Genomic DNA, 114,126 nt, shown 5'->3' with positions numbered 1-114,126 from the left:
ACATTCAGCAACGCCAACAAACGCGGCGCCACCAGCACGCTGCCCGGTTCAAGCTTGACGTTGGCCGGGCGCGTTTCCAGCTTGCCGTACAGCGGATAGGCCAGATCGGTGGCCTTCACGTCCGCCAGCTGCGGCCGGTCACCGGCGTAGGTCATGGTGGTGAACGACAGCTGGCGGCTCACTTTCAGCCCTTCTTGTTGCGCATCCAGCAGCCAGCCTTCCGGTACTGGCCGCGCGCTGCGCAGCACCCGGTCACCGGCGATAAAATCACGGCTTTGCTGGCTCAGCCCCTTGTCCATGCGATCGCTGATGTTGCCCAGCGCCAGCACGCAGGCCATCGACAGCGTCAGCGCCAGCCAAACGATCAGCAGTGACGGCGAACGCCATTCCCGCCAAAACCAACGCCAGATCATGCTTCCTCCCACAGCTTGCCTTCACGCAGGCGCAACCGCCGCTGGCAGCGCGCCGCCAGGGTTTCGTCATGGGTGACCAGGATCAGAGTGGTGGAGAAATCGCGGTTGAGGGAGAACAGCAAATCGGCGATGCGTTCGCCGGTCTGGCGATCGAGGTTGCCGGTCGGCTCATCGGCAAACAGCACCCGCGGCCGGCCGCTGAATGCGCGCGCCAACGCAACCCGCTGCTGCTCACCGCCGGAAAGTTGCGCCGGCAGGTGATCGAGCCTTTTGCCCAGCCCCAACTGCCCCAGCAACTGAACCGCCTGCTCGCGGCTCTGCCTGTCGCTCTCGCCGCGCAGCAGCGCCGGCAGTTGCACGTTCTCCAGCGCGTTGAGCGTCGGCACCAGCATGAATGACTGAAATACAAAACCGACGTTTTTGGCGCGCAGGGCCGCGCGCCCTTCTTCGTCCAGCGCGGTCAGCGATTCACCCAACAAATGCACGTCCCCTTCACTGCCGTCGTCCAACCCGGCGAGGATCCCCAGCAGCGTCGACTTGCCCGAGCCGGATTCGCCAATCAGGGCAATTGTCTGTGCGGGTTTGACAACCAGCTCGACTCCGGTAAGGATGGAGAGCTGATGCTCACCCTGACCAACGTGTTTACTAAGATGATGAACTTCAAGAACGTTTTCCGCTGGCATCTTCCCTTCCTTTTGCTGTTGGGATTATTCAGTTTACGCGCTGTCGCCGCCGATACCTTATTGATTTTAGGCGACAGTTTAAGCGCCGGTTACCGCTTGCCGGTGGCGCAGGCCTGGCCGACGCTGCTGGCCGACCAATGGCAGAAAAAACCGGGCGATCCGCAGTTGGTGAACGCCAGCATCAGCGGCGACACCGCCGCACAAGGGCTGGCGCGCTTGCCCGCCCTGCTGAAACAACACCAACCGCGCTGGGTGCTGATCGAACTGGGCGCCAACGACGGCCTGCGCGGTTTCCCGGCGCAGGACGTGCAACGCGATCTCAGCCAGATCATTACTCTGGTGCAGCAAGCCGGTGCGCAGCCGCTGCTGATGCAAATCCACATTCCGCCCAACTATGGCCGCCGCTATACCGAGGCTTTCAGCGCGATTTACCCGCAGCTTGCCAAGCAGTTCAACATTCCGCTGCTGCCGTTCTATATGGAACAGGTGGTGATCAAAGCGGAATGGATGCAGGATGACGGATTGCACCCCAATAAGGACGCCCAACCGTTTATCGCCACCTGGATGGCGGAACGCCTGGAACCTCTAGTAAAACATGAGTCTAACTAAATAGGGTTGTACACTAGGTAAAGTTATGCAAAAAGCGGTATTGATAACCGGCTGTTCCAGCGGGATAGGACTGATTGCAGCGCAAGATCTGCGTAATCGCGGCTACCGGGTGCTGGCCGCCTGTCGCAAGCCGCAGGACGTGGAGAACATGCGTCAACTGGGGCTGGAAGGCATTGAGCTGGATCTGGACGACAGCGACAGCGTCGAACGCGCCGCGGCGCAGGTGATCGCACTGACCGGCGGCCGGCTGTATGGCCTGTTCAACAACGGCGGCTTCGGTGTGTACGGCCCGCTGAGCAGCATTTCCCGTCAACAGCTGGAGCGGCAATTCTCCACCAACCTGTTTGGCACCCACCAGTTGACCCAGTTGCTGTTGCCGGCGATGCTGCCGCACGGCGAAGGGCGCATTATTCAAACCAGTTCGGTTATGGGGCTGGTCTCCAGCGCCGGACGCGGCGCCTATGCCGCCAGCAAGTTTGCGCTGGAAGCCTGGTCCGACGCGCTGCGCATGGAGCTGCACGGCACCGGCATTCAGGTCAGCCTGATTGAACCCGGCCCGATTTCGACCCACTTTACCCAGAACGTGAACCAGTCGCAGAGCGATAATCCGGTGCATAACCCCGGTATCGCCAAACGCTTGACGCTGCCGCCGGAGGCCATTTTGCCCAAGCTGCGCCACGCGCTGGAAAACCCGCGCGCCAGGCTGCGCTATCCGGTGACCCTGCTGGCGCACGCGCTGAGCGTATTGCGCCGCATCCTGCCCGGCCGCTGCCTGGACTGGCTGCTGCGCAGCAACGGTTAATTTGGGTGCCGGGGTTGAAGAATGCCGCCCCGCCCCCATCTAAGAGCCAATGGCTCCGCAAGATCAGAGAGAGAATCACATGCTAGCTCAAGCTGTTGTTGATATTAACGAAACAAACCTGCACCAAACGCTGGAACAATCGATGTCCCTGCCGGTGCTGTTCTACTTCTGGTCAGATCGCAGCCAACACTGTCTGCAACTCACCCCAATCCTGGATAAGCTGGCGGCGGAATATGCCGGTCAGTTCGTGTTGGCCAAAGTGGACTGCGACGTAGAACAAGCGATCGCCGCCCAGTTCGGGCTGCGCTCCCTCCCTACGGTTTACCTGTTCAAAGACGGCCAACCGGTCGACGGCTTCCAGGGCCCGCAGCCGGAAGACGTCATCCGCGAATTCCTGCAGCGTTTCCTGCCGAAGGCAGAAGATCTGAAACTTGCGCAGGCAACCGATCTGCTGGCCGAAGGCAACGCGGCTGAAGCGCTGCCGCTGTTGAAAGACGCCTGGCAAGCCAGCCAGCAACGCAGCGATATCGGCCTGACGCTGGCAGAAACCCAGATCGAGCTGAACCGCACTGAAGAGGCCGAAACGGTGCTGGCGACTATCCCGTTGCAGGATCGCGATACCCGTTATCAAGGCCTGGTAGCGCAAATTGAGTTGCTGAAGCAGGCGGCCGACACGCCGGAAATCCAGTTGTTGCAGCAACAGGTGCAACAACAGCCGGAGAACGTCGAGCTGGCCGTGCAACTGGCGCTGCAACTGCATCAGGTTGGGCGCAACGAAGAAGCGCTGGAACTGCTGATGGGGCATTTGAAGAAAGATCTGTCCGCCGCCAACGGCAGCGCGCGCAAGACGCTGATGGATATTCTGGCCGCACTGGGCACCGGTGACGCATTGGCGGCTAAGTACCGTCGTCAGTTATATTCATTACTGTATTAATACCCGCCATAATTCCGCTATTCTCGGCGATATCCCCTAAATAGTTCGGGTTGCGTCAAGGCGGCAACTGAATGAATCCCCGGGAGCATAGATTACTATGTGACCGGGGTGAGTGAAGACAGCCAACACAGATGCAGCTCGAAATATGACGGGGATATCAGCGATAAACCCGCACCCCGCCCTCCACGCCTTTCGGGCTGAACAACACTTGCCACAGCTGAATATCGCGCGAACGGAACGCGCCGGCGCAGGCATTCAGGTAATAAGTGAACATCCGCTCGAAGCGTTCAGAGTAATTCTCTGACAACGCCGGCCACGCCCGTTTGAAATTCTCATACCAGGCCATCAGCGTGCGATCGTAATCGGCGCCGATATTGTGCCAATCCTCCATCACAAAACGCTTTTCACTGGCTTCGGCGATGTGGCGCACCGAGGGCAGACAGCCGTTGGGGAAGATGTATTTATCAATCCAGGCATCGACGTGGAGGTTGGTTTGGTTGGCGCCAATGGTATGCAGCAGGAACAGACCGTCAGGCTTCAGATTGCGCTCGGCGACGCTGAAATAGGTGTCGTAGTTTTTCGGCCCGACATGTTCAAACATGCCGACGGAAACAATGCGGTCAAACTGGCGGTTCAAATCGCGGTAATCCTGCAGCAGGATCTCCACGTCCAACCCTTGGCAGCGCTCCTGAGCCAGCTTTTGCTGCTCGGCCGAAATGGTCACGCCGTACACCGATACGCCGTAGTTTTCCGCCGCATATTGCGCCAGCCCGCCCCAACCGCAGCCGATGTCCAGCAGCGACATGCCCGGTTTCAGTTGCAGCTTCTCGCAGATCATTTTCAGCTTGGCCAGTTGCGCCTGCTCCAGCGTTTGTGCGTCCTTCCAATAACCGCAGGAATATTGCATATAAGGATCGAGCATCGCACGGAACAGATCGTTGCCGATGTCGTAATGCTCTTTCCCCACCTGCCAGGCGCGTTTGCGCGATTGCCGGTTAAACAGCCGCGCATAGGCGATCCGCGTAATGTCCGACAGGCTTTTGGGCAAACGTTCATCAACGCCGAAATGCAGGATGCGGGTAAACAGCGCATCCAGTCTTTCGCAATCCCACCAGCCGTCCATATAGCTTTCGCCAAACCCGAGCGAGCCTTCCTGCAGAATGCGTTTAAATAAGCCCGGATTGTGCACCTGAAGATCAAATGCATTATTCCCGTTGATGGTAATGCCGGCCGCAGCCAGCATTTCTTCCACGATGAGATACCAGCGATCTTTTTTCTGGGCGAGTTCATCGACACTGATTGAGTCCATAACGATCCTTGGCGCAAGATGTCACTTCAAAAAGCATAGTCGCAAATAGAAATGACAAAAGTTCGAAGATAAACGCAGCGACAGATTCCACTCTAGCCAAGACAGACAACGTCATGAAATGAATTAAAATTATTGGAAATATGCCAATTTGGCATAGTTAACGCAGCCATACCGCCGCGATTTACGTCAGAAGGCCTTTTCGAGACGATCAGCGCGTGATCGAGGTGCCCGCCCGACCCACCAATAAAGCCTCAATATCCTGCAAGCCGCCGATATGCGCGGTCTGGCCGCTGTGGTCCACAAAGCGGCTTACCGCCGTGATTTTAGGCCCCATAGCGCCATCAGCCACCGCCATAGGTGCCAGTTCACGCGTGGTGGCGCTGCGAATGGCTTTTTGCTGTGGCGTGCCCCAATGCCGATAAACCGCATCGGCGTCGGTGAGAATAACCAGATGATCGGCCGCCAACTCTTCAGCCAGCAGCGCCGCCGCCAGATCCTTGTCGATCACCGCTTCACTCCCCTCCAACCCTTGTTCACCCGCCACCATCGGAATACCGCCGCCACCGTTGCAAATCACAATGTGATCCATAGCCAGCAGAGCCTTAATCGCGTCGATATCAATAATTTTTCTCGGTTCCGGCGAAGGCACTACCCGCCGTATATATTTGCCATCCGCCTTCATCGTCCAGCGATATTTCACCTCCAATTCCTTTCGCTGTTCCGGTGAATAAATCGGCCCAATAAATTTACTCGGCGCCAGGTAATCAGGATCCTGAGCATCAACCAGTACGCGCGTCATCAGGGTTGTGACCGGCTGAGACGGGTGGCTGGCATTCAGCTGCTGAGCCAGCATATAACCAATCATGCCCTGACTTTCAGCCACCAGAATATCCAGCGGATAAGGCGGCACATCGCGGTAAGCCAGGTTTTGCAACGCCAGCAGCCCTACCTGCGGACCGTTGCCATGCACAATGGCGATACGGTATTTTTTTGCCAGTTTGCCGATAGCGCCGGCGATTAAGGCAATGCTTTTATACTGGTTTTCCGCAGAAAGCGTGGCTCCACGCTGTAATAAGGCGTTTCCGCCCAAGGCAATGACCAATGTTTTCATGTTTGTCCCCGTAATTAAGTTATAGATCCCCTGCCGAATAACGATTCGGCATAGCCTCTAAATTCCTGCAGCAAGTTGGCGGTTAATAAAGTGCGTTAATCGCAATGACGCCCAGCCATACGCCTAACAGCGTGTCGGCACCAGAGAAATGACCCAGGCGCAATACCTCATCAATTGCGGAGGACAGCCTTTCCGGCATCGATAATCCCTGCGCCAGTCCGTGTAACGGCGTAGCGAAAATGCCTTGCTCGGCATAGTGCAGATAATGCGCGCTGACCCGCGAGGTCAGTTCACCAAGCGCCGCCGTGCGTTTGAAAAATGGCTGCAGTGCAGCGACCTCAACGCGGTTATCGAGATACGCGATCAACAGCATGCCCAGCAGAGTGTCATCATTGCTTGGCGTCAGCCCTGGCCCCTTCCCCAGAACGCTGCGCCAGTCGACCTCATCACCCTGTAACCAGCGGGAAAAACATCGGGACAATGTGGCCAGCTCCGGGTTCAGCGGCCGCGTGACTATCTGGCCCAACGGGCCGAACAAGCCGCAAGGGGCGGTCACCGGCAGCAAGACTCCGGTCAAGGGTTGCATGGGAACCTCAGCGCGCTCACTCAGGGCCAGGTTCCTTCGCTTCCCCTGCAAGCCGATGGTTATGGTACCCAGCGTCACCCCCTCGAGGGAAAACCGGCCGCACCCGGCAACTGGCAACCGCTGGAGTACAAGGTCAAAAGCGCCGCTTCCGATCTGCCACCCCATGGGGCTGAGGCCATGGCCCGCACGGTGCAGGGTCAACAGATGGTCTTTTTCCGTCAGGAAATTGATCGCATTGTTGAACCTGCCTGCACAACGCAATTGACCATAATCCTGCGTCACATGCCGGCTGACGGCTAGCGTGCCGATATTCATATTCCCCCCGCGGCTCGTTAAGCCGTGATGCCCAATTTTGCGGCCAGCGCTTCGATTGCCTGTTCAAAACACGCTAACGGAGCGCGCACGGTGCCGGCACCGATCTGACCGACGCCCGCCTCACGGTGAGCAATTCCGGTATTGATCAACGGAGTGATGCCGGTTTCCACCACTCGCCGAGCGTCCAGCCCCAGGCAAGCCCCCTGGAAATCCCAGGTGGGGATTTGCAGCGTCATGTTGCGCTCAAGGTAAATCTCCGCCATTTCGTCAGAAATATCCGTGGCGGCGCTCATTCCCCCAGAGGCACCGACGAAGCGCGTCACGCCCGGTGCCGCCACCATTGCCGCACCGCCAATGCCAAAGGTTTCGGTAATGGCGCTGTCACCGATATCCGGGTTGGCGTCGGCCTGGCTAAAGCCGGAGAAGAACAGCCCTTCCGGCGTATTCACCGGCGCGGTAAACCAACGATCGCCCATCCCGCTGATTTTGACGCCGAAGTTTTTGCCGTTGCGGGTCATCACCGTCACTATGCTGCCCTGTTCAATCTCTGCGCCGGCATCCATCGCTGCTTTGCAGTAGGCCATCGCCAGATTGAGGAAGAACTGGTCGGTGATGCTCAGGAACTGCATCACCTGCGCCAGCTCGGCGCGATCGCGCTGCAACAGGCTGATTTCCGGTGCCAACCGCCGCATCAGCAGCGCCGAGGCCGCGATGTTGCGCTGGTGGAACTCGTCCCCCATGGTGATCGCCTGCGCCATCAGCGCGGTCAGATCAATGCCCTCGTCTACCGTCGCCAGCACCTCTTTCAGCACCGGCGCCAGCGAGTCGCGCATCCAGCGCAACCGCTTCTGCACGTCCGCACCATAGGCGCCAAAACGCATCACTTTGCCGATGCCTTCGTTCATGTTGCAGTAAGCGTAATTGCCGTGAACGGTATTCTTGACCACCACCATCGGCATATTGGCCGAGGTGATGCCGCCCATAGGGCCAACCGCACTGACGTTATGACAAGGAATAAACTCAATTTCCCCCTGGCTCAGCAAAGCGAGCGCCTGCTGCTCATCCTGCGCCCAATCCTCAAATAAACAGGCGCCAATGCAGGCCCCGCGTACCGGGCCGCTCATTTCCTGCCAGGTGACAGGCGGGCCGGCGTGCAGCAGTTTGCGCCCCTGGGCCAACTGCGGGATCAGATGCTTCGCCAACTCCACATCCTGCCAATGAGGGCGCGCCTCACGGATACGGGCGATAACGGCGGCGTTTGCTTGTTCAATAGTTGCGTACATATCCCTTCCTTACTTTAATTTTTTCAAAATGTTGGCCAGACGGTGATTGCCACCGGCAACCGGCGCCCACTGGTAATGCACCACGGGGATTTCACTGGTTTGCAAATCGCTGGCGAAGCTGCGCAGCCCGGCGTTAATCACGGAAACACCGGATAACAATGCCGGACGGACGCGTTCGACCGGCGGCAATACGGGGCTAATCAACTGGTGTGCCAAAACGGCCGCCGCGTGCAACGAAGGCATCACCGCTATCCCGGCATCTTGCAGCGTGGTGATTTGCCGCGATCGCTGTTGCGGATCCCGTTCGGTTCCGGTCACGGTGGCGATGGCGGCCAGCGGGTGGGTATGGCCGCGTTTTTCACGCACTTTCGCGACCTCAGCCGCCAATAACGTCGCCGGATCTTCCTGCGCCCCAAAACCAATCACCACATCCAGCAGCAGTACGCCCACCTCTGGCTGCTGCGCCAGACGGGCGATTTCGTGATTGCGGGCTGCGGGATCGATCATCGGGTGCGGGCGGCCCTGAGTGTAAAAATCATCTCCCATGTCAATAATCCGATGACCGTCGGCGGCCAGCATTGAACCGCGCGTATGCTCGCTGTCTATCGGCAGCCGCAGTTTCTCCGCCAGCAGCATCGCGCACTCTGCGGCCAGCGTACCGCCGGCATACAGACCGGCGATTTTGCCGCCGGGGACAGCAGGCTGTTGCGCGCCCTGTTGCTGCACGTTGCCCAACATCGCCGCCAGCCGCGCCGCTTCATCCAGCGAGTCGGCAAAATAGAGGTTGCCGTCCTGTCGCACTTCGGCTTTGGTGCCAAGAAACAGCGCCACTACCGGCTTGCCGAGGGCCTTCATCTCTTTGATTACTTTCTTCCGCACCGCCGGCGCAGGCGGTTTGGAGACAAAGGCCAGCACCAGGCTTTGCGGATCCGCCGCCAGCATTCGCAGCGCACAGAGGGCGCTGATCCCCCCTATCTCTGCAGTCAAATCCCGGCCCCCCAGGCCAATGGCATGCGAGATCCCCTGCCCCGCCAGGGTAATTTGCGAGATAAGCTCCTGAATGCCGGTGCCGGACGCCCCGATAATGCCAATCGCACCGCCGGGAGCGACATTGGCAAAGGCCAGCGGCGCACCGGCAATACAGGCCGTGCCGCAATCAGGCCCCATGACAATCAGCCCTTTTTCGCTCGCCTTGGTTTTTAACGCGACTTCATGCTCGATGCTGACGTTGTCGGAAAACATCATCACGTTACAGCCCTCGTCCAACGCCCGATCGGCCAACTCCGCCGCATACTCGCCGGCAATGGAGATCAGCACCAGATTGGCATCGGGCAATTTCTGCCGGGCAGTGCGCCAACTGCGCGCCTTGAGCAGCTTTTTGCCGCCCTGGCCACCCAGGGCGATCGCCTTGAGCGCGGTATCCAGTGCAGCGCCAATCTCCTCGGCAATAGCGTCATCGGCATATTCCGTTTTGATCGCCACGCAAATATCATTCGGCGTGGCGCCGCTGAACGCTGGATGCCAGAAACCGGTCACTTCCAATAAAGATTTATTGGCCGGCGTGCCCATCATTACGGATATTTCGTCAACCTTGGGAGAGTCGCTGAGTTTCCGGGAGATCAACATCAGGCTAACCGAATCCTGAAAGCTCCCTTTTTTAATAAAAGCATGGATCATGATGATATCCTTAAAACGGCATTTGATATTCGTTTAAAAGTTACCTATCAAGCTACAAATTTAAAAACAGGTCAAAGGTGAGTGTTATCACACTTCACCCATTATTAGAAAAAATGATTCAATACTCCACAAATTAATTAACCCAGGCAAACAACCTCGGTTATCAAAAATATTCTAACAATCAATCATTAATTCAATAAATTTTTAAACCAATCGAATAAAACGCACCTGGATCACATTATTCCCAGCCGGTGTTTATACATTACAACACAGAGGCGAATTAAATAAACCGTAGTGAAAAAAGGACTGTATATGAAGGTCTCTAAACAACAATTACACCAGCTTATTCAACAAAAAATTCATGCTGCGGGTCTGAGCCAGGAGCACGCGAGCATCGTCGCCGACGTGCTGGTTCACGCTGACGCACGCGGCATTCATTCCCACGGCGCAGTCAGGGTTGAGTATTATTCGGAACGCATCAGCAAAGGGGGCACCAATAACCACCCGCATTTTAGCTTTGAGAAAACCGGGCCCTGCAGCGCTATCTTCGATGGCGATAACGGTGCCGGGCACGTCGCGGCCAAATTGAGCATGGAACATGCCATCACCATAGCGAAAGAAAACGGCGTGGCGGTGGTAGGCGTGCGGCGCATCGGCCACAGCGGCGCGCTGTCCTATTTTGTCCAACAGGCGTCGCGGGCAGGCATGATTGGCATCTCGCTGTGCCAGTCCGATCCTATGGTAGTCCCCTACGGCGGAGCGGAGGTCTACTACGGCACCAACCCCATCGCCTTCTCCGCACCGGCTGAGAGAGAAGAGATCGTCACTTTCGATATGGCTACCACCGTGCAAGCCTGGGGCAAAGTGCTGGACGCCCGTTCACGCAATGCTTCTATTCCCGACACCTGGGCGGTGGATGCCGAAGGCAAACACACCACCGATCCCTTTGCCGTCAGCGGGCTGCTGCCGATTGCCGGGCCGAAAGGCTACGGCCTGATGATGATGGTCGACGTGTTATCAGGTATATTGCTCGGATTGCCCTTTGGCAAACATGTCAGCTCGATGTATCACGACCTCAGCGCCGGCAGAGAACTGGGGCAATTGCATATCGTGCTTAATCCGGGATATTTCACCAATGAGCGAGCCTTCCGTAAAAACATCAGTCAGGTAATGAAAGAGTTAAACGAAATTAAACCGGCACCAGGGATTAACAAAGTGTTCTACCCAGGGCAAAACAGTCACGCCCGGGAAATGGAAAGTGAAAAGAATGGCATCGAAATTGTTGATGAAATTTATCAATACTTAATTTCCGATGATATATACCAATGCTCCTACGACCATAAAGATCCATTTGCCAGTTAAATACTCCGTATAAACGCTAGCCTTTACCTGACGGCGTCAATTTATTTATAGGCGCCGTCAATAAAAGTCATCTTCATAACCTATCTCAATGGAAAATGCAGGTAATCGAAAGCGAGTTAATTCCGTTACCCCATTGCCACTGAGAAATTGAAAGCGGGCAGGTAAAAATGAAAGACTTCCAACAAGAAATTAATGATATTTCCGGCTGGTTATCAAAAATAGGTGCAGACCCCAGCGGCGGCATGACGCGCCTGCTCTACACCAAAGAGTGGGTTGAGGCTCAGAAGGCGTTGAAAAACACCTTTGACGCCGCAGGACTAAAGACCTGCCACGACGCCGTCGGCAATCTGTTTGGCCGCCTTGAAGGCAGCAAATACCCCGACCAGGTCATTCTCTGCGGCTCGCATATCGATACGGTGGTGAACGGCGGTAACCTTGATGGGCAATTCGGTATTGAAGCCGCCTATCTGGCCATCAAACATCTGAAAGAAACCTATGGCGCGCCGCTGCGCAGCCTGGAGGTGATTGCGCTGGCGGAAGAAGAAGGCAGCCGCTTCCCTTATGTGTTCTGGGGAAGCAAGAATATCGTCGGCCTGGCCCGCCGGGAGGACGTACAACGCATCAGCGATGCCAAAGGCATCGGTTTTGTTGAAGCCATGCATCAGGCCGGTTTCGATTTCCGGCCGGCTCACCAGCCGCTGCGCACAGATCTCGCGGCCTTTGTCGAGATCCATATCGAGCAAGGCAAGGTGCTGGAAACCGAAGGTAAAACCATCGGCGTAGTGACCAGCATCGTCGGTCAGCGGCGTTACGACATCCGGCTGCAGGGCGAATCCAACCATGCAGGCACCACCCCGATGAGCTACCGCAAAGATACCGTCCACGCCTTCAGCCGCATTTGCTGCGAGTCCATCGCCAAGGCACACGCCGAGGGCGACCCGCTGGTGCTGACCTTCGGCAAGGTTGAACCCAAACCGAATACCGTCAATGTGGTGCCGGGCTTTACCCACTTCGCCCTCGATTGCCGCCATACCGATCAGACCACCCTGCTGCGTTTCACTCAGGAAATCGAGGGCGATATTCGGCGTATCTGCGCGGAAATGGGCATTGAGGTCGAGATCGACCTGTGGATGGACGAAGCTCCCATTCCCATGGACAAACAACTGGTCAAATGCGTCAGCCAATTGTGCGAAACCCAGAAGTTGAATTTCCGCATGATGCACAGCGGCGCCGGGCACGATTCGCAGATTTTCGCCCCGCACGTGCCGACGGTGATGATGTTTGTGCCCAGCATTGCCGGCATCAGCCATAACCCAGCCGAAAAAACCGACGTCGCCGACCTGAACGAAGGCGTGAAGATTCTGGCCCAAACGCTGTACCAGTTGGCCTACACCGAACGGGGGGCCAACGTATGAACACCGCAACGGCCAACCAGGCTTTCGATCCGCGCTACTGGAAAAAAATCGTCGTCGTGCTCTGTCTGGGTTGGGCGGTCATCTGGATTTATCGCACCATTCTGACCCCCATTTTTCCCGAGATCCAACAGACCATCGGCGCGCATTCCAACGCGGAAATGGGATTGATCGCCAGCTTCTACTTCTTTGCCTATACCGGGATGCAAATCCCGGCGGGCATCCTGGTGGACAAGTTTGGCAAGAAAGTAGTGCTGATCCCCGGCTTTTGCCTGTTCATCATCGCCACCCTGCTGGTCGGCAATGCCACCAGTCTGACCATGGTATATGCCGGCAGCCTGCTGGCGGGGATGGGTTGCGGATCCTATTACGGCTCGGCGTATTCCCTGTCGTCAGAACATATCCCCCTGGAACGCCGTGGGTTGGCTACTGCGGTAATTAATAGCGGTTCGGCGCTGGGCATGGCGATTGGCCTGATCGCCTCCAGCCTGCTGGTAAAAAGTATCGGTATGAACTGGCAGGTCATGCTGTTCATCATCACCGGGCTGCTGGCGGTAATGACCCTGGTGTTCGCCATGGTCATCAAAGGTTCGTCGTATCAGGCGCCGCCGCCGGTCGCCGGCCAAAGTGCCGCACACAAGGTGGCCGAAGAAGAACAGCAGGCCAGCGGCCTGTTCAGCCTGCGCATGATCTCCGCCTATGTGATGTACTTCGCCACCTGTTACGGCTACTACATGATCGTCACCTGGCTGCCCTCTTTCCTGCAACAGGAACGGGGATTTGAAGGCGTGGCCATCGGCTTCTCCTCCGCTCTGGTGGCCTTCGCTTCGGTTCCGGGCGCTCTGTTCTTCAGCCGCATGTCCGATCGTTTCAGAAACAAGAAGGTGCAGTTAATCATCTTCCTCGAGCTCTGCGCGGCGGTGATGCTGGTGTGTACCGTGATATCGCCGGACTCCACCATGCTGCTGGTCAGCCTGATCCTTTACGGACTGCTGGGCAAGCTGGCGGTCGATCCAATCATGATCTCCTTCGTGGCAGACAATGCGCCGAAAAAAGGCTATGGCACCAGCTTTGGCGTATTCAATTTCTTCGGCATGTCCTCGTCGGTTATCGCCCCTTTTCTGACCGGCGTGATCTCCGACAACACGGGTTCCAAAGTGATGGGCTTTTACATTTCCGCCGCCATCCTGCTGGTCAGCACCGTCATTTTCTTCACCGTTAACGTCTTGATGAAACGAACCACTCAACCGCAGGCGGCAACACAGGCATGACACCGCTTTATTACCGGGCGCAATTTCGGCGCTCTCTCAACGATCAGGAGAACGAACGTGGGTTACTTCAACAATCAAACCGGTTATCCAACCGATATTCTGGCATCACGCGCGATTATCAAACGCAGCAACTATGCACTGATCCCGTCGGACGGGTTGGTACGCAATATCATTCCCGGCTTTGAAAATTGCGACATCACCATTTTGTCGACGCCAAAGCTGGGGGCCACCTTCGTCGATTATCTGGTCACGCTACACGACTGCGGGCGCAACACCCGGGGGTTTGGCGGCGAAAACGTAGAAACTTTCGTTTATGTCATCGACGGCGCGATCACCGCCTCCGCGGACGCCACAGACTATCCACTGACCCGCGGCGGTTACCTTTACTGCCCGGCCGGCGTGACGCTGCGGCTGGAAAATACCAACGGCGGCCAACCCAGCCGACTGTTCATGTACAAACGCAACTATCAGCGCATTAAGGGTTATGAAGCGCACGTCGTCAGCAATAACGTCGACAATCTGGAGAAAATCCATTACGAGGGTATGAGCGAGGTAATACTGCAGGATCTGTTGCCCAAAGATCTCGGTTTTGACATGAACATGCATATCCTCTCTTTCAAGCCCGGCGCCAGCCACGGTTATATCGAAACCCACGTGCAGGAGCACGGTGCTTACATCCTGAGCGGTGCCGGGGTGTATAACCTGGACAACGAATGGGTGCCGGTGAAACAGGGCGATTACATCTTTATGGGTGCCTACGTGCCGCAGGCAGGTTATGCGGTCGGAAAAGAAGAGTTCAGCTACATTTACTCCAAAGATTGCAACCGCGACGTCGAACTGTAAGTTCCGGCTGTCGGAATATGACAAGGCCACCTGCATCCGCAGTGTGGCCTTATTGTTTGTTACACCAGCCGTTGTCCTATCTGCATCACGCGGGCGATGTTTCTGGCGCTCTGCTGCAGATTGCTCTCCCCCTGGGACAGGGCGATATCCAGCGAGCTCAGGCGGGGCAAGATGCTGAATATCGCGTCAATTCCCTGCGAATGCAGCACCTCGGCCCCCTCCCCCAGCACGCCGGCCAGGGCAATGACCGGCAGGCGATGCCGCTGAGCCAGCCGTGCAATGCCAGACAGCGCCTTGCCGCCCAACGTCTGCCGATCGATACGTCCTTCACCGGTCACGATCACATCGGCATCGGCCAGGACGTTCTCCAGTTGCAGCGCCTCCATGATGATATCGATCCCCGGTTTCAGTTCAGCCCCAAGGAGCACCTGCGTGGCGATCCCCATCCCCCCCGCGGCGCCACCGCCAGCCACCTGCCGTACGTCGCTGCCGGTGAGCTGGCGGATTACGGCGGCATACTGCTCCAGCCCCTGCTCCAGCCGCACCACCATAGCCGGCGTCGCCCCTTTTTGCGGGCCAAAAACGGCCGCCGCGCCACGCGGCCCCACTAGCGGGTTATCAACGTCGCAGGCAACCTCAATTTTGCACTGGCGCAGGCGATCGTCGAGTGCAGAGAGATTGATCCTGCTTAGCATCGCAAGTTGCGCACCACCTAAAGAGAGCGGCATGCCGTCCGACCGGTAGAAACGGCCGCCCAGCGCCTGCATCATCCCAACGCCGCCATCTACCGTCGCGCTGCCGCCGATGCCCAGAATGATATGCCGGATCCCCAGATCCAGCGCATGGCGAATCAGTTCACCGGTACCGTAGCTGGTCGCTAACATCGGGTTCCTCTGTTCGGCAGGAACCAGCATCAGGCCACTGGCCGCCGCCATTTCGATCACCGCCGTTTTCCCCTCACCGCTGACGCCGTAAAACGCCGCTACCCGGTTCCCCAATGGCCCCGTCACCTCGGCCTCTACTTTATGCCCGCAAGTCGCCGCGATCAGGGCATCAACCGTGCCTTCTCCTCCATCGGCAATCGGCAGGCAAATACATTCCGCGTCGGGATAAACCTCACGGAATCCCCGAGCGATCGCCAATGCCGCTAATTCAGCGCTGACGCTTTCCTTGAATGAATCTGGGACAATAACAACTTTCATAGCGTATCCTTAAGATATAAAAATAAAATGCCATGCATTTTCATCTGAAATTATTTATAAATAATCAGATGAAAAATACATGGCTAAACAAAAAACAAGTCATGACTTCAATGATTCAAAACAGCTCACTGGCAGCGTTATTTATTCACCAGTTTGGCCGGGACGCTGTAAGTCAAAAGCGCCCCCAATATCATCATCGATGATAATACGCACATGGCCACTAAATTACTGTTGGTCAGTTGTTTGAAATAACCAATGATATAAGGCGAGATAAAGCCGCCGATATTGGCGATTGAGTTAATCAGGGCGATCCCCGCCGCCGCACAACTCCCGGTGAATATGGCATTCGGCAAGCTCCAGAACAGAGGCGAAGGCACCAGACTGGAAGCCACCGCCACGCACAGCGCCGCCATCACGACATGCTTATTGTCCGGGAACAGGCCGATAAAGATCAGGGATACCGCAGCAATGCAGAAGGGAACAATAATATGCCAGCGCCGCTCGCGATGTTTGTCCGAACTGCGTGCAGCGACCAACATCGCTACTACCGCCAGTATGTAAGGCAACATGGTCAACAACCCAATGTCCATCATCGATACCACGCCGGTGTCGCGAATAATGGTCGGCACCCAAAATGCCAACCCGCCCTGGCCCATCACGGTACAAAAGCAAATCAACCACATTTTGGTGAACGCAGACGATTTCAGCATGCTCTTCATCGTCCATTCCTGCTGCCCAGGGCTACCCTGATTTGGGCTGCGCGGAGCGCTTTGATCCATATCCGCTTTAATCAACGCCTTTTCCTGCGGGGTAAGCCATTTAGCGCTTTGATAAGTATTATCCAGAAAATAGAAAATAACGATGGCAATCAACAACGCACGCGGGCCACTGATAAAGAACAGCCACTGCCAGCCAGACAGATTCATCATGCCGTTCATATTCTCGATAATCCAGCCGCACAGCGGGCCGCCAATGATATTGCTGACCGGAATGCCACAAACAAACAGTGCGGTCATTTTGGCCCGCTGGCTGGAGGGGAACCAGAGCGTCAGATACAGGATCACACCAGGGTAGAACCCAGCCTCCGCCAACCCCAACAGAAAGCGCGCCAGGTAAAACTGCCAGGGATTGGTGATAAAGATGCTCAGCATCGAGATCAGTCCCCATACGACCATCAACAAAGCGATGATTTTTCTGGCGCCATACTTGCTCAACAAAATATTGCTGGGTACCCCGGCAATGATATACCCGATGAAAAATACCCCGGCGCCAAGGCCATAAACGGCCTCAGCCATTGAGACATTGCCATTGAGAATATCAGGCATCATTTGAAACTTGGAAAATGATATCCCTACCCGATCAAGATACCCTACGATATAACTCACCAACAGTATTGGCATAATTCGCCAGGCAACCTTTCGGTATAACGCGTTTTTATCCAGTGTGGACAGGGTGTTTTTATCAATTACAGCATTATCGGTTGCCATATAAGAGTCTCCTTGGGTTGGCATCCTGCTATTTACTGTCTTTATTGTGTTGAATAATAGTTATTGGAAAAGACCCTCTTTATTTATCATAAAGAGGGATTTTTAAATATTGAATATCTCTGATTCTATAAATAAGACGTCTGTTTTTTCTTCGAAGCCATAATAGGCTTAGCCGGCGACTTTGTGCTTGCCCATAATTTCCAGCGCCTGCACCAGCGCTGAGTGATCCAGATCGCCTGCACCATTTGCGGCGCAAACATTGAACAGCTCCTGGCAGGTTGCCGTATTCGGCAGGCTCAGCGACAGGGCTTTCGCACCTTGCAGAGCGAGATTAAGGTCCTTTTGATGCAGTGAGATGCGAAAACCGGGAGAGAATGCCCGTTTGATCATGCGCTCACCATGTACCTCCAGGATGCGCGAGGAGGCGAAACCGCCCATCAGCGCCTCGCGCACCCGCGCCGGATCGGCACCCGCCCGCGAAGCAAACACCAGCGCTTCCGATACCGCTTCAATAGTCAACGCCACGACGATCTGGTTAGCGACCTTGCAGGTTTGCCCATCGCCGTTGCCGCCGATCAGGGTAATATTCTTGCCCATTAGCGCCAGCAGAGGTTTAACCCGCTCAAACGTCGCCTCTTCACCACCAACCATTATGGTCAGCGTCCCTTGTTTGGCTCCGACCTCACCGCCCGAAACCGGCGCATCCAGATAAGCCGCGCCGAGTTGATTGATGCGCTCTGCAAACCCTTTGGTTTCCAACGGTGAAATGGAGCTCATGTCCACCACCACCTTCCCGGCCAGCCGCCCTGCGGCGCAGCCGTGTTCACCGAACAACACGTCTTCAACCTGCGGCGTATCAGGCACCATAATGAAGGTCACCTCGGCTTCGTCCACCACCTGTTGTGGATGGCGGCAGGCGATGGCGCCACGTTGCACCAGTGCGACGGGTACCTCGCGTCGGGTGTTGGCGTACAACTGATGGCCGCCCTCAATTAATTTTTCCGCCATCGGCGCACCCATGATGCCCAGACCAATAAATCCGACTTTCATTTCTGTCTCCTCAGGATTGGTACTTTGTCATCCATGACAGACCGCTTTCTGTCGTGGCGAGGGGTTTGTATTCACATCCGATCCAACCGCGGTAACCCATGCGATCCAGCGCGCTAAAGATATAGGCGTAGTTGATTTCGCCGGTCCCCGGTTCATGACGCCCCGGGTTATCCGCGACCTGAATATGGCTGATGTTAGCCAGCAGCCGCTCCAGGGTTTGCGTCAGTTCGCCCTCGGCGCGCTGCATGTGGTAAATGTCGTACTGCAGATAGATATTTGGGCTGCCGATTTGCTCAATTAATTCGATGGCCTGTCGGGAGTCCTGCAAATAAAAGCCCGGCATATCGTATTTATTGATCGGCTCGATCAGCAGGCGAATATTTTCTTTCGCCAGCAATTGGGCAGCATCACTCAGGTTAGCCATGACCTTTTCGTCGGTCTTGTGTCGGCTGACAGTGGGATCGGGATTGCCAATCAGACAGTTGATCTGCCCACAGCCCAGCGCATGGGCATACTCAATCGCCAGGCCAACCCCGTCACGGAATTCGCCCTCACGCCCCGGCAGACAGGCAATGCCTCGCTCTCCGGCAGCCCAATCGCCAGCCGGCAGGTTATGCAACACCTGCGTCAGCTGGTGCGCGGCCAATTCATCGCGCAAGGCGGCGATCGGATAGTCATAAGGGAACATATATTCCACCGCACTGAAACCCTGCTGCTTCGCACGACGAAAACGTTGCATAAAATCCACTTCATTAAATAGCATGGATAAGTTGGCTGAAAACTTTGGCATGATGATTCTCCTCAACGGTAGTCAAAGAAGTTGACCGAAGTTGGTGCATCTTCCGGCGTTTCCGCAATCGGCTCGAACTCGTTGACATTGTCCAGTTCAGTGCCCATGGAAATATTGGTGACGCGCTCCAGAATAATTTCCACCACGACAGGAACCCGGTGTTGCTGCATTAATTCCTGTGCCTGGCGGAATGCAGGTGCGATATCCTCCGGTTTGTGAACGCGCAGGGCTTTACATCCCAGACCTTCGACGACTTTGACATGATCCACGCCGTATTCGCCGAGCTCGGGATTGTTGATATTTTCAAACGACAGTTGGACGCAATAATCCATATCGAACCCACGCTGCGCCTGGCGGATCAACCCCAGGTAAGCGTTGTTCACCAACACATGGATATACGGCAGCTTGAATTGCGCCCCAACGGCCAACTCCTCGATCATGAACTGGAAATCGTAATCTCCCGACAGCCCGATGACCTTACGCTGCGGGTCGGCAGCGCAGACACCCAGCGCCGCCGGCAAGGTCCAACCCAACGGACCGGCCTGACCGGCGTTGATCCACTGGCGGGGCCCAAACACCTGCAGCATTTGCGCAGCGGCAATCTGCGACAACCCAATAGTGGTGACATAGCAGGCGTCGCGGCCAAAGGCGCGGTTCATCTCTTCATACACACGCTGCGGCTTGATCGGCACGTTATCGAAATGGGTTTTGCGCAGCAGGGTTTGCTTGCGTTGCAGACAGGTGGCACACCAGGCCCCACGGTCAGGCAACTGGCCGCGTTCAAAACGGCTGCGCGCCGAATCCACCAGCATCTGCAAGGCGATTCTCGCGTCCGACACAATGCCCAGATCGGGGCAAATGACCCGACCAATTTGCGTCGGTTCAATGTCGATATGGATAACCTTGCGCCCGGCGGTGTACTTATCCACCGAACCGGTATGGCGGTTGGCCCAGCGGTTGCCAATGCCCAGCACCAGATCAGAGTCCAGCAGGTTGGCATTGCCGTAACGGTGCGAAGTCTGCAACCCCGCCATGCCGGCCATCAGCGGATGGTCATCCGGGATCGATCCCCATCCCATCAGCGTCGGGATCACCGGCACATTGCAGATCTCGGCCAATTGTTGCAGCAAATCCGCCGCGTCGGCGTTATGGATACCGCCGCCGGCGATAATCAACGGTTTTTTCGCTGCGCACAGCAGGTCCAGCACCTTGTCGATCTGCGCCTGAGTGGCGGCCGGCTTATAGGCGGGCAAAGAGGCGTAGGTATCGGGGTCAAATTCGATTTCCGCCATTTGCACGTCGAAAGGCAGGTCGATCAACACCGGCCCAGGACGGCCGGAACGCATCAGATGAAACGCCTGTTGCAACACGCGTGGCACCAGCGCCGGTTCCTGTACGGTAACAGCCATTTTGGTCACCGGTTTGGCTATTGACTCAATATCCACCGCCTGAAAGTCTTCTTTATGCAGCCGTGCCCGCGGTGCCTGCCCGGTGATGCACAGAATAGGAATGGAATCCGCCGAGGCGGAATACAGACCGGTGATCATGTCGGTACCCGCCGGGCCAGAGGTGCCAATGCACACGCCAATGTTGCCGGCGGCGGCGCGGGTATAACCTTCCGCCATATGCGAGGCCCCTTCCACATGCCTTGCCAGATAGTGCTTAATGCCGCCGTGCCTGCGCATTGCGTCATAAAACGGGTTGATTGCCGCGCCGGGCACGCCGAAGGCCGTGGTGATCCCTTCTTTTTCCAGCACGTGCATTGCTGCATCTACAGCTCGCATAATTGCCATGTCATTCTCTCCTTAAATTTGTTGGAAAAATTTTCCAACTATGAATTCACGTCAAAAAAACCCGTTTGCTCATCAAACGGGGATTGCTGCTCTTCTGCTTATACCTAGCCAGTCAACGCCAGCCAGACATAAGGCGGTTTATGCTTTGCTGCGCGATTCGCCCAATGCCGCGCTGATATCCCTGGCCACTTCACCGACCAGCTCACCCAGTTCTTTAAACCGTTCCTTACCGACCCGCGAACTTGGCCCGGAAATGGAGATCGCCGCGATAACGTTGTTGTTGCGATCGAAAATCGCCGACGCCAGGCAGTTCAGACCCAGAGCGTGTTCTTCATCATCAATGGTGTAACCCTGCTCCAGCGACTGATGCAAATCCTTGCGCAATAAATTTACGCTGGTCAGGGTCTTCGGCGTATAGGATTGCAGGCCTGAACGCACGATCAAATCCAGCATTTCCTCTTCCGCCAATGGGTATAGCAACGCCTTGCCTGCGCCGGACGCATGCAGTGGCAAACGGCTGCCTAACGGTGCGCACATACGTACCATCGCCTGGCATTCGCATTGCCGAATCAGCACCGCATCAAAATTATTGCGAATTGCCAGATTGGCCGTTTCACCGGAAAGCAGCATCAGCCGCCGCATAAACGGCCCCGCTACCGACACCACGTCCCGATCGTTCATATAGGCAGAGCCCACGGTGAAAGATTGGATACCGATGTGCCACCAGCCCAACTGCGGATCCTGAAAGACGAACTCCGACTTTTCCAATACTTTCAGCAATCTAAAGGTGGTGGAGAGCGGTAGCTCCAGCTTTTCTGACAGCACGGAAACCGACGAGCTCCCCCCGGCATTTGCCAGATACTGGAGGATCTCCAGTCCACGATCCAAAGCCTGCGCACCTTTGGTTGCGCCAACCTCGGTAGAGGGTCGCCCTTTCCTGCGTAATTCGGTCATTCAAGCCTTCCTTCGTCTGTTACGGCACCAGCCATCTGCCCGCTATAATAAACGTCCTCCGCTGCAGGCGACCAGCGCTATCCCAAAACAATGCGACAGGGCTCGGGTAAACGGCTGACGATGCAGTTATCCGCCCCGGCGCGATCAATGGTGAAGAAATCGGTGATTTTTTCATAGGCGAACAACGGGTGGTGCCAGACGTTGCGATGGTAGTTAATCCCTTGCTTGCCATTGGTGATAAAGGCACGCAGCGTATCAAGGGGAACATCATCGCCGGGTTCGGCCACGATCACCACAAAGCGCTCCCCGTTCATCGGCACAAAGGCCTGCGACGAGAGCGGGTGTTTCTCCAGCAGTGAAAACGTCAGCGGTAGCTCACTGGGCTCCGCCCGGTTGATACTGGCCAATACCCGATGGCCATCAGACACTTCGATCTTGGCAAGGTCGTGATAACGTTCCGTTTTCCCATCATTGATGTGGAAGAACCGCGATCCCTCTATTTGCAGTACATCACCATAAGGCGCAAAGGCTTCTGGCGTTAATTCAGCGATGACTAGATCCATATGATGCTCCAAGACTCATTACCCAGACGACGATAAAAACGGCGACACTATTCCCTTCAGGCTTTCACTCTAGTCAGAGCAGGGTTAATTTGACAGATTTTTTTGGAAAAATTTTCCATAACAAGATCACCCGCACACTTTACGAGCAGAAAATAATCATATTACTTTAAAATCAACTATTTGAAAAATTAACGGCAAATCATAACGCTGTCAGATACCCTACGGAGTCGCCCCCGGCCCAACCTCTTTAGGTGTTTTTGTGACCGCGATCGTGAGCTTCAGCTTTAGCGCTGCCTATCGCGCCGTAACATCAGTAGATTCTTTTCATTGCTAACGGAAAAGGCAGCGTCAGCCAAGGAGCCCTCATGCTGGATCACGAAACCATTCGTTCGTTTATCAAAGTTGCTGAGTGTCAGAGCTTCTCGCGTGCAGCTGAGTTGCTGCACAAAACCACCGCCACCATCAGTTACCGCATCAAAGCGCTGGAAGAGAGCATTGGCACGCAGCTGTTTATCCGCACCACGCGGACCGTTAATCTGACGCCGGCTGGGGAATACCTGCTGGAGCGCTGCCGCCAGTGGCATAACTGGCTGGACGTGATGCCGGGTGAGCTGCGGCAAATCAATGACGGCGTCGAACATCAGGTCAATATCGTTATCAATAATCTGCTGTATAACGCCGCCGCAGTGGCCCGACTGCTGGCTTACCTGCACGGAAAATACCCTTTCACGCAGTTCCGAGTCTCGCGGCAGGTCTATATGGGCGTCTGGGATGCGCTGTTGAATGAGGACTGCCATCTGGCGCTCGGCGTGGCGGGCAATGAATCGCTTGAAAACAGCATCAAGGTGCTGCCGCTGGGCAAGATAGAGTGGGTTTTCGCCATTTCCCCAGACCATCCGCTCGCCAATGCTCCCTCCCCACTGGGTGAGGCTCAGCTGCGCGCCTATCCCGCCATTAACGTCGAGGATACCGCTCGCCATCTGGCAAAACGTATCGCCTGGCTGCTGTCAGGCCAGCAGGAAATCAAGGTGCCGGATCTGCACACGAAGCTTGAATGCCACCTGCGCGGCCTGGGGATCGGTTTCCTGCCGCACAGATTGTGTCAACCCTACCTCGATCGCGGCGAACTGGTGGCTAAAAACCTCAGATACCCGCGCCAGCAGTCGGCCTTGTCGTTAGCATGGTCGGACACGCGCTGCGGCGAAGCGGTCAAAACGATTATCGGGTTGTTCCAGACGCAGGACCCGCTGATCGAAGGCCTGGTTTGTGCGCTGGACTAGGGGTTTTTAGTGGTATAAGTAGGCATTCCTCCGGGCGTGGCGTAATATCTGTTTACATATGTCTGACAGGAGGTTTGCCATGTTTACCCTTATCCCCATCGTGATTGTCGTCGCGCTGATCATCGTCTTCGCCGGCGTCAAAATTGTACCGCAAGGGTTCCAATGGACGGTGGAACGCTTCGGCCGCTACACCAAAACGCTGATGCCCGGTTTGAATCTGGTTGTGCCCTTTATGGATCGCATAGGCAGAAAAATCAATATGATGGAACAGGTGCTGGATATTCCTTCGCAGGAAATCATCTCACGCGATAATGCCAACGTAGCCATCGATGCGGTGTGCTTTATCCAGGTGGTCGATCCGGCGCGCGCCGCCTATGAGGTCAGCAACCTCGAGCGGGCGATCGTCAACCTGACCATGACCAACTTCCGTACCGTGCTCGGCTCAATGGAGCTGGACGAAATCCTGTCGCAGCGCGACAGCATCAACAGCCGCCTGCTGCATATCGTCGACGAAGCCACCAACCCGTGGGGCGTCAAGATCACCCGTATCGAGATCCGCGACGTGCGCCCGCCGGCCGAACTGATCGCCTCAATGAACGCCCAGATGAAGGCCGAACGTACCAAGCGTGCGGACATCCTTGAGGCCGAAGGTGTGCGCCAGGCGGCCATCCTGCGCGCCGAAGGGGATAAGCAATCGCAGATCCTGAAGGCCGAGGGCGAGCGCCAATCGGCATTCTTGCAGGCGGAAGCGCGCGAACGTGCCGCAGAAGCGGAAGCGCGGGCCACTCAGTTGGTTTCCGACGCTATCGCCAGCGGCAATATCCAGGCGGTGAACTATTTTGTGGCGCAGAAATACACTGACGCGCTGCAGAAGATCGGTTCCGCCAACAACAGTAAAGTCATTATGATGCCGCTGGACGCCAGCAGCCTGCTCGGTTCAATCGGTGGCATTGCCGAGCTGTTGAAAGACACCAAAGGCAAGTAATCATGCTCGAACAAATTGCAGCAAACCCGCACTGGTTCTGGCTTTCGCTCGGCGGGCTGCTGCTGGCGGCCGAGATGCTCGGCGCCAGCGGTTACCTGTTATGGAGCGGCGTGTCGGCGGTGGTGGTCGGCGCGATGGTCTGGCTGCTGCCGCAGCTGGCCTGGGAGTGGCAGGGGGTGATTTTTGCCGTCCTGACCATTGTCGTGGCCTATCTGTGGTGGTACTGGCTGCGCCAGCGGCCGGCGGCGGCAACCAGCGGTTCGCAGGTGCTGAACCAGCGCAACCGCCAGTTGATCGGCACCCGCGCAACGCTGACCGAAGCCATGCACAACGGCATGGGCCGCATTAACATCGGCGACAGCAGTTGGCGTGCGCAGGCCAGTGAAGATCTGGCGATAGGGACCGAAGTCGAAGTGATCGCCGTCGAGGGCGTCACCCTGGTGATCCGTGCCGTTACGCGCTAGTGATTGCGGCAGCAACCGGCCAGGTTATTAATGATCGGGCATTCCGCCCCGTCATCGCCCGGGCATTCGTTCGCCAGCGCCAGCAAACGCTGGCGCATCTCGCCCAACTCACTGATGTGCTTTTCAATATCCGCCACTTTTTGCAGCGTGCGCGCTTTCACATCGGCGCTGTGGCGGGCCGGATCGTTGAACAGCGCCACCAGCTCACGGCACTCGTCCAGATTAAAACCCACCAGCCGCGCCTGGCGTAGCAGCGTCAGCTCTTCGATATGCTTCGGGTTATAGCTGCGGTAACCGTTATCGGTACGGATCGGCGCGGTAACCAGCCCTTTCTCTTCATAAAAGCGGATCGCCTTGCTGGTTAAGCCGGTTTTTTTCGCCACGTCGCTGATATTCATTTTCACTCCTTGACCTTCCCCTTGCTGGAAGGTTTAACCTTCATTCTTAGTGAAAATAGGCTAAGCGGTCAACCTTTAAACACCGCACTTGAGCGAGGAACCGAATCATGTCACAAACCACCGTGCTGGCGTTGCAGGGGCTAACCTGCATGAACTGCGCGCAACGGGTGAAAAAAGCCCTGGAAAGCCGCAACGATGTCGAACAGGCAGAGGTCAACGTCCATTACGCCAAAGTCACCGGCGATGCGCCGAGCCAGGCGTTGATCGACAGCGTGATCGCCGCCGGTTACCAGGCTGCCGTAGCGCAACGGCCGGATACCGAACTGCAGCTGAGCGGCCTGAGCTGCATGCACTGCGCCGCCAGCACCCGTAAAGCGCTGGAAGCGGTACCGGGCGTGATCGCCGCCGACGTCGGCATCGAGTCGGCCAAGGTCTATGGCGATGCCGCTCCCGAGGCGTTGATCGCAGCGGTCGAGGAAGCCGGTTATCACGCCAGCGTCAATGGAGCCGCCCCTCTCCCAAAAACTGAGCCGTTGACTGAATCAGCCCCTGAATTGCCGGAACCCCAGGCAGCGGCCCCCTCTTCCCTTCCGGCAACTCGCCACAGCGACGATGATGACAGCGTTCAACTGCTGCTCAGCGGCATGAGTTGCGCCAGCTGCGTCAGTAAAGTCCAAAGCGCGCTGCAAAGCGTGCCCGGCGTCGAACAGGCGCGGGTCAATCTGGCGGAACGCAGCGCGTTGATTACCGGCGGTGCCGATCCGCAGGCGCTGGTGGCGGCGGTGGAAAAAGCCGGCTACGGCGCGGAAATGATCCAGGACGAAACCGAACGCCGCGAGCGCCAGCAGCAGACCGCGCAGGCCAACATGAAGCGCTTCCGCTGGCAGGCGGCTCTCGGCCTGGCGCTGGGCATTCCGCTGATGGCCTGGGGTCTGTTTGGCGGCAGTATGTCGCTGACACCGGAAACCCAACGCCCGTGGCTGTGGGTGGGTCTGATCACGCTGGCGGTGATGGTGTTCGCCGGCGGGCATTTTTACCGCAACGCCTGGCGCGCGCTGCGCAACGGCAGCGCCACCATGGATACGCTGGTCGCACTCGGCACCGGCGCCGCCTGGCTGTATTCGATCAGCGTCAACCTGTGGCCGGATTTCTTCCCGATGGAGGCGCGGCACCTGTATTACGAGGCCAGCGCCATGATCATCGGCCTGATCAACCTCGGCCATGCGCTGGAGCAGCGGGCGCGCCAGCGTTCGTCACAGGCGCTGGAGCGGCTGCTGGACCTGACGCCGCCGACGGCGCGGCTGGTGACCGACGACGGCGAGAAAACCATTGCGCTGGCGCAGGTGCAGCTTGGCATGACGCTGCGCCTGACCACCGGCGATCGTATCCCGGTGGACGGCGAAATTGTGCAGGGCGAAGTGTGGCTGGACGAAGCCATGCTGACCGGCGAAGCCGTGCCGCAGCAGAAAGGCGTTGGCGATACGGTGCATGCCGGTACGGTGGTGGATGACGGCAGCGTGCTGTTTCGCGCAGGCGCAATCGGCAGCAAAACCACGCTGGCACGAATCATCAAACTGGTGCGCCAGGCGCAGAGCAGCAAGCCGGAGATTGGCAAACTGGCGGACCGCATTTCTGCGGTGTTCGTGCCGGTGGTGGTGGCCATCGCCCTGTTCAGCGCGGCGATCTGGTATTTCTTCGGCCCGCAGCCGCAGTTGGTTTACACGCTGGTGATCGCCACTACGGTATTGATCATTGCCTGCCCTTGCGCGCTGGGCCTGGCGACGCCGATGTCGATCATCTCCGGCGTTGGTCGTGCGGCCGAGTTCGGCGTGCTGGTGCGCGACGCCGATGCGTTGCAGCAGGCCAGCACCCTGGATACGCTGGTGTTTGATAAAACCGGCACCCTGACCGAGGGCCAGCCGCGCGTGGTGGAGATCTTCACCTTCAATCAGATCGGCGAGCAGCAGGCGCTGCGCTGGGCCGCGGCACTGGAACAAGGTGCCAGCCATCCCTTGGCGCGGGCCATCGTTGAGCACGCCGCCGGGCAAGCGCTACCGCCGGTTGAGCAGTTCCGGACCCTGCGCGGTGCCGGCGTCAGCGGCGAAGTGGACGGCGTGAAGCTGCTGCTGGGCAACGCCGCGCTGTTGCAACAGCACCAGGTGGCGACCAGCGCGCTGGAAGCGCAGATGCAGCAACAAGCGGAGCGCGGCATTACGCCGGTGCTGCTGGCAGCCGACGGCCAGCCGGCTGCGCTGATCGCCATCCGCGATCCGCTGCGCAGCGACAGCGTTGAGGCGTTGCAACGCTTGCATCGTCAGGGCTATCAACTGGTGATGCTGACCGGCGACAACCCGGTGACCGCCAACGCCATTGCCAAAGAAGCCGGTATCGACAAGGTCATCGCCGGCGTGCTGCCGGACGGCAAAGCCGAGGCGATCAAACAGTTGCAGGCGCAGGGCCACCGCGTGGCGATGGTCGGCGATGGCATCAACGACGCCCCGGCACTGGCGCAAGCCGACGTGGGCATCGCGATGGGCAGCGGTAGCGATATCGCTATCGAAACAGCCGCAATCACCCTGATGCGTCACAGCCTGAACGGCGTCGCCGACGCGCTGGAACTGTCGAAGGCCACGCTGCGCAACATGAAACAGAACCTGCTCGGGGCATTCATTTACAACACGCTCGGCATTCCCATCGCCGCCGGGGTGCTGTATCCGTTGACCGGCACGCTGCTCAGCCCGGTAGTGGCGGGCGCGGCGATGGCGCTGTCTTCCATTACCGTAGTCAGTAACGCCAACCGGCTGTTGCGTTTTAAACCGAAACGCTGAATGCCACTGCGGGGCGCAAATTCTTGCGCCCCGCGTCCTTTGGGATAATTCCTTCACTCTTCAGGCTTTCTTGTGCGCCGGATAGCGTTTAGCATGGCATAAACGCGCTACCCGCCAGAGGCCAGGCCGTCGTCTGCACACTCGCGGGGAAAATAAGGAACCACGCTGTATGGGTAAGCTATTACGCCGCCTGGCCGCCTTTCTCGGCATTATTTCTCCGATGACCTACGCCTACCCGGCGCTGGATATCCGGCTGCCCGGCGATCGTCAATTCCATCTGGTGGGCAGCATTCATATGGGCACGGTGGATATGTCGCCGCTGCCGGCCACGCTGGCGACCCGCCTGAAACAGGCTGATGCCCTGATTGTCGAAGCCGATATCACCGGCTCCGCCTCGCCGTTTGGCCACAGCGCCCCACAGCCCGACCTGGTGGAGCGCCTTTCCGATACCGAGTTTCAGCAGTTATTGGTCCTGTGCCAGGAACTGGGTGCCGACGCAGAGGTGTTCTCGACCCTCCCCGGCTGGCAGGTGGCGTTGACGATGCAGGCTCGTCAGGCTCAGCGACTGGGGTTGCGCGCCGAGTACGGCGTGGACTACCAACTGTTGCAGGCCGCCAGGCAACAACACAAAAAGGTGATTGAGCTGGAAGGAGCTGAACAGCAGATGGCGATGCTGGAACAGTTGCCGGAAGGCGGTATGGCGCTACTGCGCGATACGCTGGAACACTGGCACACCAACGCGCGGCTGCTGCAAACCATGGTGAGCTGGTGGCTGGACGCAAAACCCAACGGCGCGCTGGAAACCCTGCCCGCCACCTTCAGCGCCGATCTGTACGACGTGCTGATGCATAGGCGCAACCGCGACTGGCGGCAGAAACTGGAGGCGTTACCGGCCGGCAACTACGTGGTGGCGGTGGGCGCACTGCATCTGTACGGCGAAGATAATCTGCCGGCGATGCTTCAGGCGCAGTAAAAAAAGTGGCCAATATCGCTACTGGCCAGTCAAAGAGGAATTTCTTGTATTTTAGTTATACGCATAGCAACCGTGTTAACGGTTACAATAGACAGGGTAGCAACCCAGTGAACACCTTGGCAACCCGCTTTATGTAACAGCTGCTCAGGTTGCTGCCGCCGTTAGATTTTTGTAATTTTGTTGCTTTGCGTTGCAACTTCCCGTGCGAAGGGAAATAGGAAAACAGTATGACGCCCGCAGTGATCCTGCTTGAGAAACAAAAAATCGCGTTTACCCTTCATCCCTATCATCACGACAGTGCGGAAACCCACTTCGGTGATGAAGCGGTGCAGAAACTTGGGCTCGATGCCGATCGCGTCTATAAAACGTTGTTGGTGGCGCTGAACGGCGACGCCAAACATCTGGCGGTAGCGGTAACGCCGGTCGCGACCCAGTTGGATCTGAAAAAGGTCGCTCGCGCCCTGGGCGCAAAGAAAGCGGAAATGGCCGACCCGCAACTGGCGCAGCGCGTAACCGGTTATCTGGTCGGCGGCATTAGCCCGCTGGGGCAGAAAAAGCGGTTGCCGACGGTGATTGACAGCCCGGCGCAGCAGTTCGCCACCATTTACGTCTCCGGCGGCAAACGCGGGCTGGATATCGAACTGGCCGCCGGCGATTTATGCCGCCTGCTGGCCGGCAGCTTCGCCGATATCGCCAAGCGCGATTAAGCGGATGGGGAGCCTTGCGGCTCCCCGATTAACATTTACTGATAAACAATCTCGCCCTTCGGCTCATAGGCCGCCGCATCCAGCGGAGAGTGCTTCTCGATATACTGTTTCAGCACTTCGGCATCGATAAAACCGGTGTTGACGTAGCTTGGCAGGGTATCGAGTTTCGGATAACCGTCGCCGCCCAACGCATTGAAGTTCAGCGTCGCCATGCGGTAGGTTTTGTCCGCCTGCAATGGCTCGCCCTTGATCTTCACGTTGCTGACGCCCTTGCCGTCCGCCGTCAGGCTGACGTTGGCAAACTGCGCGTAAGCGCCGGAATCCACCTTCATGTTGGCGACTACCGCCAGGTATTTTTCTACCTCGCTGCCTTTCATCTCGGCATACACCAGCGTGTTGCCAAACGGTTGTACCTTGAGCACGTTTTTATAGGTTATGTCGCCGGATTCGATCGAATCACGCACCCCACCGCCGCTCATCACCGCAAAATCGGCTTCGGCACGTTCCATTTGCGCTGCCAGCAGCACGCGCGACAGGTTGGTCTGAACGAAGCGCACCTTGCTGCGATCGCCCTCCAGCTTGCCGTTCACACTGCCGATTTTTACCTCAAGCTGCGCCTTGCCCTTGTCCTGGAATGGCGTCAGCAGTTTCATCATGGAAGGATCTTCCTGAATTTGCCGGGTGTAATACACTCGCTCGCTGGTGCCGTCGGCTTTTTCCACCTTCTTCTTCAGGTTGACCGGGATCAGTTGATAATGCACCAGCTTCAGTTCGCCGTTGCGGAACTGGAAGTCGGCACGGCCGACGTATTTGCCCCACTCGTGTGCCTGGACGATCCAGGTGCCGTTTTGGCGATCCGGCGAGCACGGAGTGCCCGGCACGTAGTCTACCTGCTTGTGGTTTTCGCCGGCCATACAGACCGGATCCTGCGAGTGACCGCCGACGATCATATCCAGATAACCGGCAGGCAGGCTGCGCGCCATCTCGACGTCGCCCGGCGCGTTGGAACCGTGGTTGCCGTCATCGTAATGGCCCATGTGAGTGGCGGCGATGATCACGTCCGGCTTTTCATCCTTGCGCAGTTGCTCAACCACTTGTTTCGCTTCCTGCGCCGGTACGCGGAACTCGATATCGGTAAAGTATTCCGGGTTGCCGATCTTGGCGGTGTCGTCGGTGGTCAGGCCGATAACCGCGATCTTGATGCCCTGCTTGTCAAATAAGGCGTAGGGTTTGAACAGACGCTGTTGAGTGCTTTTCTGATAGATATTGGCCGACAGCAGCGGGAAGGTCGCCCACTTCTCCTGCTGACGCAGCACGCTGAGCGGATTGTCGAACTCATGGTTGCCGATCGCCATCGCATCGTAACCCACCAGGTTCATGCCGCGAAAATCCGGTTCGGCATCCTGCAGGTCGGACTCCGGCACGCCGGTATTGATATCGCCGCCGGACAGCAGCAGCAGACTACCGCCCTTGGCCGCCACTTCCTGGCGAATGCTGTCTACCAGGGTTTTCTGCGCGCCCAGACCATACTCACCGTGATCGTTCTGCCAGAAATGGCCATGGTGATCGTTGGTATGCAGGATGGTGATGTCGTAAGTTTTATCCTTTTCCCAGGCGCTGGCGGCTCCCGACAGGAAAGTCAGGGACACGGCCAAGGCGCATGCGGTGGTTTTTAACGAAAAACGCATGGCGGCTCTCCATGATGAAAATGAACTGTTTTTTTGAGGTGGCCGAAATTGTAGCGCGAAACAAAGGCGAGTGATTTCAAATTTTTGCGATATACGTCAAATTATGTCGGATGTGGTAAAAATTGAACAACTTGCCTAAGATAATCTGCTCTGAACTCTATAACTTACCAGGCTAATAATAAAATGACCGACCGTAGCGAAACCGCCATGCCGCCGGCCAAGGGCGGTGCGGTTAAAGGCACCGCTTTCTCGATCCTCGGCGCCATCAGCGTATCCCATTTGTTGAACGACATGATTCAGTCGCTGATCCTGGCGATTTACCCGATCCTGCAGGCCGATTTCAATCTCAGCTTTGTGCAGATCGGCATGATCACCCTGACCTATCAATTGACCGCCTCGCTGTTGCAACCGTTGATCGGCCACTTCACCGATAAACACCCGCAGCCTTATTCGCTGCCGATCGGCATGGGCTTTACCCTGTGCGGTCTGCTGCTGCTGTCGGTAGCCAATACTTTCCCGCTGGTGTTGCTGGCTGCAGCGTTGGTCGGTACCGGCTCTTCGGTGTTCCACCCGGAGTCGTCCCGCGTGGCGCGCATGGCTTCCGGCGGCCGGCATGGTCTGGCGCAGTCGCTGTTCCAGGTCGGCGGCAACTTTGGCAGTTCTCTGGGCCCCCTGTTGGCGGCGCTGATTATCGCGCCTTACGGTAAGGGCAACGTCGCCTGGTTCTCACTGGCGGCGCTGCTGGCTATTGTGGTGCTGTTGCAGGTCAGCAAGTGGTATCAGCAACAGCATCGGGCAACAAAAGGTCTGCCAAAAACCGCCGCTGCGCGGCAACCGCTGCCAAAACGTACCGTTACCTACGCTCTCGGCATCCTGCTGGTGCTTATTTTCTCAAAATATTTCTACTTGGCCAGTATCAGCAGCTATTACACCTTTTATCTGATACATAAGTTCGGCGTTTCGGTACAAAATGCCCAGATACACCTGTTTGCTTTTCTGTTCGCCGTAGCCGCCGGCACCATTATCGGCGGGCCACTGGGCGACAAGATAGGCCGAAAATATGTCATTTGGGGCTCCATACTTGGTGCAGCACCTTTCACGCTTGTTTTACCCTATGCATCTTTATACTGGACCGGTATTTTGACGGTAATCATAGGAGTAATTCTCGCCTCGGCGTTTTCGGCCATTTTGGTCTACGCTCAGGAGCTGATCCCCGGAAAAGTGGGTATGGTTTCCGGTTTATTCTTCGGTTTTGCTTTTGGTATGGGTGGGTTAGGTGCGGCAGTTCTTGGTTATGTCGCAGATTTAACCAGTATCGAATTGGTCTACCAAATCTGTGCTTTCTTACCCTTGATCGGCATTATCACCGCACTGTTGCCTAATATGGATCATAACTCGCAATAACCCTGCTACAGCCCGGTTGATAAATATTATTCGGCCGGGTTATCTCCCACATAAATCAATGTTATTTGACTTATTCTTTGATAAATCCCCTCACTGGCCTGCCCAACGCGGAATCCTCTGCTTTTTCGCAAAAAGGCCAAATTTAGCTAAGCAAAGCACGTACAAATGCAATAAACTAAATGTATCTTTTCGTAACTTCGTTGCGTTTTCCCTCTACCGCCATGCATAGCTAGAAGGAGTCTGGATGCATAATTCAACACCGTTAATCACCACCATTGTCGGAGGGTTAGTACTCGCCTTCCTCCTCGGTATGCTGGCGAATCGCCTGCGCATCTCCCCACTGGTAGGATACCTTGCAGCAGGCGTGCTCGCCGGCCCCTTTACCCCCGGGTTTGTTGCCGACACCTCGCTGGCACCGGAACTGGCGGAAATTGGCGTGATTTTGTTGATGTTCGGTGTTGGCCTCCATTTCTCTCTTAAAGACCTCCTCGCAGTAAAACATATCGCCATTCCCGGCGCCGTGGCACAGATTGCCGTCGCCACCTTGCTGGGTATGGGGCTGTCCAAGTTGCTCGGCTGGGATTTGATTTCCGGCCTGGTGTTCGGGCTATGTCTGTCCACCGCCAGTACCGTGGTGTTGCTGCGTGCTCTGGAAGAACGCCAGTTGATCGACAGTCAGCGCGGGCAAATCGCCATCGGCTGGCTGATCGTGGAAGACCTGGCGATGGTGCTGACATTGGTGCTGTTGCCGGCCTTCGGCAATATGATGGGCAATGACAACGCCAGCAGCAGCCAGTTGCTGATGGAGCTGGCCATCACCATCGGCAAGGTCATCGCCTTTATCGCGCTGATGATTGTGGTCGGCCGCCGCCTGGTGCCGTGGATCCTGGCGAAAACCGCCAGCACCGGCTCTCGCGAGCTGTTTACCCTGGCGGTGCTGGCGCTGGCGCTGGGCATTGCCTATGGCGCCGTGAAGCTGTTCGACGTTTCCTTCGCTCTGGGGGCGTTCTTCGCCGGCATGGTGCTGAACGAGTCGGAGCTGAGCCACCGTGCAGCCCACGACACGCTGCCGCTGCGCGATGCTTTTGCGGTGCTGTTCTTTGTCTCGGTCGGCATGCTGTTTGACCCGATGATCCTGATCAACGAGCCGCTGGCGGTGCTGGCGACGCTGGCGATTATCGTGTTCGGTAAATCGGCGGCGGCGTTCCTGCTGGTGAAAATGTTCGGCCACTCCAGGCGCACCGCGCTGACCATTTCCGCCAGCCTGGCGCAGATCGGCGAGTTCGCCTTCATTTTGGCCGGCCTTGGCATCTCGCTCGGCATGATGTCGGAGCACGGCCGTAATCTGGTGCTGGCTGGCGCCATCCTGTCGATCATGCTCAACCCGCTGCTGTTCACCCTGCTCGAACGTTATCTGGCCAAGACCGAAACCATGGAAGACCAGATTCTGGAAGAAGCTGTGGAAGAAGAGAAGCAGATCCCGTTCGATATGTGCAATCACGCCCTGCTGGTCGGCTATGGCCGTGTCGGTAGCCTGTTGGGTGCCAAATTGGCCGAGGCCGGCATCCCGCTGGTGGTGATCGAGAACTCTCGCCCTCGGGTCGAAGCGCTGCGTGAACAGGGTATCAAAACGGTGCTGGGCAACGCCGCCAATCCGGAGGTGATGGATCTGGCAAGGCTCGACTGCGCACGCTGGCTGTTGCTGACCATTCCAAACGGCTACGAGGCCGGGGAGATCGTCGCCTCTGCGCGCAACAAGCGGCCAAACATCGAGATTATCGCCCGCGCGCATTACGATGACGAGGTGTCATACATCTCAGATCGCGGTGCCGACCAGGTCGTGATGGGCGAGCGGGAAATCGCCAACAGCATGTTGAATATCCTTAAGCTGGATACGCTGAGCGAAGAAGAGAAAATGGGCGCCTGCCCGATTTGACGTGAAAAGCGGTGATCAAAAAGGTCCGGCTTGCCGGACCTTTTGCTTTTTACCGTTCCCAGTAAGACTCTTCCAGGCTGTCTTCCCGTTCCGGCAGGCCACGCGTCAGGCGCGGTGAATGCTGGTTCAGCACCTGATAGCTGACGCGATTGGCATATTTGCACACCTGCGCCAACGAGGAATACGTCAGGTAGCTGCGCACATGTTTGCTGGAATTCGGCACGTTATTGCGGTGAAAACCGTTGGCGGCGATATCATGCAACAACGCCGACAGCGCGCCGTCGCCGGCGCCGTTGGTATTCATGATTTTCTCCGGCCCGCCCATGTACGGCGCGATATGCGAATAGATGCGGAACGGGTTCTCGCAGCTTTCACGACGCATGGCACGGCTGAACTCATAACGGTTGAATTCGGCGATATGCCCCGGCAACAACGGATGCTGGGTTTCCCGCTTGTTGGCCTCTTCAGTGTAACCCGCCATATACAGGCCGTTTGGCCCGGCGGTGCACAGCACTAAATCCACCCACTCGAGCGCCATATCAGAGGCGGTGAGCGGATCGCTCAGCCCGGTCAGCTCCAGCGCTTCGTCTTCGTTCATCGCCAGAATCGACACGTGCTGCTTCAGGAAATCGCGCCACCACTGCGGGTTATCGGCAATCACATACTTGGTGCCCAGCGTCAGCACCACCGGCACGTCGTGTTTTTTGGCAAATTCTATGGCTTGCATGGTGGCGGCAGGCATCGGCTCCCCCTCCTTGCAGCGCACCAGATACGACGTCAGTACCAGCGCCGATGCACCTGCGATCACCTCTTCCGGCACGCTCTCCGGCCGCAGTTGGTTCATCTGCCCGGGGCTGATGGCGAAAGTGCGTTCGCCGCTTTCTGTGATCAAGGTGAAGCAGCGGCCAATAGCGCCGTCAACCGCCTGCAGGTGGTTAAGATCGGTGCGGCTCGAGGTATTGCACAAATAACGGTAAGCGTAGCTGCCGATTTTAATGTTGCTGCACATGACGCCAAGCAGGACCGAACGGTCATCCGCCAGCACCGAATAGTTGTGCAGAGTATTGCCGATGGTACCGCCGGCGAACTGATGGTCGATCAGATTGTTTTCGCTTAGCTCCTGATACAGTGCCTCGGCGACGTCATCCTCAATCACCAGGGAATGTCCCAGGCTCAAACCGTAGCGTTGGATAAACGCGTCATCCACTTTTGCTTCGATATCCACCAGCGTCTGGTCGATGCCGACGATATAAGAGGTGCTGACTTCATTTTCAGGCTGAACTTGCTGCAAGAGCGGATCGCGAGCGTTCACCGGAAAATAGTGTTTGGACTTACGTTTACCAGGAAATTTCATGTGATTGGCGGCAGTGGCTATTATCAGGCAGAAAATGTTAGCACATTTCTGCCTGATTGAGGGGGTTGCATGACGATCAGAAGCGCTGAGCCACCAGTTGCTGCATCATATCGATATGCGCCGGTTCGTCGTTCAGCGCGGCTATATACTCGAACTTCTCACCGCCGGCCTTGAGGAAGATCTCGCGGTTCTGCTCTTTGATTTCTTCCAGCGTTTCCAGGCAGTCCGCCGAGAAGCCGGGGCAAATCAGCTGAATATGCTTGATGCCCTGCGCCGGCAAGCTTTTCAGGGTTTCATCGGTGTAAGGCGTCAGCCAGGGTTCGCGGCCAAAGCGAGACTGGTAGGTCATCATCACCCTGTCCGGTGCCAGCGGCAGCGTGGCGGTTAAGGCACGCAGCGTATCTTCGCAGCGTTGCGGATAATCGTCGCCGAGGCGGGCATAACGCTTGGGAATGCCGTGGAAAGACAACACCAGCCGATCCGGCTGGCCGTGCTCGGCGAACGAGCGTTCAACGCTCTGGCGCAGCGCGGCAATATAGGCCGGGTGCTCGGCGTAGTCGCGGATAAAGCCTATCGACGGCAGGCGGCGGTAGCCTTTCAGCACGCGAGCCACGCCATCCCACACCGCCGCACTGGTCGAACAGGAGTATTGCGGATACAGCGGCAATACCACCAGATTGGTTACGCCCTGCGCCAACAGCTTGTCTATCGCTTCCGCCAGGCTCGGCGAACCGTAGCTCATGCCCAGCTCTACCGGGGTGTTCGGCATGCGTGCGGCCAGCGCGCGTTGCTGACGGCGGCTGTAGACCAACAGCGGCGAGCCTTCGTCCATCCATACCGACTGATACAGCTTGGCGACGCGCGGCGATCGGAGCGGCAAGATCGCGCCATTAAGGATGGGCCACCAGATCAGCGGTGAAGTATCGACTACGCGGTCGTCGCTGAGGAATTCCTTCAGATAGCATTTTACCGCCGACGAGGTCGGAGCATCCGGCGTGCCCAGGTTCACCAGCAATACCCCGTGTTTCTCTTGCTTCATCTCAGCTCCCCTTGATGCCTTACAGGCTAACCCCCCGTTCTGGATCAGGGCGTTAACGTCAATTAATGGCGTCTATTGTAGCGGAAAAGCGCTGCACCGAAACCGATATCAGCAACAGGCGGCGCCTCTGTCGCCAGATAAAAAAAACGCCAGACCTAAGGCCTGGCGCTATGCACTGCAATGAAAAATCGATCAGCCGAGGATGGTCGCCAGTTCAGCGCTCACTTCGGTCACTTTACGGGTGCCGTCGATTTTACGGTATTGGGTGTGGCCTGCTTGCGCTTCTTTGCTGTAATAGGAAATCAGCGGTGCGGTCATCTGATGGTATTCCACCAGGCGCTTGCGCACGGTTTCTTCCTGATCGTCTTTACGGGTGGTCAGCTCTTCGCCGGTCACGTCGTCTTTGCCTTCCACCTGCGGCGGATTGAATTTAACGTGATACACGCGGCCAGACGGCGCATGTACGCGGCGGCCAACGATGCGATCGACGATCAGTTCGTCCGGCACGGCGAATTCCAGCACGTAGTCCACGTTGATGCCGGCTTCTTTCATCGCATCAGCCTGTGGAATGGTGCGCGGGAAACCGTCCAGCAGGAAGCCGTTACGGCAATCTTCCTGAGTGATGCGTTCTTTAACCAGTGCAATCACCAGCTCATCGGTCACCAGCTTGCCGGCGTCCATGATTTCTTTCGCCTGCTTGCCCAGCTCACTGCCGGCCTTCACGGCTGCGCGCAACATATCACCGGTGGAGATTTGCGGAATACCGTATTTCTCCATGATGAATTGAGCCTGAGTACCTTTACCAGCGCCCGGAGCGCCCAGCAGAATGATACGCATTGCGTAAATCCCCTTGCTATGTAGTTTTTATAAAATTGCGAAAACGCTCAACCATACCATTTCCGGGGGGGCTGGCTCAAGGTACGCAAGGAAATCGATTGCGGAACGACAGGGACAACAAGGCGGGTAAAACAGGAAAATCAGGGAGAAAAGCAAAGAATGCGCCCTTAACCCGGCGGTTAAGGGCGCATAAGCCGGGAATTAGGCCGACAACAACTTATTCATACGACGGATAAACTGGTTTGGATCTTCCAGCGTGCCGCGTTCAGCCAGCAGCGCCTGATCCATCAGCAGATCGATCCATTCGGCAAATTGTTCGTTATCACCCACATCGGATGCGCGTTTGACCAACGCATGCTCCGGATTTAACTCGAAAATGTATTTCACTTCCGGCGCTTCCTGGCCCGCAGCGGCAAACAGTTTTGCCATCTGGGTGCTCATTTCATCGGCACCGGTGGTGACAATGGCCGGCGTATCGGTCAGGCGGTGCGTCAAACGCACGTCCTTCACGCGATCGCCCAGCAGCGTCTTCACACGGTCGACAAACGGCTCCAGCTGCTTCTCGGCGGCTTTCTGCTCTTCGGTTTCATCCGCCAGCTTGTCCAGCGCTTCGTCCGCCTTGCTGACCGACTGGAATGGCTTGCCGTCGAATTCGGTCAGGTAGCTCATCATCCATTCGTCGATGCGATCGGAAAGCAGCAGCACTTCGATGCCTTTCTTGCGGAACAGCTCCAGGTGCGGGCTGCTCTTGGCGGCGGCATAGCTGTCGGCAGTGATGTAATAAATTTTATCCTGCCCTTCCGCCATGCGCCCGACGTACTCTTCCAGCGAGACGGTTTGCGCCGAGCTGTCGCCCTGGGTAGAAGCGAAGCGCAGCAGCTTGGCGATGGCTTCTTTGTTGCCGCCGTCTTCCGCCGGGCCTTCTTTCAGCACCAGGCCGAACTGCTGCCAGAACTTCTGGTAGCCTTCAGCATCGTCTTTGGCCAGTTTTTCCAGCATCTGCAGTACGCGCTTGGTCAGCGCGCCGCGCAGGTTTTGCGTCACGCGGCTGTCTTGCAGAATTTCACGCGAAACATTCAGCGGCAGATCGTTGGAATCTATCAGGCCACGCACGAAGCGCAGGTAGTTCGGCATGAACTGCTCGGCGTCGTCCATGATAAACACGCGCTGCACGTACAGCTTCAGGCCGTGTTTATGATCGCGGTTCCACATGTCCCACGGAGCCTGCGCCGGGATATACAGCAGGCTGGTGTATTCCTGCTTGCCTTCTACCCGGTTGTGGCTCCAGCTCAGCGGATCGGTAAAGTCGTGAGCGATGTGCTTGTAGAACTCTTTGTATTCTTCGTCGGTGACGTCCGCCTTGCTGCGGGTCCACAGGGCCTGCGCCTTGTTGATTTTTTCCCAGGTGACGGTGCCGTCTTCTTCGTTTTTGCTTTCAATTTCAACCGGCAGCGCGATGTGATCGGAGTATTTGCCAATCACCGAGCGCAGACGCCAGGCATCGAGGTATTCATCTTCGCCTTCGCGCAGATGCAAGGTGATCTCGGTGCCGCGATCTTCTTTGGTGTCATCGGCAATAGTGTAATCGCCTTCGCCGGCAGATTCCCAGAACACGCCCTGATCCGCCGCTGCGCCGGCGGCACGGGTGCGCACGGTGACTTTATCCGCCACGATGAACGCCGAATAGAAACCGACGCCGAACTGGCCGATCAACTGGCTGTCTTTGGCTTGGTCGGAACCGATAGATTCCAGGAATGATTTAGTACCAGATTTGGCGATGGTGCCGAGGTTCTCGATCACTTCATCGCGGCTCATGCCGATGCCGTTATCGGCGATGGTCAGCGTGCGCTGATCTTTATCGAAGGATAGGCGCACACGCAGCTCGCCGTCGCCTTCATACAACTCAGGCGCAGACAGCGCGCGGAAGCGCAGCTTGTCGGCGGCGTCTGAGGCGTTGGAGATCAGCTCGCGCAGGAAAATTTCTTTATTGGAGTACAGCGAATGAATCATCAAATGAAGCAGTTGTTTTACTTCAGACTGGAAACCGCGGGTTTCTTGACCTTTCATACTCAGATTACCTCAAAGACAGTGGCTACCAAAATCGGACAATGAGGAGTAAATGGGGACAAGCGCGTTGTTTTTCAAGCGGCTGGCGGGAAATTTTTGCAGGGGAATAACGGGGCCGCATGGGCCCCGTCTGGGAAAACATCAAAACTTGATGACGTTGCGGCCGGCCAGCGAATGCGACAGCGTGGTGCCGTCGACCATCTCCAACTCGCCGCCCACCGGCACGCCGTGGGCAATGCGGCTGGCGACCACGCCATACTGGCCGCACATCTCGGCGATGTAGTTGGCGGTTGCGTCGCCTTCCACCGTCGGGTTAGTGGCAAGGATCACTTCGGTAATGCTTTCCTTTTCCAGCCGTTGCTCCAACCGATCCAGACCGATATCGCCGGGCCCGATGCCATCCATCGGCGACAGGTGGCCCATCAGCACAAAGTAGCGCCCGGCGAACTGACCGGTCTGCTCGATGGCATGAATATCGGCCGGGCTTTCCACCACGCAGATCTGGCCGTTTTGCAGACGGCGTGGATTGGCGCAAATGGTGCAGATATCCTGCTCGGTGAAAGTGCGGCAATCGGCACAGTGGCCAATTTCCGACATGGCTCGGGTCAGCGCCTGCGCCAAGCGCATTCCGCCGCTGCGATCGCGCTGCAGCAGTTGGAACGCCATGCGCTGGGCTGACTTCGGGCCAACGCCCGGCAGGCAGCGCAACGCCTCCATTAATGTTTCAAGGAGCGGGCTGGTTTGCATCAGAACGGCATCTTAAAGCCAGGTGGCAATTGCATGCCGCTGGAAACAGACGCCATCTTCTCTTTCTGGGTTTCGTCGATGCGGCGCGCGGCGTCGTTAAACGCAGCGGCGATCAGGTCTTCCAGCATCTCTTTATCGTCTTCCATCAGGCTTTGATCGATCTCCACGCGACGGCAGTTGTGCGCGCCGTTAATGGTGACTTTCACCAGGCCTGCACCAGATTCGCCAGTCACTTCCAATTTGGCGACTTCTTCCTGCATCTGTTGCATTTTTTCTTGCATTTGCTGGGCTTGCTTCATCAGGTTGCCCAGACCGCCTTTACCAAACATAGTCGTCTCTCGTCGCTAGGGCCGCGCACTTTGCGCAGCGTTTAAAGGGGGCGAATACTCTCTTCATCCAGATCCGCGTCGAAGAACCGGCGCAGCGTCTGGATATTGGTATCCGCAACGATGGACTGGCGCGCCTGCGCCAGTTTTTCTTCATAAATGGCTTGCCGCCACTCCAGCGGAGTCCGCTCCGCCGGATTATCGTCTTCCACCACGGTCAACTCAACCGGGCTGCCGTACAACTCGCTGAGCGCGTCAGTCAGCACCTTCTGCGCCGAAGGCGAGTTCAGATGGCGCTGCGAAGACCGCAGGCGGAGACAAATTTTGCCTGGTTCCAGCTGTTGTTTCACGGCGTTCAACGCCAGTTGCTGCACCAGTTTCGGGATTTTCAGCTTATCGATCTCTGCCGCCCAGGGATCACGCTCAAGCGACTCGACCACCAGCTTGGCCGACAGCTCGGGCGTTTTCTCATGCTCAAGTGCGGTGCGTAACGCTTTCGGCGTCGCCAGCGGTTCCGGCTCCGCTTCCGGCTCGGTCAGCGCCCGCCAACGGTAGGCTTCCGGTTTGGCCGGTTTTTCCTGCACCTGTTTTTCCGCCAGGCGCTGCTGGCTACGCTCAGTCACTGAAGCCAAACGCTCCAGTGCTGAGTTTGCCGGCCGCGCTTTTCCTGGCGCCGCCGGCTCATTCTTTTTTGGTGTGGATGCTCCCTGCCGCAGCAGTTGGGTGCGCGCTTTTAATAACTGCGCGGTGGCATCCGGTAGATTCGCCGGTGGATTGTTCTGCGGTGCGGCCTGCCCTAACGGCGGTGGCGCATCCTGAAACTGTGGCGGCTGGGCAGAGGGGGCCCGCGGCTGCGCCATCTGCGCAGGGGCAATTTGCACCGGCGCCACCGGCTCCGGGATCACCGCTTTCGGGTGAAACGCCAACGCACGCAGCAGGGTCATCTCAACCCCCATGCGGCGATCCGGCGCAAAAGCCAGCTCTTTGCGCCCTACCAGCAGCGTTTGGTAATAAAGCTGTACGTCAGTCGGCGGCAAGGTACGCGCCAGTTCACGCAGCCTTTGTTCAATAGCGGCGTAATGATTATCCAGTACCGACGGCAGCAATTGCACCATCGCAATGCGGTGCAACAGCGCCAGCGTCTCGATCAGCAAATTCTCCCAATCTACGCCGCGAGAAGCCGCCTGCGCGACCTGCGCCATGACCTTTTCGCCGTCTGCGCTAACCAGCGCCTCAAGGATGGCCAACGGCTGTTCGTCGTCCAGCGTGCCCAGCATCTGACTGACGGTGGCGGTCGTCACCTGACCTTGCCCCATGGCAATCGCCTGGTCGGTCAGGCTGAGCGCGTCGCGCATACTGCCGTCGGCGGCGCGCGCCAACAGTTGCAACGCACGTTGATCGCTGGTGATGTTCTCCGCCTGCAACACCATTTCCAGTTGGTTGCGGATCTGATCGACATCCAGTGCTTTGAGATGGAATTGCAGGCAGCGTGACAGAATGGTCACCGGCAGCTTTTGCGGATCGGTGGTCGCCAGCAGGAACTTCACGTGCGAAGGCGGCTCTTCCAGCGTTTTCAACAGCGCATTGAAGCTGTGACGCGAGAGCATGTGCACTTCGTCAATCAGGTAAACTTTGAAACGGCCGCGGGCGGGCGCGTATTGGACGTTATCCAGCAGATCGCGGGTGTCTTCCACCTTGGTTCTGGACGCGGCGTCGATCTCGATCAGATCGACAAAACGCCCCTGCTCAATCTCGCGGCAGTTATCGCATTGGCCGCACGGGGTCGCGGTGATGCCGGTTTCACAGTTCAGGCCTTTGGCCAGCAGGCGCGCAATGGTGGTTTTACCCACGCCGCGCGTGCCTGAAAACAGATAGGCGTGATGAATCCGCCCCAGCGAGAGGCCGTTGGCCAGCGCCGTCAGGACGTGTTCTTGTCCGACAACATCTGCAAACGTTTGAGGGCGCCACTTACGGGCAAGAACCTGATAGCTCATTAATACCGGAGAAGTCGAGGAATCTAGAGGGTCATGCTAACACAGCCCCGCGGCGATCCGCGAGGCCGTTGTGGCATTGGGACAATGCAGAATCAGTGGCCTGCGAAGCAGACCAGGCTGTAGCATTCGATGCCCTGCTTATTTAAACGTGCTTCACCGCCGAGCTCCGGCAGATTGATGATGAAAGCGGCGTCTTTAACTTCCCCGCCCAGACGGCGGATCAGTTTCGCGGTGGCCTCAATGGTACCGCCGGTCGCCAGCAGATCGTCAACCACCAGCACTTTATCGCCGGCCACGATGGCGTCGGTGTGGATTTCCAATTGATCGGTGCCGTATTCCAGCTCATAGCTCTCGCTGAGGGTCGCACGCGGCAGCTTGCCCGGCTTGCGTACCGGCACAAAACCCACGCCCAACGCCAACGCCACCGGAGCGCCAAACAGGAAACCGCGCGCTTCGGTGCCCACCACTTTGGTCACTCCCGCATCGCGGTAGCGCTCAACCAGCAATTCAATGCTGGCCGCGTAAGCCAGCGGGTTTTCCAGCAGGCTGGTGACGTCACGGAACAGTATGCCCGGCTTCGGGTAATCCGGAATGGTTTTGATACTGTCTTTAATAAACTGAAGCTGCTGCGCAGTAGCGGTCATAATTGTTGCCTGATAAAACTACCTGAAGACTTGCGCGCAAACTGGGTCACCCAGCCCGTTATAAAGAAGGAATGGGAAGCAACTCGCGCACGAAAACGCCCAAATCTATGCAAACTGGCGGACAAATGCAACCATCCCCGTCATCTTTCAAGTTACAGCGTTGTTATCCGCACTCGCCCATCGCCAGTGACTTGCCTGAGTAAGCCTCTGGGGATGAGCGAGCGGATCGCCTGGCTGCGTTTATAGAGGGATACGCAAATGCCGCGAGCGCATGAATGTGCAGGAGCGGCCGACTTGAAAGCCCCAGTGCATAATAAGACAGGATCAGCGCTGTTTTTGTTGCGGCAGATCAACAACCGGCAGACGCAGCATAAAGGTCAGCAGAATAGCCAGCATCAGCAACAACACCCCGCGCACCCACCAGAGTTTAACCAGCCACAGCGAAACCGCAAACGTCAGCACAATCACCGCTACCGCCTTCCCTTTGGCCCCTGGCGGCAACGCACGATGCTGCTGCCAATGGCGCAGATAAGGGCCGAACCAGGAACGATACAGCAGCCAATGGTGAAAGCGCGGCGATGAGCGGGCAAAACACCAGGCGGCCAGCAGCAGAAATGGCGTGGTCGGCAGCAGCGGCAGCACCACGCCCAGCGTCGCCAGCACCACCGCCAACCAACCGAGGATAATCAATAACCAACGCGTCATGCGAGCCCTTGTCCGCTAGTCTGTCTGGCGTTACTTTATCACCGTCATCCCCTGCGCCACCAGCCGCAATGGCCGGAATATGCGCGCCGCGCTTGTTTCACGGCGGGATCGCGGGCAAGCTGAGCCCTGTGAAATTTGAATGGAGCCAACGTGAGCACTCACCGTCTATTACAGGTGTTAGAACAGCAGATCGCGGCCTTGGCCGCCGAGGTGACGCCGCGTGGCGACGCCCCTATCCCTCAGGCGCGCTTTGACGCCGCGCTGTTTTCCAATCGCGGTACCCGGCTGCGTGATTATCTGGCAGAAGTGCAAAGGAACTTCGCCCAGTTGCAGACGGCAGCCAACGACAGCCGCATCAGCCAGGTCGCCTTTCTGGCAGAGAAGCTGGTGGCCCAGATCACCGCTCTGCAGCGCGAACTGGCGACACAGGCGTTGCGCCGTAAAAATCAGCCGAAAGAAGTGGTGGCGGTCGATTTGTATCACAAGCTGGCCGAGCATCAGGATTATGAACGCCGGTTAATGTCGATGATTCAGGATCGGGAAAGCCTGCTGGGCAGGCAGACCACATTCGCAGCGCAGCAAAAATTGCAGCACGAATTGGCGGCATTGGAAGGCAGGTTGGTGCGTTGCCGACAGGCGCTGGCGCGTATTGAGCGCAGCATCGAGCGTAAAGAAAACGGTTTTTGAAGATTTATCACAATACTTTAATGATTATTCCCTGCCGCGCGCCTTGTTCACTATACTCAGCCGAAGCGACACCTTATTCATTCACCTACTAAACAAAAATGTTGGTTTTATGTCTCTAGATAATGCCTCACCAGAATTGCAGCTGGCGGTAGATCTGATTTACCTGCTGGAATGTAACGAGATCGATCCAGCCATCGCGCTGGCGGCGCTGGATATTGTCAAACGGGACTATCAGGAAAAACTGCAACGCAACGGCGTCACCACGCCCTACCTGCCCGCCGGGCAGTAAAAAGGGTTCAGCCTTGAATTGAACTGAACCCTCGCTTTCATCCCATTATCCAGCCGACGGGCTGCCCCCATCCTGCGACAGCGTCCGTTTCACTTCCTGTACCTCGTTACCCTGCTGGTTGTGCAAATACACCTCCAGCTGGTTGAAGGCGATATTAATGTCGTTCTCCCGGCACAGGCGATCGATCGAGCGGTTCAGCTCATCGACGGTATAGCTGCGGTCACGCAATTCACGAACATAAAGACGCAATTCGTGATCCAGCGTGCTGGCGCCGAAGTTAAGGAAGAAAACCTGCGGTTCCGGATCGGTCATCACCCGCGGGTTATCATGCGCAGCCTGCAACAGCACCGCTTTCACCTTGTCCAGATCGGAACCGTACGCCACCCCAACCTTGATCAACACCCGGGTAATGGTGTCTGACAGCGACCAGTTGATCAGCCGCTCGGTAACGAACGCCTTGTTCGGGATGATCACCTCTTTACGATCGAAATCGGTAATGGTGGTGGCTCGAATGCGGATTTTGCTGACCGAGCCGGAGAAGGTGCCGATAGTAATGGTGTCGCCGATGCGGATCGGCCGCTCGAACAGAATGATCAGGCCAGAAACAAAGTTGGCGAAAATCTCCTGCAGGCCGAAGCCCAGACCGACGGTCAACCCGGCGGCCAGCCATTGCAGCTTGTCCCAGGAGACGCCCAGCGATCCGAGCGCGGTAACGGCGCCCACGGTGGTGATCAGGTAGGTCAGTATGGTGGTGATGGCGTAAGACGCCCCTTGCCGCAGTTGCAGCCGTGACAGCACCACCACCTCCAGCAGACCGGGCAGGTTGCGCGTCATGACATAGGCGACGATCACCGCCGCGATGGCCACCATCATGTTGCCCAGCGTCACCGCCTGCGGCACGCTGCCGCCGGCAACGGTGGTGGTGTAATGCCACAGCGTGATGCTGTCCAGATACGAAATCACCGTCACCAGATCTGACCAAATGCCGTAGAAGGCGCAGGCAAAGATGATGAACAGCGCCATGGTGGTCAGGCGCAGCGACTGCTGGTTGATCTGATCCAGCGCCAAAGGCGCCTCCTCGACAGGTTCCCCGCCTTCTGCCCCCTCTTTCGCCAGGCTCTGGCGACGCGCCAGCGCGCGGCGGTAAGCCAAGCGACGAGCCGCAACGCTCAGGCCGCGAATGGCGGTCAGATAAACGATGTTCCACAGGAAGAACAGATACAGGCTGTCGATCCAGCGGCCGGCCAGACGCAACGTGGTGTAGAAATAACCGGCGAACATCAGGCCGAGCAGGATTAGCGGCGTGACGGCAATGGCGGTGATGACCACCAGTTGCACCGCGTGCGAACCTTTCTCGCGCCAGCCGTCGCGGCACAGCGGAAACACCAGTACGGCAAGCAGCGCCAGCGTCAGCATCACCACCACCTGGCCGATAACATCCTCCACCAGCCGCAGCGGCGCTTTCTCGCCCAGCACCGACCAGAAGATCAGCGGCAGCAGCGCCAACCCCAGGCGCAGGGTCTGCCGGCGGTAGTGCGCGCACAGTCCGGTGGAAAAGTTGAAGTGGCGCTCGGTAACGCCGCCTGGCGCCAGCGTACGGTAGGTAAAGCCGAAAATCAGCCAGAACAGCGCCAGCTGTTGCGACAATGCCCACAGAAAATCGCTGAGGCCGATTTCCGCGCGGTAACACCAGAAACCGGCACCAAGCAGCAGCGCCGAGCCGGGCAGCACTTTCAGCAAGGTCAGCATAATGGCCTTCGGCGTGTGCAGTTGGCTGTCGCGTTTTAGCTGCCCGACATCATTAGCCAGCTTTTGCAGGTGCGTATCGATCAGCTTGTAGCGCCAGCGCAGCAGGGCTATCAGAATCAGCATCGGGATGAGGAACACCAACGCATTCAACCCGCCCTGCAGCATTTTGCCGGTGTCCAGTTTGAAATCGAGTGCGGCAATTTGATCTTTGACCGCGCCCGGCAAGGCTTTCAACCACGCCAGATCGATCGGTTTGTTGCTGTTAACCCAGAATATCTGCTGGGTCAGCGTATCTTGCAACGAGCTGTAAACGCTGGTCAGTTGCTGCTGGTTAATCTGCAAGCTGATCGACTGCGCAAGCTGGTTGCTGAGCTGCTTATTCAACTGATCCAACAGCTCACGACGCATATCGACGATTTCGTTCAGCGCATCGAGCACGTCCGCACTGGCTTTCTCTTTGCTGTCGACAAGCAGCTTATTGATGTAGTCGTCGCCCTTGAACAGGTCGTCGCGCTGCTGGTTGATATCAAACTGCTCCAGGCGCAAATCGGCGATTCGCGTGCCCATATCCGCCACCAGCGTGCCCTGCGGCAAATTTTGCTGTTGCTGATACAAAATGCGCGACAACACCAGGCTGCCTTTCAGCACCTGGATCTGCTCCTTCAGGTTACGCTCCGACTGCAGGCCGCGATCGAGCCAGTTCTTTACCCGGATATTCTGTTGAAACAGTATGTTGCTCTCTTCCGTAGCGGCAATCAGCCGCTGGCTGAGTTGGCGATTGACGTCCAGCTCTTTACTGACCAGCTTATCCTGTTGGATGTCCGTGGCGTCTTCCGGATTCTGCGCCTCTTTGGCGGTTTTTTCAGACAGCGTCAGGCGTTTGCTGTTAACCACTTCTTGCAGCAACTGCACCGATCGGTCCAACGCGTCGATGTGTCCGGTGGTGTAATCGCGCTGTTTCTGCAGCAGGTCCTGCAAGGTGGTGTTGGCTTCCAGGCTCCTGCGCTGCAGATCAATCTGCGCATTTAGCAACACCTGCTCCGTTGCCAACATCACCTGCTGGCTGTCGCGCAGCGAGTTTTGGCCCGGCGTCTGATCGTTGAGCTGGTTACGGATCTCCTGCAGACGCTGTGACGCGGTATACATGCTGCTTTGCACCCGTTCCGGCTGGGTCTGCAGCGAAACCAGTTGGCTGTTATAGGCGGAGAGGTTTTCCTGCGCGGTTTGCAGTTCGTCCAGCGTCTGGTAAAGGCGGGTTTCCAGTTGGCGCAGGGAGAGCGGCAGCAGATCGGCTCTGGCGGCCGCGCTATCCACAGGGACTTTCAGCGCATCCAGATCTTCGGTCACCTGGCGTAGCTTGCCCGGCGCCAACTGCAACTGCTGTTTAAGCTCGGCGCCATCCTGTTTGACGCGTTCGATGGCGTCCAGCAGTTCGAGCGTGCGGGTCAGATCCTGCTGGGTGAGCTTATTGACCGGCGTCAGCGTCTTCTGCTTATTCAGCGCATCAAGCTGGTTTTGAATTTCACTGCGCGACGGCGCATCGCCGTTCAACGCCGCATGGGCAACAGGCTGGCAGACCGCACAAACGGCGATCAATAAAAACAGAGCGAGGGCGCGGGAAACGTCCACACCGAAGAACGAGGGTAACGCCAGAAAAGAACGCTTAGCTAACCTGCGATGCATGATTTAACTTCGAATCAATAATGAAGCCGAAAGATTATCACGATCGCAGATAGCCAACGAATAAGAAAAACGTTGCTGGTGATGTACAGATATAGCGGGATCAGAACGTCAATACTTTCTCGGCGGCCAGCGTCCATTGCGCCAGTTCCACCAGCGTACCGATTTCCACCCCGTCAGCCAGCGGCAACCGGCTGACGCCACGCGCGTCGGCGCAGGTTTTACACAATTTTACCGGCACTTGCTGCGCGGTGAGGATCTCCAGCATCTGCTGCAAATGATAACCTTCGTGCGGCTGTTGCCCGGCGAGGCCGGCCACCACCGCGTCCGACATCAAAAACAGTTTCAGATTGAGATCGGCCTGCTGCTCTTTCAGCGCAATGCCCAGACGCAGGGCGTTAAACAGTGATTCCTGGCCATAGGCCGCGCCACTGGCGATCAACACAACGGATGACATGGTGCATCTCCTTTTAAGGATGACAGTCGGCACAGTGCGGCTCGGCCGCCTGCTCTTCCGGTTTGACCCTTAAGGTCGGGCAGAATTGGGTCATTTCGAGGAATGAATCGACCAGGGCTGCCGCTTCGGCTTTCAGATCAAAACTTTCCGGCATAAAAAGCCAGTTTTCCATCAGGCCGGTGATATAAGCCCGCAGGATAATCGCCGCCCGGCGGGTATTGAGATCGGCGGGAAGTTGGCCGTGGCGCATACTATTGCGCAGCACCGACTCGATGCGTTCGTAGCCTTCCAAACTAAGCACTTTACGCGCGTCCTGCAGCGGCATCATTTCACCGACAAATTCGCATTTGTGGAATACGATTTCCATCAGCGCTCGCCGGCGGCCGTCATCGACCGTCGCCGTCAGTATATAAATTAGTATTTCACGTAAAATACGCAGTGGATTATCAGGGTACTTTGCCTGATACTCTATTTCGAGATCGCCTATTTTCGACTCTGACAATTCCCAAACTTCGTTAAACAGGTCTACCTTATTCTTGAAGTGCCAATAAATAGCACCACGCGTAACACCGGCAGCGGTGGCAATATCTGTCAGTGACGTTGCAGAAACGCCACGTTCAGAAAATTCCTGCACCGCAGCATCAAGAATGTGCTGTCGAGTTTCTAGCGCCTGCTGTTTGGTTTTTCGTGCCATGGCGTTGTTTTTTCGGGGGAGTGTGATTTACATACATTCGCGTATGTATGTACCATAGCACGCACATATAATTAACGCAGCAATGGGTTTTAAAGCTTGTGATCCATTGATCATTTTGAAATCGGACACTTGAGGTTTTTCTATGAACAAAAACAGAGGGTTAACGCCTCTGGCGGCAGTTCTGATGCTTTCAGGCAGCTTAGTACTTACAGGATGTAACGATAAGGAAACCCAACAACAAGGCGCCCAACCACCGGCTCCCGAAGTGGGCGTAGTGACATTGAAGGCCGAGCCTCTCAACATTACTACCGATCTTCCTGGCCGCACTGCTGCGTATCGTATCGCCGAAGTTCGCCCTCAGGTTAGCGGCATCATCCTGAAGCGCAATTTTGTTGAAGGCAGTGACATCAAAGCAGGTTTTTCCCTGTATCAGATCGATCCCGCCACCTATCAGGCAACCTATGACAGCGCCAAAGGCGACCTGGCCAAATCTCAAGCCAGCGCTTCGATCGCGCGCGTAACGGTGAACCGCTACAAACCCTTGCTGGGCACCAACTACATCAGTAAGCAGGATTACGATACCGCAGTTTCCACGCTGCAGCAGGCAGAAGCCGCCGTGGTGGCCTCGAAAGCCGCAGTGGAAACCGCACGCATCAACCTGGCTTACACCAAAGTGACCTCGCCGATCTCCGGCCGCATCGGCAAATCCGCCGTGACCGAAGGCGCGCTGGTTTCCAACGGTCAAGCCACCGCGCTGTCTACCGTGCAACAGCTGGATCCGATGTACGTAGACGTGACTCAGTCAAGCAACGATTTCCTGCGTCTGAAGCAAGAACTGGCCAGCGGTGCGCTGAAACAGGAAAACGGCAAAGCCAAGGTGAAATTGCTGCTGGAAAACGGCACGGAATACGCCCAGGAAGGCACGCTGGAATTCTCTGACGTTACCGTTGATGAAACCACCGGTTCCATCACCATTCGCGCATTGTTCCCTAACCCGAACGATACGCTGTTGCCGGGGATGTTCGTTCGCGCCCGTCTGGACGAAGGCGTTCGCAGCGATGCATTGCTGGTACCGCAACAGGGCGTGACGCGTAACCCGCGCGGCGAAGCTACCGCCATGGTGGTGGGCGCCGACGATAAAGTCGAGTTGCGTACGCTGAAAGCGGATCAGGCTATCGGCGACAAATGGCTGGTTACCGACGGTTTGAAAGCCGGCGATCGCGTGATTGTCACCGGCCTGATGAAAGTTCGCCCGGGCGCTCAGGTAAAAGTGCAGGAAGTTGACACTCAGGCGCAAAAACAGCCGCAGTCTGAAGCGCAGAAGTCATAAAAAGGAGCCGGTAAGACATGGCTAAGTTCTTTATAGATCGCCCGATTTTCGCCTGGGTAATCGCCATCATCGTCATGTTGGCGGGGGTGCTTGCAATAATGAAACTGCCGATCGCGCAGTATCCCACTATTGCACCACCGGCGGTGAGTATTTCCGCCAACTATCCAGGCGCGGATGCAAAAACGGTGCAGGATACCGTGACCCAGATTATCGAACAGAACATGAACGGTATCGATAATCTGATGTACATGTCCTCCACCAGTGATTCCTCTGGTAGCGTCACCATTACGCTGACATTCAACTCCGGCACCGACCCTGACATCGCGCAGGTTCAGGTCCAGAACAAACTGTCGCTGGCTACGCCGCTGTTACCGCAAGAAGTGCAGCAGCAAGGCCTGAAAGTAGAAAAATCCAGCAGCAGCTTCCTGATGGTAGCCGGCTTCATTTCCGACGATCCGAACATGACTCAGGACGACATCGCGGACTATGTAGCCTCAAATATCAAGGATCCTATCAGCCGTTCACAAGGTGTGGGTGAAGTGCAACTGTTTGGTGCACAGTACGCCATGCGCATCTGGCTGGATCCGGGCAAGCTGAACAATTTCCAACTGACCACGACGGATGTGACGTCCGCCATCACCGAGCAGAACAACCAGATCGCCGCAGGGCAATTGGGTGGGATGCCACCGGTACCGGGCCAGCAGCTTAACGCCTCAATCATCGCGCAGACCCGTCTGACCTCTCCTGAAGAGTTCGGCAAAATTCTGCTTAAGGTGAATACGGACGGCTCGCAGGTTCGCCTGAAAGACGTAGCGCGTATTGAGCGTGGCGGCGAAAGCTATGCCGTAACCGCACGTTACAACGGCAAACCGGCGGCGGGTCTGGGTATCAAACTGGCTACCGGCGCCAACGCCCTGAATACCGCCAAAGCGGTAAAAGACGCATTAACCAAGATGCAGCCGTTCTTCCCTCAGGGGATGAAAGTGGTTTATCCGTACGACACCACCCCGTTCGTCAAGATTTCGATCAACGAAGTGGTGAAAACGCTGTTCGAAGCGATCGTGCTGGTATTCCTGGTCATGTATCTGTTCTTGCAGAACTTCCGCGCGACGCTGATCCCTACCATCGCGGTACCGGTCGTCTTGCTGGGCACCTTTGCGATACTGGCGGCCTTTGGCTTCTCGATAAACACCCTGACGATGTTCGGCATGGTGCTGGCGATAGGCTTGCTGGTGGATGACGCCATCGTGGTGGTGGAGAACGTCGAGCGCGTAATGTCCGAAGAGGGGCTGCCGCCGAAAGAAGCGACCAAGAAATCGATGGAGCAGATCCAGGGTGCGTTGGTCGGTATCGCCATGGTGCTGTCAGCGGTATTCGTACCTATGGCATTCTTCGGCGGTTCAACCGGTGCGATCTACCGTCAGTTCTCCATCACCATCGTTTCCGCGATGGCACTGTCGGTGCTGGTGGCGTTGATTCTGACGCCGGCGCTGTGCGCCACCCTGCTGAAACCGGTGCAGAAAGGCGACCACGGGGCTAAAACCGGCTTCTTCGGCTGGTTTAACCGCATGTTCGAAAAGAGCACCCACCACTATACCGACAGCGTAGCCAGTATCCTGCGCAGCACCGGTCGCTATCTGGTGATCTACCTGCTAATCGTCGTCGGCATGGGCCTGCTGTTCCTGCGCCTGCCGTCCTCGTTCCTGCCGGAAGAAGACCAGGGCATCTTGCTGACCATGGTGCAGTTGCCTGCGGGCGCCACCGAGGCTCGAACCTCGAAGGTGCTGCAAGAAGTCACCGACTACTTCATGACCAAAGAAAAAGACAACGTGGTGTCGGTATTTACCGTTGCGGGCTTCGGCTTTAACGGTAACGGCCAGAACAACGGTCTGTCGTTCGTCAGCCTGAAAGACTGGTCCGAGCGTAGCGGTGAGCAGAATAAAGTGCCGGCAATTGCAGGCCGCGCCATGGGCGCGTTCTCGCAAATTAAAGACGGCCTGGTATTCCCGTTCAACCTGCCTGCGATTATCGAACTGGGTACCGCTACCGGTTTTGACTTCCAGCTGATTGACCAGGGTGGCCTGGGGCATGAGAAACTGACCGAAGCGCGTAACCAGCTGTTGGGCATGGCGGCCCAGCATCCGGATCTGCTGGTCGGCATGCGTCCTAACGGCCTGGAAGATACGCCGCAGTTCAAACTGATTATCGATCAGGAAAAAGCCAAGGCGTTGGGTGTCAGCATCACCACCATCAACAGCACGCTGACCACCGCGTTGGGTGGCTCGTACGTGAACGACTTCATCGACCGCGGTCGTGTGAAGAAGGTTTACGTGCAGGCTGAAGCACCGTTCCGTATGTTGCCTGAGGACATCAACAAGTGGTTTGTCCGTGGCACCAGTGGCCAGATGGTTCCGTTCTCTGCATTCTCTTCAGCGAAATGGGAGTACGGCTCACCGCGTCTGGAACGTTATAACGGCCTGCCTTCCATGGAAATTCTGGGTCAGGCGGCACCGGGTAAAAGTACCGGTGAAGCAATGAACATGATGGAAGAGCTGTCCTCCAAGCTGCCGAGCGGCATCGGTTACGACTGGACCGGTATGTCCTACCAGGAACGTCTGTCCGGTAACCAGGCCCCTGCCCTGTACGCCATCTCGATTCTGGTGGTGTTCTTGTGCCTGGCTGCGCTGTATGAAAGCTGGTCGATTCCGTTCTCGGTCATGTTGGTTCTGCCTCTGGGGGTTATCGGCGCGTTGCTGGCGGCCACCATGCGCGGCTTGAACAACGACGTTTACTTCCAGGTGGGGCTGCTGACCACCATCGGCCTGTCGGCGAAGAACGCCATCTTGATAGTGGAATTCGCCAAAGACCTGATGGATAAAGAAGGTAAAGGCCTGATAGAAGCCACGCTGGAAGCGGTGCGCATGCGTTTGCGCCCGATTCTGATGACTTCACTGGCCTTCATCCTCGGGGTACTACCGCTGGTTATCAGCAGCGGTGCAGGCTCCGGCGCGCAGAACGCGGTAGGTACCGGCGTTATGGGCGGGATGATTACCGCTACCGTGCTGGCCATCTTCTTCGTTCCTGTCTTCTTCGTGGTGGTTCGCCGCCGCTTCAGCAAGAAGTCTGAAGATGTGGAACACAGCCATCCGGTTGAGCATCACTGATAACCCAGTGAGTGCTTACCGCTGAACACAAAGGCCGCTTATGCGGCCTTTTTCTTTGGCTTCATCCGCTTAATGCAAACCACTCTCATTAATTCGCCTGTCGCTGCATTTTGTACTTGATCCGCTCTGCCGTGCGGCGCATAATTATTGTTATAGTATAACATTACATGAGAGGGCGTCATGAAAGCAGGCATCCATCCAAACTACCGTACCGTGGTGTTCCACGATCTGAGTGCCAACACCTATTTTAAAGTGGGTTCGACCATTAATACCGATCGCACCATTGAACTCGATGGCGAAAACTGGCCGTACGTCACTATCGACGTCTCTTCCGCTTCGCATCCGTATTACACAGGCAAGCAGAAAGAGTTCTCCAAAGAAGGCAGCACCGCGCGCTTCCAGCAGCGTTTTGGCCGCTTCCTTGGCAGCAAATAAAAGGGAATCAACATGCAGGTTTTAAGTTCGTTGCGGTCGGCGAAGAAGCGCCATCCGGATTGCAAAGTCGTACGCCGCAATGGCCGTATCTATGTGATTTGTAAAAGCAACCCGCGCTTCAAAGCGGTGCAGGGACGCAAGAAAAAACGTTAACGTCTGAAGTGTCGTCTGTCGCAAAGCCCCGTTGCTGCTCAACGGGGCTTTTTTATGGAGAAAGGAAACTGAAACGCAACAGTGGCCCCGCCTTGCCGGCAGGGCCGCTACGGTTTATTTCATGCTGCCTAACAACGTATCGACGTTGTGCCGGAACGCCTCTACATAGGTCGCCGCCGGCCCTTGCGGTTTGGACAGCGCCTCTGGATACAGTTCACCGCCGGCTTTCGCACCGGTGGCGGTGGCAATCTGTTTCACCAGCCGCGGATCGGTTTGGTTTTCAATAAAGTAGGCATTAACCTTCTCCTGTTTGATCTGCTTAATCAAACCGGCCACGTCGCTGGCGCTGGCTTCGGCCTCGGTAGAGAAACCGACCGGGGCAAGGAAAGTGACGCCATATTCTTGGCCAAAATAACCGAAAGCATCATGACTGGTCAGCACCTTGCGTTTTTGCTGCGGTACCGCGGCAAACTGGGTTTTGGCCCAGAGATCCAATTTCTGCAACTGCTGGATATATTCTGAACCGCGCTGGCGGAAATAGTTGGCGTCCTGCGGATCGGCGGCAATCAGCGCATTCATCACGTTGGTTGCGTATTGCACTCCGTTCTTCATGCTGTTCCAGGCATGGGGATCGGTGACCTCCTTGCCATCCTCGCTCATCTGGCGGGTGTCGATCCCCTGCGATGCGGTAACCACCTGCCCTTTATACCCAGAGGCACCGACCAGACGATCAATCCAGCCCTCCAGCCCAAGCCCGCTGACGAACACCACATCGGCCTGCGACAGCACCTTGCTGTCTTTCGGCGAAGGTTCAAAGCTGTGCGGATCGCCGTCCGGCCCCACTAATGTAGTGACCCTGACGTGTTCTCCCCCCACCTGCTTCACGATATCGCCGAGGATCGAAAAGCTGGCGACGGCATCAACGGTTTTCGCCATCGCCAATGGGCTGGACAGCAGAGCAGCGACTGCCAGCGAAATAGGTAAACGTTTCATACTTTCTCCTTGAACTTGGCACTTCTCAACGGCGCGCGAGAGAATAAATTCCCCCACGCGTCCCAAACAAAATCGACCCAAAAAAGATCACGCTGGCGCTGAGCACAATCGCCGGGCCGGCGGGCAATGACGCGTAATAAGACCATTCGAGGCCAATCAGGCTTGAGAGCATGCCAATCCCCATCGCCACCGCCAACGTATGCGGCAGATTACGCGCCCAGAAACGCGCGCTGGCGGCAGGCAGCATCATCAACCCCACCGACATCAGCGTGCCGAGGATCTGGAACCCCGCCACCAGATTTATCACCACCAGAGCCAGAAACAGCCCATGTATCAGCGCCAGCCAGCGCGGCGCACTGACTCGCAAAAAGGTGGCGTCGAAAGATTCGATCACCAGGGCGCGATACAGCAGCGCCAGTGCCAACAGCGAAAAACTGGCTATTACACCCACCATCAAAATGGCGTTCGTATCTACCGCCAGAATCGAGCCGAACAGCACATGCAGCAGATCGACGCTTGAACCGCGCAGTGAGACCAGCGTCACCCCCAGCGCCAACGAACCCAGATAAAAACCGGCGAAACTGGCGTCTTCTTTCAGCGGCGTTCGGCGGCTGACCAACCCGGAGAGCATCGCCACCGCCAGTCCGGCGATAAACCCGCCGACACCCATCGCTACCAGCGACATGCCTGAAATCAAATAGCCTATCGCCGCCCCGGGCAGTACGGCGTGGGACAACGCATCGCCAACCAGACTCATGCGCCGCAGTAACAGAAACACCCCCAAGGGCGCTGCGCTGAGCGACAGCGCAAAACAGGCCACCAGCGCACGACGCATAAAACCGAATGAGGCAAAGGGATCGATGAGAGGATCAAGCAGCATCATGGCGCTACCGCCCTCAGGCACTGGGGCCGGCTGGCGACGTTCAGCGCCGGAATATGTTCCAGCACCCGATCGGCATCGCCCCAATGGCAACACTGTGGCGTTAACAGCAACGCCTGAGGAAAATGATTGGCCACCATCGACATATCGTGTAACACGGCAATCACCGTTCGCCCCTGTTGGTGCAGTTGTGCGATCACCTGCAGCAATAATTGGGTGGTGGCGCTGTCGATGCCGGTAAAAGGTTCATCCAATAAAATCAACGGTGCCTGCTGGACCAGCAAGCGAGCAAACAACACGCGTTGCAGCTGACCACCTGAAAGTTCGCCTACCGGGCTTCTCGCCATCGACGCCATGCCCACGGCATCCAGCGCCTCGACAATCTGCAACCCGGCGCGCTTGTTCAGCCCACGGAACATACCGCACTGCGGCCAGCTTCCCATGGCCACCAGATCGCTCACAAGGATCGGGAACTGACGATCCAGCTCAGCCTGCTGCGGCAGATATGCCATGCGCGGTAACTTGTTGCCGCTGAAAAGCAGGCTGCCGCTCTGCAAGGGTAAAAGCCCAGCCAAGGTTTTCAGCAACGTGGACTTGCCGGCACCGTTAACGCCAACCACCGCCGTCAAAGAACCGGCAGCGAAATGTCCGCTAAGAGGTGGAAACAACGGAGTGCCGCCGTAACCAACCACGGCCTGTTGCAGCGTAATCATGGCAGCAATACCGCCCAGCGAATGCCCAGCCACAACAGGGCCAACAATGCTGCCGCAATGCCGCAGCGTAATCCCGCCGATGCGGTGAACAAGGAATGCAGTGACGGCTCAGCGTCATGTTGATGGGGTGCGGATGTCAGTTTCATAGCCAAAGAGAAGAAAGATTGATTGTTATAGTATAACATCACATAACCATCGACACCTCAAGCGCTCCACCGGCGATTTATGTAACGGAACTTAACAAAGAAAGTTATGCTTGCACCGATAATTAGCAGATTAACGAATAACGGAGCTACTCCCTTTGAGATATACCGAATAACATCAGGGTTATTAAGCAGTAAACAACGTTGAGAAACTGTAAAAAAGCCCCCGATAAACGAAAAGTTTACCGACGAGGTGACGAAAAAGGAGTAAGATAAATAGATTGGATAGCGGTACGGCCAGACATTAAATGCATGTGACTCTTCGTTGCGACACAATGACGGAAGCACTTTCCGTTAAAAAACTAAAAAAAATGATTAACGATAAAATTTCAGAGTTGGTGCCGGCATTGACCAGCGGCCTGAGTTTTTATTCGGAAAGCGCACGTTACGCCGAGGGCTCATTAGAAATACTTGATATTCAAAATGTGAGCAGCAACCAGTATTCAATGAGTTATCGCTATAAATGGACAATTTTCAACGCCTGTCTGGATATCAGCGCCGAGGAATACATCAGCGACAGCGTGACTTTTAGCGTTGTCGAAACGGGATTAACCTTTGACATCATTGATAACTCCCGCCCCTCTACCGCAGATGAATTGTAAGTTTACGTAATAACAGCAGGCCAAATGCGAAAAAATGATTTATATTCATTATACGGAAAGTTTATTTTGTCACCGTTAAGCTGCCTCCGTCCATGATGTAAATCAGCTTACTCACAGAGTGTTATCAACACCGAAATTAAGACTTACGGAGGGGATGATATGGATGAGTATTCGCCTAAAAGGCACGATATTGCTCAGCTCAAATTCTTGTGCGAAAATTTGTATGATGAAGGTATCGCAACGCTGGGCGACAGCCACCACGGCTGGGTGAACGATCCAACGTCTTCCGTCAACCTCCAGCTTAACGAGTTGATTGAACATATTGCTTCGTTTGTGATGAGTTATAAAATTAAATACATGGACGAAAGTGATTTATCGGAGTTAGTCGAAGAGTATCTCGACGATACCTACACGCTGTTTAGCAGTTATGGTATTAATGATTCCGATTTGCGCCGCTGGCAAAAAACCAAAGCGCGATTATTCAGAATGTTCTCAGGAGAGGGCATCTGTACGACAATGAAAACTTAGGGGATAATTATCCCCAAATTACTCTACGGTTTATAAAACTAAAGGCTATCATGACTAAAATTGACTATCTGATGCGTTTACGTAAATGCACCACGATTGACACTCTGGAACGCGTTATTGAAAAAAATAAGTATGAGCTTTCGGATGACGAACTAGAGCTGTTCTACTCTGCAGCGGACCACCGTTTGGCCGAGCTCACCATGAATAAGCTGTACGATAAAATCCCCGTTGCCGTTTGGAAATTCGTACGATAATCCAGGTGATAAATGCGTTGAGCCGATACCTTTATCGGCTTCAATGTTTACGGCAACCGCGCATTTATCTTATTGACTTACAGTGATTTTCATTCACTGCCGAAATCCCGCAATATAGTCGGAAGCCACCCTCAATAATAGCCACTGTCAATTCCCCTCCCCCTATTATCCCGCCAGAAAATCCATCGGATAACGGCGGCGCACCAGCAGAAAAACCGGCACGCCAAACAGTACGCAGGCTACAACATGCGGCGCAGAATCGCATTCTTTTCAAAGTAGTGATGCTTTATCACCGCAGCCACGTGGAGCACAATCATTCCCGCCAGTGCCACACATGAACAGCGATGTATGACAAAAAAGAATCTGTTCACCTCCAGGCTGTCCACCGGCCGGGGGAAATCTATAACGCCAAAGACCTGAAATCCCTTTTCCAACATTAAAAAACCGCTGATCAATACCACGAAAATAAGCAGGTAGAATACCTCGTGCAGCAAATGCACCAGCCCCTTCCCATGCCCTTTCAGCATTTCGCCATAGGGGACCGAGGGTCTGAAAAAACGCCAGAGAAAGCGTGCCATCATCAGCGGCGTCAGCACCAGGGCCAACGACATATTGGTCTCCGAGAAAAAGGTAAATATCCGCTCATTCGGCATAAAATGCAGTGAATATCCGACAATCATGACGTAAAACATCGCGACGGCAATGATCCAATGCAATAGGCGGCTGAAGAGATCGTAACGAGTGCGGATGCCAATCGTTTCAGTTTGATGTTGCATAAAACCCTCTTAAAAGCGGCCACTGCTGGCCGCTGAATATTCTGTTCGTTATCGGATCGCTTACTTCTTCACAACCCACGCGTCCTGCCAGTTGGAACCCACACCCGGCTCATAATGGTTTGATGCGCTGTTCCACTGCATGCAGTAGCCGCTGTACGGGAATGGCTTACATTCGTAAACCTTGCCATCTTTCGGCTGCAACACGGTGGTGCCGGCGGTGTATTTGCTCAGGTCGTTCGGGAAGACGAAGTTATATTCTCCGGCGCCGCCGGTAGACTCGGCTTCAAGATTGAAGTTCTCAACGTCAGGCTGAATGCTATGTCCCTTATCGTTAGTCGCAATCACCTTCAACATATGGTGACCTTCACTGACGTTGTTCAGATCCATGCTCAACGGCTGGCTGGCGTCATCTACGGTGGCTTTCAGGTAGCCTTTCTCGGTCTGATGATGATCGAACACGCGCGCTTCGACGGTCAGCTTGCCTTTCACCTCAGCGTTAAAGGTCAACTGGGATTTACCGTCTTTGATCTTGGTACTCGACAGCCCACTAATGCGGATTTCCTCGGTAACGGCCGGGGTTTCTTCCTCGTAGGAAATCACCACGCTCTTCAGCGTGCTGCCTTTCTTGGCGAAGACGTAGTTGTTACCGGCGATTGGGTTGACGTTGCCGTCTTTATCTTTAACACCGGCGCGCACGTCGGCGTGGGTGGCGTTAATTTTTTCCGCGAGCGCCTGACTCCAGCGATTTTTATCGGTCAGCGCTTCGCTGTTGATATCGAGTTCAACCTGCATGGCGATCACTTCGCCGGCATCACTGAAGAAACGGGCGATCGCCTTATCGCCAATCAACAGGTTTTTACCGTTTATCTGCCCTTGCAGTTGCTGGTTCCACTCGGAAACAATGCCGCCATCTTCAAAGTTAACGTCGACAGCCTGATAGAAGCTGTTTACCGTGTCGTTAATTTCCCACACGCCATAAATCACCTGGTAACCAGTTCTTTCCGGAACCACACATTGGTGAACTTCACGCTCTTTTGGCGCCGCGCCGTGGCCATCGACTTCACAGAAAGGCTCACTTTCGAAAGATTCACGCGACAGCGGCTTATTCACATCCCAGTTCTGTTTGGTGATGTAGTAACGCCAGTTGTTGGTTTTGTGCTTGGCGGTATGGTACCAAGTGAAAGCCTGTGGACCCGGCTTCATGGTATTCAGCGCCCAAATGTTGATGCCCTGACGGTCAAGTGGCTCAAAGCCCCCGACGCCGCCGCTGGCCAATTGGCCATCCCGAGGCTGGTCATTAGCCGGAAAACCAGAGATTTGCTCCACGCTCTGCGGTTCATACTGCGCCCGACCGCAGTCGGTGTTTGAACCCAGTTTGCATTTAAATGCGCGGCTCTCGGGGACTTCAATATAACCGTGTGACCATGCAGCGGAAGAGGCGGCAAGTGTTGCCATCATCAAGGCAATTTTTGATAATTTCATTATTACTCCAGTTAAACTGTTCGGCTTTCAACTGATAAAAGTCAAATAACTTTCAGTCGAATTATTTACTGTTCTAATAAACGCGGTAACTTTCCGCCCCAAGAGAATAAAACGAATAAATAAACCTGAGATACTTAGGTTGCCTTAACTTAATGCACATTAATGGCAGCAAATCCTTAGTAAATATGAATAATACTTAAAAAGAACCGGGGGCATTGAAACCATAATAAGCCGAAGATAAAATAACCAGCCACTCCCAATACCGAATATGAGAATAGCGTGTTTACTAAAAATATTGCTGCGTTAACGATATCCCTCGGACTGCTGTCCGGCTGTCAGCATTCTGCAGAACATAAAACCACACCGCCAACGGCCGAGCATCAGCTGGAACAACTGTCCTCACTGGTCGGAGCCAGCCAGTTTCTTCGGGAAAAATGCAGCCGCGCCGACATCCCGACCAATGATAAGTTGGCCGCAGCGGCATTGAACGAAGCAAATAAAAAAGGTTGGCCAAGCCAAGACGTGAATCAAACCCAATTACTCGATGCGGCCAAAGAGGTATTTGATCGGCTGAATGCCGACGCTACGCCCCTGGCGCAGAAATGCAGCAGCTTTAACCAGTCGCTGGCGCGTTTTCTTGAGCATACGCGCTAGCCGACAACCGGCTGGATAATCCCGTGGTAAAACACCCACGACCATCCGGCTATCGCCAGTCCTGGCCCGAACGGCAAGGGCTGCGAGCAGCTGCGGGAACGCATCACGCGCAGTAGCAGCAGCCAGATCAGGCTGCTGGAAGAACCGATAAGCAGGATAGGCGGCAGGGCTTCATATCCCCCCCACGCCCCCAACGCCGCCAGCAATTTAAAGTCGCCATACCCCAAGCCTTCACGCCCGGTCGATAACCGGAAACCCCAGTAAAGCAGCCAAAGGGTGAGATAGCCCGCTACCGCCCCGATTACCGCGGCGGGTAAAAATTGCGGCTGCGCGATGCTATGCCACAACAACCCGGCCCACAGCAATGACAGCGTCAAACAATCGGGTAATAGCTGCCGCTCCACATCGATAGCCGACAGTGCCAACAGTAATGAAAATAACGCCAACATGAAAAACCAGTCGATACCGACACCGATAAAACAGGCTATCGATATGCCGGCCAGCATGGTAACTAATTCCACCAGCGGATAACGCGAGGAAATATCCTCCCGGCAGTGGCGGCAACGCCCGCGCAATATCAACCAACTCAGCAGTGGAATATTATCATAGGGTTTTATTCTCTCTAAACAATGCGGACACGTTGACCCTGGCAGAAAAAAATTAAATACATCAGGATGACGGCCATTAACCCTTTCATCCTCTTCACGCTCAAGCATCTTGGGCAGCCGGTAAATTACCACATTAATAAAACTGCCCAAACAAAGGCTCAGCACTGCGCTGAATAATAGCCAGCAGTCACTGGCCATATTTTCAATGACGGATAACATATTTCCCTCTGAATGAATAAAACCGGGATCGCTTATAAAATGGCTTGCTGCGCCGCCACCAACAGTTGGCTGACCTTCACCACGCCCTGATCCTGTTCGCTGCGTTCGACGGCAAGTTGCACCACCCGAATCCCTTGCTCGCGCTGCAATTCAGCCAGCCAGATCGTTAAACGCGCGAACGGGATGGAGACTAACGTCATCCGCACGCCTTCTTCGCTTTCTTCCCAGGCCGTAACGGGAATTTGATTTTCTTGCGCGCTCTGCCGCAGGCGTTCCTGCAGTAGCGCAGAGGGGGCGACATCAGGAGGTAATCGCGATTGCAACCGGGCGACGTTACCCATCTGCACATTCAGCGCCTCCAACCGCTGCGTATTTTTTTTCACCTGATGAAACTGATACAGATAATAACTGAAGGCCGCCAACAGCATCAGGCTCAACGCCACCGCCGCCTGCAGGCTTTTATCCGCTATTAAATCGGCTATCCGTGCTTTCATTGCTCTTCTCCAACCGTCAGGGTCACCAAATTATCCGAAGGCCCTTCCGTCATGGCGATGCTGATGCCATTGTCTTCGGTTGGTGGCACCAGTTGCGTATCCTCTTTTAACAGGGTGATAACCAGCTCATTTTTAGCGCCATCGAAAATTAACGAGTGCAGTTGCGGCTGCTCCCACAGAGACAGCGCCTCGGTGGCATAAGGCAACAGCTTAAACAGCTGAGGCTCCTTCAATATATTTTGCATCTGTCTGACTTTTTTTCTGGCCTCCTCAACGGGCGAAGCCGTTAGCGGCTGCCCCGGCGACAGATGCCGATATAAAGCGGCCATCTGCCTTTCGGCTTGCCCGGCCTTCAGTTGATGGTACAAACCGCAAACCAGCAACGAACAACTGACCAATAGCAACGCACAGGCGGTCTTTCCCGGAATAAACCGCGGCCATCTGAGAGCGGGTTTAAATTTCCCCTGCAGCAGGTTGCTCTTGCTGCGCCCGGCTTCGTTCGCCAATTGCCATAGCGGATCCCCTGCGGAGGATCCGCTCTCCCATGTCGAGGGCACACGGCCACCGGCGTGAATGCAAAGATCCGGCGTGACCGGAAGTTCGGTGTCCTCCCACGCGCACGGCAATTGCATGCCCTGCCATTTTCCCGTTCTTATCAACCATCGATCGGGCCAATAGGCCACGCTGCACTCTCCGGGCAGGGGCAATGCCAGCACGTCCGGGAGCATTTTATCGGCATGAAGGCCGCAGGCACGCAGCCGTTCGCACCAGGTTTGCATTTGCGTCAGCGTGACCCCGGCAATGCCGAAATTCATCTGCTCCTTGCCCAAGATTACCCAGTGCATCTGCTCCACGTCGGTCAGCAGTTCGCTTTCATGCTGGAACGCCAACGTCATCGGTGTCGCCAGCCTGGATTTCCCCTGAAACTGCGTGTGGCGCAGCACCACATGGCGCGCAGGAACCAGCACCACCACCTTGCTGTTCCGCGCCATAACCGCCAGCTCGGCACCCGCATTATCCAGATCGAGGCTGGCGGCAAAGACGCTTTGCGCTTCCCCCACCTTGCCCCAGCGCACATCGGCGACGGCGCCGTGCCCCAGAGCGATTAACAGAATATTGTCCGACATACTCTAGTGTTCTCCCCAGCCAAACTGGCGCCGAATGACCTTCGTGCCGGTACTGTTCCGTTGCAATGCGCTGACCAAGCGATACCTGCCGTCATCCAGTTTCACCCGCAGTTCCACAGTAAAGCGGTTGCCGGTAGTGACCAGTCCGTCAGCCAGGCCGCCGTCTTTCAGCTTACGCAGTTCGGGGTAGTTATCCGTGGTTAAAAAGTCCAATGAGTTCCAGCCAAGCTGCGGCCGACCGGCGATGATCGCCAGGAGTTGCTCGTTACCCAAAGCATTCAGCAACATCGCCCTGATCAGCGGCAACTGCCGCTCCGTGGCGGTATTGAGGTTAATTTGCAGCGTATTATCCGGTAAGGCGCAGACCAATGGCGCTATACGCAGGTACAGTTCAGGGTTTATGACGCCGATCTCCCGCAGTTCACTGACGTCTTCAATCAGATAGCCCGTTTCAGACGTGCCGCGTTGTGCGCTGATTTTCATAATAACAGCGTCGGCGATAGCGCCGGCCTGCGGCTCGTCAACGCCCAGATTGGTGAGCAACAGCATGAATATCCGCTTCTCTCTCGCTATTTTCGGCTTTTCGCCCCCAACGTCATCCACCGGGGATGACGTTGCGAGCGCATTCAAATTAAAACAGACATCGGCGCTGACGATACGCACTGAAACCTCTCCCTCTTCCGTGCGCATGGCCATATCTTCACGCGCCCATGCCTGCCCCAAACTCACCGAGACCTGCTTATCCAACGCCTGTTGCAACTGCCTTTTGGCATAGATTTCTCCGCCCAACAGCAGCCATTTGGCCCTTAATTGATCCTGCTGAAACTGCGCTCGCGTCAACGACCGCTGCCAGTAGCTATTGATATTCACCGCAATAATCGTCATCACCGACATCATTAACAAAACCATCAACAACGCCATTCCCCGCTGTTTATTCATGATTTTTCCTCAGGCGATAGCGGGACAATGCGCCGCACCACGCCGAAAGAACCTGTTTCGACGGTGATCTCGACTGCCTGAGGCAGCCAGGTGCTGGCATGCCATGCCGCTAACCATTCGCCTTGATAATAAAAACGCAGTTGGAACCGCAACACGTCCGACAACAACGCCACACTGCGCGCGGCAGACAGCGGGCTGTTCAGGGCTGGGGAGCTCAGGCGGTCCAATTTCCCCTTCTGAAACCGATATTCCACCCGCTCCAGCGTCGAACGCGGCAGCCTGGCACCGGGGTTATGCCAGTAATTTCTGATCATCGTGACCCGATAGCCGCCATCCCCCTCCGCAGCCCCGCGCGCCATAAACTCCGGTATGCCGGTTTGACCGGCCAAACCGGCCGGCGTACGGGTGAGTGCATGGGTAAAGTCCCGTTCAATGAGGGTTAGCGCCCGTTGCAACTGAACCATTTGCGTCGATTTTCGCTGGGTGATCTCACTGTTTCTCAATACACCTTTGAAAATCATCATCGCCGTGAGCGACAGCAAAGAAAAAATAACGATGGCCAGCATCATTTCCACCAGAGTAAAACCGCGCTCCGCTTTCCTGTTCATGGCAACTCTCTGTAGGCCAACAGCCTGATCAAGGCGCCTGGTGCCTGCGGATCGCGCCGAACTTCCATTTCTATCGCCCGCATCCCGGCATCCGTGGTGTCTCTGCCGCGATAACGCCAATACCAGGTTTCATCCGCCATTTCCGTCGTCCCCTGACGCCATGCCTGCGTGGGCGGGACCCTATCAAGCTGCAATAAAGTCAATTGGTTATCCGCTACCCACAGGGCGATATTCTTCGCCTCGATGGCCCCCAGGCTTTGCACCTGCCCTCCGGTGGTTTTGATTAACGCCATGCAACCAATGGCGAATATCATCAGCGCAACCATCACCTCCAGCAGGGTCATACCTCGCTGCCGTTGATATTTAAGCTTCATCACAGTGGGCTTCTGTCGTTTCAAACGTAAAGAAACCGGTCGCGCTGAGTTGCCACTGGCATTTCCCCTGCTGCAATGTGACGGAAAACACGGTGGTTTCCCCGCCCGGATACAGCCAGACTTGCGGTTCCTCCTGCGGTGGCCACTCGCCTTTCAGCGAAACCGCCTGCCGTTCCAGGGCCAACGACAGTTCAACCCCGGCCGGTAACGGTGAGTCTATCGCCACCGCAGTTTTATCCTGCGGTCGACCGGCGGCGACAATACGCCACCCCTTGCGGCTGAACGCCACGCCATAGGTTGTTCCTTCACGCTCAGCCCGTTCCGCAACCTCATTCAACTGCCAGGCCAGTTGCTCACCCTGTCGTGCCAGTTGATTTTCAACTGCGGGAGAACGCAGCATCACCAGGCTGCAGGTGATGCCTAACAACAGCAGCACCAGCATAATTTCCAGCAGGGTAAAACCGCGTTCGCACCTCATCATTACTCTGCTTTATCCGCCGTTTTATCAGGCCAGTTACCGATGTCGTCATCAGTGTCGGCAATGCCATCCGGGCCGATGGAGAACACATCCAGCCTGCCGTGCTTGCCGGGGTTGCGCAGTTGATACGCATTGCCCCAGGGATCCTGCGGCAGGCGGCGGATATAACCGTCTTCAGGATAATTGCGGGGAACCGGCGCCACTTCAGGCTTGGCCAACAGCGCAGCCAACCCCTGCTCCGAACTGGGATAACGCCCATTGTCCAATTTGTACATATCCAGCGCATTCTCCAGGGCGACAATATCGCTGGTCGCCTTTTGCTTATCCGCTTTCTCTTTATTTCCCATCAGGCTGGGAATAGTCAAACTGGCCAATAACCCCAGAATCACAATCACCACCATAATTTCCAAAAGCGTAAAACCCTTTTGACGAAACTTGCGTACACGACTGCTCTTTCTCACTTTATTTTCCGTTAACATCTTTCTCATCCAATCATGTTATTGAGCTGCAATATTGGCTGCAGGATAGCCAAAATAATAAACAGCACCGAACTGGCCATCACTATCACCAATAAAGGTTCAAACAGCCCCAGAGCCAAGGTTATTTGCCGATTAAAGGCATCCTGTTGCATATTCGCCGCCCGCTCAAGCATCATTTCCAATTCACCGCTGCGCTCACCGGACATGATCATGTGCCGCATCATCGGCGAAAAAAGCGCGGTCCCCTCCAGAGACGGCGACAACCCTTCACCTTCACGCACCCGTTCCATCGCCGCCAGCAACCGCTGCCGGGCATGATCATTGCCCAACACGCTGGCGCTGATGCGCATCGCCTCCAGTAACGGCACCGCGCTGGCGTTCAAAATGCTCAACGTTTTGGCATAGCGCGCCGTATTCACGCCCAGGGTCAACTTGCCGATAACCGGCAGCCGCAGGATAAAAGCATGCCACCGGGTACGCCTGGCCGGCATCTTCAGGCGATAGCGAAACAAACCGACGCCCGCCAGCAACAGCATCAGCGCTGCCGGCCCCCATTGTCGGATGGCGTCACTGGCACCGATCAGCAGCCGGGTGGACAACGGCAAGGCCTGTTTCATATGAATAAATTGCTCGATGACTTTAGGCACCACCGCAGTAAGCAAAATGGCCACTACCCCGATCGCCACCACCGTCAGCACCATTGGGTACACCAATGCCTGAGTGATCTTGTTTTTCATTTGCTGACGCTGTTCGACATAGTCGGCCAAACGCTCCAGCACCGGCGCAAGATGGCCGGAGATTTCGCCGGCTGTCACCATGGCGCAGTACAGGCGATCAAAAATAAGCGGGTATTGCCCTAGGGCATGCGCCAGGGAAAACCCCTCCAGGATCCGCAGGCGTACCTGCGTCAGCACCGCCTGCAAGCCTTTCTTTTCCGTTTGTCGCGCCACCGCCATCAGCGCTTCTTCTAGCGGCAACGCGGCGGACATCAACGTCGCCAACTGACGGGTCAACAACGCCAGATCGCTGCTCGTGACGCCGGAGGTCAGCCTGAATCCAGCCAGCTTGTTGAAACTGCGCGTTTTTTTGGCTTTAACCGCCAGCACCTGCCATCCTTTTTCACGCAACAGGTCACGGGCATGGCGCAAGGAATCTGCCTCGAGCGCACCGCGTCGGGCACGCCCTTGCCTGTCGCAGGCATGATAATCAAACCTCATCGCCATCCCCTTCGCGGGTCACTCTCAGCACCTCTTCCAGGCTGGTCTCGCCGGCGCTCATTTTGGCGATCCCATCCTGACGTAAAGACTGATAGCGCGAGGCCGCCAGCCGCATGATGTCGATCTCGCTGTCTCCGCGGTGGATCGCCAGCCGCATGGGCTCATCCAGCACCAGCAGCTCATGCAACCCGATACGACCAAGGTAGCCCTGCCCACTGCAGGCGTTACAGCCTAGAGGTCGCCAGCAAGTGACGCCCTGATCCACAGGCAGACCAAACGCCCGCCGTTGCCGATCAGACAGGGCGTAGGGTTCGCGGCACTGCGGACACAGCCGCCGCACCAGACGCTGCGCCAACACGCCGCTAAGCGAACTGGACAGCAAGAATGGCTCAACCCCCATATCTCGCAGGCGGGTAATGGCGCCGATCGCCGTATTGGTGTGCAACGTGGACAGCACCAGGTGCCCGGTCAGCGAAGCCTGAACCGCAATCTGCGCCGTTTCGCCGTCGCGGATCTCACCGATCAGCACCACATCGGGATCTTGGCGCAGCAACGCACGCAGCCCGCGGGCGAAGGTCATGTCCACCTTCGGATTCACCTGAGTCTGCGCAATGCCGCTCAACTCGTACTCGACCGGATCTTCAATGGTCATGATGTTGCGGTTTTCGTCGTTAATCTGGTTCAGCAAGGTATAGAGCGTGGTGCTCTTGCCGGAGCCGGTCGGCCCGGTAACCAGGATGATGCCGTGTGGCTGCTGAATCAGACGCATAAGCGCCTGTTGACGCTCCTGCGTCATCCCCAAACTGGGCAGATCCAGCCTGACGCTATTTTTGTCCAGCAGGCGCATAACCACCCGTTCGCCGTGGCTGGCCGGCATCACCGATACGCGCACGTCGATCGCCCGTCCACCGACCTTCAACGTCATGCGTCCATCCTGCGGCACCCGTTTTTCAGCGATGTCCAGTTTCGACATCACTTTGATGCGCGACACCAGCAGCGCGGCCAATTTGCGCTGTGGCGCCAGAATGCGTTGCAGCGCACCGTCAATGCGAAAACGGATCACCAATTCGCTTTCGTAGGTTTCGATATGGATGTCTGAGGCACGGGCTTTGATTGCCTCGCTCAGCATGGCGTTGATCAGGCGGATGATTGGCGCATCGTTCTGCTCATCCAGCAGGTCCTGTTGCTCCGGCAGCTCTTCCGCCAGCGTGTAAAAGTCCAGCTCGCCACCCAGATCGTCGATCATCTTCTGCGCATGACCGGCCTCCTGCTGGTAATACGCCACCAGCTTTTGTTCAAAGATTTCAGGCTCCAACCGCACCAACATCGGCTCGCCCGGCAAACAGCGGTATGCTTCCATCAGCGCGGCCTGAGCCGTTTTCTGATGGCAATACAGCAGTGTGTCGCTCTGTTCGGCGACGGCGAGCACGCCGTGCTGGCGCGCCCAGGCAAAAGGCAACAGGTGGCCTGAGGGGTTCGGCGTCATGGTTTTCCCTCTTGGCCATAGAACGCATTGACCTGCGAAATGACGCGGAGAAACGCTTGATTGTCACCCACGGTTTGGCCGGAGGAGATTTCCTCGCGCAACGCCGTTTTCAGCTCGATATCTTCCCGCTGCTCAACATCAAATTTGCCGACTTTACGTTGGCTCTGCTGAGAGAATCCTTCGGTCGTCCGGATGATGGTCGGGCGGATGAACAGCATTAAATTGCGCTTGCTCTCTTTCACCGACGTAGAACGGAACAGCGCGCCCAATACCGGAATTTTCCCCAACAGCGGAACGCTGCTTTCCACCTCTGAATTGGTTTTATCCAGCAGACCGCCAACCACCACCGTTTCGCCGCTGTCGACCAACACGGTGTTGTTTACCGTACGGATATTAAAAGTGGCGCCCAGGGAATCGGCGGAGACCTGCGTATTGTCGGCAACGCTGGAGACTTCCTGCTCAATCTGCATCAGGACCGATTGGCCCTTGTTAATCTGCGGTTTGACCTTGAGTTTTATCCCCACGGTTTTACGCGAGACGGTATTGAAAACGTTATCGCTGTTGGTGGTTTGCGAGCCGGTCAAAATAGGCACATCCTGGCCTACGCTGAATTCCGCTTCGGCGTTATCCAGGGTGACAATGCTCGGCGTAGCCAGAATATTATTTTGATTATTGCTGGCGATGGCGGATAGCAATACTCCCCAGTTTCCGCTGTAAAAGCCGGTCATCAAACCACTGGCCTTGTTGAAAGCCTCGAGCATGCCACCGTCAAAACCCGATGAAACGCCAGGTACATTGCCGCCAAACTGTGTGCCACCGCCGTATTTATTGGCCCACTGGACGCCGATATTCAGCCCCTGGCCATCCTGCACTTCGACAATCACCGCCTCAACCAGTACCTGAGCACGGCGGACATCCAGCTTGGTCACCACCTCTTCCAGGTCGCGCATCACATCCGGCGCAGCGGTGATGATCAACGCATTGGTTTGCTCATCGGCTTTGATCACCACATTTTTCAACAAGGCTACATTGGTTGCCGCGCCCTCTTTTTCATTTTGCAGGCCTGAGCTAATCCCCGTCAGCACCTCGACCAGGCTCTGCGCCTTGGCGTATTTCAGTTGAATGACTTGGGTATTGCCTTGATTGACGCTCTTGTTATCCAGCCGATAAATCATGTCCTTAACATATTCGCGGATCCGATCGTCGCCGGTAATCATCACAGTATTGGTTCTTTCATCCGCGACCAGTCGCAGCGTCGCAGCACCCGCCATCCGCTGCTTGCCCTCTTCGCGGAACAGCGCATTGACCATACGCACAATCTCGGCCGCCGCCGCATGCTTCAGCGCAAGCGTTTCTATCTGATTGCTGTCGTCCTGATCCATCTCCCGAACAATATCGATCAACCCATTCACTACCGCGGCTCTGCCGGTTATCAACAACGCGTTGCCCTGTTCATAGTGCGCCACGCTGCCTACGCCCACGCTGTCATTCAGTTGACGTAATAATGGGGAAATATCCTTGGCCGCGATATTGCGCAAAGGAACAATACGCATTACAACCTCATCCCCTTCCCCAATCAGCTCACCGCCGGCCTGCGACAAAGCGGCTCTTTTCCCGTCTTTCGCCACAATGACTTTAAGCACGTTATTTGGCATACCAATGACGGTATATCCGTACACGTCCAGCACGTTCAGGAAGAATTGATAATATTGTTTATCGTTAAGCTGCTCATAGCTACGTACGGTGACTTTTCCTTTCACCGCCGGATCAATAATGATCGTTTTGCCCAGGTTTTTACTGACCGTGTTGATAAATTCCTGAATATCCGTACCTTTGAAATTGGCAGAGAATGACGCTGCATGCGTTATCCCGGGGGTAACCGCCAACATTGATACCACCACCAGTTCCCGCCAGGGAAGGCGAGCCAGTTGATGGCCAAAATGGTAAAAAAGATGCGTAATCACAATGTAGCCTTATGACCTTAAAAAGTTCCAATTCTAAAAAGAAAGCACACCTAGTCTTTTAAAATCATCAAGGCGTAGTATCCATTCTCGTCAAGCAATATCTTGTCTTGCAGTATCCGTAATACGACGACATTACTGTTAGCAATGCGATCGCCCATACCATAACTGGCCTGTTTGCCGGAGCGTTCTATTATCGCCAGGCTGTGTTTGGGGTTATCGCTAAACAGCAAGCCGGTAACTTTGCCCGCCAGACGCGTTTCAGGGGCATTGTTGATAGCATCGTCGCTTATGCCCTGCGAGCTAATCTTATAGCTCACGCCGTTATTCCTCTCTCCCCGACTTTCCCCATAGCGGCCAAAAAAATCAGCATTGTTGATTTTTTCTATATCATCTTTCGCAGGGAAACCAACATAACGTCCCCTTTCAGGCACGAAGTTACGCTGCGACGATACATCTGCCTGATCGAAACGATAAATTTTCCAAAGCTGAGAGAAAATAAACACCGCATTCGCCAGAAAGAAAAATGAAATAAAAAAAACAATAAACCTTTTACTCACTTAGGCCTCGGGGTAATCAGATAAATTGGCGGCACGTTTTCATCAGGCGCTAAGCAGACACACCCACAAACATCGCCACCGAAAACAGCAGAGTCAACGTCAGTGCAATTTTGTAGTTAATGGTTTCCAAAATGCCCTTCTTCCCTTTTTTACTTTCCGCCAGTTTTTTATTTTCAGACCCAGCACCCACAGTGGTTACCCGCTCGCAGGCCTGAAAACTTAGCATGACGCCAAATCGGGGAATGGTTTTAATCACCTGACCAGGGATGCCGTGCCGCGACAACAACGATCGACATTGAAATATAATTTGATGATAATTGTTATCGCTGATGGTTTCATGATTGCAAAACCATACTGCGCGAATGATATCATTCTTTTTATATATACCACTAAGCAGACAGAGAATAAACCGACGTTGCAGTTCCGTCATTTCAATGATGATATTCTCTCTTTTGAAAAACAATGTTTTATTATTGTTATCTAATACAACCGACTCATTTTCCATCAGGGTGTCATTCAGAGCAATGTCATGTACGTCCATATTTCACCTATTGGCTATAAGAATAATAATCAGGTATTTTTTTGCATTCCAGCCCCCAAACACCCCTGTTCAAGGAAGAAGCAAAAGAATAGCGCAATTAAATATGCCATCTAATAAAACATGAACAACAATGAATGGCAACAGCATCCAAATGCAATATATAAGATAAAATTAATAATATTTAGAAAAACAGATTAAAACAAAAATAATAAATAAAAACAACAAGTTACATTAAAATATAAAATGAATAAAATAACATATATAAAAATATATATCATTTCTCATAATTATAGACATCCTGATATGGGGTGGGAGTCAGGAATAGAGGAGCTAAGCCTGACTATAACACTAAAGGAGAAAAACAGTAGTTAATTAATAATTTCTATCGTTACTATGCTCTCACACCATAGACTATGATTTTACATTACAAATAAACATCGGGGTATAAACGTTACTAAACATCAGAGTGTCCTTATCAAGATAATTGATATGGTAGAAGTTAGATTCACTATTAAAAAAATAGGAGTACACCTCAGAGGGTAAGGTATCTCTTGCCGAACGTTGTTCATTGCCATATTTAAATTTATAAAAATCATCTTGTGCAACATACGTGAAATTAACATTGCGACTCACAAAAAAACGTTTATCTCCACTGCTCGCCACGCCATTCAGAGTCATAATGCCCTTATTGCTTGTAAAAAAAACGTAGTGCATTTTTAAAATGAGGCGAATATCCATAGGTACGCTGACATTATCCAAATCATTGGCGTAAGTGAACTTCGCATTAGCTTCGCAGGCAATGCCCTTTAAATCCTGATGAGAATGGGTGAGATAATATATGCTACTGCCAAAAATAATGCACAGAACAATGAGTATCATCGACAGTACGGTTAACTTTTTTTCCATGCGCGGATATACTCGCTTTCACAATGATGATAAAAATGATCGCTGTTCATTACACATTTTGCGATAAACTGACGGCCACTGTCTTCTGTGGTATTAAGAGAGTGATTGAGCCGTGTAATAATCACTTCATCCTTACCACATCGATTGCCATAAAGATCCTTTTCGGCCAAAAACTGCAGGTAGCGATCCGTTTTTTTATCGAGATACCTTCCAGAGTAATAAATCGGGCAACCTTTGACCACACCAAGATAAGAGATAAACGGGCGTTTCTCATTTTCACGGTAATGCTGATAATAAAAAAACAAGAAAACCAGGATGGCAAGCGGCAATGCAATTGATAAGGTACGAAGTAACGTAATCAGATAATAATGATGTGCATATGGTCTTTGGCTACCACTGGCGTCAGACATTAACGGGGGGGCGTCTTCCGGCGATTGGCTGGGGGGGGCAATGTCCAAGATTTTAATTAAAATGGTTTTATTAATTCTATAACCTGTTTTAGCCACCGTGATGATCAAGCGATCGCTGAATCCTACGGAAAGCAATGCCCGGCGAGTCAGGCTAATATATTGGTTCAGAGTTGCGGAGGATACACTCAGACTTTGCTCACCCCAAACCTGCTTAAAAATATCCTCTCTGCTTACCGGCTTCACGCCATGCTCAAGCAAGCATTTGAACACTCTGACATTCAGGCTCGATAAAAATACTTCATTACCATTTCTCATGCTCTTTAAAGAGCCGTTCTCGGTATTAAAGGCAACCTTGTTATCAATGATATAAATCATGTTACAGCCTAATCTGATGCCTGATTATTGTCCAAAACGCCGTACCGACCCACTATAGTCAATAGTAAAATTATTGCCTGACAACACCAGAAATTAACAATATTTTAACCACAACATCGACACCCCGCAACATCAAGGTAATTCTCATCCTATTCAGGTATCGCTGAAAAAGAAAAAGCATCGAGACCAACATTCTTGAGACATCATATTATTTTTTAGGTGAAGATCTGATCGGATGACTGATTATAACGTCTATTTATCGAGCAGACAGGCTAAACGACGATAGACAAAAATAGTTCGTAAGCGGTAGGGGAGGAAAAGGCGGAAGCTGAAATTGGTGGAGGCCCTGCCAGCTACATCCCGGCACACACGTCACCTGCTACGGCTGCTTCCTTCCGGATCTGACCGAGTTCACAAGTTAGTGTTGCGGGAGAACCAACAGGGCCCCCATTGACGGCTTCTATGACTGCGAAGCGGTGGGCATTATCGGCGATGACCAGCCAAATAGCAAGCCAACCGGGGCTAACCGCTGTTTTCTTACCCACCCTGGCTATGGCACACTTGCATCCTTGGTTTTTTGCCGCAGCAGGAAAACATAAATGGAACCAGAGGACGCCACATTCAGCCAGCGCGTGTTCCACGTGATAGCCGCCATTCCCTATGGCAAGGTCACGACCTATGGCGAGGTAGCGCGGCTGGCGGGCTCACCGCGTGCCGCACGTCAGGTCGGCGGCGTACTGAGGCGTCTGCCGGAAGGCAGCAGCCTGCCCTGGCACCGGGTGATTAACCGTCACGGCCAAATTTCGCAGCAGGGGGAGGACTTTCAACGTCAGCGCCAGGCGCTGCTGAGTGAGGGAATCATCTTCGGGGCGCACAGCACGGTCGATCTGCTGATTTATGGCTGGCGCTGGTAGCAAAAAACAGCCTTTGGCCGGAGCGCAAAGGCTGTTGATTTCTTACTGCTTCAGGTTTTCCGGCTTACGGCATGGCTGTTGGCGTTGCCTGAACCGCAATGCCTTGCACCGGAACCAACTGCAGGTCGGCACGGGTGCCGTTGCGGTTCACGACTTCCTGGATAGTATCGGTGATAAAGGTCATCCGGCCGTTTACCGTAATGGCCGCGCTCAGGATAATGCGCGCATTAGGCTGAATATCTGCCGGGTTGTAAGGCAGGACAAAATTAAACGGCGCCTGCTTGCCTTCAGTGCGAACCGCACGCTGGGCAATCACTTTCGACGGCGCATCCGCCAATGAGGCATCAGAGAGCGTAACCGTCAGTACGGCATCCGGTGGCAGCGCAATGCGCTGGCGAATGTTAACCGAACCAGTTACCGCCGGGCCCTGAATCTGCGTTTGCGCAATCGCTGGGTTTCCCGCTGCCGGCACAGGCACATTGGCGCTCTTTTGAGCACAACCCGCCAGGGTGATCGTCAATGCTGCTGCTCCACCTACGATTTGCCAGAGTTTCATGGATCGGTCTCCTTTTTTATTATCAATAGCTTGGTGGCTTTCACCACCCCACTCATTAAACTTAGCACAAAATACTGAAAAATCCATTTAGCACTGCCTATTAATCACTTAGCCTTCTAATAACGCTCAGTATTCAGGCAATTTTTCCTGTGCCTTAACGCAACATATTGACGTCTTGCCGTGATATTCCGCACACTGCGCAAAATGATTATTAAAAAGGTAGTAACTTTATGAGCCAGGCACTGCAAAACCTCCTCGATCTGCTGGATCTGGAGAAAATCGAAGAAGGGCTATTCCGCGGACAAAGTGAAGATCTGGGTCTACGTCAGGTATTCGGCGGCCAGGTGGTCGGTCAGGCGTTGTATGCCGCCAAACAAACCGTGCCAGCAGAACGCAGTGTGCACTCGTTCCACAGCTATTTTTTGCGCCCGGGCGACAGCAGCAAGCCGATTATTTATGACGTAGAAATCCTGCGCGACGGCAATAGCTTCAGCGCCCGTCGCGTCAGCGCCATTCAGCACGGTAAACCGATCTTCTACATGACCGCCTCTTTCCAAAGCCCGGAAGCGGGGTTTGAACACCAGAACACCATGCCGGACGTGCCGCCGCCAGAAGGGCTGATGTCCGAATCAGACATTGCCCAAAAGTTGGCGCATATGCTGCCGGATAAGGTGCGTGAAAAGTTTATCGGCCAAAAGCCGATTGAAATGCGCCCGGTCAAATTCCACAACCCGCTGAAAGGCACGGTGGAAGAACCGCACCGTTACGTGTGGTTCCGCGCCAACGGCACCATGCCGGACGATCAGCGTATCCATCAATATCTGCTGGGCTATGCGTCAGACTTCAATTTCCTGCCGACAGCACTGCAACCGCACGGCGTCGGTTTCCTTGAGCCGGGCATGCAGGTGGCGACCATCGATCATTCGATGTGGTTCCACCGGCCGTTCCGCATGGACGACTGGTTGCTGTACGTAGTGGAAAGCTCCTCAGCTTCTGGTGCGCGCGGCTTTGTGCGCGGCCAGTTCTACACCCGTGAAGGCGTACTGGTCGCCACTACGGTACAAGAAGGCGTGATTCGCCAGCGCGATGCCTAAATAAAGAAAAAGGGCGATGTCACCATCGCCCTTTTCGCATCATCATTATTTTTCGTGTTATTTAGCGCACTGCCCTTCTTCAAGGCTTATTGGTTGTAGGCACTCTCGCCATGGCTGTTGACGTCCAGACCTTCGCGCTCCTGCTCTTCCGGTACGCGCAGACCGACGATGGCGCCAGCCACTTTGAAGGCGATGAAAGCAGCCACACCGGACCAGACCAGGGTGATGACCACGCTCAGCAACTGGACCCACACCTGATGGCCCATGGTGACGCCTTCTGCGTAACCGGTGCCGCCCAGTGAGGCAGAGGTGAACACGCCGGTCAACAGGCAGCCGACGATGCCACACACGCCATGCACGCCGAACACGTCGCAAGTATCGTCCACTTTCAGCCATTTCTTCAGCGTGACCACGCCCCACAGACCGGCAATACCGCCGATCAGACCGATAATCAACGCCCCGCCGACACCCACGGTGCCCGCAGCCGGCGTGATGGCGACCAACCCGGCGATACACCCGGAGCACGCGCCCAACAGCGAAGGCTTGCCGCGCACAATCCACTCGGCAAAGGTCCAGGAGAGGATCGCGCCGGCGGTAGCAATCACCGTGTTCAGGAAGGCCAGTGCCGCAATGCCGTTAGCCGCGCTGGCAGAACCGGCGTTGAAGCCGAACCAGCCGACATACAGGATAGCCGCGCCGGTAAACACCATTGGCAGGTTATGCGGTTTGAAGGCTTCTTTGCCGAAACCCGCGCGTTTGCCCAACAGGTAGGCGCCAATCAGCCCGGCGCTTGCCGCATTGATGTGCACCACGGTGCCGCCGGCAAAGTCCAGCGCGCCGTCAGCGGCCAGGAAACCGCCGCCCCACACCATGTGCGCAATCGGCAGATAGGAAATGGTGAACCAGATAGCCGCAAAGATCACCACAGCAGAGAAGCGGATACGCTCGGCAAAACCGCCGACTACCAGCGCCACGGTGATGCATGCGAAGGAGCACTGGAACGCCACGTGGATCATCTGATTAAAGGTGCCGGTGACGCTATCGATGCCGATGCCTTTCAGCATCGCCGTCTGGAATCCACCGAAGAACGCATTGCCCTCGCTGAAAGCCAGGCTGTAACCATAAAGCACCCACAGCACGCACACCATTGCGAAGGTGACAGTGACCTGAGTCAACATGGAGAGCACGTTTTTGGAACGCAGCAAACCACCGTAGAACAGAGCTACGCCTGGCAAGGTCATGAACAGCACCAAAGCGGTGCAAATCATCATGAACGCGTTGTCAGCCTTGTCTGCGACCGCCGGAGCGGCCAGGGCCAAAGAAGGAACCATGGTTACCGTACTCAGGCCCAACATGGATAAAAGTTTTTTCATTATCAATCCATCCCCATTACTTTACTGAGCCTGTGATTACAGTGCTGCTTCGTCTGTTTCGCCGGTGCGAATGCGAATGACACGTTGCAATTCGGCAACGAAAATTTTGCCGTCACCGATTTTACCGGTGTAGGCCGCTTTACTAATGACATCAACCACTTCGTCCAACTGATCGTCGGCGATAGCAATGTCGATTTTGACTTTAGGTAAGAAGTTGACGCTGTATTCCGCTCCGCGATAGAGCTCAGCATGACCCTTCTGGCGACCAAACCCTTTCACTTCGGTTACGGTCAGCCCCTGAATACCTACAGAGGATAGGGCTTCACGCACGTCCTCCAGCTTGAATGGTTTAATCACCACGGTAACCAGCTTCATATTGCCCCTCCACGAATTAAGCCCAAACTCCCCCTTGGTACGAGTCTTATAAAGCAAAGGCTATGCCACAAATGGTTTTGTGCGCGAATTCAGCAAATTAACCGACGGGCTGGCGATGCGACGTACCGAGGCTACCCGGCAACCGGTTCCTCCGAGGGTGATTGATTAAATATTGCGCACTAATTTGGTGCATGACGCGTCGAAAAAGTGCAGAGCAAGGGATTTGAAAAGGATGGATGCCTGTTTGTGGTGCGTGGCGGGAAAAAGAAAGGGCCGGTTTTGATGACCGGCCCCTGGGATCATGCGGTTTGCGTTTCTTCGCGGCTGGCAGCGGCCAGCTGCTCGCCCACCAGTTGCAGTTGATACATCTGGTAGTAACGCCCCTGTTGCGCCAGCAGTTGCTGATGATTGCCCTGTTCGACTGCCTGACCGCGGTGCAACACCAGAATCGAGTCGGCATCGACAATGGTCGACAGACGGTGAGCGATCACCACCAACGTGGTGTGCTCACGGATCAAACGCAGCGCGCGCTGGATCGCCTGCTCGGTTCCGGAGTCAATGTTGGCGGTCGCCTCGTCCAGGATCAGGATCTGCGGCGCCTGCACCAACACTCTGGCCATTGCCAACAGCTGTTTCTGGCCCACCGACAGATTGTTGCCCTGCTCGCCCAGACGGGTATGGATGCCCTGCGGGAAGGTCCGTACCAGCTCAGCCAACTGCACCGTTTCCAGCGCCTGCCAGACCGTCTCTTCGCTGATGTTGCGCCCCAGAGTCACGTTGGCCAGCACCGATTCGGCGATCACCACCGGATCTTGCTGCACCATTGCCACGCCCTGGCGCAGCGTGCGGTGCGACAGGTTGGACAGCGGACGACCGTCAAGGCGCACTTCACCTTCGTTGACCGGGTAATAACCCATCAGCAAATTAGCCAAGGTGCTCTTGCCGCTGCCGGTATGGCCAACCAGCGCCACGAAACCGCGCGAAGGCACCGACAGCGAAATATGTTGCAGCACCTTTTTATCTTCACGGTAAGCAAAGCTCAGGTTGTCGATGTCGATGCGGCCGCTTTCCAGCGGGCGATCGTCCGTCCCGTAGCTTTGCTGGCTGCGGTCCATCAACTCGAAAATGCGCTCGCCGGCCACCACCGCCTGTTGCAGGATCGACTGTTGCGACGTCAGTTCGATTAGCGGCTCATTCAGGCGCCCCAGGTAGTTGATAAAGGCATACAGCACACCGACGCCTATCGACCCTTCGCCGCTGAAACCAAACAGCATCAGCAGGCCGCACAGCACCAGCGCCGAAAACAGGCTGAGCAGCGGCCGCAGCAGAAAACCGTCCAGGCGCAGCGTCTGCATACGCGCGGAATAGTGTGACCGACTGGCTGCGCTCATGCGTTCGCCAAAGCGGATCTGCTGACGGAACTGCTGGATCACGCCCATGCCGTTGATCACTTCATTAAAACCGTCGTTGATGTCCGCCAGATAGCCGCGCATCCGGCGTACGACCGGCGTGCTGTAGTACTGATAAATGCCCATCACCACAAATACCGCCGGGAAGATGCAAATCGCCACCAGCGCCATGCGCCAGTCGAGGCTAAACATCGCCACCAGCATGGCGCCAATCAACGCGGCGCTTTTCAGCACGGTGGAAACCACCATTACGTACAGATCTTTAATCACTTCCGTGTCATTGGTCACCCGCGAGATTAACTGCCCGACCGGTTGCGTATCGAAGGCGCTGAGCGGCTGACGCAGTGCAGCGTCCATCACATCGGTACGCAGACGTTGAACCACCCCCACCGCGGCCTGATTGAACAGCAGCGCCTGGAAATAGTGCAGCGCCGCCGCCAACAGCTCCAGCAGAATGTAGGCCGCCGCCAGCCCGCAGACGATCATTAACGGCAATTGCCCTTTGGCGACGTAATTATCGATAAAGTAACTGACCAGAATCGGCCCGGCGACTTCCGCCGCTGCCGCTACCCACAGCATCAACACCGCCAGCCCCAGCGGTTTGCGGTAGGGCGAACCATAAGCCAGCAGCCGTTTCAGCGTCGGCCACAGCTTTTGCATTTTATTCATTGGTTAACATCTCCTCGCCGGCTTGCGGAGCTTCATCCAGCGCCGCCTCCAGTTGCTGATAGCGATACATATCGCGATACCAGCCGGGCTGAGTTGCCAGCGACGCATGCTGGCCGCGCTGCGCCACGCCGCCGTGCTGTATCACCAGGATCTCGCTGGCTTCGGTCAACGCCGAAAGCCGGTGCGCGCTGATAATCACCGTACGGTTCTGCCCCCAACTGCGTAAATTGTGCAGGATCTGATGTTCAGTTCGGCCATCCACCGCCGAGAGCGCGTCGTCGAGGATCAGGATCTCCGCATCCAGCAACAGGGCACGTGCAATGGAAATACGCTGTTTCTGTCCACCGGAAAGCATTACGCCGCGCTCGCCCACTTCGGTTTCATAGCCCTGCGGCAGCCGCAAGATATCCTCGTGCACGCTGGCCAGACGAGCTGCGCGTTCAATCTGCTCCTGCGTCGCTCCCGGCTTGCCCAGAGCAATATTGTTGGCAACGCTGTCCGAAAACAGGAACGGCGTCTGGCTGACCACGGACAGCCTCGAGCGCCAATCGTCAAGCTTCACCTGGGTCAGCGGCATCCCCTGATAGCTAATCTGGCCCTCGTCAATGTCGAACTGACGCTGGATCAACGACAACAGCGTCGACTTCCCGGCACCGGTTGGCCCGCACAGGCCGAGCATCTGCCCCGGCGCCAGTTTCAGCGCTACGTTATGCAGAGCCGCATGCGAATTTCCCGGGTAATGGAATGCCCGGATGTCGACCTCCAGGTTGCCGCGCCCGGCCGGCAACAGGCTCTCGCCGTCGGTCACCGCCGGCGCTTCTTCCAGCAGGCTGCGAATACGGCCATAGGCCGCGCTGCCGCGCTCCACGATGTTGAACATCCAGGCCAGCGCCAGCATCGGCCAAATCATCAGGCCAAGGTACATCACGAAGCTGGTCAATTGGCCAAGCGTCAGCGAACCGTTGACCACCATCCAACTGCCGCCGCCGATCGCCAGCAGATTGGAAGCGCCGATGGCGATATAAATCGTCGGATCAAAACGGGCGTCTATTCGCGCCACGTGCATATTTTTGGCGCCGGTTTGCGCGGCGACTTCCGCAAACTGGTTGGACTGATGATCTTCCAGGCCGAATGCCTTGATCATACGAATGCTGGTCATGCTTTCCTGAGCCTGATCGTTCAGGCTGGAAAAGGCTGCCTGCGCCGATTTAAAGCGCTGATGCAACTGATCGCCATAATACTTAATCACAATCGCCATGATCGGCATCGGGATCAGCGACAGCAGAGTCAGTTGCCAGCTGATTTGGGTACTCATCACCACCAGCACCGCCAACCCCATCACCAGTGAATCCACCAGCGTCAGCACCCCTTCACCGGCAGCGAAAACCACCCGATCCACATCATTGGTGGCACGCGCCATCAGATCACCGGTGCGGTGACGCAGATAAAAGGCCGGATTCTGCCTGCTGAGCTGGCGATAAAAATTCTCGCGCAGTTCAACGGCGAGTTGGTAGGAGGCACCAAACAGCAGTACCCGCCACACGTAGCGCAGCAGGTAAACAATCACGGCGGTGCCGAGCATCAGCCCCAGCCAGGCCATCAACACGCCGGCAGACATCTGTTTTTCGGTGATACCGTCGACAATGATGCCCACCAGCTTGGGCGGCAACAGTTGCAGTATGGCGATGACGATCAGCAGCACCACCGCCCCCAGGTAGCGGCGCCACTCGCGGCGGAAATACCAGCCGATTTGAGCAAATAATCTCACGCAGTTTTATTCCAGGATAATGTAGTCGATTTTACTCTCGCTCTGACTCAGCAGAGTAGAATACCATCCTTAACTTGCCAGTTTGGTGAACATTTCACTCGGGAACCGGCAGTGCGGTGGTGTATTTGATTTTTTCCATCGCGAAGCTGGAAGTGACGTCGATCAACCCCGGCACGCCGTTCACCAGGCGCTTGTAAAAGCTGTCGTAACTCTTCATGTCCGCCACTTCCACCTGCATCAGGTAATCGTACTCGCCCGCCATGCGATAGAACGCCAGCACCTCTGGCATCTGTTGGGTCAGTTGCACGAACTTCTGATACCACTCGCTGCTGTGCTGCTGGGTTTTGATCAGCACAAACGCCGTCAGCCCCAGGCCCAGCTTTTCGTTATCCAGCAGCGCGACGCGCCCACGGATGTAGCCTTCATCTTCCAGCCGCTTCAGCCTTTTCCAGCAGGGCGTCGACGTCAGATTGACCGCGTCGGCCAGCGCCTGCAGCGACTGCGTGCAGTCCTGTTGCAGCATGCACAGTAATTTACGGTCTGTTTTATCTAACATATCGCCAACCAGGAGAAAAATTTTCTCCCATTAGGCGATTAAACAGGGAAAATGGCAATCCTTTTTTCCCGGCGACAGGCTATGCTACGCGGTAAACAAGCCCCCTATTCTGAGGCCAGACGATGACAAATTCTTGGGTAAAATATGCGATCGGTGAAATAGAAGCGGATTTCCAACGCTCCGCCGACACGCACCTGATCCGCCTGAACCTGCCTGAATTTCCCGGTATCTGCCTGTACCTGAAAGATGAAAGCACCCATCCGACCGGCAGCCTGAAGCACCGGTTGGCCCGTTCGCTGTTCCTGTACGGTTTGTGCAACGGTTGGATCACCGAAAACACCACGATTATCGAAGCCTCTTCCGGCAGTACCGCGGTATCCGAAGCCTACTTCGCCCGGCTGATTGGTTTGCCGTTTATCGCCGTGATGCCGTCCTGCACAGCACGCCGCAAAGTTGAGCAAATCGCCTTCTATGGCGGCCGTTGCCACTTTGTCGACCATGCGGCGCAAATTTACGCCGTCTCCGAACAGTTGGCAAAAGAGCTGAACGGCCACTATATGGATCAGTTTACCTACGCCGAGCGTGCGACAGACTGGCGCGGTAACAACAACATCGCCGACAGCATCTTCCGCCAGATGGCGCGCGAACCCTTCCCGGTACCCAAACATATTGTGATGAGCGCCGGTACCGGCGGCACCTCTGCAACTCTGGGGCGCTATATTCGCTATCAAGGGCACGACACGCGCCTGACGGTAGTCGATCCGGAAAACTCGGTGTTCTACGATTGTTTCCACCAGCGCGACCGCACCATTATCGGCAGTTGCGGCAGCCGGATCGAAGGCATTGGCCGCCCACGCGCCGAGCCTTCATTTATTCCGTCGGTAGTCGACGCTATGCTGCGCGTACCGGATGCGGCCAGCGTCGCCACCATCCACTGGCTGGAAAAAGTGTTGGGGCGCAAAGTGGGTGCATCCACCGGCACCAACGTTTGGGGCGCGCTGCAATTGGCGAAACAAATGCGTGAAAAGGCTGAGCAGGGCTCGATCGTTACCCTGTTGTGCGACAGCGGCGAACGCTATCTGGACACTTATTACAACCCGGAATGGGTGAGCAACAATATTGGTGACCTGACGCCCTGGCTGGCGCAACTGGAAGATTTGTAAGCATCGAGAACAAAAAAAGCCGGGTAAGTCATACCCGGCCGGCTGTAAAAGTAAAACCTCATAATTCGGGGGAATAGGTGAGGTAAGGTGAACGCAGCCAATGTTGCAAATAGTGAGCCACCGCCTGGTGTTCGCAGTGGCCGATAACCGGTAGCCGGGGCAGCAGCGACTTCAACTGCGGCAAGGCATTGCCCATCACCACGCCGTGCCCCACCGTCTCCAGCATCTCCTTGTCGTTCATCGCATCGCCAAACGCCATGCAATCCGCCATCGTTATCCCCAGGTGGCGGCTCAACATATCCAACGCAGTGCCCTTGTTGCAGCCGAGCGGCAGCACTTCCAGGCACTCGTAAGCGGAAAAACAGAGATCGGCACTATCGCCCAGATGCGCCTGCAGTTGCAGCTGTAACGCCAGTAACGCCTCGTGCGGCGCGATAAAACACACTTTACTGTTGCCGAACGCCGGCAGCCGGCGCAGTTCCGCCAGTTGGAAACGAAAACCGCTCAGGTGATGTGCCCTTAGCATCTCGTCCGGTACCGCAAATTCCGTTATCCAGCCTTCATCACGAAAAACGTGCATGCTGGCCTCGGTACGCCAGTGGGTATGCAGCACCTCTTCGGCAATATCGGCCGGCAAATCGGTGGCGTGCAGTTGCTGCCCCCGATTGTCGTAAACCCGGGTGCCGTTGCCGGTAATCAGATAACCCTGCAGGCCGAGTTGCGCCATGATCGGCTGAGCATCAAGGTAGTGGCGCCCGGTGGCGAAGGTCACGATCATGTCTCGTTCAACCAGTTGCTTCAACACCGCCAGGGTTTCCGATCCGACCCGGTGATCCGGCGTCAGCAAAGTGCCATCCATATCAAAAGCCGCCAGACGATACATAAAGACCTCGTGAATGTGAACGCGATTACAATCACTGCAGTATGGGATGGTATTTGCGGAAGTAATAGTGAACAATTCTGCAAAACCGTTCCGGATTTCTATCATGCGCCTGACCCACCGTCTCAGCCAATATCAACGCCTGTACCAGCAGATCGGCGGCGCGCCGGTGGCGATCACCATCGGCGAGCTGGCGGCGCTGTTCTATTGCAGCGAACGCCATGCCCGCACGCTGGTGCAGCAGTTGCAGGATCAAGGTTGGCTGAGCTGGCATTCACAGGCCGGGCGCGGTAAACGCGCTCGTCTTCACTGCCTGAAAACCCCGGATGAACTGCGGGCCGCTCATCTGCAAAGATTGTTGCAAAATGGCGATCATCAGGGCGCATTGGAAATGGCGCAGTTGGATCCGCAACATCTGCAAGAGTTGCTCAGCCCACACCTCGGCGGCCAATGGCAGGCGGGCAGCCCGACGCTGCGTATCCCCTACTACCGTACGCTGGAAACCCTGGATCCGCTGACCCTCACCGGCCGTGCCGAGCAACATCTGGTCGCCACCCTGCACGCCGGATTGACGCGCTTTATGACCGGCAACCCCGAGCCACAACCGGATCTGGCCCATCACTGGCAAATCAGTGACGACGGGCTGTGCTGGCAGTTTTTTCTGCGCAGCCAGTTGCGCTGGCATAACGGCGAACCGCTGACCGGGCAACAGCTGCTGCAAACGTTGGAGAAATTACTCCAGCATCCGCGCAGCCAGCCAAGCCTGGCCAGCGTTGCCGCCATCAGCCTGCCTCATGCCTTGTGCATCCAGTTTGATCTGCTGCGCCCGGACTTTTGGCTGGCACACCGGCTGGCAGAGTTGCCCTGTCTGCTGACCCACCCGGACTCGCCGGGCATTGGCGCCGGCCCCTTTAAGCTCACGCTAAATGAGCCGCATCTGGTGCGCCTGGAGCAGCATCCGTTTTACCATTTGCAGCATCCTTATCTGGAAAGCATCGAGTATTGGATCACCCCGGAACTGCATGCCGGCGGCGCTTACACCAGTTGCCAGCACCCGGTGCGTATTACCATCGGCCCTCAAGAAGAGCTGGCGCTGGCCCGGCCGGTGCAACGCAGCATGAGCCTGGGCTGGTGCTATCTGGCGATTAACCTGAAGCATGGCGTGATCAGTGAGGCGCAGGGGCAGAAACTGCTGATGCTAATCCAGCAATCCGGCCTGCTGGCCAATCTGCCGGTCCCCAACAGCGTCATCACCCCCAGCCACGAGATGCTGCCTGGCTGGGCGATCCCGCAACATCTGGCCTGCGAGGATATTGCCCTGCCCGCCAGGCTGACGCTGTTGTACCGGCCGCCGGTTGAGCTGGAGACGGTCACGGTGGAGCTGCAACAATTATTGGCGCGCCATGGCTGTGAGCTGGAGGTGCGTTACTATGCGGGTAAACGCTGGCAAAGCGCAGAGCAAATCGAACAGGCCGATCTCCTGCTGGCGGATAACCTGATTGGCGAGTCGCCAGAAGCCACGCTGGAAAGCTGGTTGCGGCAAGATACGCTGTGGCGTGGCATTTTGCCTGACTCACGCTGGCAACATCAGCAACAAACGTTGCAGCGGATCCAGCAATTTCCCGCGCAGCAACCGCGTTTTGAGCAATTGAAAACTTACTATCAGCAGTTGATGGCCGCGGCGATCATCACCCCGCTGTTTCACTACCAATATCAAATCAGCGCACCACCGCGCATTCATGGCGTTACCCTGACCGCCTATGGCTGGTTTGATTTCTGCCAGGCCTGGCTGCCACCACCGGTGGAGAATCAACCACAGCCCCCTCAGTGATAAATGGAAGCGGCGGCTACGACATGCAGCCATTTCTGCTACCCTAGTTGCCGCACGCATTTTTTATCCGGTCGCCCGAGGGTGCCTCGGCCCGGTTTCAGCCATAAAACAAGGTGATTTTATGAAACGCGCGGTTGTCGTTTTCAGCGGTGGACAAGATTCCACGACCTGCTTGATTCAGGCATTGCAGCAGTACGATGAAGTGCATTGCATCACGTTCGATTACGGCCAGCGTCACCGTGCCGAAATCGAAGTCGCTCAGGCGCTGTCGGTCGCGCTTGGCGCCAAAGCGCATAAGGTGCTGGACGTAGGGTTACTCAACGAACTGGCTATCAGTAGCCTGACCCGTGACAGCATTCCGGTACCTGCCTATAACAACGAGCAGGAAGGCGGGCTGCCAAGCACTTTCGTACCGGGCCGTAATATCCTGTTCCTGACGCTGGCCGCTATCTATGCCTACCAGGTGGAAGCCGAAGCGGTGATCACCGGCGTTTGTGAAACCGACTTTTCCGGTTACCCGGATTGCCGCGACGAGTTTGTCAAAGCGCTGAATCACGCAGTGGTGCTCGGTATCGCCCGCGATATTCGCTTCGAAACGCCGCTGATGTGGCTGAATAAGGCAGAGACCTGGGCGCTGGCGGATTACTATCAGCAGTTGGATCGGGTACGTCAGGATACTCTGACCTGCTACAACGGTATTCAGGGCGATGGCTGTGGCGAATGTGCAGCCTGCCACCTGCGCGCCAACGGCCTGAAGCAATATCAAATCAACAAAGCCGAAGTGATGGCGAGTCTGAAACAGAAGACCGGCCTGGCCTGAGTGTACCTACCCGAAATAATTCGAGTGGCATCGACGCGGCAAGCAAACGCATCCCGATGAGCTTACTCAAGTAAGTGACTCGGGTAGCCAACAAGAATGCCGCTTGAAGCATGACGGAAATAACGGCGGCAAAGATTGCCGCTCGTTGCTTTACCGATTCTCCGACTGCGTGAGCACCTCCAGATGTTCGCGCAGTTGCCCCTCAATCGGCAACGCCTTCTGGGTTTTCAGATCGACGCAGACGAAGGTCAGTAGCGCATCCGCAACCAACGTGCCCGTTGCATCCTGCGTCACCTTCTGGCTTAGCACACCGCTTTTGCCGTTAAGCTGCACCATCTGGCTGTCGATGCGCAGTTTGTCCCCCAACACCGCCGGAGTGCGGTAATTGATATTGATGTTCACCACGATAAAGGCGATGTCGTTTTCCGTCATCCAACGGAAGCCTTCATGATTCTCCAGCCAATCCCAGCGCGCCTCCTCCAGAAACTCCAGATAGCGGGCATTATTAACGTGTTGATAAACATCAAGATGATAACCACGGACTTTAATAAAGGTATGATGCATAGGGAACGGCCGCTCCTGCCTGGTGATTACAGAATAAAGCGGGGACGGCGTACTGCCCCCGCACCCGTTTGGTCAACACGCCAAACTGGTAAGACCTGTAGAATGTAGCAGAGGAAAAAGGCTGCAATGGCACTTTGCCACGCAGCCGTGAACAGCATCACATTTTGAGTCGTGCGCGATTCCTTTCAAACAGTGCAGACCCAATGCCCGGCACTTCCTGGAGTTGTTCTATCTGTGTAAACGGACCGTTCTGCTCGCGATAGCGCACAATGCTCTCCGCTTTCTTCAGCCCTACCCCCTTCAACACACTGGCCAGTTGCTCGGCATCGGCCTGATTGATGCTGACTGAGGCTTCGTCATCGACGGCGACCTCACTTCCCTGCCCCGCCTTAACCGCCGGTGCAGATAATACCGGCTGAGCAGCCGCCGCTTTTTCCACGGCGGCCATAGACGGCCCCGCCAGGCAAATCAGGGCCGCCGTCAGCAACGCTTTCAGGCTGAAACCATAACCATTAACTGCTTTTATTTCTGCAAGTTGCATGCTGTATCCTCCTTGTGTTTAACAGCATGGCTACCTTGCCGCAGCGGGTGACGAACGGCAATTGGCGGATTTCAGATATGGAAAAGGCCGCGAAAGCGGCCTTTGGTTATTACATTGCGTTGCACAAAAATGCGGGGCTTACTGAGGCTGTTGCTGCTCAGCGGCACCCATTTTGATCTTGGCTTCTTTACGCAGGCTGGCCAGCAGGGAGTCGAAGGACACGCCGGTCGCCCCTTCTTCCATCTTGCCGACGAAGGTTTTCATTTCTTCTGCCGGCAAGGTGCCCGGGTTCACCGCATCAAGCGCAATCAGCACCACGTTGTCCTGGCGATCTTGCGACATGCCGTAAACCGGTTTGCCTTCCTGCGGATGCGGCAGCGCAAACACGCTCTGCACCAGTTGGCTGTCTTCCGGCGCACGCGCCATCTTCTGCACGCTGCCAAAGCTCAGGCCGGCCGCTTTCATCGCTTCGTCGCCCTTGCCCTGTTTCAGCTCAACCAGCAGTTTCTCGCCCTGCAGTTTGGCTTCTTGCTCAGCCTTGTTGCGCTTAACCAGCTCAGCCACACGATCTTTAACCTGGTCGAACGGCTCAATGCCTTCCGGCTTGTGACCAGATACGCGGATCACGAAGGCGCGGTCGCCATCAACGGTGATCACGTCGGAGTTGCTGCCCGGAGAGCCGCCCTCGCCAATCAGAGAACCGTCGAAAATCGACTGGATGACCGGTTTAAAGTTCAGCGCTGCCGGAACGTTGTCGCGGGTGAACCATTCGGTTTGTGCCGCTTTCACGCCGGCGGCCTCTTCGGCTGACGCCAGAGACTCGTTATCGCTGGTGGCCGCTTCGCTCACCTTCTGCTGCAGCGCGTAATAAGCGTCTACCGCTTTCTCTTGCTTGACCTGTTTGGCGATGTCGTCACGCACTTCGCTCAACGGCTTCACTTTCTCCGGTGCGATGTCGTTCAGGCGCACCACCAGATAACCTACGGAGGACTTCACTACGCCGGAAAGCTGGCCTTTTTCGGTCAGATTAGCCTGCTTCAGTTCGTCCGCGGTGGTTTCCGGCTCCAGCCAGCCCAGCTCACCGCCGGTGCGGCGTGAGATGATGTCGGTAGATTTTTCTTTCGCCAGAGTGGCGAAATCGCCGCCTTTTTTCAGCTCATCCAACACCGCATTGGCTTCCGCCTCGGTTTTCAGCTGGATCACACTGTAATTTTTGCGCTCAGGCTGGCCATAGCTGCTTTTGTGCTGGTCGTAGTAGGCGCTGATATCCGCATCTGCCACCGTCACCTTGTCTTGCATCGAGGCGGCGTCCAGCGGGATATAGCTGACTTTGACTTGTTCCGGCGCAATGAAGCTGTTCTTGTTTTGGCTGTAGTAGTCTTTCAGCTCATCGTCGGTCACGGTCTGTTTAGCCTGCAGCGCTTTCAGATCCAGGGTCGCCAGACGCACGTTGCGCTCCTGCAGCACCAGAGCGGCCATGCCTTGGGACTCGGATGGCAACACGAAGCCTGATTGACCGAAAGCCTGGATCACCTGCTGATTAACCAGTTGCTGGCGCATCGACTGCGCGAAGTTATCGGCGGTGTATCCCATGCGGCTACTCAGATCGAGATACTTGGCATTATCGAATTGGCCGTTGGTCTGGAAGTAAGGCGCCTTGCGGATGGCGTCTTTTACCTGATCGTCGCTGACGCTCAGGCCTAATTTTTTGGCGTATTGATCCAGCAGCATGTTGTCGATCAACTGTGACAGTGCCTGATGGCGCATCTGCTGCATATAGCCTTCGTTGCCCGCCAGTGCGGAGAACTGGTCACCCAGCTGTTGCTGCATCCGGCTGCGTTCGCTTTGGAAAGCCTGTTCCAGCTGAGCACGCTCGATCACCTGGCCATTGACCTTCGCTGCATAATCACCGGCACTCCCCTGATAGCTGACCACCCCTGTCAAAAGAAATGACAAAATGATCAGGCCCAGGATGATTTTGAGCACGACGTGATTAGCTGCCGCGCGTAAATTGTCCATCATAGTGTGACAACACTCCGCTGTGATGTGGATTAAAAACACCCTTGCGCAGGCGCGTTCCCTGCGACAAAAATAAAAAAAGCGCATCAATCTGATGCGCCTTATATCTTACCTTACCAGCACCGTTGCGTCAGGTGATTGTTTATTACAAAACCCTGTAACGCTAACCGGTTAGACGCAAACGATCAGTTTACTGCGTCTTTCAGCGCTTTCCCTGCACGGAAGGCCGGAACTTTGGCTGCCGCGATGTTGATCTCTTTACCTGTTTGCGGGTTGCGGCCAGTACGGGCCGAACGCTCACGCACCGTAAAAGAACCGAAACCAACCAGGGCCACGTCATCCCCTTCCTTCAAGGATTCGGTAACAGAAGCAATTACTGCATCTAAAGCACGTCCAGCTGCCGCTTTGGAAATATCAGCACCTGCGGCAATTTTGTCGATCAGTTGTGACTTATTCACTCTATCATCCCCTCTAGAATTCAATCGTCGCACCGAAAAATCCCTACGGTGGCGACAGCGCAGCTGTTATATCAATCCCATCGAACCTTGGCAAGCCACCGAAAGCGTGGCAAAACGCGGGCCGACAGCTGTCTAACTTAGCGGTACAAAAAAAGACTGGCAAGTCCGAAATGACTTGCCAGCATAAGTTTTATCAATGGTTTTTGCTATTCGTCACTATTTTGCCGCTACCGGCAGCGCGCCGAACGCCGGGTTTTGCAACGCAAGGTTCAAAACTTCATCAATTCGCTGCACCGGATGAATATCCAGATCGGCGATAACATTATCCGGGATCTCTTCCAGATCGCGCTTGTTCTCATACGGGATCAGCACGGTTTTGATACCGCCGCGATGCGCCGCCAGCAGTTTTTCTTTCAGACCGCCAATCGGCAATACCAGGCCACGCAGCGTGATCTCGCCGGTCATCGCCACGTCGGCGCGAACCGGGTTGCCCGTCAGGCAGGAAACCAACGCAGTGCACATGGCAATACCGGCGCTTGGGCCATCTTTCGGCGTCGCGCCTTCCGGCACATGCACGTGGATGTCACGCTTCTCGTAAAAATCAGCGTTGATGCCCAGCTTGTCCGCGCGTGCGCGGACCACGGTCAGCGCCGCCTGAATCGATTCCTGCATCACTTCACCCAAAGAACCAGTGTAAGTCAGCTTGCCTTTGCCCGGCACGCAAGCGGTTTCAATGGTCAGCAGATCGCCGCCCACTTCCGTCCATGCCAGACCGGTGACCTGGCCCACGCGGTTTTCGGTGTCCGCACGGCCGTAGTCAACGCGCTGCACGCCCAGGTAATCTTTCAGGTTGTCGCCGTTGATCTCGATATGCTTGATCTTTTTGTCCATCAGCAGCGTTTTCACCGCTTTACGGCACAGCTTGGAGATTTCACGCTCCAGGCTACGCACCCCGGCTTCGCGGGTGTAATAGCGGATAATGCCGGTGATGGCGCTGTCGTCGACCGTCAGCTCACCTTTTTTCAGGGCGTTACGCTCAAGTTGCTTCGGCAACAGGTGCTGCTTGGCGATGTTGAGCTTCTCGTCCTCGGTGTATCCAGACAGGCGGATAACTTCCATACGGTCCAGCAGCGGCGCAGGAATGTTCATCGAGTTCGAGGTGGCAACGAACATCACGTCGGACAGATCGTAATCCACTTCCAGATAATGATCGTTAAACGCCACGTTCTGTTCCGGATCCAGCACCTCAAGCAATGCAGAAGCTGGATCGCCGCGCATGTCGGAAGACATCTTGTCGATCTCGTCCAGCAGGAACAGTGGGTTTTTCACCCCAACCTTGGCCATTTTCTGGATCAGCTTGCCCGGCATCGAACCGATATAGGTACGGCGGTGACCGCGGATTTCCGCTTCGTCACGCACGCCGCCCAGCGCCATACGCACGTACTGGCGGCCGGTCGCTTTGGCGATCGACTGGCCAAGCGAGGTTTTACCCACGCCCGGAGGCCCTACCAGGCACAGGATAGGCCCTTTGATTTTGCTGACGCGGCTCTGTACTGCGAGATACTCAAGAATGCGGTCTTTGACGCGCTCCAGGCCGTAGTGATCGATATCGAGCACTTCCTGCGCCTTGATCAGGTCCTTTTTCACCTTGCTGCGCGCATTCCAGGGTACCTGCAGCATCCAATCGATGTAACCGCGCACCACCGTCGCTTCCGCAGACATCGGTGACATCATTTTCAGCTTTTGCAGCTCCGCTTCGGTTTTTTCACGCGCATCTTTCGGCATTTTCGCCGCTTCAATCTTGCGCTTCAGCGCTTCGTGCTCGTCCGGCGCGTCGTCCATCTCGCCCAGTTCTTTCTGAATCGCTTTCATTTGCTCATTCAGATAGTACTCGCGCTGGCTTTTTTCCATCTGTTTCTTGACGCGGTTACGAATACGTTTCTCAACCTGCAACAGGTCGATTTCCGATTCCATCATCGCCATCAGGTATTCCAAACGCTCGGTGATGTCGAACATCTCGAGTACCGACTGCTTGTCGCTGAGTTTCAGCGGCATGTGCGCGGCGATGGTATCCGCCAGGCGTGCAGCGTCGTCGATGCTGTTCAATGACGTCAGCACCTCCGGTGGAATTTTCTTGTTCAGTTTGATGTAGCCTTCAAACTGATTGATTGCCGTGCGCACCAGGACTTCTTGTTCACGCTCGTCGATCGCCGGTGATTCAAGATATTCTGCCTGGGCGGCAAAATGCTCTCCGCTATCGGAAAGCGTAGTAATGCGTGCCCGCTGCAAGCCTTCCACCAGCACTTTTACCGTGCCGTCCGGCAGTTTCAGCATCTGCAAGATAGACGCGACTGTGCCGACAGAGAACAAATCGTTAATGCCAGGTTCATCCGTTGAGGCCTCTTTCTGTGCCACCAGCATGATCTTTTTATCATGATCCATTGCTGCTTCGAGGCACCGAATTGATTTTTCCCGGCCAACAAATAACGGGATCACCATGTGCGGATAAACCACCACGTCGCGCAAAGGCAAGACGGGGATTTCAATGCGTTCGGAACGCTCAGGGTTCATAGAGCTCTCTCTTAGTTTAGTTTCCGCCAGGTTGAGGGGAATCTCATGAGACGCAAGCATCAAACGTTTCATAAAATCTGGTTAATGAGTATATGGGGATGAATCTCTGACATTCAACGGCCAGAACGCAGGAAAAAGAAATGGGGGATAAAATCCCCCATTTTGGTATTAACTTTCTGGTTTGACTGGCTAATTATTCGCCTGAAGCCTGTGCTTCCGGTTTGCCGTAAATCAACAAAGGCTTGGACTGGCCGGCGATGACCGATTCGTCGATCACCACTTTATCGACGCTGTCCATTGACGGCAGGTCGTACATGGTGTCCAGCAACGCGCCCTCAACGATAGAGCGCAGGCCGCGCGCACCGGTTTTACGCGTCATGGCCTTCTTGGCGATAGCGTTCAGCGCTTCATCACGGAACTCCAACTCCACACCTTCCAGATTGAACAATGCCTGATACTGTTTGGTCAGGGCATTTTTCGGCTCTTTCAGGATCTGAATCAACGCATCTTCGCTCAGTTCGCTCAGCGTCGCGACCACAGGCAGACGGCCGATGAACTCAGGGATCAGGCCAAACTTGATCAGATCTTCCGGTTCGGCCTGCAGCAGCAGTTCACCTTCGGTCGCTTTCTCGGACTCGCCCTTCACGGTCGCGCCGAAGCCGATACCGGAACCGGTATTGACGCGCTGGCCGATCACTTTATCCAGGCCGGCAAAGGCGCCGCCACAGATAAACAGGATTTTCGAGGTATCAACCTGCAGGAATTCCTGCTGCGGGTGCTTGCGGCCACCCTGCGGCGGAACGGCGGCGATGGTGCCTTCGATCAGTTTCAACAGCGCCTGCTGCACGCCCTCGCCCGACACGTCACGGGTAATGGACGGGTTGTCTGACTTACGGGAAATCTTATCGATTTCATCGATATAGACAATACCGCGCTGCGCTTTTTGCACGTCGTAGTCACACTTCTGCAACAGCTTCTGGATAATATTCTCCACGTCCTCACCCACATAACCGGCTTCGGTCAGCGTGGTGGCATCGGCCATGGTGAAAGGCACATCCAGGAAACGCGCCAGCGTTTCCGCCAGCAGGGTTTTACCGCTACCGGTCGGGCCAATCAGCAGAATGTTGCTTTTCCCCAACTCGATACCGTTGCTGCTATCGCCGTTGCGCAGGCGTTTGTAGTGGTTATATACCGCTACTGCCAACACTTTCTTCGCCTGTTCCTGACCGATGACATAGTCATCCAGGTGGTGACGAATCTCATGCGGCGTCGGGAGCGCGCTACGCTCACGATGCGGGGAAACTTCTTTAATCTCTTCGCGAATAATGTCGTTACACAGGTCAACACATTCATCGCAGATATACACTGACGGACCGGCAATCAGCTTACGCACTTCATGCTGGCTTTTGCCGCAGAAAGAGCAATACAGCAGCTTTCCTGAACCGTCTTTGCGCTTATCTGTCATCAGTAAACCTCTTCTTTAGTCTTTTTCCCGCAGGAAAATCACGGCGGCAGTGCGCCCAAAACTCATACCGGGAACGCCGATAATGCTCACCAGAGCGAGCAGCGCCCACTCTGATTACTATAGTCTATCGGCTCGCACATATACCTCGCCAGCCGCGTGGTTCTAGCTGCGGTGCGTCAGAATGCCGTCAACCAGACCGTATTCTACTGCTTCTTCCGCGGTCATAAAGCGATCGCGCTCGGTATCGCGTTCGATCTGCTCCAGCGTCTGGCCGGTATGTTCCGCCATCAACTCGTTCATGCGAGCCTTCACCTTCAGGATTTCACGCGCATGGATTTCGATATCCGTCGCCTGGCCCTGATAGCCGCCAAGCGGCTGGTGAATCATCACGCGCGAATTCGGCAGGCAGAAACGCTTGCCCTTAGCACCGGCGGTCAACAGGAAAGAGCCCATCGAGCACGCCTGGCCCATACAAATGGTGCTGACGTCCGGCTTGATGAACTTCATGGTGTCATAGATTGACATGCCTGCGGTGATCACGCCACCCGGAGAGTTGATGTAGAGGTAAATGTCTTTTTCCGGGCTTTCCGCTTCCAGGAACAGCATCTGCGCCACAATCAGGTTGGCCATGTGATCTTCTACCTGGCCGGTCAGGAAAATAATGCGCTCTTTCAGCAGGCGGGAATAGATGTCGTAAGAACGCTCCCCGCGTGAAGTCTGCTCTACCACCATCGGCACCAGGGCCATGTTAGGTGCAAATTGATCTCGTTCGCCACTGTATGACATTACCGTCTCCTAATAGAAATTGCCTTGGCGGCCAGGGTTACACCCTATTGCACCGATTCTACTTGAGAACGGTCATGATGACTATGCTCAAGCATTCGACCGCGCCACACGTACCCGACGGTTATAATCATCCCGCGCACTCTGGCAAACAGCACATATATATACATTTTACAGATTGGGGCCATTGGCAGCATTTCAAGTCCGGCACAGTATTTTTACCGGCCTGACCGATGCGTCGAGCTAAGGATAATGACCATAATGCCAGACTGCCCCAAGCGCAACAGGGTAAATATAGTGCATATTGGCACGCTTAACCTGAGATTAATCAGCAACGTGGCAAAAAGAAAAGCCCGCAACCGAAGGTTACGGGCTTTTTATCACGCAGGAGCCGGCATGCCGGCCCTGAGGACGCAACAAGTTGCGCCCCTGCGCACAGACATTACGCCTGTTGAGTCTGGTTCATCAGCTCGCTGAAAGTAGTGGCTTTCTCAGTCACTTTCGCTTTCGCCAGCAGAGCTTCAACCGCTTGTTCTTCCAGAGCAACGTTGCGCATATTGTTCATCAGCTCTTTGTTTTTGCTGTAGAACTCAACAACTTCACTTGGATCTTCGTAAGCGGAGGCCATTTCTTCGATCAGGGTCTTGACGCGATCTTCGTCAGCTTTCAGATCGTGAGTGCTGATCACTTCGCCCAGCAGCAGGCCAACAACAACGCGACGTTTTGCCTGCTCTTCGAACAGTTCACGTGGCAGTTCCAGCGCTTGCTTCTCGTTGCCGCCAAAACGTTGTGCAGCCTGACGGCGCAGAACGTCAACTTCGCCGTCGATCAGCGCAGCAGGAACGTCAATGTCGTTAGCGCTAACCAGGCCGTCGATTGCCTGAGTCTTGATACGGTTACGCACTGCGCCTTTCAGCTCGCGCTCCATGTTTTTACGCACTTCAGCACGCAGGCCTTCGATAGAACCATCAGCCACGCCGAAACGCTTGATGAATTCTTCAGTCAGCTCTGGCAGCTCACGCTCTTCCACTTTCTTCAGAACGATAGCGAATTTAGCCGCTTTGCCCTTCAGGTTTTCAGCGTGGTAGTCTTCCGGGAAGTTAACGTCGATGACGAATTCTTCACCGGCTTTATGACCAACCAGGCCTTCTTCGAAGCCTGGGATCATGCGGCCCTGGCCCATGGCCAGTACGAAGTCAGAGGCTTTGCCGCCTTCGAACACTTCGCCGTCGATAGAACCGGTGAAGTCAACGGTTACGCGGTCTTCAGCCTGCGCTGCGCGATCGCTGTCTTTCCAGGTCGCCTGCTGCTTGCGCAGAGTGTCCAGCATGGTGTCAACGTCAGCATCGTTAACGTCAACCACTGGTTTCTCAACTTCGATCGCATCCAGGCCTTTCAGCTCAACTTCAGGATACACTTCGAATTCAACCGCGAAAGTGAAGTCTTCACCTTCTTTATACTCGCCCGGCACGTAGTTTGGTGCGCCAGCCGGGTTAATCTTTTCTTTGATGATCGCGTCAACAAAGCTGCGTTGCATCGCTTCGCCCAGCACGTCCTGGCGAACGGAGGCGCCATAACGCTGCTCAACGATGTTCATCGGCACATGGCCTTTGCGGAAACCGTCGATACGAACGCTTTTCGCTGCTTTGATCAGCTCTTTTTTAACAGCCTGATTAATAGTATCAGCGGGTACAGTAATAGAGAGACGGCGCCCAAGGCCTTGAGTGGTTTCTACAGAAACTTGCATCTTGTTACCTCAAAAAAATCACAGTGCTCGGTCAACTCCGTTCCAAGAACCAGGACGGCTACATTACAGAACCGAATTCCCTGATGACTGAAGCGTCCCGAAACCATTCCGGAAAAATAAGACGCGACATTATAGCGGCGCAAGCGAAGCGAGTCGAGGAAAGCAAGGCGGCACCGGCGCGCTAAAACTCACACTTTTGCCGATTTGATCGCCAAAAGACTGCCGAAACCGACCAGGCCTTAGCTGCATTGCGCATCGGCTGTGTCGTCGTCAAAAACAGAAACGGCCCGCAGGCCGTCCCAAAATTCGTCAGTAGTAATACCCTAATTCGTGGTTAAAGTTCCACTGATACTGCAAATTTACCCGTCAGGCCAACGTACCGGCCCCGCGACAAGGGGGGGAAGCCGGCACCGTATCCTGCAGCCCTTCCCACTCTTTCAGCGTGTATGTATGCAACGCCAGGGCGTGTACGCCATCGGCCAACTCATCCGACAGCACGCCGTAAATCGAACGGTGACGCGTCAGGAAACGTTCTCCGACAAAGCGATCGCTGACCAACACCACCTTAAAATGGCTTTCTGAACCCGCCGGAACGTTATGACGATAGCTTTCATCAACGACTTCCAGATACGCGGGCTCAAATGCCGCCCTTAACTTTGCTTCTATTTGCTCGCGAATCATAGGATCTCCTTACTACACCGGCAGAGGACCGTGCCCATCTATTTCAATATTAGCCGGTTTCGCCCCTTTTAGACTATTCATCACGTAAATTTCTCTTCGCCGCCCGCCAAAAATCGCCAACATCCGCTATCGCTTGAGGTTTATCTGATTGAGACGGTCAAAAAAGCATGTTTTTATCAACGGCAGGTAAAAATTTGTCACTCCGGTGCGTTCTGCACTTCCCCCGGCCGGCGGCGATGCTATGATGTCGACAATTCGTTGTTGGCTATCCCGCTCTGATTATTACAGAAAGTTTACTCAAACCGGCCTCTCTATCATCAGCAGTTTGAGTCGGCTTAAAATCCATCGAGAATGAGACAGTAACTATGTTAAAAAAACTTTGCCTTCCACTGTTGGCCGCTCTGATGCTGGCCGGTTGTGCTACCAGCAGCAACACCCTGAACGTAACGCCCAAGATCGTACTGCCGCAGCAGGATCCAACGCTGCAAGGCGTAACTGTCAGCATTAACGGTGCAGATCAGCGCCAGGACCAGGCGCTGGCGAAAGTGAATCGCGACGGCCAGCTCGTTACCCTTACGCCATCGCGCGATCTACGCTTCCTGCTGCAAGAAGTGCTGGAGAAACAAATGGGCGCGCGCGGTTACATGATCGGCGCCGATGGCGCGGTTGATCTGCAAATCGTGGTGAACAACCTGTATGCGGACGTATCCGAAGGCAACCTGCGCTACAACATCACCACCAAGGCCGATATTTCGATCACCGCTCAAGCGAAAAACGGCAACAAGCAGGTGAAAAACTACCGCTCCACTTATAACGTGCAGGGTGCTTTCACCGCGACCAACGAGAAAATCACCAACGCGGTTAACACCGTATTGGGCGACGTTATTGCCGATATGGCGCAAGACACCAGCGTCAACGACTTCATCAAGCAGAACGCGCGTTAATCCGCGAATACTTTGTGCCGCCTGAGCCATCGGGCGGCACAGACAGGGAAATCATGTCGAAACAGTATCTGAATATCTTCACCCAGCGTAACTCCGCCATTCTCCTGCTGCTGGGCTTTGCCTCGGGTTTGCCGCTGGCGCTGACCTCCGGCACGTTGCAAGCCTGGATGACCGTCGAAAACATCGATCTGAAAACCATCGGTATTTTTTCACTGGTCGGTCAAGCCTATGTATTCAAATTTCTGTGGTCTCCCTTCATGGACCGCTACACCCCGCCATTCCTTGGCCGGCGTCGTGGCTGGCTGCTGATCAGTCAGTTGCTGCTGGTGGTGTCGATTGTGGCCATGGGCTTCATGCAGCCGGCGCAACATCTGTGGTGGCTGGCGGCGTTGGCGGTGCTGGTGGCGTTCTGTTCCGCCTCGCAGGATATTGTTTTCGATGCGTATAAAACCGACCTGCTAAACGCCGAAGAACGCGGCGCGGGGGCGGCGATCTCCGTTCTCGGCTACCGGCTGGCGATGCTGGTTTCCGGCGGCTTGGCGCTGTGGCTGGCGGATCGTTATTTAGGTTGGCAATCAACCTATTGGCTGATGGCCGGGCTGATGCTGATTGGTATCGTCGCCACCCTGCTGGCGCCAGAGCCGGACGATGGCATTCCGGCACCGCGCTCCATGGAGCAGGCGGTCGTCGCCCCGCTGCGCGATTTCTTTGCACGGAACAATGCCTGGCTGATTTTGCTGCTGATAGTCATGTACAAGATGGGCGACGCCTTTGCCGGCAGCCTGAGCACTACGTTCCTGATCCGCGGCGTGGGCTTTGACGCCGGGGAGGTCGGGCTGGTCAACAAGACTCTCGGCCTGTTCGCCACCATCGTCGGCGCGCTGTTTGGCGGTGTGCTGATGCAACGCCTTAGTCTGTTTCGCGCTCTGATGCTGTTCGGGATTCTCCAGGCGGTGTCCAATCTCGGTTACTGGATCCTGGCGGTCACCGACAAGAACATCATGACGATGGGCAGCGCCATCTTCCTGGAAAACCTGTGCGGCGGCATGGGCACTGCGGCCTTCGTCGCGCTGCTGATGACGTTGTGCAACAAGTCGTTTTCCGCCACCCAATTCGCCCTGTTGTCGGCGCTGTCCGCCGTCGGCCGCGTCTATGTTGGCCCGATTGCCGGTTGGTTCGTTGAGGCGCACGGCTGGCCGCTGTTTTATTTATTCTCGATCGCCGCCGCCCTGCCAGGCCTGCTGCTGTTGCGCCTGTGCCGTCAAACGCTGGAATATACCCAGCGTACCGACAACTTCATGCCACGTACCGAGTTCCGTCAACTTTACCGCTGGGCACTGCGTCTGTTGACTTTGGGCTGCTCGCTGCTGGGGGTCTGGCTGATTCTGTTGATTACCAACGCGCTCGACTGGAGTGCCTTGCCGAACCTGGCCGACCTCCTGCTGCAAACTGGCGCCGCACTGAGCCTGGTGGGCATCGCGATGGGCAGCCTGCTTGACTACCTGGCGCTGCGCCGCACCAAGCTGGCCTGATATTGCCGGCCGGTACATAGCACCGGTCGGCAAAAATGCATCAACGTGATGAGTTTATTTTTCTTAAAAAAACATAATTGCCGTTAAAATTATTTTTTTATCCGAGCAAAACGCTCGGAAATAAAATTACCGTCACTTTAAATACACAATTATTTTACATTATATAAACCTTTCCTTCGTATTTAAAATACGGCAGGTTAATGTGCCAAAATCAGCATACCGTTAGTTTTCCTTAACATAGAGCCTGCCCGGCACGATTCAGCTCGCCAACGCGTTGTTGCCATTGGTAAATTGTCACGTAAGGTTACATCTGTGACCCCCTTAACAGAAAGTGTCAACAAGGCGCTGACACTCCCTTAAGCATGTTTACAGTACTGCAACCTTCCCGTAAAATGCCCGCACACATGAAACGACAATAGAGCCTTTGTAATTGAGGTCGTTAGATGAGACTTAAGAAATACAATAAAAGTATTGGGATGATGTCATTAATTGCATCTACTGTAATGCTCAGTGGTTGCAATATGGTATTGATGAACCCCAAAGGAGCAATTGGTGTTGAGCAACGGACACTGATTATCACTGCAATCGCGCTGATGTTGATCGTGGTGATACCGGTTATCTTTATGGCGTTCGCTTTTGCCTGGAAGTACCGTGCTTCCAACAAAGACGCCAAGTACAGTCCGAACTGGTCACATTCCAACAAGATCGAAGCGGTCGTCTGGACCATTCCTATCATTATCATCGCCATCCTTGGCACCATTACCTGGAAGACTACCCACGAACTTGATCCGTTCAAGCCGATTGTCACTGACAAGAAGCCGATGACGATCGAAGTGGTGTCGCTCGACTGGAAATGGTTGTTTATCTATCCGGAACAAGGCATCGCAACCGTTAATGAATTGGCTTTCCCGAAAGATGTTCCAGTCGAATTCAAGATCACCTCTAACTCGGTAATGAACTCGTTCTTTATTCCTCAGTTAGGTGGGCAGATTTATGCGATGGCCGGGATGCAGACCAAACTGCACCTGATCGGCAACGAAGCAGGCAAATACGACGGTATTTCCAGCAGCTTCAGCGGTCGCGGGTTCTCCGGCATGAAATTCACCGCTATTGTCACCCCAACCGAAGGCGACTTCGATCAGTGGGTTGCCAAGGTGAAAGCGTCGTCGAATAACCTTAACGCCACCAGCGACTTTAACAAACTGGCAGAGCCGAGTGAAAACAACCCGGTCGAGTACTTCTCCAGTGTCAAACCGAATTTGTTCAAAGAAACTATTGGCAAATTCATGGGTGACATGAACATGCACAAAGGCGCTACTGCGCATGAAGGCATGGACATGAGCCAGGGTATGGACATGAGTGAGCATGCTCACGCCGGAGCCGAGGAATAATCTGATGTTGGGAAAATTAACACTTGATGCGGTTCCGTACCACGAACCGATCATCATGATCACCGTTGCTGCAATTGTTATCGGGGGCCTGGCTCTGCTGGCTCTGATAACCTATTTCGGCAAATGGAAATGGCTGTGGAGCGATTGGCTGACTTCGGTCGACCACAAAAAAATTGGTATCATGTACATCATCGTGGCAATGGTTATGTTGCTGCGTGGTTTCGCCGATGCCATCATGATGCGTAGCCAGCAGGCGCTTGCGTCCGCCGGCGAGGCCGGGTTCCTGCCGCCGCACCACTACGACCAAATCTTTACCGCTCACGGCGTAATCATGATCTTCTTCATGGCGATGCCTTTCGTGGTTGGTCTGATGAACGTTGTGGTTCCGTTGCAAATCGGCGCCCGTGACGTTGCCTTCCCGTTCCTGAACTCCCTGAGCTTCTGGTTCTTCGTGGTGGGCGTAGTGCTGATCAACATCTCTCTGGGGGTTGGTGAGTTCGCGCAGACCGGTTGGCTGGCTTATCCGCCGCTGTCGGGCAAGGAATACAGTCCTGGCGTCGGGGTCGATTACTGGATCTGGAGTCTGCAGATTTCCGGTCTGGGTACCCTGTTGACCGGTGTGAACTTCTTCGCCACCATCATGAAGATGCGTGCCCCTGGCATGCCTCTGATGAAGATGCCGGTGTTCACCTGGGCGGCGCTGTGTACTAACGTCCTGATCATCGTTTCTTTCCCAATTCTGACCGTCACCATCGCGTTGCTGACCCTGGATCGCTATCTGGGCACCCATTTCTTTACCAATGATATGGGCGGCAACATGATGATGTACATCAACCTGATTTGGGCCTGGGGTCACCCAGAGGTGTATATTCTGGTACTGCCGGTGTTCGGTGTGTTCTCCGAAGTGACCGCGACCTTCTCCAGAAAACGCCTGTTCGGCTATACCTCACTGGTATGGGCAACCATCGCGATTACCGTTCTGTCGTTCATCGTATGGCTGCACCACTTCTTTACCATGGGGTCCGGCGCGAACGTCAATGCCTTCTTCGGTATCGCCACCATGATCATTTCCATCCCTACCGGGGTGAAAATCTTCAACTGGCTGTTCACCATGTACCAGGGCCGCATTCAGTTCAACTCGGCAATGCTGTGGACCATCGGCTTCATCATCACCTTCTCTGTGGGTGGGATGACCGGCGTGCTGCTGGCCGTTCCGGGCGCGAACTTCGTGCTGCACAACAGTCTGTTCCTGATTGCCCACTTCCATAACGTTATCATCGGTGGTGTGGTGTTCGGTTGCTTCGCAGGCCTGACTTACTGGTTCCCTAAATCCTTCGGCTTCACGCTGAACGAAAAATGGGGCATCCGCGCGTTCTGGTTCTGGATCATCGGTTTCTTCGTGGCCTTTATGCCGCTGTATGCTCTGGGCTTTATGGGTATGACTCGTCGTATCAGCCAGAACATCAACCCTGAGTTCCACCCACTGCTGCTGGTAGCGGCTGGCGGTGCAGCGCTGATCGCCTGCGGTATTCTGTGCCAGCTGATCCAGATCTTCGTCAGCGTGCGTGACCGCGAGCAGAACCGCGATCTGACCGGTGACCCATGGGGCGCTCGTACGTTGGAGTGGTCTACCTCGTCTCCACCGCCGTTCTATAACTTTGCCGTAGTGCCGCAGATTCATGACCGTGATGAATTCTGGGACATGAAAGAAAAAGGCGAAGCCTATAAGAAACCGGCTAAGTATGAACCGATTCATATGCCGAAAAATACCGGCGCCGGTGTGATTATCGCTGGCTTCAGCCTGGTATTCGGTTTCGCGATGATCTGGGACATCTGGTGGATGGCGATCGCTGCCTTCGTAGGTATGATCGTGACCTGGATTGCCAAGAGCTTCGATGAAGATGTTGATTACTATGTGCAGGTTGATGAAATCGAGCGCATTGAGAACCAACACTATGAACAAATCAGCAAAGCAGGCGTGAAACATGTCAACTGATACTCTGACTAACCATAACGCAGCCCATGCAGAGCATGGGCACCATGACGCAGGCGAGACCAAAGTCTTCGGATTCTGGATCTACCTGATGAGCGACTGTATTTTGTTTGCGAGCTTGTTCGCGACTTATGCAGTACTGGTGAACGGGACCGCCGGCGGTCCCTCTGGCAAAGACATCTTCGATCTGAAGTTTGTCCTGGTTGAAACCTTCCTGCTGTTGTTCAGCTCCATCACCTACGGTATGGCGATGATCGGCATGAACAAAGGCAAGGTTGGCAGCGTTAATACCTGGCTGTTCCTGACCTTCCTGTTCGGTCTGGGCTTCGTAGCGATGGAAATCTATGAGTTCCATCATTTGATCGCCGAAGGCTTCGGCCCGGATCGCAGCGCGTTCCTGTCCGGCTTCTTCGCGCTGGTTGCTACTCACGGTCTGCACGTGTCTACCGGTCTGGTTTGGATCATCATCATGATGATTCAGGTGAGCAAGCGTGGCCTGACTTCAACCAACAAAACCCGTCTGATGTGTCTGAGCCTGTTCTGGCACTTCCTCGACGTGGTCTGGATCTGCGTATTTACCGTTGTTTACCTGCTGGGGGTTATGTCATGAGCCATTCATCCCATGAAACTTCTCACGGCGGCGCAAGCCACGGTAGCGTTAAGTCATATCTGATCGGCTTTATCCTGTCGATCATCCTGACGGTGATTCCATTTGCGATGGTGATGAGCGGCACAGCCTCTCACTCAACCATCCTGGCGGTTGTAGTTGGCATGGCAGTCATTCAGGTGATTGTTCACCTGATTTACTTCCTGCACATGAATACCTCATCGGAAGAGCGCTGGAACCTGGTGGCATTGCTGTTCACCGCTATGATCATCGGTATCGTTGTTGTGGGTTCACTCTGGATTATGTACAACCTCAACATCAATATGATGGTCAGTTAAAGAGCCGAGCTGCACGTGATGATTAAGCAATACCTGCAAGTAACTAAACCAGGAATTATTTTCGGCAATTTAATTTCTGTCGTAGGGGGATTTCTGCTCGCTTCCAAAGGAAGCATCGATTATCCCCTGTTTCTCGCCACCCTGGTGGGTGTCTCGTTGGTTGTCGCTTCGGGCTGTGTGTTTAACAACTACATTGACCGCGACATCGACAAGAAAATGGAGAGAACGAAGAACCGGGTGCTGGTGAAAGGCCTGATCGCGCCGAGTGTGACCCTGGTTTATGCTACCGTTTTGGGTATTGCGGGCTTTGTGTTGCTGTATATCGGCGCCAACCCGCTGGCCATGTGGCTGGCGGTGATGGGCTTCGTGGTTTATGTCGGCGTTTATAGCCTGTACATGAAACGCCACTCGGTATACGGCACGCTGATCGGCAGCCTGTCGGGCGCTGCGCCACCGGTTATCGGTTATTGCGCGGTGACCAACGAGTTTGATGCCGGTGCGTTGATCCTGCTTGCTATCTTTAGCCTGTGGCAGATGCCGCATTCCTACGCGATTGCCATCTTCCGCTTTAAAGATTACCAGGCGGCCAACATTCCGGTTCTGCCGGTGGTCAAAGGCATTTCCGTGGCGAAGAACCACATCACGGTCTACATCTTGGCGTTTATGATTGCTACGCTGATGCTGACCCTGAGCGGCTACGCCGGCTACAAATACCTGATCGTCGCTGCGGCGGTAAGCGTATGGTGGCTGGGTATGGCGCTGCGTGGTTACAAAACAGAAAATGACAGCATCTGGGCGCGCAAGCTGTTTGTGTTCTCCATTGTTGCCATCACTTCGCTGAGCGTAATGATGTCTATCGACTTCAGCGCAACGGCATCGCCAGAAACGCTGATGACTTACGTCTGGTAAGCCAAATCGTCTGTGAATGGGCCGCTTAGCGGCCCATTTTATTTGTCTCGCCGAAAAGCCGCCGAACTGTAATATCTGTTAAACAACATTCGATTTACCCCCCCTGCCCTTCACACTAAAATGACGCAGCTTTTCAGAAGCTATCCCACCAGGCGTTATCGCCGATAACCTGCTGGAATGGCTTTTAATGAGGTTTTAATGAACGACAATGCAATGACCCCGCAGGAACGACGGGCGACCTGGGGATTAGGAACGGTATTTTCACTGCGCATGCTTGGCATGTTTATGGTGCTGCCGGTACTGACCACCTACGGTATGGCGTTGAACGGCGCCAGCGAAACGCTGATCGGTATCGCCATCGGCATTTACGGCCTGGCACAAGCGGTGTTTCAGATCCCCTTCGGCCTGATTTCCGATCGCATCGGCCGCAAACCGCTGATCGTCGGAGGGCTATTGATCTTTGCGCTGGGCAGCGTGATTGCCGCCGTCACCGACTCCATTTGGGGCGTGATCCTCGGCCGAGCATTGCAGGGCTCCGGCGCTATCGCGGCGGCAGTGATGGCGTTGCTGTCAGATCTGACCCGCGAGCAGAACCGCACCAAGGCGATGGCGTTTATCGGCGTCAGCTTCGGCATCACCTTTGCCATTGCCATGGTGGTCGGCCCGATCGTCACCCACGCTTTCGGCCTGCATGCGCTATTTTGGATGATTGCCGTGCTGGCCTTGGCCGGTATCGTGATTACCCTGGCGGTGGTGCCGTCCGCAGACAGCCATGTGCTGAACCGAGAATCGAGCATCGTGCGCGGCAGCTTCAGCAAGGTGTTGAGCAACTCCCGCCTGCTGAAGCTGAATTTCGGCATCATGTGTCTGCATATTCTGCTGATGTCCAGCTTCGTGGCGCTGCCGCTGGCGATGGAAAAAGCCGGTTTGGCGCCGAGCCGGCATTGGATCGTCTATTTGGTCACCATGCTGGTTTCTTTTGCCGCCGTGGTGCCCTTTATCATTTATGCCGAAATGAAACGCCGCATGAAGCAAGTGTTTATGGGCTGCGTGGCGGTTCTGTTCTGTGCCGAAGTGCTGTTGTGGCTGTCCGGTGCCCATCTGTGGGGCATCATTGCCGGCGTGCAGTTGTTCTTCATGGCGTTTAACGTGATGGAAGCGATTCTGCCTTCGTTGATCAGCAAAGAATCGCCGGCCGGTTACAAAGGTACCGCTATGGGGGTTTACTCCACCAGCCAGTTTATCGGCGTGGCGATTGGCGGCAGCTTGGGCGGCCTGTTGTATGGCCTGCAGGGCGCCGGCTTGGTGTTTATCGCCGGTGCGGTTATCGCCGCCGTTTGGTTCCTGGTCAGCAGCACCATGCAAGAACCGCCGTACGTCAGCAGCCTGCGCATTACGCTGTCGGAACTGGCGGTGAAGGATTCTGAGTTGGAAAGCCGTCTGAAGGCCCAGCCTGGCGTGGCGGAAGCGATAGTAGTGCCCGAAGAGCGCAGCGCCTACGTGAAGGTCGATACCAAACAGACCAACCGCGGTCAGTTGGAAGCTCTGGTAAATTCGCTGTAGCTGTCGTAATAGAAAGGGCCAGCTTGCTGGCCCTCGGTAATAGCTTCGCGGAAAAGTTAATCGCGGAAGTTCTTGAACTGGAACGGTTGCCCCAGATCGGCACCGCGCACCAGCGCCATCACCCCTTGCAGATCGTCGCGTGACTTGCCGGTAACGCGGACTTCATCACCCTGAATTTGTGCCTGCACCTTCAGCTTGCTGTCTTTGATCAGCTTGACGATTTTCTTCGCCTGCGTGGTTTCAATCCCCTGTTTCAGCTTGGCTTCCACGCTGTAGGTTTTGCCGCTGTGGGTCATTTCGTCCGGGATCTCCAGCGCGCCGCCATCGATACTGCGCTTGCTCAGTTTCTCACGCAGAATATCGAGCAGTTGCTGCACCTGGAAATCAGACTCGCTGGCGACTTTGATGCTTTCATCTTTTTCGTTCAGCTCAAAACTGGCCGGCACGTTGCGGAAATCCCAACGAGTGCCGAGATCGCGTGTGGCGTTCTCAACGGCGTTACGCACTTCCTGCATATCAATTTCGGAAACAATGTCGAAAGATGGCATACTTCTTCCTCCTGAATTAGAGCCTAATGCGATAGGCGATTTCGATGCCGAGCATGATAACCGCTTTAGCGCCTCAGGCAAAATCTGCTGAACCTACCGGCAGATATCTCGCCGGATAGCAGAAAAGTCTATAATTATACGACAGTAATTGAGCGGTATTCCCGTTACCCCAAGGAGACTGAATGAAAATAACTATTCTTGGTTGCGGTGCGCTCGGACAACTGTGGCTCTCCAGGCTTTATCAGCAGGGCCACGACGTACAAGGATGGCTGCGGGTACCGCAACCCTTCTGCGCAGTGAACGTGATTGAGCCCGAGGGCACCTCGTTCAACCGTAATTTGCCCACCAACGATCCCGAACATCTGGCCCAAAGCGAACTGTTGCTGGTCACGCTGAAAGCCTGGCAGGTTTCCAGCGCCGTCAGCGCGCTGCTGCCCAGGTTGAACCCGCGTTGCGCCATACTGCTGCTGCATAACGGCATGGGCACCCAGGATGAACTGCCGGCAAGCAGCCAGCCCATATTGCAGGGCACCACGACCCACGCGGCAAGGCGCGAAGGCAGCACCATTATCCATGTTGCCGGCGGCACCACCCATATCGGCCCGACATCGCCGGCGGCGATACATCTCAGCCATCTGGCGGAAATGTTGCATCAGGCTTTGCCCGATGTGGCCTGGCACAACAACATTGCGTCGGCAAACTGGCGCAAGCTGGCGGTCAACTGCGTAATTAACCCCCTTACGGCGTTGTATGACTGCCGTAATGGCGAATTGCAGCGTTACCCGGAGCAAATCGAAACCCTGTGCCGCGAAGTCTCTGGCGTGATGGAAATGGAAGGCTACCACACCTCATGCGAAGGGCTGCGGCAATACGTGATGGAAGTGATTCAGAGCACCGCAGATAACATCTCTTCGATGCTGCAGGATGTCCGCACCCAGCGTCATACCGAGATCGACTACATTACCGGCTATCTGCTGCGCCGCGCGCGCAGCCACGGCATGATTCTGCCGGAGAATGCGCGGTTGTTTGAACTGATTAAGCGAAAGGAAAATGAATATGAGCGTATCGGCGCTGGTCTGCCTGGCACCTGGTAGCGAAGAAACCGAAGCCGTCACTACCATCGATCTTCTGGTACGAGCGGGCGTGAAAGTCACTACTGCCAGCGTGGCCGGCGACGGTGACCTGACTATCGTCTGCTCGCGCGGCGTAAAGCTGCTGGCGGACGCGCCGCTGGTGTCGATTGTGGACGATCCCTTCGATGCCATCGTGCTGCCCGGCGGCCTGAAAGGCGCCGAGTGTTTTCGCGACAGCCCGCTGTTGGTAGAGAAAGTGCGTCAGATGCATCTGCAGGGCAACATCGTCGCCGCTATCTGTGCAGCGCCGGCCCTGGTGCTGCAACACCACGATCTGTTCCCCATCGGCAATATGACCGGCTTCCCCGGATTGAAAGATCAGATCCCGGCAGACAAATGGATGGAGCGGCGCGTGGTATACGATGCGCGCGTCAACCTGCTCACCAGCCAGGGGCCGGGAACGTCGATGGAGTTTGCGCTGAAGCTGATAGATCTGCTGCTTGGCAAGGCCAAAGCGGCGGAGATCGCCGCGCAGCTGGTGCTGATCCCGGGGATGTACGATTATCGCGATAGTGAAGAAAACTGAGTTAACGTTCTGAAATACGGGGCGCAAGCCCGCGCCCCGCAACGCGTCAAAAACTGAGCTGGCTGGAAAAACCCAAAACCAGACGCTCATTCGGAAACCATCCGGGTTTGATCACCGGCGTGCCGGCGAAAATGTCTGCAGCAAAACGCCCCTGATTCAATTGCAGGCCAATCACTCCCCCCGCCAGCTTGCCGCCTTCCCCTGGCTGTTGTTTGGCCAATTGACCATAGTCGAACCCGACATAGGGTTGCAGCATGCCACGCTCCAACGTCAGCGTATTGCGCAGATACCCCCCGCTGCTGCCGATCAGTTTGCTATCGCCGCTAAACCCGCGCACCGTTGAACGATCGCCGATAAACGACTTGTCCTGGCTCGGTTGTGCGGCGTTCGCCCACTGCCCCGAGAGCTCCCCGAGATAACGCAGGCGGTGGCCAGACACACTGATGGGTTTCAGCATACTGCCGCCCACTCGCAGCCGGTGTTCTGCATTTGAACTGCCCTCGCCGACGCCGACAATGGCATCGGCGGTCAGCGCGATCTGCGAACGGGAACCGTAATACAGATGGCTAACCCCCAACTTCAGACTGGTTAGCCGCGCGCTCTGCAAGGCGATTTCCGTATCATTGACGTAATAGCGGTAATACCGTTGCAACAGTTGGGCATTCAGCGCCGTTTTCTTATTCATCCCACGTGTTAACGTATAGTCAGCCTGCAGGCCCCAATACTGTGCACGACCGTTATAACGGTAATCGGTGAAATTACCGATGAGAGTTCGATGATCCCGGCTTTCACCGCCCAACGCGCTGAAGCGCCAGAATCCCCAAGGCAGGCTATAGTACAGAGCGCGGCTTTCATTGCCTTTGCCCGGCGGTGCCAGAACGCTGCGCGCCATCGACAGGTAAAAAACATCGCCCAATGCGCTCAAATTATCGAGATACAACGCGCCGCCGGCCTGATAACGCCCCGTAGAACGAACGCCAGCGTCATCCGCCCAAGCGGTAAAACGCCAATATTTATCCTGTTGGCGCAGGATCTCGATATCGCTTTCGCCTACTCGTTCGCCCGGAACAATGCGGATATCGCTGATAACGCCCGGTATCCCCCCCATGTTCTCCAGCCCTTGCTCGATACGGCGCAAATTCAGCACATCACCGGCAGCAATGGGAAAAAGCGTATCGGGGCGAAAATAGGTGCTGCTGCCCGCCTGCATTCTCAACTGGCCGATACGGCCATAATGCACGCGAACCTTCAATATTCCTGCCGGTACCGCTTGCACGTCAAACTGCACCCGCGAAGTGATATAGCCTTGTGCAATCAGCTCATTTTGCAGCTTCTTGTGCAATTTCGCCAACCCTTGCTCCCCCATACAGCGCCCGCGGGCAGCGTGCGCCAACCGTTCGAAAGAAGTAAGGCTTGCTGGCGCCATCGCCATTTCGACAGAGCCGATCACCCAACAGGGGGACTCGTTGACAAAAATATCCGTTGGCGCGTTTTGTTCCGGCAGCGGTGACAAGACAGAGGGGGTAGACGGTAACAGTTTGCGCTGCGTATCGCCGATGAGGTTTTCCTGGCTGACGAGTTGTTTCACAGGAGCCTGTACAGAATCCGCACGGCTGAAACCGCTGAACAACACGGCTAGACAAAGAATAAAAAATTCCCTTTTCATGCTCTCTCACTCATTCCCCCACCCAAGAGTGGGGGAAACGCCTATCACATCCAATAAGACCAACCGTAAGGCCAGCCGAAACCGCCGTATCCCCAACCCCAGTTATTCACGGGTTTGTTGATGTCCCGACCGTTGTTGGTGACCAGGCCGGACGTGGAGCGCATCGTGCCGGAGTTGTTGAAAGAGACGCCGCGATGGCTGATATCGCCAAACGCTTCAATCCTGCCGTAGTTGCTGAAGCTGGTATCCGACAAGCTGACGGAGGAGGTGCGGGAAACGATATGTCCGCGGTTGGTAATGGACGTCCCCTGGATCGCCGCGCCGTTTTGGGCTTCGATCACGCCATTGTCAGCGTTAAACAAGCTGGTGGCGTTGAGTTGCAAAGCCTGCGCGGATTGAATGCCGCCGGTATTGTCGACGCGGGTCGCTTGCAGTGTCAGCGCGCCGTTTTGCGTTTTGACGCTGCCGCGATTGTTCAGCTGGGTCGCATTGACCTGCATTGCCCCGCCTTCAATGCGGCCGGTATTGTCCAACTGTGTGGCCGTGATGGATGCCGAACGCGCGCTCACACTCTTTTCATTTTGCAGCCGGGTGGCGCTGATGTTCAATTGCCCCTGTGAAGCGATGTTCCCTTGATTGACCAGCGAGTCGGTACTGATGTCGGCGCCGCCATTTTTCGCCTGAATCTGCCCGCGGTTGGCGATACCGACGGAAGCACGGGATACGTTTTGAGCGCCGTTGCCGATTTGCACACGTTCATAACTTCCCGAGTCGGTTTGGATACTGACGATACTGACATTGTTCAACGAGGAGCCGGCGTTGGAGCCCGCCACATTGGCATTGCCGCTATTGACGCCTACGCCGTTTTCATTGGCAACCAGCTTAATCTTGTTGGCGTACATGCCGCCCACCTCGGCGACATCGATCAGCACTTCAGGCTTATCTTTAGACGCCTCAACGCTATTGAAGCGGGATAAATCCGCTGAAACCGTTTTTTTCCCCGCCGAGACCAACAGCGCCTCCGCATGAACCGCCGCGCTGATTTCAGCCGTGCGCGCAATGATGGCCGTATAATCGACATCGCCTTTCTTCAGCCCGTCGCCCTCGACTCGGATATTTCCTTGATTAACCCCGTAGCCGTTAAAAGCGCCATCCTTGAACTGCAAGTCGGCGGTAGTTAATACGCCGTTGCTAGCATTGATAAAGCCGCAGCCGTTACAGGTAATACCGGATTTATTGGCAATCACGACATCGGCGCGTTGCCCGGCGACTTCTACCATCCCCTGCAAGATACTTTTATTCGCCGAGTTCACTTCATTCAGAATGACCTTAGCCGCGCGGTCCCCTAACTGAGCGTTCCCTGCAACGGCCCCGGCCAATGACGTATTCGCGCCAGAAAGGCTGTTATT

The 114,126-nt window shown here is 55.5% G+C and carries 108 protein-coding genes, 1 other RNA gene and 1 other annotated feature (2 of these 110 cut by a window edge); of the genes, 40 read left to right on the top strand and 69 right to left on the bottom strand.

Annotated features, from left to right (window positions below):
* A protein-coding gene (gene ybbP / locus ACTJJ1_RS15035) for a putative ABC transporter permease subunit YbbP (RefSeq protein WP_440834301.1) crosses the window boundary here: on the bottom strand, positions 1 to 413 show its 5' end (the start). 2,020 nt of this gene lie to the left of the window's left edge; only the first 413 of its 2,433 coding nucleotides appear in the window; the start codon lies at positions 411 to 413; the stop codon falls past the left edge of the window.
* Positions 410 to 1,096 (bottom strand): putative ABC transporter ATP-binding protein YbbA, encoded by a 687-nt coding sequence (ybbA, locus tag ACTJJ1_RS15030; protein ID WP_409443142.1) that lies wholly within the window; start codon positions 1,094 to 1,096, stop codon positions 410 to 412. Before ybbA ends, ybbP begins: the two co-directional genes overlap by 4 nt.
* Between ybbA and tesA the strand changes: the two genes are divergently transcribed.
* The 3 genes from tesA to ACTJJ1_RS15015 all read left to right on the top strand — a co-directional run bounded on the left by tesA (position 1,067) and on the right by ACTJJ1_RS15015 (position 3,441).
* The gene (gene tesA, locus ACTJJ1_RS15025; protein ID WP_170865757.1) at positions 1,067 to 1,705 is read left to right on the top strand and encodes a multifunctional acyl-CoA thioesterase I/protease I/lysophospholipase L1; all 639 of its coding nucleotides are present in this window, start codon (positions 1,067 to 1,069) and stop codon (positions 1,703 to 1,705) included. The genes ybbA and tesA overlap by 30 nt on opposite strands.
* A gap of 25 nt (positions 1,706 to 1,730) precedes the next feature.
* On the top strand, positions 1,731 to 2,507 hold the full coding sequence (locus ACTJJ1_RS15020; protein WP_122289256.1) for an SDR family oxidoreductase: 777 nt from the start codon (positions 1,731 to 1,733) through the stop codon (positions 2,505 to 2,507).
* Between the two features lie 79 nt (positions 2,508 to 2,586).
* Positions 2,587 to 3,441 carry a tetratricopeptide repeat protein gene (locus ACTJJ1_RS15015; RefSeq protein ID WP_440834298.1) on the top strand — a complete coding sequence of 285 codons (855 nt, stop codon included), beginning with the start codon at positions 2,587 to 2,589 and terminating at the stop codon, positions 3,439 to 3,441.
* A gap of 157 nt (positions 3,442 to 3,598) precedes the next feature.
* On the opposite strand, the gene cfa is transcribed toward ACTJJ1_RS15015, so the two are convergent.
* From cfa to fdrA, 5 genes are all read right to left on the bottom strand, one after another.
* Positions 3,599 to 4,750, bottom strand: a complete 1,152-nt coding sequence (gene cfa, locus ACTJJ1_RS15010; protein ID WP_311993651.1) for a cyclopropane fatty acyl phospholipid synthase — start codon at positions 4,748 to 4,750, stop codon at positions 3,599 to 3,601.
* 208 nt (positions 4,751 to 4,958) lie between these two features.
* The gene (locus ACTJJ1_RS15005; protein ID WP_440834296.1) at positions 4,959 to 5,861 is read right to left on the bottom strand and encodes a carbamate kinase; all 903 of its coding nucleotides are present in this window, start codon (positions 5,859 to 5,861) and stop codon (positions 4,959 to 4,961) included.
* A gap of 82 nt (positions 5,862 to 5,943) precedes the next feature.
* Entirely contained in the window at positions 5,944 to 6,762 is an 819-nt protein-coding gene (locus ACTJJ1_RS15000) for a DUF2877 domain-containing protein (RefSeq protein ID WP_440834294.1), read from the bottom strand.
* A 17-nt stretch (positions 6,763 to 6,779) separates the two neighbouring features.
* The gene (locus ACTJJ1_RS14995; RefSeq protein ID WP_440834292.1) at positions 6,780 to 8,045 is read right to left on the bottom strand and encodes a DUF1116 domain-containing protein; all 1,266 of its coding nucleotides are present in this window, start codon (positions 8,043 to 8,045) and stop codon (positions 6,780 to 6,782) included.
* Between the two features lie 9 nt (positions 8,046 to 8,054).
* Entirely contained in the window at positions 8,055 to 9,722 is a 1,668-nt protein-coding gene (fdrA, locus tag ACTJJ1_RS14990) for an acyl-CoA synthetase FdrA (RefSeq protein ID WP_440834290.1), read from the bottom strand.
* Between the two features lie 312 nt (positions 9,723 to 10,034).
* Between fdrA and allD the strand changes: the two genes are divergently transcribed.
* The 4 genes from allD (at position 10,035) to allE (ending at position 14,610) form a co-directional block, all read left to right on the top strand.
* A complete protein-coding gene (gene allD, locus ACTJJ1_RS14985; protein WP_440834288.1) occupies positions 10,035 to 11,084 on the top strand; it encodes an ureidoglycolate dehydrogenase in 1,050 nt (349 codons plus the stop codon).
* Positions 11,085 to 11,251: 167 nt separating this feature from the next.
* On the top strand, positions 11,252 to 12,499 hold the full coding sequence (gene allC / locus ACTJJ1_RS14980) for an allantoate deiminase (RefSeq protein ID WP_440834286.1): 1,248 nt from the start codon (positions 11,252 to 11,254) through the stop codon (positions 12,497 to 12,499).
* On the top strand, positions 12,496 to 13,767 hold the full coding sequence (locus ACTJJ1_RS14975; RefSeq protein WP_440834284.1) for an MFS transporter: 1,272 nt from the start codon (positions 12,496 to 12,498) through the stop codon (positions 13,765 to 13,767). The genes allC and ACTJJ1_RS14975 overlap by 4 nt, the downstream gene beginning before the upstream one ends.
* Before the next feature lie 57 nt (positions 13,768 to 13,824).
* A complete protein-coding gene (allE, locus tag ACTJJ1_RS14970; protein WP_440834282.1) occupies positions 13,825 to 14,610 on the top strand; it encodes a (S)-ureidoglycine aminohydrolase in 786 nt (261 codons plus the stop codon).
* 59 nt (positions 14,611 to 14,669) lie between these two features.
* On the opposite strand, the gene ACTJJ1_RS14965 is transcribed toward allE, so the two are convergent.
* The 7 genes from ACTJJ1_RS14965 to ACTJJ1_RS14935 all read right to left on the bottom strand — a co-directional run bounded on the left by ACTJJ1_RS14965 (position 14,670) and on the right by ACTJJ1_RS14935 (position 22,449).
* Positions 14,670 to 15,812 (bottom strand): glycerate kinase, encoded by a 1,143-nt coding sequence (locus ACTJJ1_RS14965; protein WP_440834280.1) that lies wholly within the window; start codon positions 15,810 to 15,812, stop codon positions 14,670 to 14,672.
* A 137-nt stretch (positions 15,813 to 15,949) separates the two neighbouring features.
* Complete coding sequence (locus ACTJJ1_RS14960) at positions 15,950 to 17,299, bottom strand: MFS transporter (RefSeq protein WP_440834278.1); 1,350 nt, start codon at positions 17,297 to 17,299, stop codon at positions 15,950 to 15,952.
* 168 nt (positions 17,300 to 17,467) lie between these two features.
* Complete coding sequence (gene glxR / locus ACTJJ1_RS14955; protein WP_440834276.1) at positions 17,468 to 18,349, bottom strand: 2-hydroxy-3-oxopropionate reductase; 882 nt, start codon at positions 18,347 to 18,349, stop codon at positions 17,468 to 17,470.
* A 10-nt stretch (positions 18,350 to 18,359) separates the two neighbouring features.
* A complete protein-coding gene (hyi, locus tag ACTJJ1_RS14950) occupies positions 18,360 to 19,139 on the bottom strand; it encodes a hydroxypyruvate isomerase (RefSeq protein WP_440834274.1) in 780 nt (259 codons plus the stop codon).
* Between the two features lie 11 nt (positions 19,140 to 19,150).
* Positions 19,151 to 20,932 carry a glyoxylate carboligase gene (gcl, locus tag ACTJJ1_RS14945; protein WP_440834272.1) on the bottom strand — a complete coding sequence of 594 codons (1,782 nt, stop codon included), beginning with the start codon at positions 20,930 to 20,932 and terminating at the stop codon, positions 19,151 to 19,153.
* 138 nt (positions 20,933 to 21,070) lie between these two features.
* Positions 21,071 to 21,886, bottom strand: a complete 816-nt coding sequence (gene allR / locus ACTJJ1_RS14940) for an HTH-type transcriptional repressor AllR (protein ID WP_440834270.1) — start codon at positions 21,884 to 21,886, stop codon at positions 21,071 to 21,073.
* Positions 21,887 to 21,963: 77 nt separating this feature from the next.
* Positions 21,964 to 22,449 carry an ureidoglycolate lyase gene (locus tag ACTJJ1_RS14935; protein ID WP_440834268.1) on the bottom strand — a complete coding sequence of 162 codons (486 nt, stop codon included), beginning with the start codon at positions 22,447 to 22,449 and terminating at the stop codon, positions 21,964 to 21,966.
* A gap of 365 nt (positions 22,450 to 22,814) precedes the next feature.
* On the opposite strand from ACTJJ1_RS14935, the gene allS reads away from it, so the two are divergent.
* The 3 genes from allS (at position 22,815) to ACTJJ1_RS14920 (ending at position 25,178) form a co-directional block, all read left to right on the top strand.
* A complete protein-coding gene (allS, locus tag ACTJJ1_RS14930; protein WP_440834266.1) occupies positions 22,815 to 23,729 on the top strand; it encodes an HTH-type transcriptional activator AllS in 915 nt (304 codons plus the stop codon).
* Between the two features lie 79 nt (positions 23,730 to 23,808).
* Complete coding sequence (locus ACTJJ1_RS14925) at positions 23,809 to 24,714, top strand: SPFH domain-containing protein (protein WP_004949405.1); 906 nt, start codon at positions 23,809 to 23,811, stop codon at positions 24,712 to 24,714.
* Positions 24,715 to 24,716: 2 nt separating this feature from the next.
* Positions 24,717 to 25,178 (top strand): NfeD family protein, encoded by a 462-nt coding sequence (locus tag ACTJJ1_RS14920; protein WP_004949404.1) that lies wholly within the window; start codon positions 24,717 to 24,719, stop codon positions 25,176 to 25,178.
* Here ACTJJ1_RS14920 and cueR read toward each other — a convergent pair.
* The gene (gene cueR, locus ACTJJ1_RS14915; RefSeq protein WP_004949402.1) at positions 25,175 to 25,576 is read right to left on the bottom strand and encodes a Cu(I)-responsive transcriptional regulator; all 402 of its coding nucleotides are present in this window, start codon (positions 25,574 to 25,576) and stop codon (positions 25,175 to 25,177) included. The two genes, ACTJJ1_RS14920 and cueR, sit on opposite strands and share 4 nt — an antisense overlap.
* 107 nt (positions 25,577 to 25,683) lie before the next feature.
* Between cueR and copA the strand changes: the two genes are divergently transcribed.
* From copA to ybaK, 3 genes are all read left to right on the top strand, one after another.
* Positions 25,684 to 28,404: a copper-exporting P-type ATPase CopA gene (gene copA / locus ACTJJ1_RS14910; protein ID WP_004949400.1), complete on the top strand. Its 2,721-nt coding sequence runs from the start codon at positions 25,684 to 25,686 to the stop codon at positions 28,402 to 28,404.
* Positions 28,405 to 28,573: 169 nt separating this feature from the next.
* A complete protein-coding gene (locus ACTJJ1_RS14905) occupies positions 28,574 to 29,377 on the top strand; it encodes a TraB/GumN family protein (RefSeq protein ID WP_004949398.1) in 804 nt (267 codons plus the stop codon).
* A gap of 227 nt (positions 29,378 to 29,604) precedes the next feature.
* A complete protein-coding gene (gene ybaK / locus ACTJJ1_RS14900; RefSeq protein WP_004949396.1) occupies positions 29,605 to 30,084 on the top strand; it encodes a Cys-tRNA(Pro)/Cys-tRNA(Cys) deacylase YbaK in 480 nt (159 codons plus the stop codon).
* 35 nt (positions 30,085 to 30,119) lie between these two features.
* Here ybaK and ushA read toward each other — a convergent pair whose 3' ends face one another.
* A complete protein-coding gene (gene ushA / locus ACTJJ1_RS14895) occupies positions 30,120 to 31,772 on the bottom strand; it encodes a bifunctional UDP-sugar hydrolase/5'-nucleotidase UshA (protein WP_004949394.1) in 1,653 nt (550 codons plus the stop codon).
* A 183-nt stretch (positions 31,773 to 31,955) separates the two neighbouring features.
* On the opposite strand from ushA, the gene ACTJJ1_RS14890 reads away from it, so the two are divergent.
* Both ACTJJ1_RS14890 and ybaL read left to right on the top strand, forming a co-directional pair.
* Positions 31,956 to 33,176: an MFS transporter gene (locus ACTJJ1_RS14890; RefSeq protein ID WP_004949392.1), complete on the top strand. Its 1,221-nt coding sequence runs from the start codon at positions 31,956 to 31,958 to the stop codon at positions 33,174 to 33,176.
* A gap of 244 nt (positions 33,177 to 33,420) precedes the next feature.
* Positions 33,421 to 35,112, top strand: a complete 1,692-nt coding sequence (gene ybaL / locus ACTJJ1_RS14885; protein ID WP_004949391.1) for a YbaL family putative K(+) efflux transporter — start codon at positions 33,421 to 33,423, stop codon at positions 35,110 to 35,112.
* Positions 35,113 to 35,161: 49 nt separating this feature from the next.
* Here the strand turns inward: ybaL and ACTJJ1_RS14880 are convergent, their stop codons facing one another.
* From ACTJJ1_RS14880 to ACTJJ1_RS14840, 9 genes are all read right to left on the bottom strand, one after another.
* Positions 35,162 to 36,466, bottom strand: coding sequence for an inosine/guanosine kinase (locus tag ACTJJ1_RS14880; protein ID WP_004949389.1), 1,305 nt, complete (start codon positions 36,464 to 36,466; stop codon positions 35,162 to 35,164).
* Between the two features lie 76 nt (positions 36,467 to 36,542).
* On the bottom strand, positions 36,543 to 37,505 hold the full coding sequence (hemH, locus tag ACTJJ1_RS14875) for a ferrochelatase (protein ID WP_440834261.1): 963 nt from the start codon (positions 37,503 to 37,505) through the stop codon (positions 36,543 to 36,545).
* A gap of 192 nt (positions 37,506 to 37,697) precedes the next feature.
* On the bottom strand, positions 37,698 to 38,342 hold the full coding sequence (adk, locus tag ACTJJ1_RS14870) for an adenylate kinase (RefSeq protein WP_004949386.1): 645 nt from the start codon (positions 38,340 to 38,342) through the stop codon (positions 37,698 to 37,700).
* A 201-nt stretch (positions 38,343 to 38,543) separates the two neighbouring features.
* Complete coding sequence (gene htpG / locus ACTJJ1_RS14865) at positions 38,544 to 40,409, bottom strand: molecular chaperone HtpG (protein ID WP_004949383.1); 1,866 nt, start codon at positions 40,407 to 40,409, stop codon at positions 38,544 to 38,546.
* A 141-nt stretch (positions 40,410 to 40,550) separates the two neighbouring features.
* Positions 40,551 to 41,156: a recombination mediator RecR gene (gene recR / locus ACTJJ1_RS14860; protein WP_004949381.1), complete on the bottom strand. Its 606-nt coding sequence runs from the start codon at positions 41,154 to 41,156 to the stop codon at positions 40,551 to 40,553.
* Positions 41,156 to 41,485: a YbaB/EbfC family nucleoid-associated protein gene (locus tag ACTJJ1_RS14855; RefSeq protein ID WP_004949379.1), complete on the bottom strand. Its 330-nt coding sequence runs from the start codon at positions 41,483 to 41,485 to the stop codon at positions 41,156 to 41,158. The genes recR and ACTJJ1_RS14855 overlap by 1 nt, the downstream gene beginning before the upstream one ends.
* Before the next feature lie 41 nt (positions 41,486 to 41,526).
* Positions 41,527 to 43,476 (bottom strand): DNA polymerase III subunit gamma/tau, encoded by a 1,950-nt coding sequence (gene dnaX / locus ACTJJ1_RS14850; protein WP_440834257.1) that lies wholly within the window; start codon positions 43,474 to 43,476, stop codon positions 41,527 to 41,529.
* Positions 42,130 to 42,194, bottom strand: a sequence feature (DnaX frameshifting element). Its footprint overlaps the gene before it by 65 nt.
* Positions 43,477 to 43,568: 92 nt before the next feature.
* Positions 43,569 to 44,120, bottom strand: coding sequence for an adenine phosphoribosyltransferase (gene apt, locus ACTJJ1_RS14845; RefSeq protein WP_004949374.1), 552 nt, complete (start codon positions 44,118 to 44,120; stop codon positions 43,569 to 43,571).
* 324 nt (positions 44,121 to 44,444) lie between these two features.
* Positions 44,445 to 44,825 (bottom strand): DUF454 family protein, encoded by a 381-nt coding sequence (locus ACTJJ1_RS14840; RefSeq protein WP_020438554.1) that lies wholly within the window; start codon positions 44,823 to 44,825, stop codon positions 44,445 to 44,447.
* Between the two features lie 150 nt (positions 44,826 to 44,975).
* Between ACTJJ1_RS14840 and priC the strand changes: the two genes are divergently transcribed.
* Together priC and rsmS are read left to right on the top strand one after the other, a co-directional pair.
* Positions 44,976 to 45,512, top strand: coding sequence for a primosomal replication protein PriC (priC, locus tag ACTJJ1_RS14835; protein WP_004949371.1), 537 nt, complete (start codon positions 44,976 to 44,978; stop codon positions 45,510 to 45,512).
* A 109-nt stretch (positions 45,513 to 45,621) separates the two neighbouring features.
* Complete coding sequence (rsmS, locus tag ACTJJ1_RS14830) at positions 45,622 to 45,801, top strand: pleiotropic regulatory protein RsmS (RefSeq protein ID WP_004949369.1); 180 nt, start codon at positions 45,622 to 45,624, stop codon at positions 45,799 to 45,801.
* A 45-nt stretch (positions 45,802 to 45,846) separates the two neighbouring features.
* Here the strand turns inward: rsmS and mscK are convergent, their stop codons facing one another.
* The 3 genes from mscK to acrR all read right to left on the bottom strand — a co-directional run bounded on the left by mscK (position 45,847) and on the right by acrR (position 50,381).
* Positions 45,847 to 49,233 carry a mechanosensitive channel MscK gene (mscK, locus tag ACTJJ1_RS14825; protein WP_041416782.1) on the bottom strand — a complete coding sequence of 1,129 codons (3,387 nt, stop codon included), beginning with the start codon at positions 49,231 to 49,233 and terminating at the stop codon, positions 45,847 to 45,849.
* A 100-nt stretch (positions 49,234 to 49,333) separates the two neighbouring features.
* On the bottom strand, positions 49,334 to 49,687 hold the full coding sequence (locus ACTJJ1_RS14820) for a DsrE/DsrF/TusD sulfur relay family protein (protein ID WP_006323985.1): 354 nt from the start codon (positions 49,685 to 49,687) through the stop codon (positions 49,334 to 49,336).
* A gap of 13 nt (positions 49,688 to 49,700) precedes the next feature.
* Positions 49,701 to 50,381: a multidrug efflux transporter transcriptional repressor AcrR gene (acrR, locus tag ACTJJ1_RS14815; RefSeq protein ID WP_006323984.1), complete on the bottom strand. Its 681-nt coding sequence runs from the start codon at positions 50,379 to 50,381 to the stop codon at positions 49,701 to 49,703.
* A 142-nt stretch (positions 50,382 to 50,523) separates the two neighbouring features.
* On the opposite strand from acrR, the gene sdeX reads away from it, so the two are divergent.
* From sdeX to ykgO, 4 genes are all read left to right on the top strand, one after another.
* On the top strand, positions 50,524 to 51,711 hold the full coding sequence (gene sdeX, locus ACTJJ1_RS14810) for a multidrug efflux RND transporter periplasmic adaptor subunit SdeX (protein WP_006323983.1): 1,188 nt from the start codon (positions 50,524 to 50,526) through the stop codon (positions 51,709 to 51,711).
* A 17-nt stretch (positions 51,712 to 51,728) separates the two neighbouring features.
* On the top strand, positions 51,729 to 54,875 hold the full coding sequence (gene sdeY, locus ACTJJ1_RS14805) for a multidrug efflux RND transporter permease subunit SdeY (protein ID WP_004949357.1): 3,147 nt from the start codon (positions 51,729 to 51,731) through the stop codon (positions 54,873 to 54,875).
* A 180-nt stretch (positions 54,876 to 55,055) separates the two neighbouring features.
* Positions 55,056 to 55,310 (top strand): type B 50S ribosomal protein L31, encoded by a 255-nt coding sequence (locus tag ACTJJ1_RS14800; protein WP_004949355.1) that lies wholly within the window; start codon positions 55,056 to 55,058, stop codon positions 55,308 to 55,310.
* A 12-nt stretch (positions 55,311 to 55,322) separates the two neighbouring features.
* Positions 55,323 to 55,463: a type B 50S ribosomal protein L36 gene (ykgO, locus tag ACTJJ1_RS14795; protein WP_004949353.1), complete on the top strand. Its 141-nt coding sequence runs from the start codon at positions 55,323 to 55,325 to the stop codon at positions 55,461 to 55,463.
* Between the two features lie 114 nt (positions 55,464 to 55,577).
* Here ykgO and ACTJJ1_RS14790 read toward each other — a convergent pair whose 3' ends face one another.
* From ACTJJ1_RS14790 to ACTJJ1_RS14775, 4 genes are read right to left on the bottom strand one after another with little or no spacing between them, the layout of a single operon-like run.
* Positions 55,578 to 56,456, bottom strand: coding sequence for a metal ABC transporter substrate-binding protein (locus ACTJJ1_RS14790; RefSeq protein ID WP_004949352.1), 879 nt, complete (start codon positions 56,454 to 56,456; stop codon positions 55,578 to 55,580).
* Between the two features lie 25 nt (positions 56,457 to 56,481).
* On the bottom strand, positions 56,482 to 57,339 hold the full coding sequence (locus ACTJJ1_RS14785; protein WP_004949351.1) for a metal ABC transporter permease: 858 nt from the start codon (positions 57,337 to 57,339) through the stop codon (positions 56,482 to 56,484).
* Positions 57,336 to 58,049, bottom strand: a complete 714-nt coding sequence (locus tag ACTJJ1_RS14780) for a metal ABC transporter ATP-binding protein (RefSeq protein WP_197928334.1) — start codon at positions 58,047 to 58,049, stop codon at positions 57,336 to 57,338. Before ACTJJ1_RS14780 ends, ACTJJ1_RS14785 begins: the two co-directional genes overlap by 4 nt.
* Entirely contained in the window at positions 58,046 to 58,234 is a 189-nt protein-coding gene (locus ACTJJ1_RS14775; RefSeq protein WP_062869869.1) for a hypothetical protein, read from the bottom strand. The genes ACTJJ1_RS14780 and ACTJJ1_RS14775 overlap by 4 nt, the downstream gene beginning before the upstream one ends.
* A gap of 293 nt (positions 58,235 to 58,527) precedes the next feature.
* Between ACTJJ1_RS14775 and ACTJJ1_RS14770 the strand changes: the two genes are divergently transcribed.
* The 3 genes from ACTJJ1_RS14770 to ACTJJ1_RS14760 all read left to right on the top strand — a co-directional run bounded on the left by ACTJJ1_RS14770 (position 58,528) and on the right by ACTJJ1_RS14760 (position 59,636).
* A complete protein-coding gene (locus tag ACTJJ1_RS14770; RefSeq protein ID WP_006323972.1) occupies positions 58,528 to 58,854 on the top strand; it encodes a hypothetical protein in 327 nt (108 codons plus the stop codon).
* Between the two features lie 159 nt (positions 58,855 to 59,013).
* The gene (gene tomB / locus ACTJJ1_RS14765; protein WP_004949348.1) at positions 59,014 to 59,382 is read left to right on the top strand and encodes an Hha toxicity modulator TomB; all 369 of its coding nucleotides are present in this window, start codon (positions 59,014 to 59,016) and stop codon (positions 59,380 to 59,382) included.
* Between the two features lie 50 nt (positions 59,383 to 59,432).
* Entirely contained in the window at positions 59,433 to 59,636 is a 204-nt protein-coding gene (locus ACTJJ1_RS14760; protein WP_006322256.1) for an HHA domain-containing protein, read from the top strand.
* Between the two features lie 239 nt (positions 59,637 to 59,875).
* On the opposite strand, the gene ACTJJ1_RS14755 is transcribed toward ACTJJ1_RS14760, so the two are convergent.
* Both ACTJJ1_RS14755 and gbpA read right to left on the bottom strand, forming a co-directional pair.
* Positions 59,876 to 60,412, bottom strand: coding sequence for a cytochrome b (locus ACTJJ1_RS14755; protein WP_006323971.1), 537 nt, complete (start codon positions 60,410 to 60,412; stop codon positions 59,876 to 59,878).
* Between the two features lie 60 nt (positions 60,413 to 60,472).
* Complete coding sequence (gene gbpA, locus ACTJJ1_RS14750) at positions 60,473 to 61,894, bottom strand: N-acetylglucosamine-binding protein GbpA (protein WP_202291562.1); 1,422 nt, start codon at positions 61,892 to 61,894, stop codon at positions 60,473 to 60,475.
* Between the two features lie 279 nt (positions 61,895 to 62,173).
* Between gbpA and gspS the strand changes: the two genes are divergently transcribed.
* Positions 62,174 to 62,548, top strand: a complete 375-nt coding sequence (gspS, locus tag ACTJJ1_RS14745) for a type II secretion system pilot lipoprotein GspS (protein ID WP_440834246.1) — start codon at positions 62,174 to 62,176, stop codon at positions 62,546 to 62,548.
* On the opposite strand, the gene ACTJJ1_RS14740 is transcribed toward gspS, so the two are convergent.
* The 16 genes from ACTJJ1_RS14740 to ffs form a co-directional block, all read right to left on the bottom strand.
* Positions 62,545 to 63,375 carry a prepilin peptidase gene (locus tag ACTJJ1_RS14740; RefSeq protein WP_440834244.1) on the bottom strand — a complete coding sequence of 277 codons (831 nt, stop codon included), beginning with the start codon at positions 63,373 to 63,375 and terminating at the stop codon, positions 62,545 to 62,547. The genes gspS and ACTJJ1_RS14740 overlap by 4 nt on opposite strands.
* 32 nt (positions 63,376 to 63,407) lie before the next feature.
* Positions 63,408 to 63,869: a type II secretion system protein GspM gene (gspM, locus tag ACTJJ1_RS14735; RefSeq protein ID WP_440834242.1), complete on the bottom strand. Its 462-nt coding sequence runs from the start codon at positions 63,867 to 63,869 to the stop codon at positions 63,408 to 63,410.
* A complete protein-coding gene (gene gspL / locus ACTJJ1_RS14730) occupies positions 63,866 to 64,996 on the bottom strand; it encodes a type II secretion system protein GspL (RefSeq protein WP_440834241.1) in 1,131 nt (376 codons plus the stop codon). Before gspL ends, gspM begins: the two co-directional genes overlap by 4 nt.
* Positions 64,997 to 64,999: 3 nt before the next feature.
* Positions 65,000 to 65,935, bottom strand: coding sequence for a type II secretion system minor pseudopilin GspK (gene gspK, locus ACTJJ1_RS14725; protein WP_062793137.1), 936 nt, complete (start codon positions 65,933 to 65,935; stop codon positions 65,000 to 65,002).
* Positions 65,932 to 66,543: a type II secretion system minor pseudopilin GspJ gene (gene gspJ / locus ACTJJ1_RS14720; protein WP_208904690.1), complete on the bottom strand. Its 612-nt coding sequence runs from the start codon at positions 66,541 to 66,543 to the stop codon at positions 65,932 to 65,934. Before gspJ ends, gspK begins: the two co-directional genes overlap by 4 nt.
* Positions 66,540 to 66,917: a type II secretion system minor pseudopilin GspI gene (gene gspI, locus ACTJJ1_RS14715; RefSeq protein WP_171407178.1), complete on the bottom strand. Its 378-nt coding sequence runs from the start codon at positions 66,915 to 66,917 to the stop codon at positions 66,540 to 66,542. The genes gspJ and gspI overlap by 4 nt, the downstream gene beginning before the upstream one ends.
* Positions 66,907 to 67,398 (bottom strand): type II secretion system minor pseudopilin GspH, encoded by a 492-nt coding sequence (gspH, locus tag ACTJJ1_RS14710; protein WP_440834238.1) that lies wholly within the window; start codon positions 67,396 to 67,398, stop codon positions 66,907 to 66,909. The genes gspI and gspH overlap by 11 nt, the downstream gene beginning before the upstream one ends.
* Positions 67,398 to 67,874 carry a type II secretion system major pseudopilin GspG gene (gene gspG / locus ACTJJ1_RS14705; RefSeq protein ID WP_202291554.1) on the bottom strand — a complete coding sequence of 159 codons (477 nt, stop codon included), beginning with the start codon at positions 67,872 to 67,874 and terminating at the stop codon, positions 67,398 to 67,400. The genes gspH and gspG overlap by 1 nt, the downstream gene beginning before the upstream one ends.
* Before the next feature lie 5 nt (positions 67,875 to 67,879).
* Positions 67,880 to 69,091: a type II secretion system inner membrane protein GspF gene (gene gspF / locus ACTJJ1_RS14700; protein ID WP_440834236.1), complete on the bottom strand. Its 1,212-nt coding sequence runs from the start codon at positions 69,089 to 69,091 to the stop codon at positions 67,880 to 67,882.
* Entirely contained in the window at positions 69,081 to 70,577 is a 1,497-nt protein-coding gene (gspE, locus tag ACTJJ1_RS14695) for a type II secretion system ATPase GspE (RefSeq protein ID WP_440834234.1), read from the bottom strand. Before gspE ends, gspF begins: the two co-directional genes overlap by 11 nt.
* On the bottom strand, positions 70,574 to 72,466 hold the full coding sequence (gene gspD / locus ACTJJ1_RS14690; protein WP_440834406.1) for a type II secretion system secretin GspD: 1,893 nt from the start codon (positions 72,464 to 72,466) through the stop codon (positions 70,574 to 70,576). Before gspD ends, gspE begins: the two co-directional genes overlap by 4 nt.
* Before the next feature lie 125 nt (positions 72,467 to 72,591).
* Positions 72,592 to 73,098 (bottom strand): type II secretion system protein N, encoded by a 507-nt coding sequence (locus ACTJJ1_RS14685; protein WP_440834232.1) that lies wholly within the window; start codon positions 73,096 to 73,098, stop codon positions 72,592 to 72,594.
* A 49-nt stretch (positions 73,099 to 73,147) separates the two neighbouring features.
* The gene (locus ACTJJ1_RS14680; protein WP_440834230.1) at positions 73,148 to 73,639 is read right to left on the bottom strand and encodes a winged helix-turn-helix domain-containing protein; all 492 of its coding nucleotides are present in this window, start codon (positions 73,637 to 73,639) and stop codon (positions 73,148 to 73,150) included.
* A 411-nt stretch (positions 73,640 to 74,050) separates the two neighbouring features.
* Complete coding sequence (locus ACTJJ1_RS14675) at positions 74,051 to 74,545, bottom strand: FidL-like protein (RefSeq protein ID WP_202291126.1); 495 nt, start codon at positions 74,543 to 74,545, stop codon at positions 74,051 to 74,053.
* Positions 74,530 to 75,330: a winged helix-turn-helix domain-containing protein gene (locus tag ACTJJ1_RS14670; protein ID WP_440834228.1), complete on the bottom strand. Its 801-nt coding sequence runs from the start codon at positions 75,328 to 75,330 to the stop codon at positions 74,530 to 74,532. The genes ACTJJ1_RS14675 and ACTJJ1_RS14670 overlap by 16 nt, the downstream gene beginning before the upstream one ends.
* A 344-nt stretch (positions 75,331 to 75,674) precedes the next feature.
* An RNA gene (ffs, locus tag ACTJJ1_RS14665) (signal recognition particle sRNA small type) lies at positions 75,675 to 75,771 on the bottom strand.
* 158 nt (positions 75,772 to 75,929) lie between these two features.
* Between ffs and ACTJJ1_RS14660 the strand changes: the two genes are divergently transcribed.
* A complete protein-coding gene (locus ACTJJ1_RS14660; protein ID WP_004949344.1) occupies positions 75,930 to 76,244 on the top strand; it encodes an MGMT family protein in 315 nt (104 codons plus the stop codon).
* Between the two features lie 64 nt (positions 76,245 to 76,308).
* On the opposite strand, the gene ACTJJ1_RS14655 is transcribed toward ACTJJ1_RS14660, so the two are convergent.
* Positions 76,309 to 76,800, bottom strand: coding sequence for a YbaY family lipoprotein (locus tag ACTJJ1_RS14655; RefSeq protein ID WP_004949342.1), 492 nt, complete (start codon positions 76,798 to 76,800; stop codon positions 76,309 to 76,311).
* A gap of 230 nt (positions 76,801 to 77,030) precedes the next feature.
* On the opposite strand from ACTJJ1_RS14655, the gene tesB reads away from it, so the two are divergent.
* Positions 77,031 to 77,894, top strand: coding sequence for an acyl-CoA thioesterase II (gene tesB / locus ACTJJ1_RS14650; protein WP_004949340.1), 864 nt, complete (start codon positions 77,031 to 77,033; stop codon positions 77,892 to 77,894).
* Between the two features lie 86 nt (positions 77,895 to 77,980).
* Here the strand turns inward: tesB and amtB are convergent, their stop codons facing one another.
* From amtB to ACTJJ1_RS14625, 5 genes are all read right to left on the bottom strand, one after another.
* Positions 77,981 to 79,267 (bottom strand): ammonium transporter AmtB, encoded by a 1,287-nt coding sequence (gene amtB / locus ACTJJ1_RS14645; protein ID WP_004949339.1) that lies wholly within the window; start codon positions 79,265 to 79,267, stop codon positions 77,981 to 77,983.
* A gap of 36 nt (positions 79,268 to 79,303) precedes the next feature.
* On the bottom strand, positions 79,304 to 79,642 hold the full coding sequence (gene glnK, locus ACTJJ1_RS14640; protein ID WP_004949337.1) for a P-II family nitrogen regulator: 339 nt from the start codon (positions 79,640 to 79,642) through the stop codon (positions 79,304 to 79,306).
* Between the two features lie 299 nt (positions 79,643 to 79,941).
* Positions 79,942 to 81,720 carry a SmdB family multidrug efflux ABC transporter permease/ATP-binding protein gene (locus ACTJJ1_RS14635; RefSeq protein WP_004949335.1) on the bottom strand — a complete coding sequence of 593 codons (1,779 nt, stop codon included), beginning with the start codon at positions 81,718 to 81,720 and terminating at the stop codon, positions 79,942 to 79,944.
* Positions 81,713 to 83,488, bottom strand: a complete 1,776-nt coding sequence (locus ACTJJ1_RS14630) for a SmdA family multidrug ABC transporter permease/ATP-binding protein (RefSeq protein ID WP_063198061.1) — start codon at positions 83,486 to 83,488, stop codon at positions 81,713 to 81,715. Before ACTJJ1_RS14630 ends, ACTJJ1_RS14635 begins: the two co-directional genes overlap by 8 nt.
* A 94-nt stretch (positions 83,489 to 83,582) precedes the next feature.
* Complete coding sequence (locus ACTJJ1_RS14625) at positions 83,583 to 84,044, bottom strand: Lrp/AsnC family transcriptional regulator (RefSeq protein WP_004949329.1); 462 nt, start codon at positions 84,042 to 84,044, stop codon at positions 83,583 to 83,585.
* 122 nt (positions 84,045 to 84,166) lie between these two features.
* Between ACTJJ1_RS14625 and ACTJJ1_RS14620 the strand changes: the two genes are divergently transcribed.
* On the top strand, positions 84,167 to 85,207 hold the full coding sequence (locus ACTJJ1_RS14620) for a PLP-dependent cysteine synthase family protein (protein WP_004949327.1): 1,041 nt from the start codon (positions 84,167 to 84,169) through the stop codon (positions 85,205 to 85,207).
* A gap of 58 nt (positions 85,208 to 85,265) precedes the next feature.
* On the opposite strand, the gene cof is transcribed toward ACTJJ1_RS14620, so the two are convergent.
* Positions 85,266 to 86,090, bottom strand: a complete 825-nt coding sequence (cof, locus tag ACTJJ1_RS14615) for an HMP-PP phosphatase (protein WP_440834222.1) — start codon at positions 86,088 to 86,090, stop codon at positions 85,266 to 85,268.
* A gap of 103 nt (positions 86,091 to 86,193) precedes the next feature.
* Between cof and ACTJJ1_RS14610 the strand changes: the two genes are divergently transcribed.
* On the top strand, positions 86,194 to 87,918 hold the full coding sequence (locus tag ACTJJ1_RS14610) for an SgrR family transcriptional regulator (RefSeq protein WP_440834220.1): 1,725 nt from the start codon (positions 86,194 to 86,196) through the stop codon (positions 87,916 to 87,918).
* 121 nt (positions 87,919 to 88,039) lie between these two features.
* A complete protein-coding gene (queC, locus tag ACTJJ1_RS14605) occupies positions 88,040 to 88,738 on the top strand; it encodes a 7-cyano-7-deazaguanine synthase QueC (RefSeq protein ID WP_004949317.1) in 699 nt (232 codons plus the stop codon).
* 150 nt (positions 88,739 to 88,888) lie between these two features.
* Here the strand turns inward: queC and ACTJJ1_RS14600 are convergent, their stop codons facing one another.
* From ACTJJ1_RS14600 to bolA, 9 genes are all read right to left on the bottom strand, one after another.
* On the bottom strand, positions 88,889 to 89,302 hold the full coding sequence (locus ACTJJ1_RS14600) for an acyl-CoA thioesterase (protein WP_440834218.1): 414 nt from the start codon (positions 89,300 to 89,302) through the stop codon (positions 88,889 to 88,891).
* Positions 89,303 to 89,459: 157 nt separating this feature from the next.
* Complete coding sequence (locus ACTJJ1_RS14595; RefSeq protein ID WP_440834216.1) at positions 89,460 to 89,843, bottom strand: ComEA family DNA-binding protein; 384 nt, start codon at positions 89,841 to 89,843, stop codon at positions 89,460 to 89,462.
* A gap of 138 nt (positions 89,844 to 89,981) precedes the next feature.
* Positions 89,982 to 91,865 carry a peptidylprolyl isomerase gene (gene ppiD, locus ACTJJ1_RS14590; RefSeq protein ID WP_440834214.1) on the bottom strand — a complete coding sequence of 628 codons (1,884 nt, stop codon included), beginning with the start codon at positions 91,863 to 91,865 and terminating at the stop codon, positions 89,982 to 89,984.
* A 182-nt stretch (positions 91,866 to 92,047) separates the two neighbouring features.
* Positions 92,048 to 92,320 carry a nucleoid-associated protein HU-beta gene (gene hupB, locus ACTJJ1_RS14585; protein ID WP_006323936.1) on the bottom strand — a complete coding sequence of 91 codons (273 nt, stop codon included), beginning with the start codon at positions 92,318 to 92,320 and terminating at the stop codon, positions 92,048 to 92,050.
* 216 nt (positions 92,321 to 92,536) lie between these two features.
* Complete coding sequence (lon, locus tag ACTJJ1_RS14580; protein ID WP_006323935.1) at positions 92,537 to 94,891, bottom strand: endopeptidase La; 2,355 nt, start codon at positions 94,889 to 94,891, stop codon at positions 92,537 to 92,539.
* Positions 94,892 to 95,084: 193 nt separating this feature from the next.
* The gene (gene clpX, locus ACTJJ1_RS14575) at positions 95,085 to 96,356 is read right to left on the bottom strand and encodes an ATP-dependent protease ATP-binding subunit ClpX (RefSeq protein WP_004949303.1); all 1,272 of its coding nucleotides are present in this window, start codon (positions 96,354 to 96,356) and stop codon (positions 95,085 to 95,087) included.
* A gap of 162 nt (positions 96,357 to 96,518) precedes the next feature.
* Positions 96,519 to 97,142 carry an ATP-dependent Clp endopeptidase proteolytic subunit ClpP gene (gene clpP, locus ACTJJ1_RS14570; protein WP_004949301.1) on the bottom strand — a complete coding sequence of 208 codons (624 nt, stop codon included), beginning with the start codon at positions 97,140 to 97,142 and terminating at the stop codon, positions 96,519 to 96,521.
* A 439-nt stretch (positions 97,143 to 97,581) separates the two neighbouring features.
* The gene (gene tig, locus ACTJJ1_RS14565) at positions 97,582 to 98,886 is read right to left on the bottom strand and encodes a trigger factor (protein ID WP_004949299.1); all 1,305 of its coding nucleotides are present in this window, start codon (positions 98,884 to 98,886) and stop codon (positions 97,582 to 97,584) included.
* Positions 98,887 to 99,252: 366 nt separating this feature from the next.
* Complete coding sequence (bolA, locus tag ACTJJ1_RS14560; RefSeq protein ID WP_004949296.1) at positions 99,253 to 99,567, bottom strand: transcriptional regulator BolA; 315 nt, start codon at positions 99,565 to 99,567, stop codon at positions 99,253 to 99,255.
* A 365-nt stretch (positions 99,568 to 99,932) separates the two neighbouring features.
* Here bolA and ACTJJ1_RS14555 point away from each other — a divergent pair, with 365 nt between their 5' ends.
* The 8 genes from ACTJJ1_RS14555 (at position 99,933) to ACTJJ1_RS14520 (ending at position 108,844) form a co-directional block, all read left to right on the top strand.
* On the top strand, positions 99,933 to 100,511 hold the full coding sequence (locus ACTJJ1_RS14555) for a lipoprotein (protein WP_006323933.1): 579 nt from the start codon (positions 99,933 to 99,935) through the stop codon (positions 100,509 to 100,511).
* Between the two features lie 53 nt (positions 100,512 to 100,564).
* Positions 100,565 to 102,043: a muropeptide MFS transporter AmpG gene (gene ampG / locus ACTJJ1_RS14550; RefSeq protein ID WP_064798672.1), complete on the top strand. Its 1,479-nt coding sequence runs from the start codon at positions 100,565 to 100,567 to the stop codon at positions 102,041 to 102,043.
* A gap of 443 nt (positions 102,044 to 102,486) precedes the next feature.
* The gene (cyoA, locus tag ACTJJ1_RS14545) at positions 102,487 to 103,434 is read left to right on the top strand and encodes a cytochrome o ubiquinol oxidase subunit II (protein ID WP_004949290.1); all 948 of its coding nucleotides are present in this window, start codon (positions 102,487 to 102,489) and stop codon (positions 103,432 to 103,434) included.
* A 4-nt stretch (positions 103,435 to 103,438) separates the two neighbouring features.
* Complete coding sequence (cyoB, locus tag ACTJJ1_RS14540; RefSeq protein WP_004949288.1) at positions 103,439 to 105,430, top strand: cytochrome o ubiquinol oxidase subunit I; 1,992 nt, start codon at positions 103,439 to 103,441, stop codon at positions 105,428 to 105,430.
* Entirely contained in the window at positions 105,420 to 106,037 is a 618-nt protein-coding gene (locus tag ACTJJ1_RS14535; protein WP_006319781.1) for a cytochrome o ubiquinol oxidase subunit III, read from the top strand. Before cyoB ends, ACTJJ1_RS14535 begins: the two co-directional genes overlap by 11 nt.
* The gene (locus tag ACTJJ1_RS14530) at positions 106,034 to 106,372 is read left to right on the top strand and encodes a cytochrome o ubiquinol oxidase subunit IV (protein ID WP_004949284.1); all 339 of its coding nucleotides are present in this window, start codon (positions 106,034 to 106,036) and stop codon (positions 106,370 to 106,372) included. The genes ACTJJ1_RS14535 and ACTJJ1_RS14530 overlap by 4 nt, the downstream gene beginning before the upstream one ends.
* An 18-nt stretch (positions 106,373 to 106,390) precedes the next feature.
* A complete protein-coding gene (cyoE, locus tag ACTJJ1_RS14525) occupies positions 106,391 to 107,281 on the top strand; it encodes a heme o synthase (RefSeq protein ID WP_004949283.1) in 891 nt (296 codons plus the stop codon).
* Between the two features lie 198 nt (positions 107,282 to 107,479).
* Positions 107,480 to 108,844 carry an MFS transporter gene (locus ACTJJ1_RS14520; RefSeq protein ID WP_004949282.1) on the top strand — a complete coding sequence of 455 codons (1,365 nt, stop codon included), beginning with the start codon at positions 107,480 to 107,482 and terminating at the stop codon, positions 108,842 to 108,844.
* Positions 108,845 to 108,900: 56 nt separating this feature from the next.
* Here the strand turns inward: ACTJJ1_RS14520 and ACTJJ1_RS14515 are convergent, their stop codons facing one another.
* The gene (locus ACTJJ1_RS14515; RefSeq protein WP_004949281.1) at positions 108,901 to 109,392 is read right to left on the bottom strand and encodes a YajQ family cyclic di-GMP-binding protein; all 492 of its coding nucleotides are present in this window, start codon (positions 109,390 to 109,392) and stop codon (positions 108,901 to 108,903) included.
* A 182-nt stretch (positions 109,393 to 109,574) separates the two neighbouring features.
* On the opposite strand from ACTJJ1_RS14515, the gene panE reads away from it, so the two are divergent.
* Both panE and yajL read left to right on the top strand, forming a co-directional pair.
* A complete protein-coding gene (panE, locus tag ACTJJ1_RS14510; RefSeq protein WP_004949280.1) occupies positions 109,575 to 110,486 on the top strand; it encodes a 2-dehydropantoate 2-reductase in 912 nt (303 codons plus the stop codon).
* On the top strand, positions 110,449 to 111,051 hold the full coding sequence (yajL, locus tag ACTJJ1_RS14505; protein WP_440834207.1) for a protein deglycase YajL: 603 nt from the start codon (positions 110,449 to 110,451) through the stop codon (positions 111,049 to 111,051). Before panE ends, yajL begins: the two co-directional genes overlap by 38 nt.
* 46 nt (positions 111,052 to 111,097) lie before the next feature.
* Here yajL and ACTJJ1_RS14500 read toward each other — a convergent pair whose 3' ends face one another.
* Together ACTJJ1_RS14500 and ACTJJ1_RS14495 are read right to left on the bottom strand one after the other, a co-directional pair.
* Positions 111,098 to 112,639, bottom strand: coding sequence for a ShlB/FhaC/HecB family hemolysin secretion/activation protein (locus ACTJJ1_RS14500; protein WP_440834205.1), 1,542 nt, complete (start codon positions 112,637 to 112,639; stop codon positions 111,098 to 111,100).
* 122 nt (positions 112,640 to 112,761) lie between these two features.
* Positions 112,762 to 114,126, bottom strand: partial view of a filamentous hemagglutinin N-terminal domain-containing protein gene (locus ACTJJ1_RS14495; RefSeq protein WP_440834203.1) — the 3' portion only. The gene runs 213 nt beyond the window's last position; only the last 1,365 of its 1,578 coding nucleotides appear in the window; its start codon lies beyond the right edge, outside the window; it ends in the stop codon at positions 112,762 to 112,764.

The organism is Serratia sp. 22264, assembly GCF_052045345.1.
GTDB classification, from domain to species: Bacteria; Pseudomonadota; Gammaproteobacteria; order Enterobacterales; family Enterobacteriaceae; genus Serratia; species Serratia plymuthica.
Note: the sequence above shows the minus strand (reverse complement) of the source record. Positions and strands in the feature narration are given on the sequence as shown.

Excerpts from the sequence above, each read along its gene's own strand:
- cfa (WP_311993651.1), bottom strand. The coding sequence starts at position 4,750 with ATGGACTCAATCAGTGTCGATGAACTCGCCCAGAAAAAAGATCGCTGG.
- ACTJJ1_RS14515 (WP_004949281.1), bottom strand. The coding sequence starts at position 109,392 with ATGCCATCTTTCGACATTGTTTCCGAAATTGATATGCAGGAAGTGCGT.
- queC (WP_004949317.1), top strand. The coding sequence starts at position 88,040 with ATGAAACGCGCGGTTGTCGTTTTCAGCGGTGGACAAGATTCCACGACC.
- cyoA (WP_004949290.1), top strand. The coding sequence starts at position 102,487 with ATGAGACTTAAGAAATACAATAAAAGTATTGGGATGATGTCATTAATT.
- ACTJJ1_RS14620 (WP_004949327.1), top strand. The coding sequence starts at position 84,167 with ATGACAAATTCTTGGGTAAAATATGCGATCGGTGAAATAGAAGCGGAT.
- cof (WP_440834222.1), bottom strand. The coding sequence starts at position 86,090 with ATGTATCGTCTGGCGGCTTTTGATATGGATGGCACTTTGCTGACGCCG.
- ACTJJ1_RS15015 (WP_440834298.1), top strand. The coding sequence starts at position 2,587 with ATGCTAGCTCAAGCTGTTGTTGATATTAACGAAACAAACCTGCACCAA.
- gspK (WP_062793137.1), bottom strand. The coding sequence starts at position 65,935 with ATGAATAAACAGCGGGGAATGGCGTTGTTGATGGTTTTGTTAATGATG.
- ACTJJ1_RS14625 (WP_004949329.1), bottom strand. The coding sequence starts at position 84,044 with ATGTTAGATAAAACAGACCGTAAATTACTGTGCATGCTGCAACAGGAC.
- ACTJJ1_RS14820 (WP_006323985.1), bottom strand. The coding sequence starts at position 49,687 with ATGTCATCCGTTGTGTTGATCGCCAGTGGCGCGGCCTATGGCCAGGAA.
- cyoE (WP_004949283.1), top strand. The coding sequence starts at position 106,391 with ATGATTAAGCAATACCTGCAAGTAACTAAACCAGGAATTATTTTCGGC.
- ACTJJ1_RS14520 (WP_004949282.1), top strand. The coding sequence starts at position 107,480 with ATGAACGACAATGCAATGACCCCGCAGGAACGACGGGCGACCTGGGGA.
- bolA (WP_004949296.1), bottom strand. The coding sequence starts at position 99,567 with ATGATTCGCGAGCAAATAGAAGCAAAGTTAAGGGCGGCATTTGAGCCC.
- fdrA (WP_440834290.1), bottom strand. The coding sequence starts at position 9,722 with ATGATCCATGCTTTTATTAAAAAAGGGAGCTTTCAGGATTCGGTTAGC.
- gspG (WP_202291554.1), bottom strand. The coding sequence starts at position 67,874 with ATGTTAACGGAAAATAAAGTGAGAAAGAGCAGTCGTGTACGCAAGTTT.
- gspI (WP_171407178.1), bottom strand. The coding sequence starts at position 66,917 with ATGAAGCTTAAATATCAACGGCAGCGAGGTATGACCCTGCTGGAGGTG.
- htpG (WP_004949383.1), bottom strand. The coding sequence starts at position 40,409 with ATGAAAGGTCAAGAAACCCGCGGTTTCCAGTCTGAAGTAAAACAACTG.
- ACTJJ1_RS14600 (WP_440834218.1), bottom strand. The coding sequence starts at position 89,302 with ATGCATCATACCTTTATTAAAGTCCGTGGTTATCATCTTGATGTTTAT.
- ACTJJ1_RS14670 (WP_440834228.1), bottom strand. The coding sequence starts at position 75,330 with ATGATTTATATCATTGATAACAAGGTTGCCTTTAATACCGAGAACGGC.
- gcl (WP_440834272.1), bottom strand. The coding sequence starts at position 20,932 with ATGGCAATTATGCGAGCTGTAGATGCAGCAATGCACGTGCTGGAAAAA.
- tesA (WP_170865757.1), top strand. The coding sequence starts at position 1,067 with ATGAACTTCAAGAACGTTTTCCGCTGGCATCTTCCCTTCCTTTTGCTG.
- ushA (WP_004949394.1), bottom strand. The coding sequence starts at position 31,772 with ATGCGTTTTTCGTTAAAAACCACCGCATGCGCCTTGGCCGTGTCCCTG.
- ACTJJ1_RS14840 (WP_020438554.1), bottom strand. The coding sequence starts at position 44,825 with ATGACGCGTTGGTTATTGATTATCCTCGGTTGGTTGGCGGTGGTGCTG.
- ybaK (WP_004949396.1), top strand. The coding sequence starts at position 29,605 with ATGACGCCCGCAGTGATCCTGCTTGAGAAACAAAAAATCGCGTTTACC.
- ACTJJ1_RS14610 (WP_440834220.1), top strand. The coding sequence starts at position 86,194 with ATGCGCCTGACCCACCGTCTCAGCCAATATCAACGCCTGTACCAGCAG.
- hyi (WP_440834274.1), bottom strand. The coding sequence starts at position 19,139 with ATGCCAAAGTTTTCAGCCAACTTATCCATGCTATTTAATGAAGTGGAT.
- ACTJJ1_RS14555 (WP_006323933.1), top strand. The coding sequence starts at position 99,933 with ATGTTAAAAAAACTTTGCCTTCCACTGTTGGCCGCTCTGATGCTGGCC.
- gspD (WP_440834406.1), bottom strand. The coding sequence starts at position 72,466 with ATGTTGGCGGTTACCCCCGGGATAACGCATGCAGCGTCATTCTCTGCC.
- tomB (WP_004949348.1), top strand. The coding sequence starts at position 59,014 with ATGGATGAGTATTCGCCTAAAAGGCACGATATTGCTCAGCTCAAATTC.
- gbpA (WP_202291562.1), bottom strand. The coding sequence starts at position 61,894 with ATGAAATTATCAAAAATTGCCTTGATGATGGCAACACTTGCCGCCTCT.
- gspL (WP_440834241.1), bottom strand. The coding sequence starts at position 64,996 with ATGTCGGACAATATTCTGTTAATCGCTCTGGGGCACGGCGCCGTCGCC.
- gspE (WP_440834234.1), bottom strand. The coding sequence starts at position 70,577 with ATGACGCCGAACCCCTCAGGCCACCTGTTGCCTTTTGCCTGGGCGCGC.
- ACTJJ1_RS15020 (WP_122289256.1), top strand. The coding sequence starts at position 1,731 with ATGCAAAAAGCGGTATTGATAACCGGCTGTTCCAGCGGGATAGGACTG.
- ykgO (WP_004949353.1), top strand. The coding sequence starts at position 55,323 with ATGCAGGTTTTAAGTTCGTTGCGGTCGGCGAAGAAGCGCCATCCGGAT.
- mscK (WP_041416782.1), bottom strand. The coding sequence starts at position 49,233 with ATGCATCGCAGGTTAGCTAAGCGTTCTTTTCTGGCGTTACCCTCGTTC.
- ampG (WP_064798672.1), top strand. The coding sequence starts at position 100,565 with ATGTCGAAACAGTATCTGAATATCTTCACCCAGCGTAACTCCGCCATT.
- glnK (WP_004949337.1), bottom strand. The coding sequence starts at position 79,642 with ATGAAGCTGGTTACCGTGGTGATTAAACCATTCAAGCTGGAGGACGTG.
- ACTJJ1_RS14890 (WP_004949392.1), top strand. The coding sequence starts at position 31,956 with ATGACCGACCGTAGCGAAACCGCCATGCCGCCGGCCAAGGGCGGTGCG.
- ACTJJ1_RS15005 (WP_440834296.1), bottom strand. The coding sequence starts at position 5,861 with ATGAAAACATTGGTCATTGCCTTGGGCGGAAACGCCTTATTACAGCGT.
- acrR (WP_006323984.1), bottom strand. The coding sequence starts at position 50,381 with ATGGCACGAAAAACCAAACAGCAGGCGCTAGAAACTCGACAGCACATT.
- allC (WP_440834286.1), top strand. The coding sequence starts at position 11,252 with ATGAAAGACTTCCAACAAGAAATTAATGATATTTCCGGCTGGTTATCA.
- tesB (WP_004949340.1), top strand. The coding sequence starts at position 77,031 with ATGAGCCAGGCACTGCAAAACCTCCTCGATCTGCTGGATCTGGAGAAA.
- ACTJJ1_RS14535 (WP_006319781.1), top strand. The coding sequence starts at position 105,420 with ATGTCAACTGATACTCTGACTAACCATAACGCAGCCCATGCAGAGCAT.
- ACTJJ1_RS14965 (WP_440834280.1), bottom strand. The coding sequence starts at position 15,812 with ATGAAAGTTGTTATTGTCCCAGATTCATTCAAGGAAAGCGTCAGCGCT.
- recR (WP_004949381.1), bottom strand. The coding sequence starts at position 41,156 with ATGCAAACCAGCCCGCTCCTTGAAACATTAATGGAGGCGTTGCGCTGC.
- clpX (WP_004949303.1), bottom strand. The coding sequence starts at position 96,356 with ATGACAGATAAGCGCAAAGACGGTTCAGGAAAGCTGCTGTATTGCTCT.
- ACTJJ1_RS14680 (WP_440834230.1), bottom strand. The coding sequence starts at position 73,639 with ATGGACGTACATGACATTGCTCTGAATGACACCCTGATGGAAAATGAG.
- allD (WP_440834288.1), top strand. The coding sequence starts at position 10,035 with ATGAAGGTCTCTAAACAACAATTACACCAGCTTATTCAACAAAAAATT.
- lon (WP_006323935.1), bottom strand. The coding sequence starts at position 94,891 with ATGAACCCTGAGCGTTCCGAACGCATTGAAATCCCCGTCTTGCCTTTG.
- ACTJJ1_RS14780 (WP_197928334.1), bottom strand. The coding sequence starts at position 58,049 with ATGATTACGCTGCAACAGGCCGTGGTTGGTTACGGCGGCACTCCGTTG.
- ACTJJ1_RS14740 (WP_440834244.1), bottom strand. The coding sequence starts at position 63,375 with ATGTTATCCGTCATTGAAAATATGGCCAGTGACTGCTGGCTATTATTC.
- hemH (WP_440834261.1), bottom strand. The coding sequence starts at position 37,505 with ATGAAGCAAGAGAAACACGGGGTATTGCTGGTGAACCTGGGCACGCCG.
- ACTJJ1_RS14775 (WP_062869869.1), bottom strand. The coding sequence starts at position 58,234 with ATGTTATACTATAACAATCAATCTTTCTTCTCTTTGGCTATGAAACTG.
- dnaX (WP_440834257.1), bottom strand. The coding sequence starts at position 43,476 with ATGAGCTATCAGGTTCTTGCCCGTAAGTGGCGCCCTCAAACGTTTGCA.
- gspM (WP_440834242.1), bottom strand. The coding sequence starts at position 63,869 with ATGAAAGCACGGATAGCCGATTTAATAGCGGATAAAAGCCTGCAGGCG.
- cueR (WP_004949402.1), bottom strand. The coding sequence starts at position 25,576 with ATGAATATCAGCGACGTGGCGAAAAAAACCGGCTTAACCAGCAAGGCG.
- ACTJJ1_RS14975 (WP_440834284.1), top strand. The coding sequence starts at position 12,496 with ATGAACACCGCAACGGCCAACCAGGCTTTCGATCCGCGCTACTGGAAA.
- gspJ (WP_208904690.1), bottom strand. The coding sequence starts at position 66,543 with ATGAACAGGAAAGCGGAGCGCGGTTTTACTCTGGTGGAAATGATGCTG.
- yajL (WP_440834207.1), top strand. The coding sequence starts at position 110,449 with ATGAGCGTATCGGCGCTGGTCTGCCTGGCACCTGGTAGCGAAGAAACC.
- ACTJJ1_RS14790 (WP_004949352.1), bottom strand. The coding sequence starts at position 56,456 with ATGAAACGTTTACCTATTTCGCTGGCAGTCGCTGCTCTGCTGTCCAGC.
- ACTJJ1_RS14800 (WP_004949355.1), top strand. The coding sequence starts at position 55,056 with ATGAAAGCAGGCATCCATCCAAACTACCGTACCGTGGTGTTCCACGAT.
- ybbA (WP_409443142.1), bottom strand. The coding sequence starts at position 1,096 with ATGCCAGCGGAAAACGTTCTTGAAGTTCATCATCTTAGTAAACACGTT.
- clpP (WP_004949301.1), bottom strand. The coding sequence starts at position 97,142 with ATGTCATACAGTGGCGAACGAGATCAATTTGCACCTAACATGGCCCTG.
- rsmS (WP_004949369.1), top strand. The coding sequence starts at position 45,622 with ATGTCTCTAGATAATGCCTCACCAGAATTGCAGCTGGCGGTAGATCTG.
- gspH (WP_440834238.1), bottom strand. The coding sequence starts at position 67,398 with ATGATGAGGTGCGAACGCGGTTTTACCCTGCTGGAAATTATGCTGGTG.
- gspF (WP_440834236.1), bottom strand. The coding sequence starts at position 69,091 with ATGAGGTTTGATTATCATGCCTGCGACAGGCAAGGGCGTGCCCGACGC.
- ACTJJ1_RS14760 (WP_006322256.1), top strand. The coding sequence starts at position 59,433 with ATGACTAAAATTGACTATCTGATGCGTTTACGTAAATGCACCACGATT.
- ppiD (WP_440834214.1), bottom strand. The coding sequence starts at position 91,865 with ATGATGGACAATTTACGCGCGGCAGCTAATCACGTCGTGCTCAAAATC.
- ACTJJ1_RS15000 (WP_440834294.1), bottom strand. The coding sequence starts at position 6,762 with ATGAATATCGGCACGCTAGCCGTCAGCCGGCATGTGACGCAGGATTAT.
- tig (WP_004949299.1), bottom strand. The coding sequence starts at position 98,886 with ATGCAAGTTTCTGTAGAAACCACTCAAGGCCTTGGGCGCCGTCTCTCT.
- ACTJJ1_RS14920 (WP_004949404.1), top strand. The coding sequence starts at position 24,717 with ATGCTCGAACAAATTGCAGCAAACCCGCACTGGTTCTGGCTTTCGCTC.
- ACTJJ1_RS14635 (WP_004949335.1), bottom strand. The coding sequence starts at position 81,720 with ATGAATAAAATGCAAAAGCTGTGGCCGACGCTGAAACGGCTGCTGGCT.
- ACTJJ1_RS14855 (WP_004949379.1), bottom strand. The coding sequence starts at position 41,485 with ATGTTTGGTAAAGGCGGTCTGGGCAACCTGATGAAGCAAGCCCAGCAA.
- ACTJJ1_RS14935 (WP_440834268.1), bottom strand. The coding sequence starts at position 22,449 with ATGGATCTAGTCATCGCTGAATTAACGCCAGAAGCCTTTGCGCCTTAT.
- ACTJJ1_RS14995 (WP_440834292.1), bottom strand. The coding sequence starts at position 8,045 with ATGTACGCAACTATTGAACAAGCAAACGCCGCCGTTATCGCCCGTATC.
- ACTJJ1_RS14880 (WP_004949389.1), bottom strand. The coding sequence starts at position 36,466 with ATGAAATTTCCTGGTAAACGTAAGTCCAAACACTATTTTCCGGTGAAC.
- ACTJJ1_RS14675 (WP_202291126.1), bottom strand. The coding sequence starts at position 74,545 with ATGGAAAAAAAGTTAACCGTACTGTCGATGATACTCATTGTTCTGTGC.
- ybaL (WP_004949391.1), top strand. The coding sequence starts at position 33,421 with ATGCATAATTCAACACCGTTAATCACCACCATTGTCGGAGGGTTAGTA.
- ACTJJ1_RS14755 (WP_006323971.1), bottom strand. The coding sequence starts at position 60,412 with ATGCAACATCAAACTGAAACGATTGGCATCCGCACTCGTTACGATCTC.
- amtB (WP_004949339.1), bottom strand. The coding sequence starts at position 79,267 with ATGAAAAAACTTTTATCCATGTTGGGCCTGAGTACGGTAACCATGGTT.
- copA (WP_004949400.1), top strand. The coding sequence starts at position 25,684 with ATGTCACAAACCACCGTGCTGGCGTTGCAGGGGCTAACCTGCATGAAC.
- allS (WP_440834266.1), top strand. The coding sequence starts at position 22,815 with ATGCTGGATCACGAAACCATTCGTTCGTTTATCAAAGTTGCTGAGTGT.
- cyoB (WP_004949288.1), top strand. The coding sequence starts at position 103,439 with ATGTTGGGAAAATTAACACTTGATGCGGTTCCGTACCACGAACCGATC.
- ACTJJ1_RS14655 (WP_004949342.1), bottom strand. The coding sequence starts at position 76,800 with ATGAAACTCTGGCAAATCGTAGGTGGAGCAGCAGCATTGACGATCACC.
- ACTJJ1_RS14770 (WP_006323972.1), top strand. The coding sequence starts at position 58,528 with ATGACGGAAGCACTTTCCGTTAAAAAACTAAAAAAAATGATTAACGAT.
- allR (WP_440834270.1), bottom strand. The coding sequence starts at position 21,886 with ATGACCGAATTACGCAGGAAAGGGCGACCCTCTACCGAGGTTGGCGCA.
- ACTJJ1_RS14960 (WP_440834278.1), bottom strand. The coding sequence starts at position 17,299 with ATGGCAACCGATAATGCTGTAATTGATAAAAACACCCTGTCCACACTG.
- glxR (WP_440834276.1), bottom strand. The coding sequence starts at position 18,349 with ATGAAAGTCGGATTTATTGGTCTGGGCATCATGGGTGCGCCGATGGCG.
- sdeX (WP_006323983.1), top strand. The coding sequence starts at position 50,524 with ATGAACAAAAACAGAGGGTTAACGCCTCTGGCGGCAGTTCTGATGCTT.
- ACTJJ1_RS14785 (WP_004949351.1), bottom strand. The coding sequence starts at position 57,339 with ATGATGCTGCTTGATCCTCTCATCGATCCCTTTGCCTCATTCGGTTTT.
- apt (WP_004949374.1), bottom strand. The coding sequence starts at position 44,120 with ATGACCGCTACTGCGCAGCAGCTTCAGTTTATTAAAGACAGTATCAAA.
- ACTJJ1_RS14595 (WP_440834216.1), bottom strand. The coding sequence starts at position 89,843 with ATGCAACTTGCAGAAATAAAAGCAGTTAATGGTTATGGTTTCAGCCTG.
- sdeY (WP_004949357.1), top strand. The coding sequence starts at position 51,729 with ATGGCTAAGTTCTTTATAGATCGCCCGATTTTCGCCTGGGTAATCGCC.
- ACTJJ1_RS14925 (WP_004949405.1), top strand. The coding sequence starts at position 23,809 with ATGTTTACCCTTATCCCCATCGTGATTGTCGTCGCGCTGATCATCGTC.
- adk (WP_004949386.1), bottom strand. The coding sequence starts at position 38,342 with ATGCGTATCATTCTGCTGGGCGCTCCGGGCGCTGGTAAAGGTACTCAG.
- ACTJJ1_RS14660 (WP_004949344.1), top strand. The coding sequence starts at position 75,930 with ATGGAACCAGAGGACGCCACATTCAGCCAGCGCGTGTTCCACGTGATA.
- panE (WP_004949280.1), top strand. The coding sequence starts at position 109,575 with ATGAAAATAACTATTCTTGGTTGCGGTGCGCTCGGACAACTGTGGCTC.
- ACTJJ1_RS14530 (WP_004949284.1), top strand. The coding sequence starts at position 106,034 with ATGAGCCATTCATCCCATGAAACTTCTCACGGCGGCGCAAGCCACGGT.
- ACTJJ1_RS14905 (WP_004949398.1), top strand. The coding sequence starts at position 28,574 with ATGGGTAAGCTATTACGCCGCCTGGCCGCCTTTCTCGGCATTATTTCT.